Genomic DNA, 115,343 nt, shown 5'->3' on the forward strand with positions numbered 1-115,343 from the left:
GCCCGCCCAGATGCGGCCGGCCGCATCGGCCTTGGCATCATTCAGCCGGTTGCCCTGGATGCCCCGGTCCACCTGCCCGATGATTTTCCGCCGGTTGGCGGGAAGGTCCAGCCGGACCATGTCCAGCCCGATTCCCGCCACGAAGCCCCCGGCGGTGCGTTCGATGATCCAGGCGGCATGATCGGGCTGTTCGAAGCTGGTGACATTGTCGTCGGCCAGCGACAGGCGGTTGATCCGCCGGCCCAGGATATCCACCCAGAACACGGCATTCTCGCGCATAGACCAGAGCGGGCCTTCGCCCAGCAGGTCACGGCTGTCGCGCGTGATGACCCGCACGCCGCGCATCAGTGGCTGTCCCTTGGCAGGCCGCGGGTCTGGGCGATGCGCTGGTACTTCACCGCCAGTTCGATGACGGCACCGCCTTCGAACTGGCCCGTGATGTTGCGGTGGATTTCCTGCCAGGGTGTCTGCGCGGGGGGCATATAGCCGGGCGGGCCCTGCAGGGCGGCGCGGCGGCGGGCCAGTTCTTCCGCCGGGACCTGCATATCCGCGGTGCGTCGGCGCAGGTCGATGCGGATGCGATCACCCGTGCGGACAAGCGCCAGGCCGCCGCCCACCGCTGCTTCCGGTGCGGCGTTCAGGATGGAGGGGCTGCCGCTGGTGCCCGACTGCCGCCCGTCGCCCAGGCAGGGCAGGGCATGGATGCCGGCCTGTATCAGCGCGGAGGGCGGCCGCATGTTCACCACCTCGGCCCCCCCCGGATAACCGATGGGTCCAGCCCCGCGCATGATCAGGATCGACCGTTCATCGGCGCCCAGGGCCGGGTCATCGATACGGGCGTGATAATCCTCCGGCCCGTCGAAGACGATTGCCGTTCCCTCGAACGCTTCCGGATCATCGGGGTCGGACAGGTAGCGGGCCCGGAAGTCCGGGGAGATGACACTGAGCTTCATCACCGCATGATCGAACAGATTGCCCGACAGCACGGTCAGGCCGGCCGACGCCTTCAACGGATCGCCCAGCGGGCGGATCACATCCGAGTTGGTCGTGTCCGCCGTGCCGACATTGTCGGCCAGTGTCTGGCCGTTGGCCGTCAGCACCGACCCGTCGATCAGGCCGGCGCGCAGCAGCTGCCCCATCACGGCCGGCACGCCCCCGGCGCGATAGAAATCCTCCGCCAGATAGGTGCCTGCCGGCTGCAGGTTGACGATCAGTGGCACATCAGCGCCCTGTTCCTCCCAATCCGCAAGCGTCAGGTCCACGCCGATATGGCGGGCGATGGCGTTCAGGTGGATGGGTGCGTTGGTGGAACCGCCGATGGCCGAGTTGACGCGGATGGCGTTCAGGAACGCCTGCCGCGTCAGGATGTCGGACGGCTTGCGGTCGGCATCGACCATCTCCACGATCCGCAGGCCGGTGCGATAGGCGTTCTCCTGCCGGTCGCGATAGGGGGCCGGGATCGCCGCCGATCCCGGCAGCGACATGCCCAGCGCCTCGCACAGGGAATTCATCGTGGTGGCGGTGCCCATCGTATTGCACCAGCCGGTGGACGGGGCCGAGGAGGCCACCAGTTCCACGAAGCCCTTATAATCGATCTGGCCCGCTGCCAGCATTTCGCGCGCCTTCCACACGATGGTGCCGGAACCGGTGCGCTCCCCCTTGAACCAGCCGTTCAGCATCGGGCCGACCGACAGGGCGATGGCCGGGATATTGACGGTTGCCGCTGCCATGAGGCAGGCAGGCGTGGTCTTGTCGCAGCCGATGGTCAGAACAACGCCGTCCATCGGATATCCATAGATCGATTCCACCAGGCTTAGATATGACAGATTCCGATCCAGCCCCGCCGTGGGGCGCTTGCCTGTCTCCTGGATCGGGTGGACGGGAAATTCAATGGCGATGCCGCCGGCGTCGCGAATACCCTCACGCACGCGCTTGGCCAGCTCGATATGATGCCGGTTGCAGGGAACCAGATCGCTGCCGGTCTGGGCGATGCCGATGATCGGCCGGCTGGACTGCAATTCCTCCAGGCTGATGCCGTAATTCAGATAGCGTTCAACATAAAGTGCGGTCATGTCCGGGTTGTCCGGATTGTCGAACCACTGCCGCGAACGCAGTGCCCGACCGGAAGGTTTGGAAGTGCCGTCCCTCACGCTCATTACCCCATCACCTGGGGGCGTCCCTGGCGGCCGCCCCGTCTCGCTCATGCCATCGGTACTGATAGAGCCGAACCGATCGGATTGGAAGCATATATATCAGATAAAATAGACAGGCGAAGCAAAATCACGATGGATCGGCTGTGCGGAACAGGGCGAGACGGATGTCTGTCCTGGTGTCCGGCCGATCGTGCAGGCCCGATACCCGATGACCGGCTTGGGACGTCACCATCGGGACGGCGGTGTCCCGGTCATCAGTGCATTGTCTTGCGTGCTTTTCTTTTCAGTGCCTTGAAGGCAGGACAGCCTGCGCCTGTCTGTCCATGGCTGGCTGAAGGGCGCGATTTCACCGATGCGTTGCCTTGTGCTTCCCTGCAAGAAGAGGTGATGGCGGGTCGGTGCCGGGGACGACATCGTGACGATGCCGCTCCCGTGACCCCCACGCAACACTGCCTTGGCTTGCATCATATTTGTCAGATTTATATTGACTTGAGTGCCCCTCTCTATGCATTCGTCATCCAACGGCATGCCCGCCCCGTCTGGCAGGGTAAGCCGAGTATCCAGGGGGAGGATGAAGGATATGCGTTTGCATCTGCTTGGTGCCGTGTCAGCGACGGCCATGTTGATTTCCATGCCGGTCACGGCGCAGGAAACCGGCGGTGCCGCGCCGGGGGACAGCGGCCTGGTGCTGGAGGAGATCGTCGTCACCGGTGTCCGCAAGTCGATGGAGCGGGCGGCGGAACTGAAGCGCGCCGCTGTGCAGGTGGTCGACTCCGTGGTCGCCACCGATATCGGCAAGCTGCCGGATTCCACCGTCGCCGCGGCCCTGCAGCGCGTGCCGGGCATCCAGGTGCAGAACGACCGCAACAATGAATTGTCGAACGTCCGTATCCGTGGCCTGACCGACATCCTGACCACGTTGAACGGCCGCGAGGTGATCACCACCACCGGCCGCGGCTTCGACCTGAAGGATGTGCCGGCCGAGGCGCTGGCCCGCATCGATGCCTACAAATCGCAGACGGCCGACCAGATCGAGGGCGGCGTCGCGGGGGCCATCGATCTCCGCCTCAACCGCCCCTTCAATTTCCGCGAGCCGACGCTCGTGCTGACGGGGCGCGAAAGCCGTGCCGTAAACGCCAAGGCCTGGAACCCGCAGCTTGGCGGGCTGGCGAGCTACAAGACCGACAGCCCCATCGGCGAGATCGGCGGCCTGGTCAGTGCCACCTATTCGCGTTCCGACACCATCCGCAGCGTCAGCAACCTGACGGAGCGCCGCTATGGTGGCGTCGCCCCGCTGAACACCGTCGGCATCCTGGTGCCGCAGGTGCTGCAGAACATGCCCGATGTGGGCCGTGTCACGCGCAAGCAGGTGAACGGGGCCCTGCAATGGCAGGCGACGCCATCGACCCAGGTCTATGTCGACGGGCTCTACACCTATTTCCGCAGCACGACGGGTTTTGCCGGCTTCAACCCGCAGCCCTTCACCAATGGCAGCCAGATCACCGATGTCACGCCCAGCGACTATTGCTTCGACGCGCGGGTGAATGCCAATGGTACCAACCCGACGCTGATCAACAATGCCGACGGCACGAAGTCGATCCAGCCCTTCACGGTGCAGCGCGTCTGCGAACTGCAAAGCGCCCGGTTCAACAATGTCGTGGTGAACCAGAATTCCTCCTCCAACCAGATCACCCAGCGCAACAAGATGGTTGCCGGCGGTCTGGAATATGACGAGGACGGCACGAAGGCGGTCTTCGACATCGCCTATCAGACCTCGCAGTCGTTCAACGAGAATTTCAACGCCGAGGTCGGACAGCGTATCCCGACCGTTTTTGTCGAATTCGACGTGAAGAACGGCCCGACCTTTGAACTCGATCCGGCGATCCCGCTCAGCCCGGCCAATGTGTCGCTGCGCAACTCGATCAATCAGAACTTCACCCTGGGCAAGGGGGAACTGTTCCAGGCGCGTGGCGATCTGGAACAGGAGTTCGACAGTGTCCTGTCCAAGGTGAAGGTCGGCGCCCGGTACTCGGAGCGCGACGCCCGCCTGCAGCAGGTGGAGCAGACCAATACGGTTCAGTCGATCGGCTTCGGCAATATCGGCACGCCGACGGAAGCCAATGCCCGCCTGATCTCCTCGCTGGGCCTGTCCCCGGATTTCCTGGCGCCGATCGGCAAGGCACCCCGCCTTAACGGCGGTTCGGAATTCCTGGGCGTCAATCCCGGTTACCTGCGTTCAGAGCGCGGGCGCAATGAATTGCGCGCCCTGTTCAACCTGCCGCAGCAGCAGCCAGGCTATGACCCGACCAAGGAATTCAACGCCAACGAAAAGACCTATGCCGGGTATGTCGAGGGCGGTTACGAGATTCCGCTGGGCACGGTCACCCTGGATGGCGTGGTCGGCACCCGTCTGGTCAAGACCGAGCGGACGATCAGCGGCTTCATGCGGGATGGCGCCAGCTTCTCCCCCGTGTCGGCCAAGACATCGGATACCGACCTGCTGCCGTCGGCAACGGCGCGGTTCCAGTTCCCCAATTCCTTCCAGACGCGCTTCAGCTATTCCCGGTCTATGCGGCGTCCGGATTTCGCGGCATTGAACCCCACGGAATCCCTGACGCTGGTGGGCAATGTGTTCCTGCTCAACACCGGGCAGCGCGGCAACCCGGACCTGCGCCCGCAGAAGTCCGACAGTTTCGACGTGACGGCCGAATATTATTTCGACAGCGGCTATATCGCGGCCACCGGCTATTACCGCTCGATCAAGGACCGTGTCGTTACCTCCAACACCCAGGAGACGATCGGCGAACTGAACTATCTGATCTCCAGCCCGCGCAATGTCGGTTCCGTCGACCTGCAGGGTATCGAGATCAGCAGCCAGTACTTCTTTGATTTCCTGCCGGGCGCCTTCGCGGGCTTCGGGGTTCAGGGTGCCTTCACCCTGGCGGATTCGGAGATCAAGGGCGATGACCCGCTTGCCGGCAATCCGCTTGTGGGCGTGTCCAAGTACAATTATACGACCGGCCTGCTCTATGACATGTATGGCATCAGCGGCCGTCTGATCTGGACCTATCGTTCCAGATATATCGATGCCGACAATACGGGTGGCGTGCAGTTGCGCCCCTTCGATGCCGATCGCCAGAACGAGGCCTATGTGCCGACGCTGCTGTCCTATGCCCGGCCGGCCGGGCGCCTGGATTTCAGCATCGGCTATGACCTTACCGATGCGCTGCGGGTCGATGTCGGCGGCACCAACATCCTCAAGAACAAGACTTCCATCTATCGCGGGTCGGAGAAGATCAACTTCGCCCTGTTCGGGGACGAGACGGTCTATACCGTGGGCGTCCGTTACAAGCTGTAATGATGGTGCCCGGTGGTCCGGCCCTTTTGGCCGGGCCACCGGGTGTCGTCCACCGGGTGTCGTCCGGCGCCATCCCGTGGCGGGCTTGCGTCCGTTGCGGGATGGCGGCGTTGTTTTTCCGGAATCAGCCGCGGACGATGCAGCGGAAGCCGATATGGCTGGTCGGGCTGTCGATGGATTGCGGGTGGCGGGCGGCCGGGCGGTAGCGCTGGCAGTAATTGGGGGCGCACAGATGCGACCCGCCCTTGATCACCTTGCGCCCCATCCGCGTGCCGTCATAGGGGTCCATGCTTTCGCGCAGGGTGGCACCGCGCGGATTGTCCACGGCGCAACAGGCCTTGGCCGGCTTGCGCGGGTTCGTGCCGAACCAGTCATGTGTCCATTCCCAGACATTGCCGACCATGTCGTAGAGACCATGGCCATTGGCGGGAAAGCGGCCCACGGGCGTGGTGCGGAAATTGCCGTCTTCCTTAAGCGTCTGGTGCGGGAAGGTGCCTTGCCAGTAATTGGCAAGGATGGCGCCATCGGGGGCCAGTTCATCGCCCCAGGCATACTCCTTGTCCTCCAGCCCGCCGCGTGCCGCGAACTCCCATTCCGCCTCCGTCGGCAGCGCCTTGCCCGCCCATTTCGCATAGGCTGCGGCATCGGCATGGGCGATCTGGACCACGGGATGGTCCTCCAGCCCCGCGATGCCGCTGTCCGGCCCGGTGGGGTGGCGCCAGTCGGCACCGGGTACGAAGGCCCACCAGCGGCCATGATTGTCGAGCGGCACGGGGCCTGCGGTCTTCTGGAACACTGCCGACCCGGCGACGGCCAGCGACGGGTCCATGCCGGGATAAAGCCGCGGATCGGGTGGGAGTTCGGCAAAGGTGCGATAGCCCGTTGCGGTCACGAAGGCGTCGAACTGCGCATTGGTGACGGGCGTGGTGTCGATCCAGAAGGAACCGACCCGGACCCGTCGGCGCGGTTTCTCTTCCGGATAGAACCTGTCGGACCCCATGGTGAAGGTGCCGCCCGTAATATGGGCCATGCCGGTGAAGCGGTTCTGGCGGGCGTCGGGGCGCTTTGTGTCCGACATCGATCTTCTGCTCCTGTCGTTCCATGGGCCGGGCCGTTGCCGTCCAGTGCCCGACCCATCCATAGCATTCCGGCGGGCCTGGGGGCGGCCGGATGTGAATGGGGCTTGATTTATATGATTTATATGTATTTAAAATCAGATGCAACACCGACAGGGTCGAAAGCAAGGTAAACAGGGGAGCGGCGACAATGGCAATATCGGGTACAAGGCAATCGGACAAGCGGCCCCTGGGCCGGATCGGCCGCCGCGCCCTCCTGGCCGGCCTGCTGGCCACCGCGACCCTGCCGCTGGGGGCGACCGCACAGGAGGGGGCGGCTCAGCGTCCCGACATCGTCGTCTTCCTGGCGGATGATCTGGGTTATCGCGACACGGTTCCCGGTGGGGATGTCGATGCCCGGACGCCCAATCTGGCGCGCCTGGCGGCGGAAGGCCTTTCGTTCGACCAGGCGTTCGTCGCCTCTCCCGCCTGCGCACCCAGCCGGTCGGCGCTGCTGACGGGCATGATGCCGGCCCGCAACGGGGCGGAGGCCAACCATGAACGCAGCAGCCCGGCACTTCGAAAGCTGCCCTCCTACCTGCAATCCCAGGGGTATCAGGTCGTCGCCATCGGCAAGGTCGCCCATTACGAACATACGGCCACCTATGGCTTCGATTATCACGCCAACGACACGTTCCACGATGATGCGGCCATTCCGGAGGCGATCAAATGGCTGAAGGCCCGCAAGGATGACCGGCCGCTGGCCCTGTTCGTGGGCAGCAACTGGCCGCACGTGCCCTGGCCCGTATCGACCGACGGCTTTCAGCCAGAGGGGTTGTCGCTGCCGCCCAAGACGGTGGATACGCCGGAAACACGCCAGGCGCGGGCACGCTATTACGCCGCCATTGCCCGCATGGATGCCGAACTGGGTGACGTGATGGCTGCCGCCGACAGGGTTCTGGGCCGCGACACCCTGTTCATGTTCTCATCCGACCATGGCGCGCAATGGCCCTTCGGCAAATGGAACCTGTATGACACCGGCACGCGCACGCCGCTGATCGTCCGCTGGCGGGGTAACACGGCGCCGGGCACGCGCACCGATGCCATGGTCAGTTGGGTCGACATCCTGCCTACCCTGGTGGATGTTGCGGGCGGACCGGCACCGGCGGACATCGATGGCCGTTCCTTCGCGGCGGCCCTGCGCCCCGGCGGCCGCTTCGCGGGCCGTCCGGAAATCTTCACCACCCACAATAATGACGGCAATTTCAACGTCTATCCGGGCCGGTCGATCCGCACGGCCCGGTGGAAATATATCCACAATCTGAACCCCGACCATTTTCACACAACCCATATCGACCAGCCGCTGAAGCCGGGGGACGATGCCTATTTCCCTACCTGGCGGCGCGCAGCCGACGGTGATGCGGAAGCCAGGCGGATCGTCGATGCCTATTACCGCCGCCCGGCGGAGGAACTGTACGATCTGCAGGCCGATCCGGATGAGACCCGGAACCTGGCCGACGACCCGCGCCATGCGGCCACGCTGAAGGATCTGCGTCGGCGGCTCGACCGCTGGCGGGCCGGGCAGGGGGACAATCGTCCGGTGAAGGGCAAGCCGCACCTGGATGCCGCCCCGACGGGCGGGAGGTGAGGTCCGGTGGTCGTGCGGAATGTTGCCCGCATATATCTGATTAATTGACCTTGCCCGCTCTTGCGGCGCAGACTTATACCATGAGCCTCTGATCTCGGCTCGTGTCGTGATCAAAGGCTTCGGCGGCATACGGACGCCACCGCGCCGGTCGGCGCGGATACCAAGGGGCATTCTCCATGCCCGTTGGTGCTATACCTGACCGCAGCGATGCCTAACAATTTGGCAGGGAAGGCTGGAATTTTGTCGAGCGAACTGACGGGGTCTGGAGAATTCAAGCCTGAGCTGGGTCGGAACCTGACCTATGGTCTTCTTGACAATCTTGGTCGGGCGATCGTGACGGGCCGTTTTCACCATGAGGCTTTTCCGACGGAAGCGGAGCTGGCGAAGCAGCACGGTGTCAGCCGTTCTGTTACGCGCGAAGCGGTGAAGATGCTGACGGCGAAGGGCTTGCTGAGCGCGCGTCCGCGTCAGGGTACGGTTGTGCAGCCGACCTCGTCCTGGAACCTGTTTGACACGGATGTTCTGCGCTGGCTTTTGGAGCGTCAATTTTCGATTGAGCTTTTGAAGCAGTTCAGCCAGTTGCGTGTTGCGATTGAGCCTGAGGCGGCGTCGCTTGCGGCTCGATTTGCCAGTGTGCAGAGCCTTCGGCAGATCAATGAGGGTCTGGAGCGTATGAAGGCTGCGGAACGCGGGGCCGATGACACGCTTGAGGCGGACATCGCGTTTCATGTTGCGGTGCTGCGGGCTTCCGGGAACCCGTTTTACATGCAGTTCCGGGAGGTTGTGGCGACGGCGCTGCGCACGTCGATCCGTTTCACGAACCGGATCAAGGGGCGCACGGCCAGCGTGGCCGATCATACGGCGGTGCGCGATGCCATCGCGGCGGGCGATGCCGACCGCGCCCATGCCGCCATGCGCCATCTGATCACCGATGTCCTCCGGCTGATCGATCAGGCCGAGGAAAAGGGCGCCGCCATCTGACGGCGCCCGGCCCGGCTGTCAGCGCGGGGTATAAAGCGGGTCCGCCATGGACTTCAGCGTGGCGGGGGTCAGTTTTTCCACCGCCCGGTCATAGGTCAACAGGCCGTTCAACTCGCTTTCGACGTCCGTGGTCTGGGTATAGACCGCGGCGGCCAGGCCCTCCTTGCGATATTGCCGCACGATCTCGTCGAATTTGGTGCGATAGCGCGCTTCGTAGTCTGTCTGGTCCTTGGCGATCTGATAGATGCGCAGGTCGCGGTCGGGGAACCAGAGATGGCCCCGCTTGGCCAGCCCGACGCCGCCATATTCGCCGATCACCCGCACCCGGCCACCGCTGGCCTCGGGCACCAGCGGCACTTCCTCGTAAGTGTGGATGTCGTACACCTGCGATACATCGCCCGCCGTGTCCAGCCAGCCGCTGGTGGCATTGATGATGCGGCTGGGGTCCATATTATGGACCAGGGTGGCAACGGTGCGGGCATCATACTGGCCCCAGCCTTCGTTGTTGGTGACCCACATGACGATCGACGGGAAGGCGCGCAGGGCGCCAACGATGTTCGCGGCTTCCAACTGGTATTGCGCCATGGCCTGCGAGGTGAAGACCGCCTCGCGGTCGCTTTCCCGCCGCACGGCCTGATCCGCGAAGCCGCCCGAAGGCAGGTCCTGCCAGATCAGCATGCCCAGCCGGTCGGCATCATAATAATAGCGGGCCGGTTCAACCTTGATATGCTTGCGCAGCATGTTGAAGCCGGCCTTCTTCAGGAAGACCATGTCGCTTCTGGCGGCCTCCTCCGAAGGCGGGGTCAGCAGGCCGTCCGGCCACCAGCCCTGATCCAGGACGCCATTGTGGAACAGGGGCTTGTTGTTCAGCAACAGGGCGGGATGGCCCGTGGACGGGTCCTTCCCGACCGATATCTTGCGCATCCCGAAATAGCTTTCGACCCTGTCGCCCGCCCCGGCGGCCGGCGTCAGGGCGGCATAGGTCGCCGCTTCCCGGGCTGAATGCGAGGGCAATTGCCGTTCGGGCCGCTCGGCCCCCGCTGTCGGGTTGGGTACCTGCACCAGCTCGGCGGTGAGGTCGTAGAGGAAGGGATTGTCGGGCGACCAGAGCCTGGCATCCGGGATGGCCAGTTCCGCCCTGCGGTTGCCCCGGATCAGGGTGGAGGCCACGGTTTTGCCGCCGCTGCGCACGGTCAGGCGGACGGCGTCGATAGGCCTGGCCGGACCGCTCAATGCCACATCAACGGCCACGATGCCGCGGTCGATATCGGGGGTGGCGCGCACCTCGGTGATGTGCAGGTCGGGAACCGGTTCCAGCCAGACGGTCTGCCAGATGCCGCTGACGGCCGTGTACCAGATGCCCCGCGGGTCCAGCACCTGCTTGCCGCGTGGCTGGTCTCCGGCCGAGGTGGGGTCGGCGACCAGGACGGACAGGCTGTTCGCCCCGTCACGCAGATAGGGGGTCACGTCGAAGCTGAACGGATTGGACCCGCCGCGATGGCTGCCGACCAGCCTGTCATTGACCCAGACCGTGGCCTCGAAATCCACGGCCCCGAAATGCAGCAATGTCCGCTTGCCGGACCAGTCGGCCGGCACCGTGAAGTCGCGCCGGTACCACAGCCTGTCGTCGGGCAGCAATTTGCGCGCAACGCCCGACAGTTTCGATTCCACGGCGAAGGGCACAAGGATACGGCCATCCATCCGGTCGGGCTGCGGCGCGCTGGCCTTGGTGATGGCGTAATCCCACATGCCGTTCAGGTTCTGCCACTGTTCGCGGGCCATCTGGGGGCGGGGATAGCTGCGCCAGGCGTTTTCCGCCGTCACCTCCCGGCCCCATCTGGTCATGATCGGCCCCACATAGGCACCGTCGCTGGCTACCGCCGTGCCGGGCTTTGCCGTGGCGGGCTGGGCCGATACCGGGGCCGTCGCCAGATGGAAGAGTGCCGCGGCACCCGCCAAGAGCAGAATTTTCCGCACTGCCTGTCCTTTCCTGTCCCTGTAAGCGACCTTCTGCCGCTTTGTGTGAATATAAATACGATATATTGAAGGGTGCTGTGCTTCAACGCCTTTCCACCTCCAGCCTTTCCGACCGGGCGCGGTTGCCCGGTAAAACGGCTAAAGCCAGGGGCGGCATTGCCCGGCGGAGGAGCCGGCTTCCCTTTTCTTTCCTGTTGCGGAAACGATCCGACCAAATATTATTGATATTATCAATATTGCCAGAAGGCCGACCTATGCTACGGTGGGGCGGCAAAGGCCGGTCACAGGCCATGACGGGGAAAACCCAGGGGGAGGAGAACGGGTCCGGTGAAAGCGCATCGCATTGCCCGGTTGCTGGCGGGTGTCAGTTGCATGGTTGTCGCCTTTGCGACGGGGATGGGCACGGCAATGGCCGCCGACGCAATGGCCGCCGACACGCCGGCCGCATCCCGCCCGAACGTCGTGGTCATCCTGCTGGATGATGTCGGCTTTTCCGATGTCGGCGCCTTCGGCGGGGAGATCCCGACACCGCGCATCGATGCGCTGGCCAGGAACGGCCTGGCCTTCACCCAGTTCTATAACAGCGCACGCTGCAGCCCGTCGCGGGCATCGCTGCTGACCGGCACCTATCCGCATCAGGCGGGGCTTGGCCATCTTGAAGGGGTGGACGTGCCCGGCGCGCAGGGGCTGCGCAGCCGGTTGACCGACCGTGTCGTCACGCTGGCGGAAGTGCTGAAACCCGCCGGCTATTTTACGGCGATGGCCGGCAAATGGCATGTCGGCATGTCGCGCGGGGTCGGGCCGTGGCAGCGTGGCTTCGACCGGTCGCTGGCCACGCCGTTCGGGGAGCTTTATTATCCGGAGCAGTCGCAGCCCATCGCGCAATGGGTCTATATCGACGGGCGCAGGGTGCCCGCCAACGCCCCCGAGGTGGGGGAGGGCGACTGGTATTCCTCCGACATGTATGTCGATTGGCAGGCCCGTTTCATCACCCAGGCCCAGGCGGAGGGAAAGCCCTTCTTCCTTTACATGCCCTTCACGGCCGCGCATTTCCCGCTGATGGCGCCGGCGGCCGATGTGGTCAAGTTCAAGGGCCGGTACCGGGAAGGCTGGGATGCCCTGCGCCGCGCCCGTTTTGAGCGGCAGAAGACGCTGGGCATCATTCCCGCCAACGCCGAACTGCCGCCACCATTGCCGAACAGCTATGATTGGGACAGGCTGACCGATGCGGACAAGGAGCGGTTCGATACGATCATGGCCGTCTATGCTGCTGTGATCGCCCGCGTCGACCACGCCATCGGCACGCTGGTGGACCGGCTTGAACAGGCCGGCGAACTGGACAATACCCTGATCCTTTTCATGTGCGACAATGGCGGCAATGCGGAGAGCGGGCCCGATGGCCGCCTGTCCGGCAAGGGTAAGCCCGGCGGACCGGACAGCGTGGTCTGGGCCGGCATGAACTGGGCCACCTTGCAGAACACGCCCTTCCAGTATTTCAAGCATTTCACGGAAGAGGGCGGGATCGCCACGCCGCTGATCGCCCATTGGCCGGATGGGATCGACCCCGCGCTCCGTGGCACCCTGGTCGATGCGCCGGGTCATCTGATCGATGTGATGCCGACCGTGGTGGAGATCAGCGGCGCCACCTATCCCGCCCGCCATAATGGTCACGCGATCCTTCCGATGCAGGGCCGTTCCATGCTTCCCGCATTCCATGGCGAGGCGCTGGCGCGTGACAAGCCCCTCTTCTGGGAGCATGAGGGCAATCGCGCCGTCCGGGACGGCAAATGGAAGCTGGTGGCCCGCTTCGAGCAACCCTGGCAATTGTTCGACATGTCGACCGACCGGGCGGAAATGCACGACCTGTCGGCAAGCCGGCCGGACCTTGTCCGTGCGATGGCCCGGCAATGGGACGACTGGGCCGCGCAAAGCTTTGTCGATCCGTGGCGCCCTGAATATGACCGTCATCTGAAGGGGCGCAAACGCCAGAACTGGGGCGGCGCCGACAGGATCGACCGGCCCTATGCGGTGATCGAATAGCGGCCGGCCTGCTGGCGGCACCGGCCCCGCCGGGTCGCGCGTTGAAGATAGCCCCGGTTCTGGGGTAGATGCTGATATATCTTATAATAGAGGTTCCGGACCAGATGATCAGACTTGGACTTGTCGGGATCGGCAAAATCGCACGGGACCAGCACGTGCCGGCCCTGGCAAACAGTGGCGATTTCGACCTGGCCGCCACGGCCAGCCGCCATGGCCGGGTGGAAGGTGTGGAGAGCCACAGCACGGTTGCGGCAATGCTGGCGGCGCGTCCCGATATCCGGGCCGTATCGCTCTGCACCCCGCCCGCCGGGCGGTTTGAGCAGGCGCTGGACGTGATCCGGGCCGGCAGGGACCTGATGCTGGAGAAGCCGCCGGCCGCCACCGTGTCGGAGGTGGAGGCGCTGGCGCAGGAGGCGCGCCGGCAGGGGACGGTGCTGTTCACCACCTGGCATTCCCGCGAGGCGGCGGAGATCGATGCGGCGCGTGACTGGCTTGCCGGACGGCGGATCGACGCCGTACGCATCCGCTGGATGGAGAATATCCGCCAGTGGCATCCCGGCCAGGACTGGATATTGGCGGCCGGTGGTTTCGGCGTGTTCGATCCCGGGATCAATGCGCTGTCCATCGCCACCCGCATCCTGCCGTCGCCGCTGACCGTCCTGGATGCGGTGCTGGAGGTGCCGTCGAACCGCGCCAGCCCCATCGCGGCCCAGATCCGTTTCCGGACCGGCGACGCCACCGGTGATGCCCGGCTGGATTTCCTGCAGACCGGGCAGCAGACCTGGGATATCGAGGTGGATACCGATGCGGGCATGCTGCGCCTGGGTATGGGCGGCAGCGTCCTGGAATTGCCCGGCGAGATACCGATAAGCGGCGAGAACCAGGAATATCCGCGTCTCTACAGCCGCTTTGCCGAACTGGTGCGCAGCCGGCAGAGCGATGTCGACCTGCGCCCGCTCCAGTTCGTGGCCGATGCCTTCATGATCGCCGACCGGCGGATCGTCCAGCCTTTCGAGTTCTGACAAGGCGGTTCCGGCAAACCGCCCAACCAAGTCGCGGAGACTGATAATGTCCAATCTTTCTCGCCGTAAGCTGCTGCTGGCCTCGGCGGCCCTTTCCCTGACCCTTGCGGCCCCCTTCGCGGGCCGGGCCGCGGTGGCGGCAGAGCCGCCCGCCCGTCCCAACATCGTCGTCTTCCTGGCCGATGATATCAGCTATAATGACGTCTCGATCAGCGGTGACCGCAATGTGCGCACGCCGGCGCTGGACCGGCTGGCGTCGCAGGGCATGACGTTCGACCGGGCCTTCGTGGCTTCCCCGACCTGCGCGCCGAGCCGTGCCGCATTGTTGACCGGCATGATGCCCGCCCGCAACGGGGCGGAGGCGAACCATGACCGGACCAGCGCCGTGGTCCGCAAGCTTCCCTCCTTCCTGCAGGAGCAGGGCTATCAGGTCGTCGCCTTCGGCAAGGTCGCGCATTACCAGCATACGGGTACCTATGGGTTCGACTACTACGCCAACGATACGTTCCACGACCATAAGGGCATTGCCGCCGCGGCCGAATGGCTGAAGGCGCGCAAGGACAAGCGGCCGCTGGCACTGTTCGTCGGCAGCAACTGGCCGCATGTGCCCTGGCCCCGCACCACCGAGGGTTACGCACCCGACGCCATCACGCTGCCGCCCAAGACGGTGGACACGCCGGAAACGCGCGAGGCGCGGGCCCGGTTCTATGCCGCCGTGACGCGCATGGACCAGGACCTGGCCACCACGATGGATGCGGTGGACAGCATTCTGGGACCGGAAACCTTCGTCCTTTATTCGGCGGATCACGGGACGCAATGGCCGTTCGGGAAGTGGAACCTGTATGATACGGGCACGCGCGTGCCGATGGTCGTGCGCTGGAACGGCCGGGTGCAGGCGGGAACCCGGACGAATGCCATGGTCAGTTGGGTCGATATCCTGCCCACGCTGGTGCAACTGGCCGGCGGCAGGCAGCCCGAGGGGATCGACGGGGTTTCGTTCTCCAGCCTGTTCGGTGTCGGCAGCGGGCCGGCGGGCCGGCCGGAGATTTACACGACCCACAATAATGACGGTCGCATCAACACCTATCCCATGCGCAGCATCCGCACGGAACGCTGGAAATACATCCAGAACCTGCTGCCCGACACGCTGCACACCACCCATATCGACCTGAAGGTGGCGCGCACGGATTCCGGCGTCTATTTCCCGTCCTGGCGGGAAGCGGCGGAGCGGGACCCGGCGGCCAAGGCGATCGTTGATGCCTATTACAAGCGCCCGGCGGAGGAATTGTACGACCTTCAGGCCGATCCGGACGAGCAGGTGAACCTGGCCGCGGACCCACGCCACGCCAAGCAGTTGAAAGAACTGCGCACCAGGCTTGATCGCTGGCGCAAGGCGCAGGGCGATACCGGCCGTATTCCGGTCCAGCCCCGCGTCGAGCGGGGCCCGATGCAAGGCGAGGATGATTGAACCGTCCGGCCCTGATCCCGGCGGGCAGTGATGAAAGCCGGGATCAGGGCATTCACCGCTCTGGCCCCTGGGGTCGGTACCCCGAGCCGGCCCCGCAAGGGGCGCCGATACAAACGCCCCGCGGTTCATTGCCTCTGATGGGGGGCATCGGGTCCTCATCGGGAAGGGCGGAGGAATGCCAGGGTGACCCGCGTGTCGGGGGCGGAAACGGCGATGCGCCTGTTCCGCTTTCCCCAAGACAAACCGGGGCCCATCAACGCAATGCGAAGGGGGCATTGCTGTCCAGCGTGCTTACGCTTCAAATTATCATATTGGACCTATTTATATGATTGATGAGCGTACAGGCATTTGTTAGTTCGGCAGTGTGTGAGAAAGGGGCTTCCGGGGAAGGGGGCCTGTGACAAGGGAGACGAAGATGCGCCTTGGATATCTGGTCACGGTCTCGGCCGTTGCATTGTGCGCGGCGATGCCCGTGGGTGCGCAGGAGACGAGGGGGACGACCAGCGCCGCGGAGGCCGATCCCGACGCGGAAGCCTCGCAGGGGACAGTGTTCCAGGAAGTGGTTGTGACCGGCATCCGGCGCAGTCTGGAAAGCGCGCAGTCGATCAAGCAGAATTCCGATCAGATCGTGGATTCCATCGTTGCTGAGGATATCGGCAAGCTGCCGGACATCACGGCGGCGGAATCGGCATCCCGTATCACCGGCCTGCAGGTCGAGCGGGCCCAGGGCGAGGCGTCCGGCGTGCGCATCCGCGGTCTGCCGGATTTCACCACGACCTTCAATGGCCGTGACATCTTCATCGCTGATGGCCGGACGATGAACCTGCAGATCTTTCCGTCGGGCAGCATCTCCCGCCTTGATGTCTATAAATCCTCCACGGCCGAACTGGTCGAGCCCGGTATCGCCGGCCTGGTCGATGTGCGCTCCCGCAAGCCGCTCGATTTCAAGCGCGACCGCGTGTTCGGCGGCATTGCCGGCGTGCGGCTGCACCAGTCGCGGGAAACGGATGTTGAAGGGAACCTGCTGATCAGCAAGCGCTGGAACACGGGCATCGGGGAGATCGGTTTTCTGGTGAACGGCTCCTATGCGTCGGCCAGCTATGTCGATTCAACCCGTGCCAATGCCCAGACCATCGCCCGCCGCGTGATCGCCGGTACGTCCGAACCGATCCGCCATCCCGATTTCGTCAATGTGAATTATGCCGTTGCCAGCCGGGAACGGCCGTCGGCCAATTTCGCCCTGCAATGGCGCCCCCATAGCGACCTTGAGGTCTATGTGGACGGCATCTATCAGGGGTTCCGCAACAGGGGCCAGGGCCGGAACCTGCAGGTCACGGTCGGGCCGGCCGCGCAATTGTCGAATATCGAGTTCTTTCCGGGCACCAACCTGGTCAAGAGCATGGATGCCACGGGCGGCGCCTTTCCAACGGGCACGCAGAACGTGGTCAAGACCGACACCAACACCTATCAGGGTGGCGGCGGCTTCAAATGGAAGCATGACGACCTGAAGCTTTCCGGTGACGTCGCCTATACCAAATCGACCTACACGATCCTGACCACGGGCTTCAATTTCACGCTGCAAGGCGCCCCGCTGAAACAGTTCGACTTCGATACGGACAAGGGTGCGGGCGGCGGCACCGTGTTGCTGTCCAATTTCGACATGACGGCGCCGGCCAATTACCGCATGGTCGGCCTGGCGGAGACGGGGTCGCGTTCCGGCCGCAAGGGCATGCAGGCCCGGCTGGATGGTGAATACCAGATTTATAGCCCGTTTCTGGATACTTTGCAGGCTGGTATCCGCTTCAGCGACCATGATGCCTTTGCCTACAACTACAACCAGAACAATATCGCGCAGCCCGGCTCGCTCTACTCGATCCTGCCCCTTCAGTTCGAACAGGCGAAGGCCGGTTTCCGCAATGACAAGGCCGATTCCCTGAAGACCTTCCTGGTGCCCACGCGCGCCTCGCTCGTGGACCAGATGGACTATCTGCGCGGCCTTGCGCGCCTGCCGACGCCGGGCTTCGCCGATCCCACCTATCTCAGCAACGAGAAGGATTATGCCGGTTACATCCAGGCGCGATATTCCTTCGATGCGGGTTTCCCCGTCGATGGTGTCGTCGGTGTGCGCGCTGTGCGCACGGAAGACCGGATCAACGGCTTTGCGCGGGAAACGATACTCAATCCCGCGGGCGGCCAGACCGTGGTGACGACCCCGATTTCGCGCAAGAACGGCTATACCGACATCCTGCCCAATATCAGCGCGCGGCTGCGTCCGTTCGATGATTTTCAGGTCCGCACGGCCTTCACCAAGACGCGCACGCGGCCCAGCTTCGGCAATCTCAACCCGACGCTGACCATCGGTCTGCCGCCGACCATCTGTATCGAGGATCCGGCCCTGCCGGAGAACGGCCCGGACAATCCAGGCTGCGTGCGCACGGCGTCGGGCGGCAATGCCGATCTCGACCCCATCACCTCGTCCAACTACGACATGTCCTTCGAATATTATCCGTCGCGATCGACGTCGGTGACCTTCGGGCTGTTCCGGCGCGACGTGAAGGGCTTCATCTCCACCTACACCGTGGAGGTGGACGACGCCCAGTTCCGTCGCCTGCGCATCACGCGGCCGGACAATGGCGGCAAGGGCCGGATGCAGGGGATCGAAACCGGCTTCACGACATTGTTCGATGCCGACTGGATACCCGGCTGGCTGCATAATTTCGGAACGCAGGCCAACTACACCTATATCGACCATTCGTCCGAACTGCCGGCGGAACTGGCGCAGTTCCTGCCCGGTCAGCAGAAGATCGCCGGCGTTTCCAACCACACCTACAACCTCGTCGGCTTCTACGAGACCAAGGTGCTTTCGGTTCGCGTCGCCTACAATCACCGTTCAAACTTCATCGTGAACTATCAGCGGCTGAACGATCCCGGCATTGGCGGCCTGGGGCCGGTGCTGCCATTGATCGAGGATGGGCGCGGAACGCTGGATCTGGCGACGACCGTGACGCCGACAGAAAATGTCTCCTTCTCCTTCAATGTGTCCAACATCCTGGGAACGGCGGCCAAGAACCATCGCCAGTTCAATGAACAGGGCGATGCCTATCGTTTCCAGACGCGCTTCCTTGAAACCGTGTACCGGGCGGGGATGCGCTTCAATTTCTGATGCGGCGGACCACGGGCCCCGGCAATGACGGGGCCCGTGGGAGTGCCCACCAACCTGCCCCACCAACCTGCGATATGTCCTCCTTACCGCGGGCTTTCATTTCATGGCTGCCCCGATCGGGGATGTGGGCCGCGGGGAAACCCCGCGGCCCTTGCCGTTCCGGATTGGGTTATCTGCTGCCCGACGGTACGGGCAGGGGGGTACCGGCGCCCACCGGCTCACCGAACCGGGGCCAGCCCTCCTCGGTCCAGTCGAAGCGCTGCATGTGGGGGGCGCGCTTGGGCGTGCATTTCATTCCGGGGCCGGGATTGGCGTGGTAGATGATCCAGTGCTCCTTGCCGTCCGGCGACATGAAGAAGCCGTTATGGCCCGTGGCATAGACACCGTTGGCGCTGCGGAACACGGGTTGTGCGGACTTGGTCCAGGCCGCGGGGTCCAGCGGGTCGGCACCCGGCGCTGCGTGCAGCAACCCCAGCGCGTAATCATCCGACCAGCAGGCGCTGGCGGAATAGACGATGAACAGGTCGCCCTTGGGTCCCAGCAGGAATTCCGGTCCCTCAACGATCTGTCGGCCGCCCTTCTGTTCCCAGGGCTGGTCGGCCTGGGTCAGGATGCTTTCCTTGCCCTTCAGCGTCCAGGGGTTCTCCATCTCCGCGATGGCCAGCCCGCTGGTCGGTCCCACATAGGGGGAATAGACGAAATACCGTTTGCCGCCATGATCGAAGACGGAGCCGTCGATCCCCGGAAGGGCGGTATTGATGCGGCCGCGATCCACCCAGTTCCCTTTCATCGGGTCCGGACCGGTATTCTCAAGAACGAAGACAGCCCGGTGGGCGTCATCCTTGTGACCGCTGGCGGTGGCAGAGTAATAAAGATACCATTTCCCGTCCAGCCGGTGCAGTTCCGGCGCCCAGATGGAATGGGCGTTGGGGCCTTTCTTTGGCGGAGTCCAGATCACGGCCTTTTCTGCCTTGGCAAGATTGGCGATATTGTCTGTCCGCCACAGGGCGATTTCCTTGCCAAGTGTGTGCATATAATAATAGACGCCATCCACCTGGGTGATCCAGGGGTCCGGTCCGGACGGCAGCAGGGGGTTCGTGAAACGGGCGCTGTCGCTGGCCGTTTCCGTTTGCGCGCCGGCGGATGGCGCCGTCAGGCATAGTCCTGCGGTCAGCAGCGGCACCGCCATCAGCAGGGCCAGGGACCGGCGGCCGCCGCGCCCTGTGGCCGCAACCTTCCCGTCAAGCCAGGGACCCGTCGCGGATTTTTCCAACTGTCGTGTAAGCACGTCGCTTCTTCTCCTTCTTGGACGATCGTTTTATCATATTAATGATATCGAAAGCCGCAAGGATTAGTTTGATCCGGCCGTGCCTGTTTCCCCCGGCGGAGCGACCCCTCCGGCGATGTTCAGGGGCCGCGTACCGCCGGTCGCGTCATGTGACGCTGTAGGGCACAACCCGTCTTTCGTGCGCATCCACGCGCAGGGCGCGGCCAATGGGCGGAAAGGCCCGGTGACGGCAGTCCTCGCGGTCGCAGACCTTGCAGTTCGATCCGATGGGAACGGCCGCGTCGGCATCACGCAGGTCCAGGCCGGCGGAATAGACGAGCTGGTCGGCATAGGCGATTTCACAGCCCAGGCCCACTGCTGCCTCACGCGGGCGGGAAAGATAGGAGTTGCCGCGGCTGACCACCGTGCGCGCGATGCACAGATAAGTCGCCCCGTCGGGCATCCGCGCCTGCTGCACCAGGATGCGGCCGGGCTGGGCGAAGGCCTGATGCACGTTCCACAAGGGGCAGGCCCCGCCGAAGCGGGCGAACTGGAACCGTGTGGCGCTGGAACGCTTGGCAATGTTGCCGGCCATGTCCACCTTCACGAAATAGAAGGGCACGCCCGGCATGCCCGGCCGCTGCATGGTGGACAGGCGGTGGCATACCTGTTCGAAGCTGACATTGAAATGGGCCGACAGGCGGTCGATGTCGTGCCGCATGCGCTGCGCTTCCGTCAGGAACCGCTTGTAGGGCAGGATCAGGGCGCCCGCGAAATAGTTGGCCAGGCCGACACGCAGGATCGACCGTGCCTCGATGCTGGACAGTCCCGCCTCGGCCACCAGCCGTTCGATCTCCACCCCATAATCCAGCAGCGCGATCTGGTGGGCAGCGAAGAAGGTCCGGCTTTCGCGCGGTGTGCCTTCGGACACCAGCAATTCCTTGTCGTCCGGATCATATCGCCACAGCACGTCATGGCGGGCCAGCATGGTCGACACCCGGATCGTCACGCCGTGCCGGTCGGCCAGGTGCTGGGCCAGATGCTCCAGCAGCCGGTCCTTGGAGAAGTGCCCCCCTTCGAACAGATCCTCGGCGGCATGGTCCAGCGTTTCGAAATGGTTGCGCTGCTGCTGCACGAAGTCGCGCACCTCGTCATAGGGAAAGGCGGCGGGTCCCGCCACATTGTCTCCGCCGCCGACCTTGTCGACCAGCGCCTTGTATTCCTCGTCCAGCCCCTGATAGGCGCGATAGAGCTTCAGCAGCGATCCCATGATGGCCGGCGCGGCGCGCACGGCATCACGGATGCCCGCGAACGTGACGGAGGCATCCCCGAACAGCGGGTCGCCAAGGACCTCGCGCAGTTCGGAGGCCAGGCGCGTGTCGCTGTCATCGGCGAAATGGCTGGGTTCGACCTGGAAATAGGTGGACAGCCGGATCACGGCCGCCGCAGACAGCGGCCGCTGGTTGTTTTCGATCTGGTTCAGATAGGACGTGGACAGCCCGACCTCGGTCGCCAACTGCGCCTGGCTGATGCCCCGCGTCTCCCGAAGGCGGCGGATACGTTCGCCGGCATAGATTTTTACCGTCATGCTCGTCCCCTGCGGCGCCGGCCAATGCGGGCCGGGCGCCTGTCACCTGCTCCCCGTCAGATAGCATATTTTTCATTTCCATGTGTCGGGGTGTCGTCGGCGGGACAAAACGCTCCGGTGATGAGGTGCTTGAAAGGCCCGCCGGCCCCCGTCAGGGGCCGGGTACGGCTGCCGTCCCGCGGCCCCGTTTCCGTGTCCCCCTGGCGATGGCGGCCTGCCGTGCCGCGCTTGCGAAGGCCGCTGCGAAGGCAAGCATGGAAAGGTCGAAGGCAGCGAAGACCCGGTCGCCGGTCAGCAGGCTGGGCAGCAGGCCGCGTGACGTGGTCAGGGCGTTTACCAGGGGCACCAGCGCCAGCAGCAGGGCGCAGGCCGACAAACCCTCCACCCAGGCGCGCCTGGGGGGGCGGGCGAGGGTCCAGGCCGCCAGGACGGCCCATGCCAAGAACAGGCAATGGATTTCCCATTCCGCCCGGCCGGCCATCGCCGGCGGCAACAGCCGGTTGGCCAGGAAATAGACGGCCAGGCCGGCGGGGGCGCCGGCCATCACCGCGATGTTCAGCCGTTCGACCAGGCGGAAGCCGGCCGGTGGCTGTGCCGGGTCGGGCAGGCGCCCGCGTCGCTTCACGGTCCACAGGACCAGGCCCGTGGCGATCATCGCCGTACCCGCAACCCCGGACAGGAAGTAGAGCCAGCGCAGCAGGGGATCGGCGAAGCGGGCGGCGTGCAGGTCCGTCATCACCCCATGGGTGGCAAGGCCCGGTCCTGCCGCCGGTGGCCTGTGCAGGGGCCGGCCATCGACCGCGTCCAGCAGCAGCGCGCCGTAGCGGTCGCCAAGGCGTTCCACGCGCGGAATGACCGCTGCCACGGCGGCCGCGTCGCCGGGATGATGGATGGTGATGCGATAGGGCAGGGGGTCACCCGACGCCGCCCCGGACCGCCGGATCAGGTCGGGCAGGGGCAGCAGGGGGGCAGCCTCGCCCATCGGGGCCGGCGGCGGCGGCGGGCGCAGGGCGGCGCGGAAGGCGGCGGGATCGGGAAAATTGGCGGCCACGGCCCAGGGCATCAGCGTGAACAGCAGGGTGACCAGACCGGTATAGGTGATCATCACATGGAAGGGCAGGGCCAGCACGGCCGTCAGATTATGGGCATCCAGCCACGAGCGCTGGCCCCTGCCCGGCCGCAGGGTGAAGAAATCGACCAGGATTTTCTTATGGGTGATCACCCCGGTGACCAGCGCCACCAGCATCGCCACCGACGCGATGCAGACCAGATAGCGGGCCAGCCACCAGGGCATGTAATGCAGATTGTAATGGAAGCTGTAGGGGAAGCCGCCGCCGCGAGTGTCGCGCACCATGATCCGGTCCCCGCTGGCGGGATCGAAGGCCGTTTCCCCCGATCCCGCCGCCGGCGGGGCCGCGCCCTGCCAGGCGGCCAGGACCGGTTCCCCACCGCGCGGGGGCGGCAGGGTGATGGTCCAGGCCGTGGCGCCGGGCGCGGTCTCGGCCAGATACGACATGATTTTATCCAGGGCGGTGTCGGTCACCGCCCCCCGGCCCAGTTCGGGCCGCATCCAGGCCGATATCTCCTGGGTGAAGAAGGCCACGGTCCCGAACAGGAAGATGATGAACATCAGCCAGCCGAACAACAGCCCGGCCCAGGTATGCAGCAGGGCCTGCGACTGTCGCAAACGGCTTTCCATGCGGGCGGTTTCCCCTTGACCAATGACCGGGATCAGAAATCGGCCGTGACGGATACCAGGACGGTGCGCGGCGGACCGACCGTCAGCCCCTCGCGCGCGGCCGACTGCCAGTAATCCTTGTCCAGCACATTTTCCAGCGTGGCCCGCAGGGTCAGCGGCGTGCCGCCGGCATCCACGGCATAGCGCAGCCCCAGGTCCCACCGGGTCCAGTCCGGCAGACGCTGTGTATTGCCCACATCCACGAATTGCGGGCTGGTGTAGGTCACGCGGCTGGTCAGGGTCAGCGCCTCCAGGAAAGGCACGTCCCATTCGCCGGCAAGGTTGAACTGGCGCTTGGGCACGGCGGGCGCAGTCCTGCCGTCATTGACGCCGCCCTGCGTGCGGGTCAGCTTGCCCCGGGTGAAGGCCGCACCGCCCAGCAGGCGCACATCCTCGCCCAGCGCGCCATAAAGGCTGAGTTCCAGGCCACGGTTGCGCTGGTTGCCATCCACGTCGAAGCGCAGGCTGACGGGATCGACATAGGAGCTGGGCCGGTCGATCTGGAACAGGCTGACCGTTCCGCCGAAATCACCGAAATCATACTTGGCGCCGACCTCGTATTGTTTGGTGATGAAGGGAGCGAACACCTCGCCGGCATTGACGGCCGCCGTCGGTGCCGTTGGCCCCTGGCTCAACCCCTCGATATAATTGCCATAGAGCGACAGGCGCTCCAACGGCTTCACCACCAGCGCCACGGCCGGGGTGTTGGCCGATTTGTCGTAATGGGAGGTGCGGGCCCCCGTGACGGCATCGAAATTGGCCGTTTCGACCTTTTGATGACGCAGGCCCAGCGTCAGTTGCACATTCTCCCCCGCCGTGGCGATGGTATCGGCCACGGCCAGGCTGGTGATGTCGGCCGTGCCCACCTTGGGGATATGGGTGATGGCGGCCAGGGCCGGCAGCGGATTGCCGGCCGGATTGTACAGGTTGGAGAAGATGGTCGTGCCGCGCACCCGCGCCTGGCCCGACTTCTGGTCCAGCCGGCTGGCGCTGATCACGGGGCTGTGGACCAGCGATCCCGTCGTGAAGCGCCCCCGCAGCCCCGCTTCCGCGGTTGTCGTGTTGATATATTCATCCAGACGCGCCGGCACCGCCCCGATGGAGCCGGCGGCATCCAGCAGCAGCCAGCTTGTCTGGATGCTCTCGAAATCATATTCCCGCGCCCCGGCCGCCGCGAAAAGCGTCAGGTCCGGGGTGATGTCGAACTCCCCCCGCACGGCGCCCGACCGTTCATCGGTCTTCCAATAGGTCCAGTCGGGAAAGAAATTGCCGTCGGCGTCGGGGGCCTTCGGGATGGCCACGCCGGCGGCGGGCGGGAACAGCAGGCCACTGCGCGCATGGGTCAGGCGATACTGGTAGTTCAGATCCGCTTCCAGCCGGAACCGTTCCGCCTGATAATCCAGGCCCAGCGTCGCGGCCTTCAATTCCTCGCTGCTGCGCGCGGGTGCCGTGTCGCCATCGCGGTAAAGCGCATTCAGGCGCACGCCGACCTGTTCGGCCTCGCCGAAGCGCCGGCCGAGGTCGGCGTGCAGGCCCCATTGGCTGTCGCTGATATGGGAGGCGGTCAGGCGGGTAATGGGCACCGATCCGGCCCGCTTGGGCACGAGGTTCACCGACCCGCCCACCGAGCCGGACGGCGCCATGCCGTTCAGCAGCGCGTTGGGGCCACGCAGCACCTCCACCCGTTCCACACCGATCATGGTGCTGGAATTGCGGGGGGAGATGCCATAGAGCCCGTTGAACGCGACATCATAGTTGAACAGGGTGAAGCCGCGGACATTGAACTCGTCCCGGCCCGACCCGCGGGAATAGGTGTTGCGGATCGACGGGTCGCCGGCCAGCACGTCGCCCAGGTTCTGGGCCTGCTGGTTGTCGATATACTGCGCCGTGTAGTGCGTGACGTTGAAGGGCGTGTCCATGATGTCGCGGCTGCCCAGCAGCCCGACCTTGCCGCCGCGCGCCACCTCTCCCCCGGCATATTCGACGGGCAGGCTGCCGATCTCCCCCTGTCGCGGCACGGCGAAGCCGTGAAGCGCATCGCCTTCCACACGCAACGGGCCCATCAGGATGGCGCCATCCGCCGTCTGCGGGGCGCGGTCGATGGTCGCCACCGTGCCTTCCATCCGGAAGGTGAAGCCCGTGCCGGCCAGAAGCCGGCCCAGCGCTGTGGCTGCCGGCAAGGCACCCTGCACCGCATTGCCCTGAACACCCTGGATGGCGGCGCCGTCGGCGGCCACCTGATAGCCCGATTGCGTCGCGAAAAGCAGCAGGGCGTCGGCCAGGGGCTGGGCCTGGATATCGAACCGGCTTTCAGCGGCCGCCTGTGCCTGTGCCGGCAGGGTGGTCAGTATCGGCCCCATGGCCGCCGTCGCCATCCAGAATGCCGTCATCGCCGACCGGCGCGCCCGTTGTCCCGAATTCCTTTGCCCGATACGCACGGTTCCGTCTCCACTCGTTGAGCTTGCCTGGAATGCTAATGCGTCGCAATCCTAAGGTCTGCCAACTCAACGATGGAGCGGAAGCTTTTTACAAAAAAAGTCGATAGCGAGCAGAGGTTCTAAAAAATCATCATCATATCAATAAATTACGATGCAGAGACAACCAGCAGCCAGGGTGTGACGCGCCGGACCTTGCCGCCCAGCGGGCCGGTTATGGTCTCCACGGCCCGGACGGGGTCGCGGACATCATAGGAACCGGTGACGATCCGCCCACCCAGTTCCGGGTCGGTCAGCACGATGGCGCCCGGATAATAGCGGCGCAGGTCGGCGATGACTTCCGACAGGGGCTGTGCCACCGCGACCAGCCGTTGCGCCGACCAGGCACCGACATTGGCCGGGGCGCCCGTACCCCTGACGGCTGGTCCGGCCCAGGGCAGCCGGGCCCATTGGCCTGCGGCCAATGTCGTGGAAACGGCTTCGCCACCCGTGTCACCATCGCGATCGACCTGTACGCTGCCATGCCGGACGGCGACATCCGCGCCACCCGTGCCCAGCCGGACGTTGAAGCCGGTGCCCAGCACCGTGACATGGGCGGCCCCGGCGGTCACGGTGAAGGGCCGGTCCGGGTTCCGTGAAACCTCGAAGAACGCCTCCCCGGCCATCAGGTCGACGGTGCGTCTGTCGCCGGCATACCGCACCCGCACGGCGCTGCCGGGTGCCAGGCGGATGCGGCTGCCATCCTCCAGCGCCAGAACCTGCTGCTCGGCCGTGCCCGTGACATGGTCGGCCCGCAGGCGCAGGACGGCCTGTGGTGTCATTGCCACGACGAGAAGTGCCGCGGCTGCGACAGCGGCCAGTCCCAGGCGCCGCCGGCGCCGGGGTGATATGGCATCGCGCGGCGCAGAAGGGGGGGCGGTGCGGGGGGGCAGGAACGCAACCGACTTGCCCTGTGCCAGAAGCCCCATGACCCTTTCCGCCTGCTGCCAGGCGGCGGCATGGGCGGGATCGGACGCCAGCCAGTGCCGGAATGCCCGCCGCAAAGCATCGTCTTCCGGCTCCTCCGTCATGCGGACATGCCATTGGATGGCGTCCCGCAGGGTCCCGTCCTGGTCTCGCCCGGTCCCGTCATCCGGAGAAGAAGTCATGCGCCCTCCCGCCCGCCGCTTTCAGGGGAATGTCTCCATTCCCGCGGGCCTCTGTGGAGAAAACGATCCAGCAGACGGATTTTCCAAAACATATCCCGCATCAGCCGCCTGTCGCACGCCAGATGGAAAATCATGACTTGCGGGCCAGCCTTTGGGCACAATGCGCCACACCGTCAAGCACGAGCTTGTTGGCCAGGGCGACGGATATGCCCATGCGCTCCGCCACCTCGCGCAGTTTCAGGCCGTCGAACTTGTACAGCATGACGGCCCGGCGCGTGCGGTCGGGCAATTCATCCAGGCTTTCCAGTACCAGCCGCAATTCGGCCCGCGCGCCGGCTTCCGCCTCCGGCGACGGGTTCGCGGCGGCCACGCTGTCGGCCAGCATGCCGATATCGGCAGTCCCCTTCGATATCTCCCGCTGCCGGGCGCGATAACCATCCAGGGCCAGGTTGCGGACGATGCGGTAGAAGTAACGCAGCGGCTCCTGCAGGGGACGGTGGCGCTCCACCTCGTCGATCCGCACCCACGCATCCTGCACGACATCTTCCGCCCGCGCCCGGTCACGCACGATGCCGTTGGCATAGTCCACCAGCGCCTCGCGATGTGCCTTGTAGAGCGATGCGGATTTGATATCGGGCGGCACGGACGGTCACAGGCTCCCTCTCCGGACCTGCTTTGCCGTCGAGGGGGCAGGCATGACCAGGCGATGCGACAGATTATTATTATCGTTTCTATGGCAAACCCTGCCCCCTCGCAATGCCTGTCTTGCGAGGGGGCAGGGTTGCCTTGCGGGGGGGCAGTCCCCCCCACTGTCAGCGCTGTGCGGCCATCCGGAGCGTGACGGGTGGTCAGAGCACGACGGTCTTGCTGGCGTTGGCGAAGATCCGGTGCTCGGCATGCCAGCGCACCGCGCGGCTCAACACCGATGCCTCGATCTCCCGGCCGATGGCTACCATCTCGTCGGCGGTGACGGAATGGCTGACACGCCGGACATCCTGTTCGATGATCGGCCCCTCATCCAGGTCTGCCGTCACGAAATGGGCTGTGGCACCGATGATCTTGACGCCGCGCGCATGGGCCTGGTGATAGGGCTTGGCGCCCTTGAAGCTGGGCAGGAAGCTGTGATGGATATTGATGCAGCGACCCTCCAGGCTGGTGGAGAACTCGTCCGACAGGATTTGCATGTAACGGGCCAGCACCGTCAGTTCGGCACCGCTTTCCTCGATGATCGACAGGAACCGGGCTTCCTGCGCTGCCTTGCCGTCGGCCATGGGCAGATGGTGATAGGGCAGGCCGTGCCATTCCACCAGCTTGCGCATGGTCTCATGGTTGGACACGACCCCCACGATCTCGATGGGAAGCTGTCCGATCTCGGTCTTGTGGATCAGGTCGACCAGGCAATGGCCGAATTTGGAAACGGCGATCAGCACCTTCTGCTTGCGGGCCAGATCCTTCAGGTCGCAATCCAGCGACAGGTCGGCCGCGGCCGGGGCGATCAGCGCGGCCAGCCTGTCGGGGCCGATGGGGCTGGTCAGTTCCATCCGGCTGAAGAAATGGCCCGTATCGGGATCGCCATAGACCTCCGCCGCGCGGATGTCGCAGCCATGGGCGGTCAGCAGCGGGGCGACTGTCGCGATGATGCCGGGACGATCGGGGGAACGAAAACGCAGGACAAGATTGCGGGTCACGGGAAAACTCCGGCTCGGGGCTGGACACGGGCGAACAGGCGCCCGGCATAGGGGGCCATCGTCTGGTCGACGATGATCCGGAAACGGGGCATATGCGGCCCGTCGGACAGGCGTGCGATGAACATGCCGGCATCACCCAGCAGCGACCGGGCTACCGCATCGACGGGAAAGCTGTCGGGCCACAAGTCCAGGGGGCAATGGGCGGCCAGTGCCGCCCGCGCGGCGGTGCCGGCGAGGCAGAACGAAGCGCGGGCATGCGTCAGGTCCACCGCCAGCAGGTCGCCGGCCGTCTGGCCACCGATCCGCGCCACCCAGGCGGCAACCGCCACCTCCGGTCCTGTCACCAGCCATTCACCGGGTGCCAGCCAGGCGACGCTCAGTCCCTGGTCCGCCACCAGCCGGCCGGAAGGTGGCGGGACCATGCCCGTCACCGCCTGAAAGCGCGCGTCGGCATCCTTGCCGACGATACGCAGCTTGGCGACGCCCAGATCCGTTTCCAGGCGGAAGGACAGGTCCGGGCGGACGGTTTCCAAGGCCTCCGGCGCGGTGCGGCGCAGCGTGATTGCGGGTTGCTCAGCCATGCGTGCGCTCTCCTGCGGGATCGAAGAAACGGGGATCGGCGATGCGGGCCGTGCGCCACTGGCCAAGATCCCAGACGCGCACCGTATCACCCATCCGGTCACGCCCGCGTTCCACCAGCCCCATGGCGATGGGCCGGTCCAGCGTGGGCGAATGGATGCTGGATGTGACCCAGCCCTGGGTGCCGGTTGCCGCTGTCGCCCCGGCCGGCAGGACATGGGCGCCCACGGCCAGCGGGCCACCGTCATCGGCCACTTCCAGCCCGACAAGCTGGCGCCGGTCGGTCCGCAATGCATCGGGCCGCAGGGTCGACCGGCGGCCGACGAAATCGTCCCTCTTCTTGGCGATGACGGGGCCGAAACCGATATCCTGGGGATAGGTCGTGCCGTCGGTATCCGAACCGACATGCAGGAACCCCTTCTCGATGCGCATCGCCATCAGCGCTTCGACCCCGAAGGCGGTGATGCCATGGGGCTTTCCGGCCTGCATCAGCGCATCCCACAGGCCCGCCCCATAGCCCCAGGGCACGGCGATCTCATAGGACAGCTCGCCGGAGAAGCTGACCCGCTGCACGCGGGCCGGCACGCCGCCTACGGTGCCCGCGCGATAGTGCATGTGCGGGAAAGCCTCGGCGGACAGATCGATATCGGTGCCGACCGCCTGGAACACCGCACGCGCCTGTGGTCCGGCAACGTTCATCACGGCCCAGGCGGTGGTGACATTCTCCACCGCCACGCGCAGGTGCGGCCATTCACATTGAAGCCATTCTTGGAAAATGTCGGTGATGGCGGCCGCGTGGCCGCTGGTCGTGCCGACCAGATAATGTTCCTCCCCGATGCGGGCAAAGACGCCATCATCGTACACGATGCCATGTTCGTTCAGCATCAGGCCGTAGCGCCCCTGGCCCACCGTCAGCGACCGGACATTGTTCACATACATGCGGGTCAGGAACGCGGCGGCGTCTGGCCCCTTCACCTCGATCTTGCCCAGGGTGGAGGCATCGAACAGCCCGACCGACCGCCGCACCGCGCCGACTTCGCGCGCAATCGCCTGTTCCTCCGTTTCGCCGTCGCGCGGGATGAAGGCTGGACGCAGCCAGGCGCCGTAATTCTCCATCCGGGCGCCAAGTGCCACCTGCGCCGCGTGCGACGGGGTTACAAGGAAGGGGGACAGGTCGTCGCCCACGGCGCGGCCGGCGAAGGCGCCGATCGTCACCGGGTCGAAGGGCGGCCGGAACTTCGTCGTGCCAATGGCCTGTGGCGGGCGGTCCAGCAGGCCGGACAGCACCTGGATGCCCGCCACGTTGGAGGTCTTGCCCTGGTCGGAGGCCATGCCGAGCGTGGTGTAGCGCTTCAGGTGCTCCACCGAGCGGAAATTCTCCCGGCTGGCAAGCTGCACGTCGGCGACGGTCACGTCGTTCTGGAAATCCAGCCAGGCCGTCTGCGCGCTGATATCGCCGTCGGCAAAGCGGCGGGTGGGGCCGACCGCGGGGGCGGCTGGCACCGCCACGGGTTCGCCCCGGACCGTCGCCCGGGCCGCGGCGATGGCGGCGGCCAGGTCCCGGATGCCGGCGGCGGCACCGACGCTGACCGCATCCTGTACGGCGTCCTTGGGCAGAAAGGCCTGCTGCCGCGCGTCATAGGCCAGCGTGCCACCGGACTGCGAATGCAGATGGACGGCCGGGTTCCAGCCATCGGATGTCAGGATGGCATCGCAGGCGATGTGGCGCCGGTCCCTCCCGGTCAGGCTCGTCACCTCCAGCCCGCGAACCGTGCGGCCGCCCTTGGCCGCGACGGGGGCCGAACCGGCGATCACCTCGATGCCGCGTCGGGCGGCCTCGGCGGTGACGGTGCCCGGTGCCGTCCGGCTGTCGACGATGGCTGCGATGTCGCATCCCGCGTCATGCAGCGCGAACGCGGCCTCGTAGGCGCCGTCATTGTTGGTACACAGGACGGCGGTGCGGCCGGGCAGCGCGCCATAGCGCACGGCATAGGTTTGTGCCGCCGATGCCAGCATGACGCCCGGCAGGTCGTTGCCCGAAAAGGGGACCGGCCGTTCAAAGGCACCCGTCGCCAGAATGACCTTGCCACAGCGCACCTTCCACAGACGCTGGCGCGGGCCGGTGCGCTCGGCTGGCGGCAGATGGTCGTTCACCCGTTCGCACAGGGCGACCAGCCCGTGATCATAGAAGCCGAAGGCCATGGCCCGGTTCAGCAGCCGGATGTTCGGCGCGGCGCGCAGCCGGGCCAGCGCCGCATCGCGCCATTCCAGCGGAGGCAGCCCCTCCACCGTGCCGGTTGCCGACAGCAGGCCGCCGCCGAACTCGGCATCCGCCTCCACCAGCATGACACGCCGGTTGCCGGGCTGGGCCGTCGCCGCCAGGGCCGCGGCCAGCCCGGCCGCGCCGGAGCCGATCACCAGCGTATCGACATGGGCGAAGCAATGCTCGTACCGGTCCGGATCGGGCAGGGCGGGGGCCGTGCCCAGGCCGGCCGCCTTGCGGATCGAGGGTTCGAACAGGCTCCAGCCGGGCCAGAAGAAGGTCTTGTAATAGAACGCGGCGGGGATGAAGCGCTTGAACAGCGCATTGACCGCCATCAGGTCGAACTCGACGCTGGGCCTGGCATTGACGGGCGTCGCCGTCAGCCCCTCGTAAAGCTCCACCTGCGTGGCCTTCACGTTGGGGACGGTGGCTGCCCCCTGTTCAAGCTGGACGATGCCATTCGGCTCCTCCAGTCCCGCCGCGATCAGGCCGCGGGGGCGGTGATACTTGAAGCTGCGGCCGATGATGGAAACGCCGTTGGCCAGCAGGGCCGAGGCCAGCGTATCGCCTTCATAGCCCTGGTAGGACCGGCCCGCCCACCGGAAGGTGACGGGCCGCCGCTGGTCGACGGTGGTTCCGGGTCTTGTGCTGCGCCAGCCGCTCATGCCGCAGTTCCTTCCGGCAACGCTTCGCCCATCGGATAGACGGCGGTGATGCGATGTGTGACCGTGTCGCGGGCCAGGTTGAACCAGCGCCCGCAGCCTGCGCTGTGCAGCCACCGTTCCCGGTGTTCGCCCTTGGGGTTGGTGCGATAGAACAGGTAGTCGGCCCAGGCCTCGTCGGTGACGGCGTCATGCGGTCCCGGCCGGGTGATGTGCCCTTCGCCGCCGCAGCGGAACTCCGTTTCCGCACGGGGACCGCAATATGGACAGGTGATGAGAAGCATGTTGATCCCCCCTAATGCGCGATGCCGGAGGCCGCGGCCTCGTCGATCAGCGCACCGGTCTTGAAACGGTCCAGGCCGAAGGCGGTGGCCAGCGGGTGTGGTGTGCCCGTCGCCATGACATGCGCCAGGCACCAGCCGCCGGCCGGGATCGCCTTGAACCCGCCCGTGCCCCAGCCGCAATTGACATAGAAGCCGTCCAGGCCGGTGGCGCCGATGATGGGTGTGCTGTCATGGACGACATCGACGATGCCGGCCCACTGGCGCAGGAAGCGCATGCGGGAGAAGGCCGGGAACAGTTCGACCACGCCGGCCGCGGCCCGTTCCATCCAGGGCAGGTTGCCGCGCTGGGCATAGGACAGATAAAGGTCCAGTCCCGCGCCGATGACCAGTTCGCCCTTGTCGGACTGGCTGAGATAGGTACCCGTCGCCGGAGACAGGATCACCGTGTCAAGGCAGGGTTTGACCGGTTCGGAAACGAAGGCTTGCAGCGCATAGGAACTGATCGGCAGCCGCACGCCGGCCTTGGCCGCCACCACGCTGGAATGGCCCGCCACCGCCATGCCGACCGTGTCGCTCAGCATCGTGCCGCGGCTGGTTTCCACCCCGCGCACCTGGCCGTTCTCGATCAGGAAGCCCTGTACGTCGCAATTCTGGATGATGTCGACACCCAGGGCGGAGGCGGCACGGGCATAGCCCCAGGCCACCGCATCATGCCGGGCTGACCCGCCGCGCGGCTGGTTCAGGCCGCCCAGGATGGGAAAGTGCGGGTTTTCATTCAGCCCTGGGATGTTGGACCGGACCGAAGCGGCATCATGCAGTTCCGCATCGATTCCATTCAGCCGCATGGCATTGGCGGAGCGGCGCAGCATCTCCATCCCATGCCGGTCATGGCCCAGCATCCACATGCCCCGCTGGGAGAACATGATATTGTAGTTCAGGTCCCGCGACAGGCCCTCATAGAGCTTCAGCGAAAATTCAAAGAATGTGGCGGTCTGCGGATAGAAATAGTTGGACCGGATGATGGTCGTGTTGCGGCCGGTATTGCCCCCGCCGATCCAGCCCCGCTCCAGCAGGGCGACATTGGTGATGCCGTGATTCTTGGCAAGATAGTAGGCGGTCGCGAGACCATGCCCGCCCCCGCCGATGACGATCGCGTCATAGCGCGGCTTGGGCGTGGCATCCCGCCAGGCCGGCTGCCAGCCGCGCTGGCCGTTCAATCCTTCACGCAGCAGCGAGAGTGCGGAATATCTTCTGGTCAAGCTCAGGTCCTCCGACCCTTATTATACAGCGCTGTACTGTATCGTTCAATAAAGGCTGACGATCAAGCCCGCTGGAATTGTGGTATATCGGGTGCAGCATGCGATTGCTGATGGGCCAAGGCGCGCTCTGCCGATGCAATGGTGTTTTCAAGCAGCATCGTCACCGTCATCGGGCCGACACCGCCCGGCACGGGGGTGATGCGCGACGCCTTGGCCGAGACCCCGTTGAAATCGACATCGCCGGTGATGCAGCCGTCGGCCAGCCGGTTGATGCCGACATCGATGACGACGGCACCGGTCTTCACCATCTGCCCAATGATCAGGTTGGGCACGCCGGCCGCCACCACCAATATGTCCGCCAGGATGGTGAACTGGGCCAGGTCGCGCGTCTTGGCATGGCAGATCGCCACCGTGGCACCACGCGCCATCAGCATCAGGGCCATGGGCTTGCCGACAATGTTGCTGGCCCCCACGACCACGACATTCTGTCCTTCGATGGGGATGTTTTCGCTTTCCAGCAGCTTGACCACACCATAGGGCGTGCAGGGGGAAAAGATCGTGTTTCCCGTCACCAGTCCGCCGACATTATAGAGATGGAAGCCGTCCACATCCTTCTGGACCGAAATGGCTTCCAGCACCTGATCAAGCCGGATATGCGCGGGCAGGGGAAGCTGGACCAGGATACCGTCGATCCCCGGATCGGCATTGAGATTGGCGATGGTTTCCAGCAGGTCGGCATTGCCGATGCTTTCCGGAAAGCGCAGGCAGGCCGACCGGATGCCCACCGCTTCGCAGGCGCGGATCTTGTTGCGGACATAGACGGCGGATGCCGGGTCGTTGCCGACAAGGATGACGGCAAGGCCCGGTGGCGCGCCACGCCGTTCGGCAACCGCCTGCCCGCGCCTCAGCAGGTTCGGGCGCAGCCCTTCGGCGAGGCGCCGGCCGTCGATGACCTTGACCATGGAACAACCTTTCACAAGGAGGGCGCCGGCGCCCGGCATGTCGCACCTGCAACGCCCGCCGGGACCGGCGGGTATTTTGGATCAGGCGTGTTATGATGGCTTTATAGTACAGTGATGTATTGTACGTCAATTCGGAAACAGCGGCCTGTGGAGACAAGGCGGGCGTGCCGACCGCGTGCAGGGGAGGGCGGTGCTATGCCCCTGGCGCGCCATTGTGAATCCTGAGCGCGAGCCGACAATCGGCTTTGTCGGATAATATTCTGATAAACAATAGAAATTTTAGAATCCGGCCCTGCTGTGGCCAGCGACGGTGCCAGGTGTGGGTTTGCATGCCGGCCAAGGCAGCCGGCACTGGCGGGGCATGGCTGGTGCAGCCAGTCGCCCTCCAAAAAAGACAGTACTGTCTTGATTATGATTGTCGGTCTGCCGGCTGGCGGGCCCCCGGCGGGGCGTACGAAATGTGCCCGAACGTGCGATGGAGGGTATGACATGGCCGACCCCGATCCCGGTGATCGCCTCCGCCAGCCCGCTGTTCCCGTTGAACCCGGCGCGGTATACAGGTATGTACTGACGGGTCGGCCGGCCTGACCGGCGGGCCGGCTGGTGCCCACTGATCCCGGACTTGATGATGTCGAGTGACCTTCCCGAAACGGACCCGACCGATGCGTCGCTGAAGAAGCGGCCGCGCAAGGCCCCGACCGGGCCGCGACTGGGGCGCGAGGATTGGGTGCTGGCCGCCAAGAAGACATTGGTGGCGCGGGGGATCGATTCCGTGAAGGTCGACCGCCTGGCCAAGGAGATCGGGGTCACCCGCGGCAGCTTCTACTGGCATTTCAAAAGCCGTGGCGAACTGCTTCAGGCGCTGCTGACCTATTGGCGCGACACGAACACCACCGCGATCAGGACGGCGGTGGAAAGCAATCGCGGCAATGGCGATGCGCAGTTCAAGGCGCTGATCCGCACCTGGGTGGAGGAGAAGGATTTCTCCCCCAGCTTCGACAATGCCGTGCGTGACTGGGCCCGCCATTCCAAGACCGCCGCGACCCTGTTGCGCCGGGTGGATGAGGAACGGATTGCCCTGCTGGGCGACATCTTCCGCAACCTGGGCTATGAGGAGGCCGAATGCGCCGTCCGGGCGCGGGTGCTCTATTTCCACCAGGTGGGCTATTACGCCCTGGCCATCAAGGAAACCCGGGCCGAGCGGATGGCTTCGATGCCGCTTTATTACAAGATATTGACCGGTATCACCCCGCCGGCCGACAGCGCCGCCTGACGGCTTGCCGGGCCCTTGTCTTGTTGCGGGGCGGTCAGCCGGCCCGGCGGGCGGTCCATTCACCGCCCTTGTCGAACCTGGCCAGATACTCGAACAGGCCCTTGGGCACGGGCTTGCGCCCGGGATCGTACCAGGGCAGGAAATTGGCCAGCAGCGGTTTCAGGAAGACGCGGCGGTTGAATTTCCGGAACGCCTTGATGTCCTGTTCCAGCCTGGCCTGCTCGGCCGGATTCATGCCGGCGCGATCGATCTCCAGCATATAGGCGGACGCCTTGGCGGAAAACCGCCGCAGATGCCACATGGCATAGACGAAACCGTAGATGCGGTAGAAATAGCCGTTCACGATGCGGCCCCACAGGCCGCGCGCGAAGGCCTTCCTGAACACCTGGAAGCAGACTTCGCGATGTTCGAATTCCTCCGCCATATGCCATTTCCAAAGGCGGATGGCGGCGTTGTCCAGGCCGCCGATCATCTCCTCGGAATGGTCGAACCACAGGCCACCGGCAACGGCCCCCAGGGATTCGAACCCGTCGGCATAGGCGAGGCGGAATTTCAGTGACCGGGTCCGGGTAAAGCGCTCCAGATCGGCCGCCAGTTCCGCTTCGAATTCTGCAAGACGCGGATAGCCGGCATCGATCAGCACCTTGTTGAACTGCCGGTGCTGCCGGAAATGCTGGGATTCCTGGCCGATGAAGGCCTGGATGTCGGCGTGCAGGGCCTCGTCATCGGCCGGCAGCAATGGCTTGACCTCCTGCAACAGCTTGATCAGCCAGGGCTCCACCGGCGTCGGGATGATCGACGTTGCGTTGCGGTCCTGGCAAAAGGCGATGTTGGGTGCCCAGTGTGGCTTGATGTCGGAAAAGTCGATCCTGGGAAACCGTACCGGCATGGACATGCCACCCTCCCTGTTCATATTGCTTGGGGATAAGGATACCGCCGGCTTGCGGTCTGCCAATTCGCAACAGCTTAAGCATTTAAGTAGTTCTGTTGCTCAGGCCGTGAGGAAGTCCCGTTCCATCGCGACATGCACGGTCCGCAGCAGGGTTTCAAGATCGGTACTGTCCGTCGCCGTCAGGTCGCGACAGGCGCGGGCGAAGGAGCAGGTGCGGGCGATGCGCTCCATGGCGGACAATGTCAGTTCCCGGCCTTTCCCGGTCACCCGCAGATGCACCGTCCGGTGGTCGTCCGGTGCCGGCACCCGCTCCACCAGCCCCGATTTGGACAGTTTCGCCACGCGGACGGAAATGGCGGCCGCCGTCACGAACAGCATGCGGGCGAGGTCCGTGGGCCTGGGCGACCGGTCCTCCTCGATCAGCAGCGCCGCCAGCACGAAGATGTCCGACCCGCTGACCCCGTATCCGGCGGCGATATCATCGATATCCCGCCAGACGATCTGCGCGATGGCCAGCGCGTGCCACATCGGTCCGAAATAGCCCGTGTCGATGCCGGGTATGGCGTCGCGGAAATAATGCCTGCCGCGCTCCAGCGGGTCGGTGACGAAGGTCCTGTCGGTGGAACGGGTGCTGTCGTTCGTCATGCTGCACCTCCCATGGATGCTGGTGGATGGTCCGCTCTGGAATGGTCAGGCAGGACGCAAGCCGGCCCCCCGTCGTTCACCCTCCCGCCCATCCTTGTCCCTATCCATCCGGACCAGGATCTTGCCCCGGGCATGCCCCGTCTCGCTCAGCATGTGCGCGGCGGCTGCTTCCTCCAGCGCGAAGACGCGGTCGACGGGAACCCGCAGCCGCCCGGCCGCCATCAGATGCGCCAGATGTGCCAGGCGCGCGCCATCGGGTGCGACGGCGGCGGTGGTCATCCGAACCCCGTGGCGGGTGGCGGCATCCGGTTCCGGCGGGGTGGGGTCCAGCGTGACCAGCATGCCGCCGGGCCGGAGCACCGGGAACGACCGGTGCCGGACGGCGCCACCGACCCCGTCCAGCACAAGGTCGACATCCCGCAGCCCGTCGGCAAAGTCACTGGCCCGGTAATCGATCACCCGATCCGCGCCCAGGCCCGCCACCCGGTCCCGGTTGGTGGCCGAACAGGTGGCGATCACCTGCGCGCCGGCGATCTTTGCCAGTTGTACGGCCAGGCTGCCCACCCCACCGGCGGCGGCGTGGATAAGCACCGCCTGTCCGGCCTGCAAGGCCCCCAGGTCGAACAGGGCGGTCCATGCCGTCAGACCGGCCAGGGGCAGGCCGGCCGCGTCCATCGGGGATATGGCATCGGGCAGGGGGGCCAGGGCGTGGGCCTTGACCGCGACCAGTTCCGCCCAGGCCCCGCCCTGTTGCACGGGAACCATGCCCGCAACATGCATGCCGGATGTGAAACCCGCCGCCAGCGGCCCGGCCGCCACCACCGTGCCGGCAATATCGGCGCCGGGCGTGAACGGGAAGGCCTGTGGCACCCATTCACGGAACCAGCCGGCCCTGAACTTCCAGTCGGCGGGATTGACCGAACTGAAGGCCTGCCGCACCAGCACCTCGTCCGCGCCCGGACAGGGGGCGGGCGCTTCTTCCAGCCGAAGCCGGTCCGGCCCGCCATGGGCATGGTAACGGATGGCGCGCATGGTTTTCCCCCGTTCAGGTCATGGACCGGAAAAGCGCTTCCTGGCTGGTGCTGGCCACCAGCCGGCCCTGCCGGTCGTAAAGCAGCCCGCGTGCCAGTCCGCGGCCGTCGCCGCCGGACGGCGTATCGCAGTGATAGAGCAGCCACTCGTCCGCCCGTGCCGGCCGATGAAACCACATCGCATGGTCCAGACTGTTGATGGTCAGTTCCTGGCGATTGGTGGACAGGCGCCCCGGCCCCACGGCGATGCCGGCCAGCCAGTAATCGGCCAGGAAGGCCAGCAATGCGGCCTGGTCACGGTCATCGCTGCCGGCGGCGCTGGGCATGCGCACCCAGAAGGCCCGGGACCTGTCACCGGACGGTGCGAAGAAATAGGTTTCCGGCGCCACCAGCCGCAGTTCGAGCGGGAAGGGTGCCGTATAACTGGCCACGGTTTCCGGCGGCAGCCGATGGGCATGCGCGGCGACATAGGCGTCGAGTGAAACCAGCGTCTCCGGGGCCGGCAGGCCGGCGGGCGGGGGCTGCTGGTGGGCTTCGCCCTCTTCGGGGTCGTGGAAGGAACAATGCAGATGGAAAATGATCCGGCCGTCCTGGCTGGCCCGGACGGCCCGTGCCGCGAAACGCCGCCCGTCGCGCAGCCTTTCCACGGCATAGTCGATGGGGCGGCCCGCATCGCCCGCCCGCAGGAAATAGCCGTGCAGGGAATGGGGCATCCATGCCGGCGCTGTGCGGGCGGCGGCTGTCAGCCCCTGGGCCAGCACCTGTCCGCCGAACAGCGCGCCCGCCGGATTGGCCTGGGCGTGCCGGCTGCGGAACAGGTCGGCACCGGCCTGTTGCAGGTCCAGCAGCCGGGCCGCGCTTATGGGTGCCGGCCGGGTCACGCCGGGCTCAGGCGGCGCTGTGCCTCGATCACCGTGTCCATTTCCTCCAGCCCGCTGCGCGGAACGGCATAGTGGCTGCGATCATCGATCTGCGCCAGATGTGCGGCCACCTCCTCCACGGTGGGGGCCACGGTGCCGGGGTGATACCAGCCCTCCGTCAGGCCGACGAAGATGCGGGAGTATTTGCCGCCCAGCACGGAATACATGTTCTGCGAACTGTCGCAGGCCCGGCTAGCCATGTAGCAGGCCATGGAAGCCACGAAATCCGGCTGCATGCCCTGGATATAGTGGCGGGAGCGCTGGCCGGCGGCGGCCAGGAAATCGGCGTCGGGCCGCACGTCACCCGGCTTGCCGCCCAGGCGCCCGCCGATCGCGTTGGGGAACAGGCAGTTCACCGCGATGCCCGCCGGCGCCTCCTGCGCGATTACGTTCATCAGCCCGATCATGGCCGTCTTGGCCGATCCGTAATTGGCGCGGATGGGATTGCCGAAGATGCCGGACTGTGAACCGACCAGCACGATGCGGCCATATCCCTGTTCCACCATATGGCGATAGGCGGGCTGGGTGACGAAGAAGGCGCCCTTCACATGGACATCATGGACGGCGTCGATATCGGCCTCGGTCAATTCGCCGAAGCGGGCGTTGCGCTGGTTGCCGGCATTGGGGATGACGATGTCGATCCGGCCGAAATGGCCGATGGCGGCGTCGATGATGGCGGCCCCGCCGGCTTCGGTGGCGACGCTGTCGTAATTGGCCACGGCCTTGCCGCCGCCTGCCCGGATCTCTGCCACCACGGCGTCGGCGAAGGTCGCGGAAGATCCTTCGCCCGTTGTGCTGCCACCCAGGTCGTTGACGACCACGGCGGCACCCCGGCGGGCCAGTTCCAGGCAGAAGGCACGGCCCAGCCCGCCTCCACCGCCGGTGACGACTGCGACCTGCCCGTTGAAATCGATATGACCCATCACCTGATCCCGCCATTTCGCGTCTTTTGGATGAGGGGCAGCGTAGCGCCGGTGCCGGCCGGCGCCAGACAGCAAATCGGCGGGCCGGCGCATTCTTCAGGTCCATGATGAATCGCCCCCGCTCCGGCCGCCGGTCTTTGCATTCCGCCTGCCGGCGGGGACAAGGGATGGATCAGGGCAAATGGCAAGGGAGAGAAGCGATGCTGCGCAAGACCATGCATGTGGCGACGCAACCCGGTGGTGGCCGGACGATCGCGTTGACCATCCACGCGCCGGAAGACCCGGCGCGGTTCAGCGGGCGGGTGATCTATGCCTCTCCCGGTGGCGGGTATGGCCGCGGTTACTATGACATGGCGTTTGACGGCCATGCGGGATACAGCCAGGCTGCCCACCATGTGGCCGCCGGCCATATCCTGGTCGCCTATGATCACCCGGGCGTCGGCGACAGCGACACGGCCGGCCTGTCCAGCCTGAGCATCGAGGATATTGCCGCCGCCAACCATGCGGCCCTGGACCGGGTGCGCCGGGGGCTGGCAATGGGGGGCCTGCTGGATGCCTATCCGCCGCTGCCCGATGCGCTGCATGTCGGCATCGGGCAATCCATGGGCGGCGGGGTCACCATCATCATGCAGGCCCGCCATCGCAGCTTCGATGCCATTGCGGTGCTGGGCTATTCGGCCATCCACACCGTGTTGCCGCAGCCCACGGCGGCACAGGCCGAAACGGCCAAGGCGCAGTACCGTTTCAGCCGGGATGACGACCCTGCGGGCCTGTCGGTGGCGCGCAGCGCGGCCGGCGTCGCCGATTTCGTCTATCCCTTCCATTGGGAGGATGTGCCGGCCGATATCCTGAAGACGGATATGGAAGGTGGCTATCCCATCCGCCGCACGGCCCCGCCCTTCGGCAGCCTGACCATTCCCAACTGTGTCGTGGCCATGATGGGGCCCGGCTTTGTCGCGGCGGAGGCGGCTGCCATCGACGTGCCGGTCTTCCTGGGGTTTGGGGAACGCGACACCAGCGCCGATTTCCGGGCGGAGCCGTCGGCTTTCATCACCGCGGGCGACATCACGCTGGTGATCGTGCCGACCATGGCCCATATGCACAATTTCGCATCCACGCGCGCCCGGCTGTGGGACCGGCTCAGCCATTGGGTCATGGGGGTGGGGCGATGATCCTCACCCCGGCTGCACCTGCCCCGCGGTCAGCGGCCGGGCATAGGAGATATCCTGTCCGTCGCGCCGGCAGGGGCCGGTGGAGGACAGGGCGGCGGCCCATTCCGGGGGCAAGGCGGTTTCATTGAAGGTTCCGACCTTCTCGTTCACGCAGACGCGGTGCGCGATGGCCCAGCGGCCGTCGCGCCGTTCGAACCGGTCGACATAGCGGCCGAAACACAGGCTGGGCGGCCCTTCCCGGTTCTCTCCCCAGAAGATGTAGTAGGTTTCGCCGTGGGCGGTGTCGCCATCCAGGTCGATGGTGTGATTGGTGATGATGTGCTGGTGGCGGTTCTGGAACTGTCCGTGCCAGCCGATGGCCCAGTCGACGAAGGCACCGGCGACGCCTTCGGCCACGCCATGCTGGTCGATGGCGTCGGCATGATAGGCCGACAGCATCAGGTCGCGGTCGAACCGGTCGACGCCGCGCGTATAGCGATGCAGGCAGTCCAGGATTTCCTGCCGGTCCTTCATCCGGCGGATGAAAGACAGCGTGTCGGCGTCGATGATGGCGGTCGTATCGTGCATTGGTCTTTGCCTCCCTTGTCGCCTTCAGGCTCGGCTCCGGATGGCGTGCCGGCAAGCGGCCGTACCGGACTTGCCGGCAGGCTTCACGGATGCGATATCGGTCCTGGCCCCGTGGCCCGGCGCCGCCAGGCCGTCGGGCTCATCCCGCTATGGGATCGGAAGACCAGCCGGAAAGATCGCGGGTCGCGATATCCCACCATGGCGGCGATCTGGTCGATGGTCCGGCCCGTGCGGCCCAGCAGCCGCTGTGCAGCCCGGATGCGCAGATGCTGCACGTAATCCTTTGGCCCCATGCCTGTTTCACGGGTGAAGCGGCGGATCAGGGTCTGATGGCTGGTGGACAGCGACCGGGCCAGGTCGGCGATCCGGATGTCCTGCGCGAAATGCATTTCCAGCCAGACCTGGGCGTTGGCCACCATCGGGTCGCCGGACAGCCTGTCCTCCACCACGCGGTCGACGCCTGTGACGGCGGCCAGCCATCGCCCGGCTTCCGCGCTGAACACGCGCTCGATCAGCCGCACCATCAATGCCGGCTCGGCCGCCGGTCCGGCACCCAGGATCAGGCCGCCTTCCTCCACCACGCCGCGCCGCGGATCGACGGGCAGGCGGGGAAAGCGTTCCCGGCACAGGGGCGTCAGGGGACGCGACAGCGGTATCGCCATGCCATCCACCAGCCCGGCCGCCGCCAGCAGGAACAGTGCCGATCCACTGGCTGATATCAGCGTGCCTTCCGCCTTGCGGGCACGCAGCCAATGGCCCAGCGGCTCGCATGCCGCCAGCCTCTCGTCCAGGGCCGTCGCGGAACCCACGCGGAAATTGGCGATATGGATCAGGCCATAGGGCCGCGTTCCGCCCCAGGCCCCGTCGCAGGGCAGCCGTCTTCCATCGGCCAGTCGCACCGGCTGCCCATCCTCCGTCAGGAGATGGAGGCGCGCCTCCAACTTCAGCCCCTCGCTGGGTGCGAACAACTGTTCCACCTGCGCCCGCACCACGACGAAGGCGTCCAGGCAGGCGCCCAGGCTGGCCAGGAACGATCCCGGCGGGGCGATCACGGCAATATCGGCCATCGGTTCCTGTCCTGTGAATTATAGCCATGTATATTGTTAAATATGGCCATAGTGGTGGCTTGCCAACGCTTTCATCATGACCCCTTGAACCGGGAACAACCCGGACAGACCAGGGAAGAAGCGGCGATGAACATGCAGGCACGGCCCCCCATGCCGGAAATGGGTGAACTGAACGTGTCCAATCATCTGCTGGGCGACCCGGCGGGCCTTGCGGCGGCGTGGGAGCGCGACGGTTACTGGTTCTTCCGCGACGTGCTGGACAAGGCGGTGATCGCCGATATCCGCCGCGTCTATATCGATTATCTGGTCGATATGGGGGTTGCCGATCCGGCCGACCCGCAGCATCGCTATAATGGTGCCGATTATTCGGCCCTGCCGATCAATTCCAACCTGACGCGCCTGAATGAACAGAAGGTCCATCGCCTGCTGCACGGCGCGCCGACCATCAACAGCTTCTTCCAGACATTGTTCGGCTGCGATCCGTTCTGGGTTCCCTTCACGGTCCACCGCACCAATCCCCCGGTGCAGGATGTCACCCGCCCGCGCTTCGATTTCATCCATGCCGACGGGTCATACAATGACGGGCTGGAATTCCTGATCTGCTGGGTGCCGATCGGTGAGATCGATGCCGATGTCGGCGGCCTGGCCGTGGTGGAAGGGCTGCACCGGCAGCCCAGCCTGCACCGGCGCGACGGCACCCGCATCCTGCCCATCGAGGCCGCGGACGTGCCGGCAGAGGCCTGGCGGCGGACGGATTACCGGCCGGGGGATGTGCTGCTGATGGATTTGCACACGCCCCATAGCGGCCTGTCCAACATCTCCCGCGATCAGTTCCGGCTTTCCATGGATACCCGCGTCATGCCGTCGAACGGCCGGCTGCCGCTTGCCGGCACCATCCTGTCCGTGGATGCCGGCATGGTGGCCGTGGCGGATGCGGCGGGCCGGCATGTGCTGCACATCGATGAAAACAGCTTCGTTCGGGGACATCGCGGTGACCGGCTGGTCCCGGCGGACATTCCGGCCCGGTACAACCCGGGTGACGCCGTCATCGTGGCCCATGCGGAAGGGCGGGTGGTCAACATGCGCCCGCAGCACTGACCATGCCGGAACCGATCCTGACCGGCCGCCGGCTGCCGGGCAAGGCCGCCATCGTCACCGGTGCCGGCGCCGCGGGAGAAGAGGTGGGCATCGGCCGCGCCATCGCCCTGGTGCTGGCCGGTGAAGGCGCGCGTGTCGCCTGCATCGACCTGGACGGAGACCGTGCCGCCACCACCGCCGGAATGATCCGGCGGCGCGGCGGGCAGGCGCTGGCCATCACCGCCGACATGGGCAGGCGCGCCGACTGTGCCGATGCGGTGGCGCAGGCCGTGGCCTGGCTGGGGCGGCTGGACATCCTGGTCAACAATGTGGGCATCTCACCGCCTACCAGCCTGTCGGGGCTGGACGAGGCGCAATGGTCCGCCATCATGGCGGTCAATCTGGACAGCGCCTTGTGGATGAGCCAGCAATCCGTGCCGCACATGGTGGCGGGTGGTGGCGGGGCCATCGTCAATATCTCCTCCATCGCCGGGCTGCGGGCGCACGGGTCGCTGGCCTATGGCACGTCAAAGGCAGCGATGGTGCAGCTGGCGCGGGAAATCGCCGTGGCCCATGGCCGCGATGGCATCCGGGCCAATGCCGTGGCACCCGGACATGTGATGACCCCGCATATCGCCCACCGCATGCCACCCGGCATGCGCGAGGACAGGCGCAGGGTCGGCCCGCTGGGGATCGAGGGGGACGCCTGGGATGTGGCCATGGCCACCTGCTTCCTGGCCAGCGACGAGGCCCGGTTCATCACGGGCGTCCTGTTGCCTGTGGATGGCGGCGTGACGGAAATCGGCCCCTTGCCGGCCCACGGGCTGATCTTGCGCGGCTGACGACGGGCGCCAGGGTAACGGGTGCCAGGGTAACGGGTGCCAGGGCAGGGATGACGGCTGGTGGGGGCGCAGACGTGACGTCTGTCCCCCTACCGTTTCTATCCCTTCAACAAGTCGCGCAGGGTGAACTTCACCACCTTGCCCGTGCTGTTCATGGGCAGCGCGTCGATGAAGGTGACACCGCGCGGCACCTTGTAATTGGCCAGGTTCGCCTTGCCCCAGGCGATCACTTCGGCCTCCGTCAGGGTGGAACCGGGGCTGCGCACGATGAAGGCGTGCCCCACCTCCCCCAGCCGCGCATCGGGCACGCCGATCACGGCACAGGCCCGCAGTCCGGGCAGGGCACCCATCTGGCGCTCGATCTCCGCCGGATAGACGTTGAAGCCACCGACGATATACATGTCCTTCAGCCGGTCGGTGATGCGCAGATAGCCATCGGCATCCAGCACACCGACATCGCCGCTGTGCAGCCAGCCATCGCCATCCAGGGCCGAATGGGTGGCCTGGTCATTGTCCAGGTAATGCAGCAGCAGCTTGTCGTCGCGGATCAGCACCTCGCCCGCCTGCCCCGGCGGCAGGGGCTGGCCATCCGGGCCGGCGATGCGGATCTCCGTGCCCGGGATGGGGCGGCCCACGGTCTGAACCACCCGTTCGATCGGGTCGTCGGGCAGGGTCTGGGTGGCGGACCCGCAGCATTCCGTCATGCCATAGCCGGTGGACAGGATCTGTATCGGCGTCTCGTCGCGCAGGCGCCGCATCAGTTGGATCGGAATGGTCGTCGCCCCTGTCGACAGGAAGCGCAGGCAGCCGATATCCCAGGCTGCCTTGTCCGGATGGTCCAGCAGTTCCTGCCAGACGGTTGGCGGTGCTGGCATCACGGTGATGCGGTTGCCGGCGATCAGGTCCAGGATGGCCGTCCCATCATAGGCGTCGGGCCAATGGATGGTGGCCCCCGACATCAGGCCGGCCACCCATCCCGCCTTGTAGGAGGCGTTGTGGGAGAAGGGGCCGAACACGCAATAGCGGTCATCCGGCCCCATGCCGGAAATGCCGCACCAGGCGCGCCCGCCGCCCAGCGACCGTTTATGGTCGAACACGGCCCCTTTGGGCAGGCCCGTGGTGCCCGACGTGAACATGATGTCCGCCAGATCGTCGGGACCGACATCGGCGGACCGGGCCGACAGCCGGTCGTCCCCGACGCCCGTGCCCGCCGACAGGAAGGGTTCCCACCCCTGTTCAAGACCGCGCAGGGCGCCGGTGCCCGGCCGCAGCACGATGATGCGGCGCAGATCGGGCATTGTCTCGCCGCGCAGCATGTCGGGATAGTGACGGCCCAGGAAGTCACCGATGCTGAACAGGTGGGTGATGCGGGCCCGGCGGATGATGTCCGCCACTTCCCCCCCGCGCAGGCGCGTGTTCAGCGGCACCAGTACGCCGCCGATGCGCTGGGCGCCCGCGGCCGCCGCGACCCATTCCCACATGTTGGGCGCCCAGACACCGACCCGGTCGCCCTTGGCCAGCCCGTCGGCCAGCAGGGCGCGGGCCACGCGGTCGGCCATGGCATCCAGCGACCGGAAGCCGATGGCACCGTCCTGGGCGCTGCTCAGCGCGGGCTTGTCCCCGAAACGGCGGGCGGCATCCCTCAACAGGGCGGGAATGGTGGTGGTCATGGGGATCAGTGCTGGCTGGCGGGGATACGGATGACCAGACCGTCAAGCGCGGCGCTGACCTTGATCTGGCAGGACAGGCGGGAGGTCTCCGCCGGGTCGACGGTATAGGTCAGCATCTCCTGTTCCTCGGCACCGGGGGTCCCGGCGGCGGCGGCCCAGGCCGGGTCGACATAGACATGGCAGGTGGCGCAGGCGCAGGCGCCGCCGCAATCGGCCTCGATCCCCGGCACGCCGTTCTGCACGGCAACCTTCATCACGGACTGGCCCTCTTCCGCCTCCATCACGTGGGACTGGCCGTCGGGGTCGATGAAGGTGATCGTGGGCATGGTCGTGCTCTTCCCTGTTTGCCGGGGGCCGGAACGCCGGCCTTTCTCGTGACGCCTTTATGCCCCGCGGATGTGCCACTGTCGCCGGGGTCGGGTGATCTTATCAAGCATACGATCCTTGGTGCCGGCGGCCGGCCCGGCTTTGGACGGGCGGCAGGATCGGCCCCTAATCTTTCCCCATATCCCCGCCCGATGGCCAACCGCGCGCCCGATGCGCGCGACAGCAGGAGTTCCGTCCGATGCCCGCCTATGCCATGAACATGACCGTCCCGGACCATGTCCCGGCCGATCTCGTCCATGATTACGACGTCTACGCCCCGGGTCCGGCCGGGTCCGACTTCTTCGCGGAACTGTACGCGCTGAAGCAGAAAGCCCCGCCCATCTTCTGGACCCGCCATAACGAGGGCCACTGGTACGTCAATGATGCCCGGTTGGCCGCGCGCGTTCTGAAGGACAGCGACAATTTCTCCTCCCGCGCCCTGGTGGTGCCGCGATCGAATAACCCGACGGGGGAGGGGTTCACGCCCATCCATCTGGACCCGCCCGAACATACCAAGTACCGCCACCACCTGTCGGTGGCCCTGTCGCGCAAGGGTGTGGCGCAACTGGCGCCGGGCGTGCGCGCGCTGGCCATCGACCTGATCGAGGGGCTGAAGGACAAGGGCGGGTGCGAGTTCATGGCCGATTTCGCCTTCCAGCTTCCCATCATCGTCTTCCTGCGCCTGGTCGACTTGCCGGAAAGCCATCGGCTCACCCTGCTGGAGGAAGTGGCCAAGATCATCCGGCCGGGCAGCAACAAGGCCGACATCATCCGTGGCCTGGCCGCCTATCTGGCGCCGATCATCAGGGAACGCCGCGCCAATCCGGGCGACGACCTGATCAGCTGGCTGTCGTTGCAGGAGGTGGATGGCGAGCGGATGCGCGAGGAGAAGTTGCATTCCATGTGTACGCTGCTGCTGATCGGGGGGCTGGATTCGGTGGCCAACACGCTGGGCTTCTTCGCCCGCTTCCTGGCGGAAAATCCCGATCACCGGCGCCAGATCATCGAGAATCCGGCCATCATCAGCGCCGCCGTGGAGGAATTGCTGCGCCGCTTCCCCACGGTCACGGCCGGCACGGGGCGCATGTGCCTGCATGACCAGCAGGTCGGGCCGGCCCTGGTCAAGGCGGGAGAGATCGTCATCTCTCCGCCGGCCATGATGAACCTGGACGATGAGACCTATCCCGATCCGCTGAAGGTCGATTTCACGCGGCGCATCGCCAGCGTCGGCACCTTTGGCCAGGGGCCGCACCGCTGTGTCGGGGCCAATCTGGCCCGGTCGGAATTAACGATCTTCCTGGAGGAATGGCTGAAGCGCATTCCCGATTTCCGTCTGGCCGACGACCGGCTGACCTTCCAGGCCGGCGTCAACATCTCCTACACCTCCCTGCCGCTGGTCTGGGACAAGGCGGCCTGACGCAAGACGGCGGACCGGTTGGGGGTGCTGCCCCCGCCGGACCGCCGGCCGGTTCAGCGGTTGGTGAAGCGCGGCCGCCGCTTCTCCATGAAGGCGCGGCGCTTTTCGGCCGTGTCTTCCGTCGTCTGGCTGATGAAGATGGCGCGGCTTTCCATCTCGATGGCGGCCTCCAGGCTGGGTGCCGTCTCGTTCAGCCACAGCGACTGCTTGGTCAGCGCCGTGCCGATGGGGCTGTTGACCAGCATGGCGTCGGCCATGGCCAGCGCTTCATCCATCAATGTCTCGTCCGGCACGGATTTCAGGATCAGGCCGATGGATGCCGCCTCCTCCGCCTGCACCGCACGGCCCGTCAGCAGCAGTTCGGCGGCCCGTGCCGCCCCCACCCGCCGGGGCAGCAGATAGGACAGGCCGAGTTCATGCCCGCTGCCGGCATTGTGGAAGGCGTTGACGAACCGCGCCGACCGGGCGGCGATGGTGATGTCGGCCGCCAGCGCCAGTGGATATCCGGCCCCCGCCGTGACCCCGTTGACGGCGGCGATGACCGGCTGTGGCAGGGATCGGATCAGCGGCGTGATCGACCCCAGCCGGGCCATGACGGCCCGTGCCCATTGCGCCTTGCCCAGTCCGGGCGGCACCCAGCCGGGCTCCCCCGCCGCCCGCAGGTCGTGCCCGGCACAGAACCCCCGGCCGGCCCCCGTTAGGATGACCACGCGCACGGCCGGGTCGTGGCGCAGGTCGGTGAACAGACGGGCCAGTTCATCATACATGGCATAGGTCAGCGCGTTCAGCGCGTCGGGGCGGTTCAGGGTCAGGCGGCAGATGCCGGGTGCCGGCTCGTCGCGCAGGATGTCGGTCATGGCTTCCTCCATCGGTATTCCGGTCCTGCTCTATGCCCGGCCGGCGGTGCGGGCCAGACCGATGGCCCCGCCCCGGCCCTTCCATCAGGTCTGTGATGGAAGGGGCGGGGCCGGCCATGGCCGTCGCCCCTTTCCAGGCCGGCCCCTATCATGCGGCCGGCAAACCAACGACCCAGGGGGAGGCAAGGGATGGACCATCCCGGCAAATGGCTGAAATCCACGGCCTGCATCCGTTTCGAGGTGGCGGACGGCGTGGCCGTGCTGACCCTGAACCGGCCGGACAAGCGCAATGCCCTGTCCGCCGCCATGCTGCGGGAGGTCCACGACGCGCTGCTGGAGGCCGATGACCGCACGGACGTGAACGCCATCCTGCTGCAGGGGGAGGGGCGGGATTTCTGTGCCGGTTATGACCTGGGCGACAGCTATGGCGGTGCTGCCGCTGCCGCGGCCGGTTACGACCCCGCGCTCTACCGGACGCGCAGCGCCACGCTGGACGACGATATCTGGCACCTGGAGCGGCAGCAGGACATGACGCTGCTGATGCTGGACCTGCACAAGCCGATCATCGCCAAGCTGCAGGGCAATTGCCTGGCCGGCGGCACCGATCTGGCTTTTTCCGCCGATATCGTGGTGGCGGCCGACGATGCGCGCATCGGCTTTCCCGCGGCCCGCGCCAACGGGACCCCGCCCACCAATCTCTGGCTCTACCATTGCGGCCCGCAATGGGCCAAGCGCATGCTGTTCACGGGTGATACGATCAGCGGCCTGGACGCCGCGCGCATCGGTCTGGTGCTGGAAGCCTATCCGGCGGCGGAGATCGATGCCGAGGCGCTGGACCTTGCCCGCCGCATCGCGCATGTGGATGCGGAAATCCTTTCCACCCACAAGCGGGTCGTGAATATGCAGATGGAACTGGCTGGTGCCCGTCTGTCGCAACGTTATGCCGCGGAGCTGGACGCCCGTTCGCACCTGTCCCAGGGGCCGCGCCGCAGCCGCTTCCGTCAGGACATGGCCGGTGCGGGCCTGAAGGAGGCGCTGCGCAACCGCGACGCACCCTTTGGCGACGGCCGTATCCGCTTGCGCGCCCGGCGGCCCGCATGATGCCGCCCCATCCCCTGTGTGACCGATCTTCCCTTCCGGAGAATTTAAGATGTCATTCCTGACGCGCGAGGCCCGTGACGAATGGCGGGCCCACTGGCCGGTGGTGGCGGGGACCGGCATCGGCATGGCCAGTTGCTATGCCGTCTTTTCCTTCGTGGGCAGCCTGTTCGTGCAGCCGTTGCAGGACGAATTCGGCTGGACGCGCGGGCAGCAGGCGCTGTCGCACAATGCCAATCTTGTGGCCGCCTTCCTGGCCCCGTTCATCGGTGCTTATGTCGACAAGGTCGGGGTGCGCAAGGTCCTGCTGCCGGCCATCCTGCTGGTTGTGCTCTGCTATGTGGCGCTGGCCAACCTGACCCCGTCGCTGGTCCATTACTATGTTGCGATGAGCGCGCTGGTCCTGATCGGCATCGCCACGACGGGCCTGTCCTTTACCCGCGCCGTGACAAGCTGGTTTGACAAGTCGCGGGGGCTGGCGCTGGCCGTGTCGCGCATGGGGCTGACCCTTTCCGGCGCGCTGATGCCCGTCCTGCTTTACATCGCCATCGAGCGATACGGGTCGCGCGGCGGGTTCTATCTGCTGGCCGGCGTCGCCCTGTTCATCAGCTTTCCCGTCACCTGGGCGCTGGTCCGCGATCGCCGGCCGGAACCGGCCGCCGTTGCGGCGCGGTCCGGCGCGGTGGCCGGCTGGCGGCTGTGGCCCCGGTTGCTGCGCAACCGCCGCATCCTGCTGCTGTGCATCGCCGCCGGGTTCACCTATGGCCCGGCGGTGGGGCTGCTGTCGCAGTTGCAGCCGCTGCTGGTGTCCAAGGCGCTGGACCCCAAGGTGGCGGCGGGGCTGGTCAGCCTGCTGGCTGTCTCCACCTTCGCGGGCACAGCCATCACGGGGCTGCTGATCGATCGGGTCTGGGCGCCGGTCCTGGGGTTCCTTTTCACGATCGGGCCCGTGGCGGGCTGTGGCCTGCTTTACCTGCTGGACGCGCCGGGGCTGACGGTGGCCGCGGCCTGCATCGTGCTGATCGGGCTGGCCCAGGGGGCGGAGATCGACCTGGCCGGCTTCATCATCGCCCGTTATTTCGGGATGCAGGCCTTTGCCGCCATCTATGGCCTGACGGTGCTGGCCATCGGCACCTGTGCCGCCTTCGGGGCCATCCTCGTCGGGCTGGTCCATGACTGGTACGGCAGCTACGACATCGCGCTGCTGGCGGCCGGGGTCTGTTTCCTGATCGCGGCGCTGACCTATCCGCTGCTGGGCCGTTATCCCGACAAGCCGGGCATCGACCTCGGATGATGGGGCAGGGGGGCGGCACATGGGGGTGCCGCCCCCGGCTGGCATCAGTCGACCAGCCGCTTCACCTTGCGTTCCCGGTCCAGGGCCGGGTCCAGGTAGCGGCCGACCTTGTAGTCGCCCATGATCGTCGTGCGCATGGCGCGGCGGCGGCAATGCAGCGGCACGCCCCGCGCGGAATGGATGACGCGCCAATTGTCCCAGACCAGCATGTCGTCCTTGCCCCAGGAATGGTAGTAGGCGAACCGGTCCTCGACCAGGTGTCCCGCCAGTTCCGTCAGCAGCGCATCGCTTTCCGCCCTGTCCATGCCCAGGATGTAGCGGGCATGCATGGGGGACAGCTTCAGCACCTTGCGGCCCGTCTCCTGCTGCGTGATGACCAGCGGATGCACCACGGGGGGGAAGTCGTACATCTTGCCCAATGGGGGTGGTGTGTCCTTGTAGACCCTGATATCCGGCGGAAAGCCGAACTGGCCCGACACGAAATCGGGGTTGAACGCATAGACTACCTCCAGCCCCTCGATCCGGGCCTTCATGGCGTCGGGCAGCCTCTCATAGGCGGCGATGGCATCGATGAAGCCCGTCTCCCCCATTTCCGCCGCCGGGTCGGTCATGCGCAGCACCGCACCCCGCACGATGGTGGGCATGAAGCTCTGGTCCCAGTGCCAGCCCAGCCAGCCGGCCCGTGTGATCCCGTCCACCACATAATGCCGGTTGAACCGCGCCTTCGTGTCGTCCGGGTCATAGGCCAGGACCATCAGATAGGGGTTGTCGGGGCTGTTCATGTCGGCCGTCGCCGCCGGCTCCATCTCCCCGAAGATGCGCGACACGCGCATATGGATATCGTCGCTGGTTCCCGCACCCCGGAACAGCAGCAGACCGGATTGGATCCAGGCATCCCGGATGGCGCCTGCCGCCGCCGGATCAAGGTCGCGCGTCAGGTCGGCGCCCAGCACTTCCAGGCCCAGATTGTCGGACAGCGCGCGGGTTTGAATGCCCATGATGCTTCCTCCTCCCGATGATTTTCTGTGGATGGAGAAGCGATAGCACCTGCTGGACTTTTGAATAATCAGCGATATTTTGAAGCTATAATTTCTGAATATCGAAGAATGATGCCATCCCTTGCCGAACTTCAGGTGTTCGTCGCCATCGTCGAAGCCGGCTCCCTGGCGCGGGCGGCGGCCCAGTTGCGCCTGTCGCCGTCCATGGTCACCACGCATCTGGCCCGACTGGAACAGGGGCTGGGCACGCGGCTGTTGAAGCGCAGCACCCGGCGGCTGGACCTGACAGACACGGGCCGCATCTTCCTGGATCATGCGCGCGGCATCCTGGATGCGGTGGGCCGGGCGCAGGATGCGGTGCGGCGCGGCGATGGCCGGCCATCGGGCCGGGTGTGCATCGATGCGCCGGCCGGGGTGGGCGGCACCCTGGTCGTTCCGCTGCTGCCGGCCTGCCGGGCGCAATATCCCGACATCGTCATCGATCTGGCGCTGGGCGACCGGGGGACCCTTTATCGCGCCGACGGGGCGGATATCCTGGTGCGCGTCGGGGCACCTCCGGCCGATGCGCACCAGGATATCCGCCCCGTCACGCTGGGGATGGCGCGGTACATCATGGTGGCGGCCCCGGCCTATCTGGCCCGGCATGGCACACCCGTCGGGTTGCCCGACCTGCTGGACCATGACGGCATCCTCTATGCCAGCCGGGAAACGCCGGATGGCCGCCGCTGGCGGTTCCAGGGGGAGGGGGAGGCCCTGTGGCTGCGGCCCCGTCCGGCCCTGACCTTCAATGACGGGGCGGCCATGATCGCAGCCTGCGCGGCCGGGGCCGGCATCGCCCAGACGCTGGACATCCTGGCAGCGGCGGCCCTGGCCGATGGTAGTCTGGTCCGCCTGCTGCCCGGCCTTTGCTCTCTGACGGTGCCCGTGGTCATGACCTGTCCCGGGGGGCGGGCCGGGGATGCGGCCGTGCGGGCGGTGGCGGGTTTCCTGGCCGATCATGTCACGTCGGTCTGGCCAGATATCGCATCCTTGTAGAATGCGCGCCGACAGGTCTGTTGCGGCGTCGTGCAGGGTGTTGGCGGGCGGTGCAGCCGCTATGATGGGCTCCGGAACGGTCATGGCCGGGGTCCCGTTGGCGGGCCCGGCGCCACAGAAAACCGCCGCCATCCCGCCGGCATCGCCGGCCGGCCCGACAGGCGGCAAGGGAGGATTTGTGATGAGCCAGCATTATGATCTGCTGATCCGTGGCGGCACCGTCGTGGATGGAACGGGTGGCCCGGCCTTCACCGGCGACGTCGCCATCAAGGGCGACCGCATTGCCGCCGTGGGCGTGGTGGACGGCACCGCCGACCAGGTGATCGACGCTGCCGGCATGGTCGTCACGCCGGGCTTTGTCGATGTCCACACCCATTATGACGGGCAGGTGACGTGGGAAAGCCGGCTGGCCCCGTCGTCCGACCATGGGGTGACGACCGTCATCATGGGCAATTGCGGTGTCGGCTTCGCGCCCGTGCATGCCGGAGACCAGCAGATGGCCATCAAGCTGATGGAGGGGGTGGAGGACATTCCCGAAGTGGTGATGGCCGAGGGCGTGCCCTGGAACTGGGAAACCTTCCCCGACTATCTGGACGCGCTGTCGGTGCGCCGGACCGATATCGATTTCGCGGCCCAACTGCCGCACAGCCCCCTGCGCGTCTATGTCATGGGCAAGCGCGGCGCCGATCTGGAGCCGCCGACCGGCCAGGACCTGGCCGAAATGCGCCGCCTGACGGCCGATGCGGTCAGGGCCGGCGCGCTGGGTGTCTCCACCTCCCGTCAGTTGGCCCACCGGTTCCGCGACGGCCGCCCGGCCCCCTCCACCCAGACGGAGGTAGAGGAACTGAAGGCCCTGGCCGCCGGGTTGAAGGATGCCGGCGCCGGCGTGTTCCAGTTGATCCCCAACACCAACAATTCATCGGACGCGGAATTCGCCATCATCCGCGAACTGGCTGAATATTCCGGCCGGCCCGTGAATTTCAGCCTGCTGACGGGGGACCAGATTGCCGGCGGCTGGCGTGGCTATCTGGATGGCGTCACCAAGGCGGCGGCCGACAGTCTGCCCATCCACGGGCAATATTATCCGCGGCCCATCGGCATGCTGTTCGGGCTGGACCTGTCCTATCATCCGTTCTCGCTGAACCCGTCCTACAAGGAGATCGAGAACCTGCCCCTAGCCGAGAAGCTGGCGGTGATGCGCGACCCGGCCTTCCGCGCCCGCCTGCTGGCGGAGGAGCCGCAGGACCCCAACCCGTTCTTCCTGTGGGTCGTGCAGCAAACCCACCTGCTGTTCCCGCTGGGCGACCCGCCGAACTACAACCCCTCGCCCGATGACAGCATCAAGGCGCGGGCGGAAAGGCTGGGCGTGGGCGAACGGGAATTGATGTATGACGAGTTGCTGCGCCAGAACGGCCGCGCCATTCTTTACTGCCCCATGGGCAATACGGAAAACGGGCGCATGGATGCGGCGGCCGACCTGTTCGGGCTGCCGGGGACGGTCCTGGGGCTGGGCGATGGTGGGGCGCATTATGGCATGATCTGCGATGCGGCCTTCCCGACCTTCGTCCTGACCGAATATGTCCGTGACCAGAAGCGTCTGACCGTGGAAAAAGCCGTCAGCATGCTGGCGCGGGAAACCGCGTCCACGGTGGGGTTGCTGGATCGCGGCGTGCTGAAGCCGGGCTACAAAGCCGACCTGAACGTGATCGACATGGAGCGCTTGGCACTTTATGCCCCCCGCGTGAAGCGCGACCTGCCGGCGGATGGCCGCCGCCTCAGCCAGAAGGCCGACGGGTACGAGGCAACGATCGTATCGGGCCAGGTCACCTACCGTAACGGCCGTGCCACAGGCGCCCTGCCGGGGCGTCTGGTTCGTGGTGCGAAACCGGCGGCAGCGTGAACAGGGAGGAAGGCAGCATGAGCCTGGATGAGAAGTCGGAACGCGGCCTTGCCGTCATCGGCGGCATGATGGGGCCGAAATTCAGCGACGCGCTGCGCGCCGCCGCCACCTCGGGCAAGTTCGGATCGGCCATCTCCCGGATGGCCGTGAACTATGCCTTCGCCGATGCCTGGGGCCGGGATGGGCTGGAGAAGAAGCAGCGCAGTCTCGTGGTGATCGGCATCCTGATCGCCCAGCGCCAGACGGCTGAGTTGAAAAACCATGTCAAGATCGGCGTGGCCAATGGCCTGACCGTGCAGGAACTGGAAGAGGTGCTGATCCAGTCCGTGCCCTATGTCGGCTTTCCCTGCATCGCGTCAGCCACGACGGCCGTGATCGAGGCCTTGCGGGAAATCGGGCTGGACCCGGACGTGAAGACGGCGGAGGAACGGGGCCTGTTATAGCCCCCCGCATCCAGCCCTGACGTGGCCACAAAAGACAAAGGGCCGGCGCGGATGATCCGCACCGGCCCTTCGCCCGTCTGTATGCCGGATACCGGGGTCGAGAGATCTCGACCCCGGTATCCGCGCCGACTGGCACACGTATGGCAGGGGTCAGTCAAACAGCGCCGGGTCGGCCAGCCTTTCCGCCACGTGCCGGACGAAGCGGGCCGCATCGGCGCCATTGATGACCCGGTGGTCATAGGATAGCGACAGGGGCAGCATCTGCCGCCAGACGATCCCGCCATCGGGTCCCGGTGTGGCGACGGGCCGGGCGCGGGTGACGCCCAGGATGGCCACTTCCGGCGCGTTGACGATGGGCGTGAAGCCCGTGCCGCCGATATGACCCAGCGAGGTCAGCGTCATGCAGCCGCCTGACATGTCGGCCATGGGCAGGCCCCTGGTCCGGGCACGTTCGGACAGGGTGGCGAGTTCCGCCGCGATGTCCGTCACGCTTCTGGTATCGCAATCGCGGATGACGGGTACCAGCAGCCCGCCGGGTGTGTCCACGGCCACACCGATATGGACATAATCCTTCAGGACCAGCGTGTCCCGGTTGCCATCCAGCGAGGCGTTGAACTGCGGATAGGCGCGCAGGGCCGACGCCATGGCCTTCACCAGCAGCGGCACGGGGGTCAGCCTTGCCCCGCCCCCGGCATTGTGGGCCGTCCGGCGTGCCTCCATATCCGTCACATCCGCATCGTCCTGATGCGTGACATGGGGTATGGCGACCCAGTTGCGGCCGAGGAAGGCCCCGACCAGCTTCTGGATCTTGGACAGTTTGCGTGTCTGCACGGGGCCGAAGGCGGCGAAATCCGCTTGCGGCCAGGGTGCCAGACCATCGAGAAGGTCGGTCATCTCCGCCTCACTCGATCACGGCCAGCAGCGCGCCCACCTCATAGGTTTCGCCCACCTCCGCCTTGATGCGCAGGGTGCCGGTGGCGGGGCTCTCCACCTCCTGGGTGGATTTCTCGCTTTCCAGCTCGTAGAGCGGCTGGCCCTCGGTCACGGCCGCCCCATCGGCCACCAGCCAGCCGGTCAGCACGCCTTCATTCATGGAAAAGCCGATCTTCGGCATCAGGACGTCGAAAGCCATCAGGTCACCTGTTCAGTTATATTGGTTTCATGCCGTCAGCAGGTCCCGGACCGCCGTGACGATATCGGCGGCCTGCGGGGCGAAGGCGGTTTCAAGCGGTTTGGAGAAGGGGACCGGGCAGAAAGCGCCGCCCAGCCGCTTTACGGGCGCATGCAACTGCCGGAACAGTCTTTCATGCAGCACGGCACTGACCTCCGCGCCCACGCCGAAGGGCGTCACGGCCTCATGCACGATCAGCGCGCGGCCCGTGCGGGCGACCGAGGCCAGGACCGTTTCCTGATCCCAGGGTGCCACGGACCGCAGGTCGATCAGTTCGGCGCTGATCCCGGCCTCGGCCAGCTTGGGCAATGCCGACTTCGCCTCGTTCACCATGCGGGCATAGGCGATGATGGTGACGTCGCTGCCGGTGGCCAGCACATTAGCCTTGCCCAGCGGCACGCGGAAATCCTTCTCCGCCGCCTCGTCCGGGGACCAGTAGGTGGGCAGGTTCTCGATGAACAGCACGGGGTCGGGATCATCGATGGCGCTGCGCATCAGGCCATAGGCGTCCTTCGGGCTGGACGGGGCCACCACCTTGATGCCGGCCGTGTGCGCGAACCAGGCCTCCAGATAGTCGCAATGCTGTCCGCCCGTGCCGAAGCCCGTGCCCGTCATGGTGCGGATGACGATGGGCACGTGCGTCTGCCCGCCCGACATGAAGCGCAGCTTGGCGGCATGGTTGACGATCATGTCCATCGCCACGGTGGTGAAGTTCATCAGCATGATCTCCGCCACCGGCTTGAACCCGACCAGCGAGGCGCCGATGGCGGCCCCGATGATGGCCTGTTCGGAGATGGGAGTTGACCGCACCCGATGTTCACCGAACCGGGTGGAAAGCCCGCGCGTCGCGCCGACAACGCCGCCTTCCTCCGGGTCGGCCACATCCTCGCCCAGGACCAGCACGCTGTCATCGCTTTCCATGGCGTCGGCCAGCGCGCGGTTGATGGCCTGCAGGATGTTTTCCTTGGGCGTCTTCTTGGTCGCGGCGCTCATCACACGGCTCCTTGCGCGAACACGTCGCGGGACAGTTCCTCCACACCCGGCCAGTCGCTGGCCAGGGCGTATTCGATGGCGTCGTCCAGGGCGGTCTCGATCTCCGCCTCCATCGCGGCCAACTCGGCCTCGGTCGCCACACCGGTTTCGATCAGCAATGCCCGGAAGCGCGGCACGGGGTCGGCGTCGATGGCGGCCTGCTTGCGTGCCTTGTCCATGTAGGCGTCTGCATCGCCCAGCACGTGGCCATGGAAGCGGTAGGTCATGGCTTCGATCAGGGTGGGCCCGCCGCCGGCCCGCGCGCGGTTGATAGCTTCCTTCGCGGCGGCATACATGGCGAACGGGTCGTTGCCGTCCACCCGCACGCCCGGCATGGAATAGCCATGCGCCCGGTCGGCGATCTGCCGGGCCGAGGTCGCCTTTTCATAGGATGTGTGTTCGCCCCATTCGTTGTTCTGGCAGACGAAGATGACGGGCAGCTTCCAGACCGACGCCATGTTCAGGCTTTCGTGGAAAGCGCCGATATTCGAGGCGCCATCGCCGAAATAGGCCACCGTCACCCGCCCGTCGCCGCGCAGTTGCGATCCCCAGGCCAGACCGTTGGCGATGGGCATGGAGGAACCGACGATGCCCGTCGTTACCATCACGCCCGATTTCGGGTGGGTGATGTGCATCGGCCCGCCCTTGCCCTTGCAGGTGCCGGTGATGCGGCCGGCCAGTTCCGCCCACAGGTCGCGCAGCGGCACGCCCTTGGCCAGCATGTCATGGGTGCCGCGATAGATGGTGCAGATATAGTCATCATCGGTCAGGTTGACCGAGACGGCGCTGGGGATCACCTCCTGGCCGCGCGGCGAATAATAGGGCATCACCACGCGACCCGCATGGATCACCTTGCGCGACCGCTCGTCATTGGCCTTGATCAAGGCCATCCGGCGGTAGATGTCGCGTTGTGTCGCGGCATCGGGTACTGCCTTGTCCGTCATATCCACCCCGATCCTTGGGCATTGGGTCCGCCTGATTGCCGGCGGCGCGATGGCTTCTGCTGTCGCATGTTTGCTGTCCGGACGCATCCGTCCATGTCGCATCGGTGGCAGGATATCGAGGTTGTGAAGGGTTGGCCTCCGACCGACGCTATTGCTCGACCTTTGGCGGGCGCTGCCGGACAAGCGGTTCCGGGGGGTTGGCCCCCGCCTGTCCCGGCTTTCGTGAGAACAGTGATGATCCGGTCCCTGGGCGATCTTGTCCGCCGCAATGCCCGTTTCTTTCCCGATGACATCGTCACGGTCCATGCCGGGCGGCGGACCAGCAACCGCGCCCTGCTGGAACGGTCGGAGCGGTTGGGGGCGGCGCTGCTGGCCAGCGGGTGCCAGCGGCAGGACCGTGTCTCCATCCTGGCCATGAACAGCGACACCTATCTGGAGGTGATGGCCGGCTGCTGGCTGTCCGGTCTGGTGCTGGCGACCGTGAATTTCCGGCTGGCGGCACCGGAATTCGAGCATATCCTGACCGATACGCGCCCGCAGGTCCTGATCTTCGAAGCGACCTATGGTCCCGCCATCGACAGCATCCGCGCCCGGCTGGACATCGGGCTTTATGTCTGCCTGGACAGCGATGCCTTCGACTGGGCCATCCCCTATCACGCCCTGATGGACCGCGGGGCCGGCAGCCTGCCGGACCAGCAGGTGCAGCCCGGCGAACTGGCGACGTTGATCTATACCAGTGGCACGACGGGCCGGCCAAAGGGTGTCATGCGCTCCCACCTGGCGGAACTGACGCTGGGGGAGCAGATGGCCATGATGTTCGATTTCCGCACCGGCGGCCGGTCGCTGGTGGTGATGCCGCTGTTCCATGCGGGGGCCCAATCCTCCAGCTATGCCCAGCTTTGGCGCAGCGGCACGCTGTTCATCGAACGCGCCTTCGATCCCGCCCGCGCGCTGGAGATCGTGGCAGCGGAGCGCATCACCAACCTGCATTTCGTGCCGCAGATGCTGCAAGCCGTGCTGGACGCTGCGGAGGGGCGCGAGGTCGATACCGGCAGCGTGGAGACCATCGCCTATGCCGCCGCGCCCATGTCGCCGGCCCTGCTGCGCCGTGCCCTGGCCCGCTTCGGCCCCGTCTTCGTGAATGGCTGGGGCATGAGCGAGGGGAATGGCACCTGCCTGCCCAAGCACAAGCATGCCCTGACAGGGCCGGATGCCCGTTTGCTGGCCTCCATCGGCCAGCCCAATGCCAAGGCGGCGATCCGCATCGTGGCCGATGATGGCAGCGACTGCCCGCCGGGTGTGCCGGGGGAGCTCTGGCTGCGCAGCGCATCAGTGATGACGGGTTACTGGAACAACAGCGTGGCCACGATCGAGGCTTTGCGCAACGGCTGGCTGCGCACGGGCGATGTCGGTTACGCCGATCCGGCCGGCAACATCTTTCTGGTGGACCGCAAGAAGGACATGATCATTTCCGGCGGGGAGAATATCTACAGCCAGGAGGTGGAGCGGGCGCTGGCCGAGCATCCCGACGTGGCGTCGGTCGCCGTCATCGGCGTGCCGGACGATCGCTGGGGCGAGACGGTGATGGCCGTCATCGTGCCCCGGGCGGGGACCCGGCCCACCGCGGAGGAGATCATTGCGCACAGCCAGCGCCTGCTGGCCGGTTACAAGAAGCCGCGGCATGTGCGCTTCGTCGACGCCCTGCCGCTGCTGCCCAGCGGCAAGATCGACAAGATCAGCCTGCGCCGCGCATTTGCCGGCGGGACCGGCATCATCCAGGGGGAAAGCGGATCATGAGTGGACGTTCGATCATCGTCACCGGCGGCTTCGGCGTGCTGGGCCGCGCCGTTGCCGCCGCCTTTACGGCGTCGGGCGACCGTGTGGCGCGGGTGGATTTCGCAGCCACGGCGCCGGATGCCGCCGGTGCGGGCGGTCTGGATATCGGTGGCGTGGACCTGACCGACGGTGCCGCCGCCGCCAGGGTGGCGGCAGAGGTGACAGCGGCCTTCGGCGGCATCGATGTGTTGGTCAATGTGGCCGGCGGTTTTGCCTGGCAGACGCTGGCCGATGGTGACGTTGCCGGCTGGCAGCGGCTTTACGCCATGAATGCCGTCACCTGCGCCACCATGAGCAAGGCGGCCCTGCCGGCCCTGAAGGCGGCGGGGAGTGGGCGGATCGTCAATATCGGATCGGCCGCGTCGCTGACGGCCGGGGCCGGCATGGGGGCCTATGCCGCCGCCAAGTCGGCCGTTCACCGGCTGACGGAAAGCCTGTCGGCCGAACTGGCGGGGACGGGGGTGAATGTCAATGCCGTGCTGCCCAGCATCATCGACACCCCGGCCAACCGCGCCGACATTCCGGATGCCGATTTCACCACATGGGTGACGGCGGACGCCATCGCACAGGTGATCGCTTTCCTGGCGTCCCCTCAGGCCCGCTGCATCAGCGGCGCGCTGATCCCCGTGACGCGCGGCGGGTAAAGGGGGGCATCAGCCCCCGATCTCCAGCAAGGCGGCGGCCCCCATGCCGCCGCCGATGCACATGGTCACCACGGCGCGCTTCGCCCCCAGCCGCCGGCCGGCCAGCAGCGCGTGCCCCACCATGCGCGACCCCGACATGCCGAACGGATGGCCGATGGAAATCGCCCCCCCATCGACATTCAGGCGCGACATGGGGATGCCCAGCTGGTCGCGGCAATAGAGGACCTGCACGGCAAAGGCCTCGTTCAATTCCCACAGGTCGATATCATCGACGGTCAGTCGGTGCTTGCGCAGCAGCTTCGGCACGGCCAGCGCGGGGCCGATCCCCATTTCCTCCGGCGCGCAGCCCACCACGTCGAACCCGACCAGCCGGCCCAGGATGGGCAGGCCGCGCTGCGCCGCCTCATCCGCCGCCATCACCACGCAGACCGACGAACCGTCGGAAAGCTGGCTGGCATTGCCGGCCGTGGTCGTGCCGCCTTCAGCGACGGGCTTCAGCCTGGCCAGCGCATCGATGCTGGTGCCGGGGCGGTTGCCCTCGTCGCGGGAAAGCGTCACCTCCTCCTGCCCGGTCACGGCGCCCGCCTTGTCGGTGACGTTGCGGATGGTGGTGACGGGCACGATCTCCGCGTCGAAATGGCCGGCGCGCTGGGCTTCGTCGGTGCGGCGCTGGCTTTCCACGGCATATGCATCCTGTGCCTCCCGGCTGATGCCGTAACGGGTGGCGACCAGGTCAGCCGTGCGGATCATGGGCCAGTAGAGCGCCGGCACATGGGAGGCCAGCCAATCATCCTGCGTCCGGAATTTGTTGCGATGCGGATCGACCAGGGAGACGGTTTCCACCCCGCCGGCAACGTAAATCCCGCCTTCGCCGGCCCGGATGCGCTGGGCGGCAAAGGCGATGCTCTGCAGCCCCGATGAACATTTGCGGTCCAGCGTGACGCCGGCCACGCTTTGCGGCAGCCCGGCGCGCAAGGCGGCCTGACGGGCGATGTTGGACCCGACGGCGCCTTCCGCCCGCGCCGTGCCCAGCAGCACATCCTCCACCTCTGCCGGATCGATGCCGGCGCGGCGCACCGCGGCTTCGATGACATGGCCTGCCATGCTGGCCCCGTGAATATTGTTCAGCGATCCGCGATGGGCCTTGCCGATGCCGGTGCGGGCGGTGGCGACGATGGCGGCTTCGTTCATCTGTCGGCTTCCATGAGAAGGGTTTTCCGACCCCACAGGTACGGGAAGTGCCGGCCGCAGCGCCACGGGGCAGGCGGAAATCATCACGTCTGCGATGTCGTGCCCGGCACCTTGCCCCGCGCGCCCGAATGGCCGAAACCCGCGGGGGAGAATAGTCTTCGGGAGCCTATCCATGACCATCGACGTTGAACGCCGCGACGGCATCGCCATCGTCACCCTGAACCGCCCCGAAACCAAGAACGCCATTACGCATGAGATGCGCCGCCAGCTTTGGGAAGCGTTCGACGAGATCGCCCTGGACCCTGCCGTCCGCGCCGTCGTGCTGACCGGCGCCGGGGGGGATTTCTGTTCCGGCATGGATGTCGGGAATATGGGGGTAGGGGGCATCAACGGGTCGCTGGACCGGATGCACACGCTGCACCGCATCGCCCGGTCGATCTATCACCTGAAAAAGCCGACCATCGCCGCCATTCCGGGTGTGTGCGTCGGGGTGGCCTGGGCCTATGCGCTGTGCTGCGACATCGTTCTGGTGTCGGAGCGGGCGAAGTTCGCGCAGATTTTCCGCAATATCGGCCTGTCGCCCGACGGCGGTTCCGTCTGGCTGCTGCGCCAGCATGTCGGCGCCATGCGGGCCAAGGAAATCGCCTATTCCGGCCGCATGGTCCGCGCCGACGAGGCGGTGCAACTGGGCCTGGCGCTGGAGAAGGTGGACGGGGACAGGCTGATGGAGCGCGCCCTGGAACTGGCGCACAGCCTGGCGTCGGGACCCACGGTGGCGCTGGGCCTGGCCAAGCGGCAGTTCGACCTGGCGGCCAGCAGCAGCTTCGATCAGTTCCTGGACATGGAATATACCATGCAACCCATCGCCAGCCGCACCGACGACCATCACGAGGGACTTGCCGCCTTCAAGGAAAAGCGGCCGCCCGCCTTCAAGGGGGCCTGAACGATGATCCAGCCCGAGGCGGAATGGCGTGCCTTCCTGGCGCAGGGACGGTTCATGATCCAGCGCAGCGCGTCGACGGGGGCCTTCGTCTTCCATCCCCGCATCGCCGCCCCCGGCACTGGCGCGGAAGACCTGGAATGGGTGGAGGCGGCGGGGACGGGAACCGTGCATGCCACCACCGCCATCCAGCGCCGGGACCCGGCCGAGAATTACAATGTTGCGCTGATCGATCTGGATGAAGGCCCGCGGCTGATGAGCCGGGTGATCGACATCGCCCCGGAAGCGGTCGCCATCGGCGCCCGCGTGCGTGCCCGCATCATCCAGGAGGAAGGCCAGCCGCTGCTGGTCTTTGTGCCCGCATGAATTATCGTCACGGATTTCCCCGCGGTGCCGCATCCATCGCGGGGGCGGCGACCTTCGGCATCGGCCGCTGCCCGGGTGTCGCCGCCGTCGACATGGCGGCCAGGGCCTCTCTGCTGGCGCTGGCCGATGCCGGGCTGAGCCTGGCCGATGTCGATGCGCTGTACACCTCCGCCCCCTTCGAGGCGCTGGGGGGGATGGAACTGGCCGAGTATCTGGGCATCACGCCCAAGGTCACCGATTGCAACCGCACGGGCGGTTCGGCGTTCGAGGTCTATGTGCAGCAGGCGGCCCTGGCGCTGGCAGCGGGCCTGATCGACTGTGCCCTGATCGCCTATGGCGCCAACCCGGCCAGCAACCCGCCCAAGACGGTGGGCATGACGCGGTCATCGCCCTGGGAGGCGCCGTACCAGCCCCTGGCCCCCATCTCGTCCTATGCGCTGGCGACCAGCCGCCACATGCACCTTTATGGCACGACGCGCGAGCAATTGGCGGCGGTGGCCGTGGCGGCGCGCGCCTGGGCGCAGCGGAACCCGGAGGCGGCGGTGCGCGACCCGCTGACAATCGATCAGGTATTGTCGGCGCGCATGGTCTCCACCCCCCTGACGGTGCGTGATTGCTGCCTGTTCAATGACGGGGCGGCGGCCATCGTCATGGTGCGGGCCGACCGGGCCCGCGATCTGCGCCGGCCGCCGGTCGCGGTGCTGGGGGCGGCCCATGCCGTCACCCACCGGGAGATTTCCGGCATGCCGGACCTGACCCGCACGGGGGCCGCCATTTCCGGCGCGCAGGCCTTCGCCCAGGCCGGGGTGACGGCGGCCGATATCCGGCTGGCCATGCTGTACGATGCCTTCACCATCACCCCCATCCTGTTCCTGGAGGATCTGGGCTTCTGCGCCAGGGGGGAGGGCGGGCCGTTCGTCGCGGATGGGGCCATCGCACCGGGCGGGCGGCTGGCCGTCAACACCAATGGCGGCGGCCTTTCCTGCGTGCATCCCGGCATGTACGGGCTGTTCCTGCTGGTGGAGGCCGTGCGGCAATTGCGGGGCGAGGCCGGGGACCGGCAGGTGCCGGACCTGGACCTGGCCGTCGCCCATGGCAATGGCGGCGTGCTGTCCAGCCAGGCCACCGTGGTGCTGGGCGGGCAAGCCACCCTATAGCCGGGGTCGGCCTTTCATCGCGCATGTGATGGATGGCGGCGGGAAGGCCAGCAGCGTCGGCAGGCGCCATTATAAATGGCCCGGAAATCTCGGACAGTTGGGAAGGGCCGGTCATGACGGAGAAGGTTCTGAAGGTCGGGATCATCAGCGCCAACTGGAGCCTGAAGGTCCACGGGCCCGCCTGGCGGCGCACGCCGGGGGTGGAGGTGGCGGCCATCTGCACGGCGCGCCCGCACACCGCCGAAGCCGCGGCCAAGGCCTTTTCCATCCCCAAGGCCTATTGGAACTATGAGGAGATGTGTGCCGATCCCGACCTCGATATCATTGATGTCGGCACCCGTCCCTCCTTCCGCTTTCCGATGGTCATGGCGGCGCTTGGCCATGGCAAGCATGTCTATGACGCGCTGCCCTTTGCCACCAGCGTGGCCGATGCCGTGGCCATGCGCGACCTGCAGCGTGCGAAGGGTGTCGTCGGCGTCGTCGATGCGCAATTCCGCTGGAGTCCCGCCGCACAGCAGATGAAGGCCATGGTCGATACCGGCTTCATCGGCCGGCCGCTGGGCTTCAATGTGCAGCTTTTCCTGCCCCTGTTCGAGGAGAACGGGAAGCCCTATTGCTACAGTGCCTATTCCGGGGCGACGGACCCCTATTACTGGCTGGCCGACAAGGCCAGCGGCGGGTCCGGCTGGCGCAATTTCGCCACGCATGCCCTGCTTTACCTGACCCATCTGCTGGGCGGGGTGGAGGAGGTGACGGGCATGCTGACGACGGGCGTGCCGGAATGGTTCCTGCCCAATGGCGATGTACTCCGTCCCGACACCCATGATCTGGGATCGGCCACCCTGCGTCTGGCCAATGGCGCCATCGGCAGCCTGCAGACCGGCTGGTGCGTGCCCGACACGGAGGGCTGGCGGGTGGAGGTGTGGGGCGACCGGGGTCGGCTTCTGCTGACCGACAGCAGCTTTGGCAATGGCCTGTCGGCGCAACTCCATGCCGGTGATGCAAGGCCCGTCCCCTATGGCGAGCGCGCCTGCCGGCCGGTGACGATCGAGGAGCGGTTCCACCGCGTGCCGGGCTGCACGGCGACGGGGCCGCGGCCGCTCATCGCCATGGACTGGATGTTCGCCGACATGGTGCAGGCCATCCGCACGGGCGGGGAGGGCTCACCGAGCTTCACCGAGGCGGCGGCCGTCCAAAAGGTCGTGGAAGCGGTGGAGCGGGCATCGGCGGAACGCTGCTGGCTGCGGCCGCACGACCTGTGACCCCTGTATCGGCGGCAGCACCCATCAGATGGGTGATCACTGGGCCCCCCGTCCATGCCGCCCCCTGTCAGGGCGGTTCCGCTCTGCTAAATTTCGATCAGCAAGGGAATCGACAGAATATTTGTTGCGTATCAGAGCCTTGCAAGCATGCAGGAAGGAAAGCCATGACCAGCCAGGCCGCAGTCAAGCCGGGCGCGGCAGCCCCGCGCTATCAAGGTCCCATCTTCGACGCCGATACCCATTACTGGGAGACGGAGGAGGCGTGGAGCGCCTATCTTTCCGACAGCGCCAAGAAGAATTACGGAATCAGCTTCAAGACCGGCGACGATGGCCAGTACGCCATGTATGTGGGCGCCCGCAAGGTCGAGATCAGTGCCGACCACCTGCATGAGGATGGCCGGGTGCCGGCGCCCGGCAAGCTGCACGAATGGCTGCGCGCCATGAAGGAGGGCAAGGCCGATATCGACCTGCATGTCCAGAAGACGGCCGACATGATGGAGCCGGGGGCGCGCCTGGCCCGCATGGACGAGTGGGATGTGCGCGGCGCCATCATGTTCATCGGCAACATGATCACGGCCATTTCCTATCTGGATCAGCCGGCGGCGGCGCATGAGGTGCTGGGCGCCTATAATCACTGGATGCTGGATCACTGGAAGTTCAATTACAAGGACAGGATCTTCACGGCGCCCATCATCACCCTGGCCGATCTGGACAAGGCGTGCGAGCAGGTGCGCTGGTGCATCGCGAACGGTGCCCGTGTGATCCTGATGCCGATGGGACCCTATGGCGGCAAGGCTCCGGCGCATCCCGACCATGACCGGTTCTGGGCCATCGTGAACGAGGCGAAGCTGCGCGTGGTGTTCCACGTGTCGGAAGCCATCTACATGAAGGACCACATGGCCGTCTGGGGCGAGCCGGTGCAGCAGTCCCGCATCAAGCAGACGGCCTTCGTCTGGATGCACGGCTATTCGGAACGGCCGGTGGTGGAGACGCTGTCCAGCTTCATCTTCTGGAACTTCTTCGAGCGCTTCCCCAATGTGAAGCTGCTGTCGGCGGAAAACGGCGCCGAATGGGTGCCGGCCATGCTGACCAAGATGGACAAGTGCCGCGGCATGGCCAAGAACGGCTATTGGCCCGGTGGCCAGTTGAAGGATCGGCCCAGCCGTATCTTCGCCCGCAATGTCGCGGTCGTGGCCTATCCGGAGGACAATATAAAGGCCATCATCGATCAGGTCGGCAATGCCGACTGGATCCTGATGGGCTCCGACTACCCCCATGCCGAGGGCGTGGAAAAGCCGCGCGACTTCGCCGATGAGGCCTGCAAGGGGATCAGCGACAGCGATACCCGCAAGATCATGTATGAAAACGGCATGCGCTTCATGGGCCTGACGCCCTGACGGTCCGGCCGGTTCCTCCCGGCTCGCCTGGGCGGCACCTGTCCGTTCCCCCAAAGGGAGCGGATGGGTGCCGCCTTTTTTCTTTCTATGGTTCGGCCGGGTCGCCGGGGGGCAGGCCGGAGGCCAGCCGGCCATAATGCCGGATGCTGGCCAGCAACGGTTCAAACCCCGCGCGCAGCCGGTTCAGCGGGGCGGCCACGATCAGGGCGCCGATGACGCAGTCGGATGCATCGAAGACGGGCACGGCGATGGCGGCCGTGTCTTTCAGCATCTCCCCGAAGCTGGCGCAATAGCCCAGCCGCCGGATGGCATCCAGGCTTTCCGTCAGCCTGTCCGGTGTCGTCCGTGTGGAGGGCGTGAGGGCACGGAAATGACCGCGCGTGATATAATCATGCTGCTGGTCGGGGGCGGCATAGGCCAGCAGCACGCGCCCCGCCGCACTGGCATAGAGCGGCGCGCGGATGCCGGCTCGCATGGCGTAATGCACGGGCTGGGCGCTGTTCACCGCATCGGTGAAGATGGCCTGGCCGATATCCCAGTCGGCGATGGCAAAGCCCACGGACTCGCCCGTGGCCTCCGCCAGTTCCTTCACGTAATGGCGCACGATGTCCGGCTGCGACCATGCCATGATGATGTTGCCGGCCAGCCGGTAGGCACAGGGCCCCAGCCGGTAGACATTATCCTCGCAGATCAGGAACCCGTCCGCCGCCAGCGCCCGCAGGCTGGCCAGGAACGTGCTTTTCGGCACGCCCATGGCCTGGCTCAGTTCCGAGAGCGTCATGCCGGACCGGCGGCGGGCCAGGCAGTCGAACAGGCGCAGCACGCGGGTCATGGCCCGCGGGCCGGAACCGGCGACCCCGCGTCCGTTTTCTTCCTGTTCAAGCAATTGTCCGAGGCGTTTCATAAGGTTTCCGCGCGGGCGGGCAGAGCGTTTCGGCATGAGGGCGGCAGGCGGGTCCGGCGGGGGACCGCCTTCGGTGCCCGGAGTAGTTGCCGAATAGTGCCGACAGAGACAGCCCCCCGGCACCTTCCCTGTTCGTAAGGCCGCCGATATCATGAATGTGATGGATGGCGTTCGGATAATCGAACAGGGTTCGGAAAAACTTGTGCATCAGATGGGCGATGGGATACCGTTTTCTCAAGGCCGCATACAGAAGTGGCCATGTTGAGGAAGGAAGACGCCATGAGCAATAAAGACGGCCGAACGATCAAGTCTGCCTATCGTGTTCTGGAAATCCTCGAATATTTCGACAGAAAGAACCGCACGGCGACCGTCATGGACTTGTCGCGTGCTTTATCCTACCCGCAGTCCAGCACCTCTGAGCTGCTGCGGTGCCTGACCAAGCTGGGTTATCTTCATTACGACCGCTTCAAGCGAACCTATAGCCCGACGGCGCGCGTGGCGCTGCTGGGGGCGTGGGTGGACCCGGCGCTGTTCCGGGGCGGGGCCGTGGTGACCGTGCTGGACCGGGTGGCGGAGGCGCTGGGCGAAACCGTGGTCCTGTCCACGGCCACATCCTATGTCGTCCAGCATCTGCATGTGATCGACGGGCTGCACGAGCATGCCGTTGTCGAGCATGCCGGCAACACGGATTGCCTGTTGCACAGCCCGCAGGGGCGGCTGCTTCTGTCCACCTACAAGGATACGCATGTGCGGTCCGCCCTGCACCGCCTGAACGCGGAGGAACAGGACCCCGCCCGTCGCGTGAAGGTGGCCGAGCATATGGAGGAACTGGCCCGGCTGCGTGATTGCGGCTGGATCGCCACGCCCGACCATGGTGATGGCACGGGATCGGTGGCGGTTCTGCTGCCCCCACGCTGCGGTACGGACCGGCTGGTGCTGAGCGTCCTGGCCCCGACCGACATCATCTGTGCCCGCACCGAGGAAATCGTCGAGATCGTGCAGGAGCAGCGCAAGGGGGTGCTGCCCATGCCCCGCCCAAAGCCCGCCGCCCGCGCTGATGCCCAGCAACAACAGGCCAATGGCCGCCAGGTGCCGGTCTGGCCGACGGGCTATACCCGCCGGGTCATCCCGCGCACGGCCAACGCTTCGTGATAACCGGCCTGCGCGCCGTTCTGGACGGGCCGGGGATGCATCCCCGGCCCGTTTCCTTTCAACTGCCCGCACAACCCGGACCGGGGCAGGTGCTGGTCGCGATGCGGCTGGCCCCGGTCAACCCCGCCGACCTGTTGCTGATCGCCGGGCGCTATGCCTTCGCCCCGACCTATCCGGCCGTGCCGGGGGCGGAGGGGGTGGGCGAGGTGCTGGCGGTTGGCGCCGGTGTCACCGACCTGGTGCCCGGCATGCGCGTCCTGCCCCTGACCCGCGGGAACTGGACCAGCCACCGGTTGCTGCCCGCCGCCGATCTGGTGCCGGTGCCGGCCGGTCTGGCCGATGCGCAGGCGGCCCTGCTGCGCATCAACCCCGCCACGGCCTGGCGGCTGTTGCACATGGTGCCGCTGCGGGCCGGTGACCCTGTCCTGCTGAATGCGCCTGGGTCCGGCGTGGCGGGGCTGGTCCGGCATTTCGCGGCCGGCCTGGGGGTGCCGGTCATCGATATCGGCCGGGCCGGAAGCGGTCATACCTTTTGCGACGGGCCCGATCTGGCGGCCCGTCTGGCAGCGCGCTGTGCGGTCCTGGCCCTGGACTGCGTGGCGGGGGAGGCGACGGGCCGGCTGGCGGCCTGTCTGGCGCCGGGGGGAACGCTGCTGGTCTATGGCCACCTGTCGGGCCAGCCGTGCCAGGTGCCATCCACCCTGCTGACGGGGCGCGGCCTGTCCATCCGGGGTTTCAGCCTGCGCCCCGCCGAGGCGGCCGATCCCGATATCAGGGGCTTTTACCGCATGCTGGCAGCCCGCCTGGACGGCATGCCGCTGATCGCCCCTGTGCGCGGGGTCTGGCCGCTGTCGGCATTGGGCGAAGCCGTGACCGCAGCGCGCGGGCCCGGTGCGGGCCGTGTGCTGCTGGACCTTGCCGCCTGACAATATCGGCCATGTGAAGGCTGGGCCCCTTCGGCCCGGCATGCGTTGACCCGCCCTGGCGCTGCGGCACATTCCTGGCGGAACGCAGACCGGGATGATGAGCATGAACCTGGATTTCACCGACGCCGACCGTGCCTTCCGCCAGCAGGTGCGCGATTTCCTGGCCGATGCGCTGCCGGCCGACCTGCGCCGCAAGATGGTGGAGCGCCGGCACCTGGGCAAGGACGACATCGTCCGCTGGCAACGTATCCTGAATGCACGCGGCTGGGCCGCACCGAACTGGCCGGTGGAATGGGGCGGGCAGGCCTGGACACCCACGCAGCGCTATATCTTCCAGGAGGAGATGGCCCTGGCCCATGCGCCCGAGGGCTCGCCCTTCAATGTCAACATGATCGGCCCTGTCATCGCCCGCTTCGGGACAGACGCCCAGAAGCGCCGCTTCCTGCCCCGCATCGCCAATATCGATGATTGGTGGTGCCAGGGCTTCTCCGAACCGGGTGCCGGGTCGGACCTGGCGGCGCTGAAGACGGCGGCCCTGCGCGACGGCGACGATTATGTCCTGAACGGCCAGAAGATCTGGACCACCCAGGCCCAGCATGCCGACTGGATGTTCGCCTTGGTCCGCACCGACAGCGGCGGCCGCAAGCAGCAGGGCATCACGTTCCTGCTGCTGGACATGCGCACGCCGGGCATCACCATCCGCCCCATCCCGTCCATTGACGGCATCGCCGACCTCAACGAGGTGTTCTTCGATGATGTCCGCGTGCCCGTCGCCAACCGCATCGGTGAGGAGGGGCATGGCTGGGATTATGCCAAGCACCTGCTGGGGCATGAGCGCAGCGGCATCGCCCGCATCGGCCTGTCGAAGGAACGGCTGTCGCAGCTTCGTCATCTGGAGGCGGACCTGCATGCCCGCGGCATCCTGTCGGATGCGGAGCGGCAACGGCTGCGCCGGCGTCTGGCAGAGGTGGAGGTCGACCTGCGTGCGCTGGAACTGACGCAACTGCGAGTGGTCGCCGCCGACAGCCATGGCGGTGGGGCGGGCAGCGCCGCCTCCATCCTGAAGGTCCGCGGAACGGAGCTGCAGCAGCGCATGACAGAACTGGCCCTTGAACTGGCCGGCCCGGCGGGATTGCCGGTGCCTGACCACGGCCACCATGGCGACCAGGGACCGTATGGCTGGCTGGAAGCGGCGGCCCCCTTTTACTTCACCATGCGCAAGGTCTCGATCTTCGGCGGTTCCAACGAGATCCAGAAGAACATCATCGCCAAGACCGTTCTTGGCCTTTGAGGAAGAAAGCCATGGATTTCGATCTGAATGACGAGCAGCGGCTGCTGTCGGAAAGCGTCGGCCGCCTCATGGCCGACCGCTATGATTTCCACGCCCGCGAAAAGGCCATGAAGCAGCCGGAGGGGTTCAGCCGCGACCATTGGGCCGCCATGGCGGAAATGGGTCTGCTGGGCCTGCCCTTCGCCGAGGCGGATGGCGGTTTCGGCTGCGGGCCTGTCGAAATCATGCTGGTGATGGAGGCGTTGGGCAAGGGGCTGGCGCTGGAGCCGTACCTTGCCACCATTGTGCTGGCGGGCGGCGTACTGCGCCGGGCGGGTGACGCCGGCCAGCGGGCCGCGCGGGTGCCTTCCATCATTGCGGGTGAGCATGTCATGGCCCTGGCGCATCAGGAATGGCCCGGCCCGCGCCACACCAGCCACCGGCTGGCCACGCGGGCCGTGCCGGTGGACGGCGGCTGGCGGCTGGACGGGGCGAAGGTCGCGGTGATCGCCGGCCACGCGGCGGATGAACTGGTGGTCAGCGCCACCACGCCGGACGGGGTGGGGCTGTTCCTGGTCAATGCCGGCACGGACGGTGTCAGCCGGACGCCCCGCACCGGCTATGACGGCGTGCGGCTGGCCGACATCGGTTTGACGGGTGTGCGCGTGCCCGCAGCCGCCCTGCTGGGCACGGCGGACGGGGGTGCCACCATCCTGGACGCGGTGTTCGAGGAGGCCAACGCGGCCCTGGCGGCGGAAGCGGTCGGCATCATGGCTGATATCCTGGAGACCACGGCGGAATATCTGCGCACCCGCACGCAGTTCGGCGTGGCCATCGGCAGCTTCCAGGCGCTGCAGCACCGCGCCGTGGACATGCTGATGCAGGTGGAACTGTCGCGCTCCATGGCCATGGTGGCGGCGTTGTCGCTCGACCGGCCGGCGGATGAACGCCGGCTGCATATCGCGGCCGTGAAGGCCAAGATCGGGCAGGCGGGGCGGTTCGTGGGCCAGCAGGCCGTGCAGATGCACGGCGCCATCGGCCTGACCACGGAATACAAGGTGGGCCATGGCTTCAAACGCCTGACGGCCATCGACGCCCTGTTCGGTGACAGCGATCATCATATGGACATTCTGGCCGCGGCCGGTGGCTTGCCCGCCATCGCCTGATATCGGGGGCGAGAAATCTTGACCCCGATATCCGCGCCGGCTGGCGCGGATGATACGGTTCCGAAATGAAAAGACCGTCCGGCATCACACCGGGCGGTCTTTTCATTTCGGAACCGGATTGAGGGTTATTCCGCCAGCGCCTGCAACAGCCGCAGGACCATGGCGTCCTGTTGCCGGGCAATGTCGGCGACGGGCCTGTGGCCGTTCGCCTCCGCTACCTGCGCCGTCAGTTTCGCCTGCAGGTCCGGGTCAGCCAGGTCCGGGTCGGCCATGGTCCGCCAGCGGTTCATGATGCCGGGTGCAAAATGGCGCAGGAACCCTTCCATGCCGGCATCGCCGCCGCCGGTATGGAAGGTCGTGAACTGGCCCTGCACGGCCCATTTCAGCGCAGGGCCGAACCGGATGGCCCGGTCCACGTCGGCCACGGTCGCATAGCCGCCGGCCACCAGCGACACGGCCTCCCGGAACATGGCGCTGGTCAGCCGGTTGGCGATATGCCCGACGATTTCCCGGTCCAGCCGCACGGGCTCCTTGCCCATGGCGACATAGAATGATGTCGCGGTGTCAATGGCGGCAGGATCGGTCTGCTCCCCTCCGCCCAGTTCCACCAGCGGCATCAGGTGGACGGGGTTGAACGGGTGGCCCAGCACGCAGCGCTGTGGATGCCGGCAATCCCGCTGCAGCAGGCTGACGGGCAGGCCCGACGTGCTGCTGGCGATGATCACATCGGCCGGCAGGACGTCGCCCAACTGCGCATAGAGGGCGGCCTTCACCTCCGGCCGTTCCGGCGCATTCTCCTGCACGAAATCGGCACCTTCCAGCGCCATGGTGAGGCTGGTGTGGAAGGTCAGCCGGTCCGGACTGGCGCCCGCGGCCAGCCCCAGGCTTTCCAGCGCCGGCCAGGCTGCCGCCACCTGGGCGCGCAGCCGCGCCTCCGTGCCGGGAGAGGGGTCCTGGACCGAGACGTCATAGCCCCGGCCCAGGAAGGCTGCGACCCACCCCCCGCCGATCAGGCCGGCACCGACCACGCCGACCCGCCGGATACTTTCCAGCCCCCGGTAGCGGCCCGCCTCAGAAGCCCTGGAATTCGGGCTTGCGCTTTTCGGCGAAGGCATTGACGGCCTCCTTATAGTCCTGGGTCAGCATGGTCAGGGATTCATAGGCGATGGACAGTTCCAGGATCTGGTTCAACTGCGCCTTCAACTGCTTGTTGACGGCCGCCTTGGACCAGCGGACGGCCCAGATGGGATTGGAGGCGATCTCCGTCGCGATCTTGTGCGCCTCGGCCAGCACATCCTCCTTGGGGAAGGAATAGTTCACCAGCCCCATGCCCTCGGCCTCCTTGCCGCGCAGCAGCTTGCCGCGCATCAGGAATTCCTTGGCACGCTGCGGCCCGACCAGCAGTGGCCAGACCACGGCCCCGCCATCACCGGCCACCAGACCCACCTTCACATGCGTATCGCCCAGGCGGGCATCGTCGGCCACGACGCTCATGTCGCAGAACAGGGCGATGGTCATCCCCAGGCCAATGGCATCGCCATTGACGGCGGCGATCACGGGCTGGGGCGTCAGCAGCATGTGCTCGAAGATGCGCAACGTGTTCTGCGGCACGCGCAGGGCGTATTTCAGGCCATATTCCGTGCCGGCGCGGGCCGCCATCTTCTTGATGTCGCCCCCGGCGGAAAAGGCGCGGCCCGCCCCTGTGAAGACGATGGCCTTGATGCTTTCATCCTGGGCCAGGTCGACCCAGATATATTCAAGTTCCTTGTGGTTTTCCGGCCCGACGGCGTTCAGCTTGTCCGGATCGTTCATGGTGACGGTGGCGACGCCGTTGGCGTCGATCTCAACCTTCAGGAACTGGTACTTGCTGTAATCGACCATGCTTGTCTCCATTATCCGCGCTTATGGGTTTCCGGCGCGGCTTTTCTGCCATTCTGCGAAGGTTGAGCCCTGGTCGGCCAGCGTGCGCAGCAAGGCGGCCGGTTCCAGGGAAGGATCGTCGGTATCGGCGCGGAAGGCGTCAAGCCGCGCCACGATGGTGGCAAGCCCGACCTCGTCGGCATGGAACAGCGGCCCGCCGCGCCAGCGGGGCCAGCCATAGCCGTTGACATAGACGACATCGACATCCGACGGGCGCAGGGCGATCCCTTCCTCGACCACCCGCGCCGCCTCGTTGATCAGGGGATACAACAGGCGCTCGGTGATCTCCTCGCGCCCGATCTCCCGCCGTGTGATGCCCAGGCGGGCGGATGTGTCGAGAATGAGCGTCTCCACATCCGGGTTGGGCAGGGGGGTGCGGCTGCCGGGTTCGTAGCGGTAGTAACCCTGGCCCGTCTTCTGCCCGAACCATCCGCGCTCGCAGATACCATCGGCGATGGGGAAGGGCGTGCCGCGCCGCTTGCGGATGGACCAGCCGACATCCAGTCCCGACATGTCGTTGATCTCCAGCGGCCCCATGGGAAAGCCGAAGGCCTTCAGCGCGCCATCGATATCCGGCGGCAACGCCCCCTGCTGGAGCAGCCGCTCGGCAGCGGCGGAACGCTTGGCGATGATGCGGTTGCCGATGAAGCCGTCGCAATTGCCGGACAGGACCGGCACCTTGCCGATACGCTTGCCCACGGCCATGGCGGTGGCGATGGCGTGGTGCCCGGTCTTCGCGGCCCGCACCACTTCCAGCAGTTTCATGACATTGGCCGGCGCAAAGAAATGCAGGCCCAGGAAATCCTCCGGCCGCGTCAGGACCGACGCGATCTCGTCCACATCCAGGGCGGATGTGTTGGATGACAGGACCGTGCCGGGCCGGGTGATGGCGTCCAGTTCGCGGAAGATGGTCTTCTTCAGGTCCATATCCTCGAACACGGCTTCCACCACCAGATCGGCGTCGGCCGCCGCCTTGCGGTCCGTGGCGCCGGACAGCAGCGCCATCCGGGCATCCATGCGCGCCTGGGCCAGCGATCCGCGCTTGACGGAACCGGCATAATTGGCGCGGATACGGTCCATGCCGCGGTCCAGCGCGTCCTGTGTCGCATCGATCAGCAGGACGGGAATGCCGGCCGCCACGAAACTCATGGCGATGCCGCCGCCCATGGTGCCGGCACCGATCACGGCCACCTTATCCACCGGGCGCGGGGTGATGCCGGCCGGCATGCCGGGGATTCTGGCGGCTTCCCGCTCCGCGAAGAACTGGTGGCGCAGGGCGCGCGACTGGCTGCCGGCGATCAGGTCGGCGATGGCGGCGGCATCCGCTGCCAGTGCCTGGTCGATGGGCAGGGTGAAGGACCGGCGGACCGATGCGATGTTGGCGGCGGGTGCCACCTGGCCCCTGGTTCTCCGGGCCCAGTTTTCGGCCGCCGCGTCGAATGCCGACGGGTCGGCGCGGGTGGCGGCCAGTTTTTCTTCCCGATCGCGCACGGGCACGGCGGGAATTGCCTCATCGATGACGCGGCGGGCGAAATCGAGGCCGGCCTGAACCACATCACCCTCGGCCACATGGTCGATGATGCCCAGGGCCAGTGCCTCCCCGGCGGAGACGGGCTTGCCCGACAGGCAGAATTCCAGCGCCTTTTCCGGGCCGATCAGGCGGGGCAGGCGCTGGGTGCCGCCGGCCGCGGCCAGCAGGCCCAGATTGATCTCCGGCAGCCCGACCTTGGCCGATGGCACGGCCACGCGGAAGGCACAGCCCAGCGCCACTTCCAGCCCGCCGCCCAATGCCGTGCCGTGGATGGCGGCGATGACGGGCCGGGCGGAGGTTTCCAGGGCGGCGATAACGGCCTGGAGCACCGGTTCGCGCTTGGGCTTGCCGAATTCCGTGATATCGGCGCCGGCAAAGAAGGTGCGGCCGGCGCAGGCCAGCACGATGACCCGGACCCGGGCGTCCGCATTCAGCGCGGCCAGCGCCTGCACCAGCCCGTCCCGGACGGCAAAGCCCAGGGCATTGACGGGGGCGTTGTCGGAGATGATCACGCCGATATCGCCGTCGACGCGGGTGGTGATGACTTGGTTCATGTCTGTCATGGCGTGTCCGGCCACTCTCAAAGGCTTGGGATCGGGACGGGCGCATACCATCGCCCACAGCTTCACCAGCCGTCCGGGGCGCCTGACTGTCAAGAAAGGCGGGGGCCCCGGCGGGAACCCATCGCGGATGTGAAGGCTTGGCGTCGGCCGCCGACAGCGCTCGCCGTCCGGGTTCACCTTGCCTTATGCAGAATCCCGACCTGTCACCGCAGCTTTGGCGGTGAACCCTTTGCATGGGACGACGAGAATGCATTTCAACCTGACCGAGGAACAGACGCTTTTCCGGGATTCGGTCGCGGCCTTCGCCCGGCGCCACCTGGCCGACGGGGCCCTGGCCCGTGCCCATGCCGACGATTACCCCTGGGACGTCGCCCGCGCGATGGCCGAACAGGGCCTGCTCGGCATCACGATCGAGGAGGAGAAGGGCGGCGTCGGAGGGTCCCTGATGGATGCCGTGCTGGCCATCGAACAGGTGGCGGCCGTGTGCCCCCGGTCGGCGGATGTCATCCAGGCCGGCAATTTCGGCGCCATCCGCACCTTTGCCGGCTTCGCCTCTCCCCAGCAGCAGGTGGAATATCTTCAGCCGCTGCTGAAGGGCGACGGGCTGATCGCCGTCGCCATGACGGAGCCCAATGCCGGTTCCGCCGTTACGGAACTGACCACGACGGCGGTGCCTGATGGCGACGGGTTCCGCATCACGGGGCAGAAGATATTCACCACCCACGGCCTGCACGCCACCGTCTTCCTGGTCTATGTCCGCTATGGACCGGGCACGGGCAATATCGGATCGGTGCTGATCGAGCGCGGGCAGGAGGGCTTCACCTTCGGCAAGCCCGTCCGCTTTCTGTCGGGAGAGGAATGGAACCCGCTGTTCTTCGACAATGTCTATGTGCCGAAGGAAAAGGTCCTGCTGGGGCCGGGTGGGTTCAAGAAGCAGATCGCCGGCTTCAATGTGGAGCGCATCGGCAATACGGCCCGCAGCCTGGCCCTGGGCCGCTACGCCTACAACGCGGCCATCGAACATGCCCGGACCCGCAAGCAGTTCGGCCGGCACTTGTGCGAATTCCAGGGCCTGCAATGGAAATTCGCGGAAATGAAGGTGAAGCTGGATGCGGCGCAACTGCTGCTCTACCGTGCTGCGACCAACGCCGATGCGGGTTTCCCGTCGGCGGAGGAGACGGCGATTGCCAAGGTGGCCTGCAACCGCGCAGGATTTGATTGCGCCAACGAGGCGATGCAGATCATGGGCGGATCAGGATTCGGCGAAGACGCGCTGATCGAATATTGCCTGCGTCGCACGCGCGGCTGGATGATCGCGGGCGGCACCATTGAAATCCTGCTGAACCGCATCGCGGAGAATGTCTTCGACCGGCGGTTCGCGCAGGGTGGGTAATGGTGCCGGCTTTTCCGGACATGACATGAAATCAGCGGTGTCGCAGAAAAAATCCATGTAGAACGGGCCGGGCCGCTACCGGGATGATTCGGGCGTAACAGGGAGGAACATGCAGATGAGTGGCGATGCACAGCGCACGGTCGATGGCGAGCCGGTGCGTCCGGATTTCGTGCCGGCCGCGGCCTATATCTCCCGCGACTATGTCATCCTGGAAAAGCAGCTTCTTTGGCCGAAGGTCTGGCAGATGGCCTGCCGGGAGGAGGAGATCGCCGAACCCGGCCATTACGTCACCTACGATATCGCCGATGAGTCCATCACCGTCGTGCGGCAGCAATCGGGCGCCATCGCCGCCTTTTACAATGTCTGTTCTCACCGCGGCCGCCGCCTGACGGAAGGCTGCGGCAAGATGGGGCGCTTCCATTGCCGCTATCACGGCTGGAAATGGTCGCTGGAGGGCCAGCCCGTCGATGTCGTGGACCGGCAGGATTGGGGCGATTGCCTGAAGGACGAGGATATCGCGCTGGTGCCGGTCAAGGTCGGCACCTGGGGCGGCTGGGTCTTCATCAACATGAACCCCGACGCCGAACCGCTGGAAGAGTTCCTGGAACCCGCCAAATCCATGCTGGATGCGTTCGAGTTCGACAAGATGCGCTATGTCTGGCGCAAAAGCGTCGTCATGCCCTGCAACTGGAAAGTGGCGCTGGAGGCCTTCAACGAAGGCTATCACGTGCAGACGACGCACCGGCAACTGCTACCCTATTTCGATGACATGACCTACAGCGCCGCCAAGGGCAGGCATGGCATGTTCGGCTATGCGCCGACCGCCCTGTTCGGGCTGCCCAGCCCGCGCCTGGAAGGGGTGAAGGGCGATCTCCGCAAGGGTCTGTACCAGTTCAACCAGGAAATCTGGGACACGCTGAAGGCCACGACAACCGAAGAGATGCTGGCGGCGGGCAAACGCCTGATGGAATTGCCGGAGGACAGCGACGTTTACGCGGTCTATGGCGCTTTCGCCCAGTTCCATCGGGAGGAGGCGGCGAAGAACGGCCGGCCCTATCCCGATATTCCCATCGAAACGCTGATGGCCGCCGGTACGGATTGGCACATCTTCCCCAACCTGGTCTTCCTGCACCAGCCGACCAACGTGCTGTTCTACCGGGCCCGTCCCAATGGCGACGATCCCGATAGCTGCATTTTCGAGATCAACGTCATGGAACGGTTCGCCGAGGGGGCGGAGCCGGGCGTTGAGGTCGAGCATGGTGCCGACTGGGCCAAGGTCGATTGGGGCCTGATCCTGGAACAGGATTTCGCCAATATGGGCGAGGTGCAGAAGGGCATGAAGTCGCGCGCGTTCAAGGGCGCCCGCACCAGCCCGGTCCAGGAACGGGCCATCAGCAATTTCCACGCGACGCTGCACCATTATCTGGCGGACAAGAACTGATGACGAACCAGGCCTGGGACGAAAGCACGGATTTCATCATCATCGGGTCCGGCGGCGGGTCGATGGCGGCCGGTCTGTACCTGAAAACCATCGGCAAGCAGCCGCTGATCCTGGAGAAGACCGACAAGATCGGCGGGTCGACGGCCATGTCGGGCGGGGTTTTGTGGGTGCCCAACAACCCCTTGCAGGCCCGTCACGGCATCAAGGACAGCGAGGAGGCGGCCCGCACCTACCTTTACCGCGTCGTCGGCGATGATGCCGGTCCCGGATCGACCCCGGCCCGCAAGGACGCCTTCCTGAAGGCGGGGCCGGAGATGGTGCGCTTTCTGGAGGCGCAGGGGATGGCGTTCATCCGCGCCCATGGCTGGTCGGACTATTACGACGACCTGGAGGGCGGCTGTCCGGAAAGCCGGTCGCTGGCTGCCCCCATGCTGCATGCCAGGGAGATGGGGCCGCTGTTCGACAGGCTGCGGCTGGGACCCATGGTCATGCCGCTGCCCGTCGACCAGACCCGCAACATCACCCTGGCCACCCGGACGCCGCGTGGCATGTGGGAAGGTGTGAAACTGCTGTGGCGTCTGCGGCAGGCGCAGAAGACGGGCAAGCCCATGCTGTCCTATGGCGGGTCCCTGCAGGGCCGCATGCTGATGCTGGCCGATGCCAAGGGCGTGCCCATCCGCACCGATACCGGCGTGGTGGAACTGGTGGAGACGGCCGGAAGGGTCACCGGTGTCGTTACCCGTGGTCCCGACGGTGTCACGCGCCGCATCCAGGCGCGCGACGGGGTGCTGATCAATGCCGGTGGCTTCTCCCATAATCAGCGCATGCGTGACCAATACGGGCCCAAGCCGGCGTCTACCGGCTGGACCAATGCCAATCCCGGCGACACGGGCGAGATGATCGAGATCGCCCAGGCCCATGGTGCCGCCCTGGACCTGATGGATCAGGCCTGGTGGGTGCCGGGCACGCTGCCGCCATCGGGTGAGGTCTACATGCACGTGACCGACCTGTCGAAGCCGCACGTCATCGTCGTCGGCCAGAACGGCCGGCGCATCATGAATGAAAGCCAGTCCTACATGGCGAACGGCCAGGCGCTGTACAGGGCCGGCGTGCCGGCCTGGGTGATCATGGACAGCCGCCATCGCCAGCGCTATGCCTGGGGCACCCAGCCGCCGGGCAAGACCCCGGCCGACTGGGAGACCAGCGGATACATGCTAAAGGCCGACAGCCTGCGCGAACTGGCGGTGAAGACCGGGCTGGACCCCGACACACTGACGGAGGAGGTGGCGCGCTTCAATGGCTTCGCCGCCACCGGCCGGGATCTGGACTTCCACCGCGGTGAACGCGCCTATGACAATTGGTTCGGCGATCCCTGGACCAAGCCCAATCCCAACCTGGGCGCCATCGACAAGCCGCCTTTCCTGGCCTTCAAGATGGTGCCGGGCGATGTCGGCACGGCCGGTGGCATCGTCACGGACGAACATGCCCGGGTCCTGCGGGGGGATGGCAGTGCCATCGACGGGCTCTATGCCACGGGCAACAGCACGGCTTCGGTGATGGGACGGGTCTATCCGGGCGCGGGGGCCAGCATCGCCGCTTCCTTCGTGTTCGCCTGGCTGGCCGCGCGGCACGCCTGCGGGGACTGATTGCCCCTTCACAACCTTCACCAATTCGCAGGATCGTCTCGGCAAATCTTCACCATTTCAGCCATTCACCAAGCGGTGTCCTCTCCCGATGATGCGGGCATCGGCGAAGGTTGGGAACAGCCCTCCTGTCGCTGCCATGCATCATACGGACAGGAAACAGCCCCATGAACGCCATAGCGCCCGACGCCGCGGCATCCGTTCCCTTCAAGCCCAAGAAATCCGTGGCCCTGTCCGGCGTCACCGCCGGCAACACCGCGCTTTGCACGGTCGGCAAGTCCGGCAACGATCTGCATTACCGCGGCTATGACATCCTGGAAATCGCCGAACGCTGCGAGTTCGAGGAGGTGGCCCATCTGCTGGTCCATGGCAAGCTGCCGACCGGTGCCGAACTGCGCGCCTACAAGGCCCGGCTGCGCGCCATGCGCGGCCTGCCGACCCATGTGAAGCAGGCCCTGGAATGCCTGCCCGCATCGGCCCATCCCATGGATGTGATGCGCACCGGTGTGTCGGCGCTGGGCTGCGCCCTGCCGGAAAAGGACGATCACAACATTCCCGGTGCGCGCGACATCGCCGACCGGCTGATGGCGTCGCTGGGGTCGATGCTGCTTTACTGGTATCACTGGTCGACCAATGGCAAGCGCATCGAGGTCGATACCGACGATGACAGCATCGGGGCGCATTTCCTGCACCTGCTGCACGGGAAGAAGCCATCGCCCTTGTGGGAACGGGCGATGCATACCTCCCTGATCCTTTATGCCGAGCATGAATTCAACGCCTCCACTTTCACCGGCCGCGTCATCGCCGGCACGGGCTCGGACATGTATTCCGCCATCACGGGGGCCATCGGTGCCCTGCGGGGACCCAAGCATGGCGGCGCCAACGAGGTCGCGTTCGAGATTCAGAAGCGTTACGACAACCCCGACGAGGCGGAAGCCGACATCCGCGCCCGTGTGGAACGCAAGGAGGTCGTGATCGGCTTCGGCCATCCCGTCTACACCGTGTCGGACCCGCGAAACGAGGTGATCAAGCGCACCGCCCTGCAATTGTCGCAGGAGGCCGGATCGACGAAGATGTTCGATATCGCCGCCCGGCTGGAAGCCGTGATGTGGGAAGTGAAGCGCATGTTCCCGAACCTGGACTGGTTCAGCGCCGTCTCCTACCACATGATGGGTGTGCCGACCGCGATGTTCACGCCCCTGTTCGTCATCGCCCGCACCTCGGGCTGGGCCGCGCATATCATCGAACAGCGTATCGACAACAAGATCATCCGGCCCAGCGCCAATTATGTCGGCCCGGAAGACCGCGCCTTCGTCGCCATCGACCAGCGGCAGTGAGGCTACGCCATGAACAACGCCTACCGTAAGCGGCTGCCCGGCACGCCGCACGATTATTTCGACGCGCCCGCCGCCGTCGATGCCATCCGCCCCGGCGCCTGGGCCGGCCTGCCCTATGTATCCCGCGTGCTGGCCGAACAGTTGGTGCGCCGCTGCGACACGGCCCTGCTGCCCGATGCGCTGCGCCAGTTGGTGGAACGGCGGCGCGACCTGGATTTCCCCTGGTATCCGGCCCGTGTCGTCTGCCACGACATATTGGGCCAGACGGCCCTGGTCGATCTGGCCGGGCTGCGTGATGCCATCGCGGATCAGGGCGGTGACCCGGCCAGGGTCAACCCGGTGGTGCCGACACAGTTGATCGTCGATCATTCGCTGGCCGTCGAATATGCGGGTTTCGACCCGCAGGCGTTCGAGAAGAACCGCGCCGTGGAGGATCGCCGCAACGAGGACCGGTTCCATTTCATCGAATGGACCAGACGCGCCTTTGAGAATGTCGATGTGATTCCGGCCGGCAACGGGATCATGCACCAGATCAATCTGGAGAAGATGTCCCCCGTCATCCAGGTGCGTGACGGTGTTGCCTTCCCCGACACCTGCGTCGGCACAGACAGCCATACGCCGCATGTCGATGCGCTCGGCGTCATTGCGATTGGGGTGGGCGGGCTGGAGGCGGAAACGGTGATGCTAGGCCGGGCATCCATGATGCGGTTGCCCGACATTGTCGGGGTGCGCCTGACGGGCAGGCCGTCGCCGGGTATCACCGCCACGGATATCGTGCTGTCCCTGACGGCGTTCCTGCGCACGGAACGGGTGGTCGGCGCCTGGCTGGAATTCTTCGGGGAAGGGGCCGATATCCTGTCCATCGGCGACCGGGCCACCATTTCCAACATGTGCCCCGAATATGGCGCCACCGCCGCGATGTTCCATATCGACCGGCAGACCATCGATTACCTGCGCCTGACGGGGCGCGAGCCGGCGCAGGTGGCCTTGGTCGAAACCTATGCCAGGACGCTGGGCCTGTGGGCCGATGATCTGAAGACGGCCGCGTATGAGCGGGTGCTGTCTTTCGATCTGTCCGGTGTGGTGCGCACCATGGCCGGGCCCTCCAACCCGCACAGGCAGCTTCCGACCAGTGCCCTGGCCGAGCGGGGGATCGCCGTCGGCCTGGACCAGGCGCGTGACCAGGAAAGCGCCGGGCTGCTGCCCGACGGGGCCGTGATCATCGCCGCCATCACCAGTTGCACCAACACCTCCAACCCGCGCAACGTCGTGGCTGCCGGCCTGCTGGCGAAGAAGGCCAATGCGCTGGGGCTGGTCCGCAAGCCCTGGGTGAAAAGTTCCTTCGCGCCGGGGTCGAAGGTGGCGCGGCTGTATCTGGAAGAGGCGGGGCTGCTGGCGGAACTGGAAAAGCTGGGCTTCGGCATCGTCGCCTATGCCTGCACCACCTGCAACGGCATGTCCGGCGCCCTGGACCCCGCCATCCAGCGGGAGATTATCGAGCGCGACCTTTATGCGGCCGCTGTGCTGTCGGGCAACCGCAATTTCGACGGCCGCATCCATCCCTATGCCAAACAGGCCTTCCTGGCTTCCCCGCCGCTGGTCGTGGCCTATGCCATCGCGGGTACCGTGCGGTTCGATATCGAACGGGATGTGCTGGGTACCGATCCGCAGGGCAATCCCGTCACCCTGAAGGATTTGTGGCCCACCGACGCGGAGATCGATGAGATCGTCGCGGCCAGCGTGAAGCCGGAACAGTTCCGCCGGGTCTATGAACCGATGTTCGGTGCCGGGCGCGGCCGGGCGCGGCCGGTCAGCCCGCTATATGACTGGCGCCCGCAATCCACCTATATCCGCCGCCCGCCTTATTGGGATACCGAGGGGGTGGGGGCGCTGGCGGCCAATCCCCGCACGCTGAAGGACATGCGGCCGCTGGCCATCCTTCCCGATAATATCACGACCGACCACCTGTCGCCGTCCAACGCCATCCTGGCCAATTCGGCGGCAGGCGAGTACCTGACGCGGATGGGCGTGCCGGAGGAGGATTTCAATTCCTATGCCACCCATCGCGGTGACCATCTGACCGCCATGCGTGCCACCTTCGCCAACCCGCAACTGATCAACGAGATGGCTGTGGTCGACGGGGTGGTGCAGAAAGGATCGCTGACCCGGCTGGAACCCGACGGCAAGGTGATGCGGATGTGGGAGGCGATTGAGGCCTATCTGGACCGCCGTCGTCCCCTGATCATCATCGCCGGGGCCGATTACGGCCAGGGGTCCAGTCGCGACTGGGCCGCCAAGGGCGTGCGGCTGGCGGGGGTGGAAGCCATCGTGGCGGAAGGGTTCGAGCGCATCCATCGCACCAACCTGATCGGCATGGGTGTCCTGCCGCTGGAATTCAAACCGGGCACGACGCGCCTGACACTGGCCCTGGACGGCACGGAAACCTATGACGTGGCGGGGGATCGTCACCCCCGTGCCGATCTGACCCTGATCATCCGCCGCCGCAACGGAGAGCGGGTGCAGGTGCCTGTCACCTGCCGCCTGGACACAGAGGAGGAAGTGTCGATCTATGAGGCGGGCGGCGTGCTGCAGCGCTTCGCCCAGGATTTCCTGGCCTTGCAAAATCCGCAGAAGGAAGCGGTCTGATGGCGCCCGCACCGCAAATCCGCATTCCCGCCACCTATATGCGCGGCGGCACCAGCAAAGGTGTTTTCTTCCGTCTGGAAGACCTGCCCGAGACTTGTCGCGTGCCGGGGCTGGCGCGGGACCGGCTGTTCCAGCGGGTCATCGGCAGCCCCGACCCCTATGGCAAGCAGATCGACGGCATGGGGGGCGCCACGTCCAGCACCAGCAAATGCGTGATCCTGTCCAGGAGCAGCAAACCCGGCCATGATGTTGACTATCTCTATGGTCAGGTCGCCATCGACAGCGATTTCGTCGACTGGTCGGGCAATTGCGGCAACCTGTCCACGGCGGCCGGTGCCTTTGCCATCCAGGCCGGGCTGATCGACCCGGCCCTTGTGCCGGAAAACGGCACCTGCACGGTACGCATCTGGCAGGCCAATATCGGCAAGACCATCATCGCCCATGTCCCCGTCACCGGCGGCCAGGTGCAGGAAACCGGGGATTTCGACCTGGATGGCGTGACCTTTCCCGCGGCGGAAATCGTGCTGGAATTCCTGGACCCGGCGGAGGCGGGGGAGGGGAGCGGCGCGATGTTCCCCACCGGCAATCCGGTGGATGTGCTGGAGGTGCCGGACAGTATCGTGCCGGGAGGAAGGCTGCGGGCGACGCTGATCAATGCCGGCATTCCAACCATCTTCGTGAATGCCGCTGAAATCGGTTATCACGGCACGGAACCGCAGGGCGCCATCAATGAGGACCCCGCCGCCCTGGCCCGGCTGGAAACGCTGCGCGCCATCGGTGCGATGCGCATGGGCCTGATTGCGGATATGGACGGGGCTGCCCGGCGCCAGCACACGCCCAAGATCGCCTTCGTGGCCCCCCCCGCCGATTACACCGCCTCCAGCGGCACCCCCGTGAGGGCCGGGGAGATCGATCTGCTGGTCCGTGCCCTGTCCATGGGCAAACTTCACCATGCCATGATGGGCACGGCGTCAGTCGCCATTGCCACGGCCGCATCCATTCCCGGCACGCTGGTCAATCTGGCGGCCGGGGGCGGCACGCGCGATGCCGTGCGCTTCGGTCACCCGTCCGGAACCCTGCGCGTCGGGGCCCAGGCAGCCCTGGTCGATGGCCGGTGGCAGGTCACCAAGGCCGTGATGAGCCGCAGTGCCCGCATCCTGATGGAAGGCTGGGTCCGCGTGCCCGCCGACAGTTTTTAGTTCGTGTTCCTCAAGTGCCGGCGCCGCATCCGCGGCTTGGCTTCACGCCGCACGTGCGGCGCGGCGGCAGTCGCCGCCGGAGAGGTTTTCGGTTCCTCGAAAACCTCTCTCAAGATTTAAGGAAAGCCCATGTCTACCCGCAAACAGCTCAAAGCCCTGGTCGAAGCCCGCCGTGGCGTGATCATGCCCGGCGCGTTCAATGCGCTTTCCGCCAAGGTGGTGGAGGATCTGGGGTTCGAGGCCATCTATGTCACCGGTGCCGGCGTCACCAATATGTGGTTCGGCATGCCGGATCAGGGCTTCATGGGTCTGGCGGAGATCGCCGACCACACGGCCCGCATCCGCGATACCGTGGAGGTGCCGCTGCTGGTGGATGCCGACACGGGTTTCGGCAACGCGCTGAACGTCTATCACACGGTCCGCACGCTGGAACGCGCGGGTGCCGACTGCATCCAGCTCGAAGATCAGGTGGCGCCCAAGCGGTGTGGCCATTTCAACGGCAAGGATGTCATCTCCACCGAGGAGGCGGTGTCCAAGATCAAGGCCGCCGTCGATGCAAGGCGCGATCCCGACCTGCTGATCATGGCCCGCACTGACGCCGCCGCCGTCCATGGGTTCGAGGCCGCGGTGGAGCGCGCGCAGCGGTTCGCGGAGGCCGGGGCCGATATCCTTTTCGTGGAGGCGGTGACCACGGCCGATGAGATACGCGCCCTGCCCCGGCGGCTGGACCGGCCGCAATTGATGAACATGGTGATCGGCGGCAAGACCCCGATCTTCAATGCCACGGAACTGGCCGATCTGGGCTATGGCATCGTGCTCTATGCCAATGCGGCCCTTCAGGGCGCGGTGATGGGCATGCAGAAGGCATTGACGGTTCTGCGCGACGAGAAGGAGGTGAAGGAGACCAGCGGCCTCGTCACCCCCTTCACCGAACGCCAGCGTCTGGTCGGCAAGCCCGCATGGGACGCGCTGGACAAGCGGTATAGCTGATGACCCCGTTCCGGTGACCGTACCCGGTCACCGGGACCTGGGATCAGGGGACGCCGGCGCGCAGGGTCCGGGCGGCGGCAACCATGCTGGCCAGGGCGGGAAGGACCTCCTCCCAGGTGCGTGTCTTCAGGCCGCAATCGGGGTTCACCCATAGCCGGTCGGCGGGAATACGCTCCGCCGCCTTCCGCATCAGCTTCACGATATGCCCTTGCGTCGGGATGTTGGGCGAATGGATGTCATAGACGCCGGGGCCGATCTGGTTGGGATAGGCGAAATCATCGAACGCATCCAGCAGTTCCATGTCCGACCGGGAGGTTTCGATGGTGATCACATCGGCATCCATGTCGGCGATCGACGCGATGATGTCATTGAACTCCGAATAGCACATATGGGTGTGGATCTGGGTTTCATCCGCCACACCATTGGCTGCGATCCGGAAGCTTTCCACGGCCCAGCCCAGATAATCGGCCCATTGCGCCCGGCGCAGGGGCAGCCCTTCGCGCAGGGCCGCCTCATCGATCTGGATGATGCGGATACCGGCCCTCTCCAGGTCCAGAACCTCCTCCCGGATGGCCAGCGCCAGTTGCAGGCAGGAGGCGGACCGCGGCTGGTCATCGCGCACGAAGGACCAGTTCAGGATGGTCACCGGACCGGTCAGCATGCCCTTCATGGGCTTGTCCGTCAGGGATGCGGCGTAGGTGATCCAGTCCACCGTCATGGGTTTCGGCCGGCTGATGTCACCGAACAGGATCGGAGGCTTCACACAGCGCGAGCCATATGATTGTACCCAGCCGCCCTGGCTGAAGGCATAGCCTTCCAACTGTTCACCGAAATATTCCACCATGTCGTTGCGCTCGGCTTCGCCATGCACCAGCACATCCAGGCCCAGGGCTTCCTGCTCGCGCACGGCACGGCCGATTTCCGCCTGCATGGCAAGCAGGTAGGCAGCCTCGTCGATGCCGCCGGCCTTGAACTGGCTGCGGGCCAGCCGGATTTCCCGCGTCTGGGGGAAGGAACCGATGGTGGTGGTGGGAAAGCGGGGCAGGTCCAGGCGCGCCGCCTGCAAGGCTGCGCGCGCCGCAAACGGGCTGCGGCGATGGCCCGATCCGGCATCGATATGGGCCAGGGCCGCCTGTACGGCCGGGTTGTTGACGCGGCGGCTGTTGCGGCGGGCGTCGATGGCGGCGCGGTTGGCGGCCAGTTCGTCGGCCACGGCGGCGCGCCCCTGCGCCAGGGCCTGGGCCAGCACGTTGATTTCCGCCAGTTTCTGGATGGCGAAGGCCAGCCACGACCTGATTTCGGGGTCCAGCTTGCGCTCTCCCTCCAGATCCACCGGCACGTGCAGCAGGGAACAGGAAGGGGCGATCCACAGCCGCTCGCCCAGCCGCGCCGCAACCGGCTCCAGCCAGTCCAGCACGGCCTCCAGGTCGGTCTTCCAGATGTTGCGGCCATTGACGACGCCCAGCGAGATCACACAACCGGCCGGTGCCGTGCGGATCAGCGCATCCACCTCGTCCCTGGCATTGATGGCATCCAGGTGGATGCCATGGACGGGCAGGGCCGTGACAAGGTCCAGATTCTCCCGCAACGGGCCGAAATAAGTGGCCAGCAGCAGCTTTACCCCGCTGTCCTTCAGCGTCTCATAGGTCCGTGTGAAGGCATCGCGCCATTCCGGCGCCAGTTCGGTGACCAGGATCGGCTCATCCACCTGCACCCATTCCACGCCCCGGGCGGCGAGGGTCGCCAGCAGTTCGGCATAAGCCGGCAACAGACGGGGCAGCAGGTCCAGCCGGTCGCACCCGTCCTTGGCCTTGCCGATGGCCAGATAGGTCACGGGGCCGATGATCACCGGCTTGGCCCGCACACCTTGCGCCTGCGCCTCGGCAAGCTGTTCCAGCAGGCGGGAGGGGTCGGGCTCGAAGCGGGTATCGGTATCGAATTCCGGAACGATGTAATGATAGTTGGTGTCGAACCATTTCGTCATCTCGCCGGCCGTGACACCGCCGCAGCAGCCGCCCTCCCCGCCGGTGGCCTGCGAGCGGCCCCGCGCCACGCGGAAGTAATTGTCCAGCGGATGGCCGTGGAAATCCCGCACACGTGCCGGCAGGTTACCCAGCGTGAAGCTCATGTCCAGCACCTGGTCATAGAAGGCGAAGTCGCCGACCGGCACAAGATCCAGGGCCTGCTGCTCTCCCCAATGGCGGGCGCGCAGTTCGCTGCCCGTCCGCAGCAGGTCCTCGCGGGGACAGAGCCCCTTCCAATAGGCTTCCAGCGCAAATTTCAGTTCGCGGCGGGCACCGATGCGGGGAAAGCCGAGATTGTGGGTTGTCGTTGCCATGGTCCTTGCCTTGGGGTCGTGAACGGGGGTCGTGAACGGGCGTTGAGGAAACGACTGGGACCTTAAGAGGCATGTTCCATGAAGAAAAATGGTATGATTTCATTTATCAATGAGGCTGGCTCATACATGAGGTCGGCATGGCGATCCTGGAACGCATCCATCTGTCCATCATCCGCGAGGTGGACCGGCACGGGTCGCTGACGGCGGCGGCCGGCCGGCTGAACCTGACGCAGTCGGCCCTGAGCCATTCGATCCGCAAGCTGGAGGAACAGATCGGGGTGGCCGTGTGGCACCGGGAGGGGCGCAGCCTGCGGCCCACACAGGCCGGGGAGTGGCTGCTGGCCGTGGCCAACCGTCTGCTGCCCCAACTGACCCATGCGGAGGAACGGCTGCGCCAGTTCGCCAAGGGGGAACGGGGAAACATGCGGATCGGCATGGAATGCCATCCCTGCTACCAGTGGCTTCTGAAGATCGTTGCGCCCTATCTGGATGCCTGGCCGCGGGTGGATGTGGATGTCCGGCAAAAGGTCCAGTTCGGCGGCATCGGCGCGCTGTTCGGCTACGATATCGACCTGCTTGTGACCCCGGACCCGCTGTTCAAGCCGGGTTTGCGGTTCGAACCGGTCTTCGATTACGAGCAGGTGCTGGTGGTGGGGCCGGAACACCGGTTGCGGCATGCGGACCATGTGGAGGCGCAGCAGGTGGCCGACGAGGTGCTGATCACCTATCCGGTGCCAACCGATCGGCTGGACATCTATACCCGGTTCCTGACGCCGTCCGGTGTCCGTCCCCGCCAGCACAAGGAGATCGAAACGACCGACATCATGCTGCTGATGGTCGCGCATGGGCGCGGCGTGGCGGCGTTGCCGCGTTGGATGGTGGCCGAGTTGGGCCCCAGGTTCGGGGTTCATCCCGTGCGTCTTGGCCCGGATGGTGTCGCCAAGCAGATTTTCCTCGGCTATCGGGAGGCGGATGCCGGGATCGACTATCTGCGCGCCTTTGTCGACCTGGCATTGAGCCATCGAGACGCCGTGACCGGTATGCAAATGGCGTGACCCGGTCACGTTCTGTATGATTACATTGCCGAATGATCGTGCCGCGGCCGCTCGGCATCATCGATGGCCAGCATCTGGAAATAGCCGCTCAGCACCAGCGCGCGTGGTCCGCCCGCCGGTGGCTGCATCATGCCATCCACCAGGATGGTCATCATGGTGCCGCGCATATGGACAAGGCGGGCCATCAGTTCCAGCCGGTGGCCGATGGGCACCGGCCGATGGAAGCGGACTTCATCCGCCGCCATCATCATCACGCGACCGTTGGTGTGGCGCCCGGCGGCGACCTGGGCGGCCCAGCCCATCAGCCGAAGGGCGTCGCCACCGGACAGCAGGTCATCCCGCCCGTCCGTGCCGCCGGCCAGGACGGTTTCCATCAGCAGGGTACCGGCTTGTGCCGGCTGCTTTTCCGTCATCGTCCCGATTACCGGCATGCCATCCCTCCAATCCACTTGCCATTCACGACGGCATTCTCAATATTTGCAAATAATCGGCCGTAGAATGGCTGAATTAGTGAATGTTTGTGCAGGGTTCCCTGCAAACATGTGAACGTTGTGAATGGTAAGATCATGCGCAAGCAGTTTGTCGGGGTCCGGCTGCGCCGGTTGCGGGAGGAAAAGGGGCTCAGTCAGGCTGCGCTGGCCCGTGCCTTGGCGCTTTCGCCCAGCTACCTGAACCAGTTGGAGCAGAACCTGCGGCCATTGACAGTGCCCGTCCTGCTGAAGATCAACGCGGTCTTCGGCGTCGATGTGCAGCTTTTCTCCGAGGACGAGGAGGCCCGGCTGGTCGCCGACATGCGGGAGGCGCTGACCGAGGCTGGGGTGGCTGACGGCGTGGCGCTGGCCGAACTGAAGGAACTGGCATCCAGCATGCCTTCCGTCGGCCGGGCGCTGCTGTCCCTGCATCGTCGTTACCGGGAGGCATCGGGACGCCTGGAACAGGTGTCCGCCCGGCTGGGGGAGGAATGGCAGGCGACGCCGAAACCGCTGATGCCGTTCGAGGAGGTGCGGGATTTCTTCTATGCCCGTCATAACCATGTCGAACCGCTGGACCTGGCGGCGTCGACACTGCACCGTGGGTCCAACCTGATCATCGGCAACATGGCGCCCGGTCTGATGGCGCATCTTTCCCGGCGGCATGATGTCCGGGTCGTGGTTGCGGAGAGTGGCACGGAGGGCGGCCGGACTTCCCGCCGCTATGACCGGGCCAGCCGGACGCTTCATCTTTCCGCCGACCTCACGGCGGGACAGCGGGCCTTCCACATGGCCACGCAGGTGGCGTTCCTGGAACAGGGGGAAGAATTGGACCGGCTGACCGCCCAGGCCGACTTCTCGGGTGAGGAGGCGCGGCGGCTGGCCCGCATCGGGCTTGCAAACTATTTCGCCGGTGCCGTCATCCTTCCCTATCAGCCGTTCCTGGCCGCCGCGGAGAGCCTGCGTTACGATATCGAGCGGCTGGAACGGCAGTTCGGTGTGGGATTCGAGACCGTCTGCCACCGGCTTTCCACCCTGCAAAAGCCCGATGCCCGGGGTGTGCCCTTTTTCTTCGTCCGGGTGGACCGGGCGGGCAACATCTCCAAACGCCAATCGGCCACGGATTTTCATTTCTCGCGCGTCGGCGGCTCCTGTCCGCTGTGGAACGTGTATGAGGCGTTCGCCCAGCCGGGCCGCATCCTGACCCAGCGGGCACTGATGCCGGATGGGCGGCAATATCTGTGGGTGGCACGCACGGTCAGCCACGGCGCGGGCGGCTATGGTGAACCGGCAAAGCAGTTCGCCATCGGTCTGGGCTGCGATATCCGCCACGCGGGGCGACTGGTCTATACGAAGGGCATGGACTTGTCCGACCCGGATGCGGCCACCCCCATCGGCGCCGGATGCAAGGTCTGCGAGCGGACGGATTGCGCCCAGCGCGCCTTCCCGGCCATCGGCCGTCACCTCGCCGTGGACGAAGCGGTGGCACGGTTCGCCCCCTATCGGGCGGAAGGCTGAAGACAGCGGGCTTTAAAGACCTGCCCGCAAGGTTCTCTATGCCTTTCCGGCCAGGACGGACCGGTCGATCCCCGCAATGTCGCGGCACCCCGTCAGCGCCATGGCCAGTTCAAGCTCGGCCCGCAGGATGCGGATGACATGGGCGACACCGGGGGCGCCCGCCGCGGCCAGGGCGAAGATATAGGGCCGCCCGATCAGCACGGCCCGCGCGCCAAGCGCCAGGGCGCGCAGCACATCGGCGCCCCGGCGGATGCCGCCATCCATCAGGACCGGGACGGCGTGGCCGGCCGCGGCCGCCACGGCGGGCAGCAGGTCGATGCTGGCCGGCATGCCATCCAGCGCACGGCCGCCATGATTGGAAACGATCACCCCGTCCATCCCGGCATCCACGGCGCGTCGCGCGTCATCGGGGTCCGTGATCCCTTTCAGCAGGATGGGCAGCCGTGTCAGCCCGCGCAGCCAGGCCAGATCGGCCCAGGTCGGGGCCTGTTCCAGCAGGGGCGTGCCGAACAGAAGGGCGTCCGGCGGGCCGGGTGGCGGCGGCCGCAGGCCCCGCAGGTTCACCGGGCCGATGCCGGGTGGCAGCACAAAGCCCGCGCGCTGTTCACGGTTGCGCAGGCCGTTGACGGGCGCATCGACCGTCACCACCAGTGCGCGGTATCCCGCCGCTTCCGCCTGATGGATCAGGCCGGCCGTGAATTCGCGGTCGGGCTGGATATAGAGCTGGAACCAGAGCGGCGCCTGCGCCTGCGCGGCGATGTCCTCCAGCCGGGTGCTGGCCTGTGTGCTGACCACCACGGCGGTGTCCAGCGCGCCGGCCGCCAGTACCGTGGCCAGTTCGCCATCCGGGTTCAGCATCCGCTGGAAGGCCACGGGCGCCAGCAGGATGGGGGCGGGCAACACCGTGCCGAACAGCGTGGTTTGGGTGCCGCCGCCGCACAGGTCACGCAGCACGCGCGATCGCAGGGGGAGGCGGGCGAAGGCGGCCACATTCTCCCGCAGGGTCCATTCATCGCCGGCCCCGCCCGCGAAATAGGCCCAGGCCGCTGCTGTCATGCGTTCATGCGCCAGTGGCTCGTAGTCGGCCAGGCACGTGACATGCGGCGGGATTCTGGTCAGCGGGGGCAGGGGATCGGTCATCTTTCCGGCCGTTCACGCGGCAGAACGCGGGGCGGGTACGGCCGGTCGAATATCAGGCCGTGATATCAACGATCTGCCCGCGTCCCCCGCTGGGGGCCGCCCTGGTACCCTGGGTCTCGCCCTCCAACAGGGCGGTGACGGCCTGCTGGGCCTGATCGGAACTCTGCTTCACCTGTTCGGTCTGGAACTGGCCGCGGGCCTGCAGCATGTTTGTCGCCGAGGCGTATGCGGCTGAACTGTCAATCATCGTGGCACCGGCCATCGTTGGTTCCCGTCTGATGGGGGATTATAGCCCAGTGCGACCCGAAACCAAACCCCCTTGCGGGGGGTTCTGCCCCTGCCGCTTCGCCGGTCCCCATCACCCCAGCGTGCTCATGATCGAAAAACAAAGTGCATCGCCCTGCGCGTGAATGGTCTTCAGCGCGTCCTTGGGCAGCGGGATTTTCTTGTCGCGGCAATAGGCGACGATCAGGCGGGCAAGCTGGTAGCTTTCCACCTCCAGCTCTCCCCGTGCGCCGGGCTGGCCCGTCACGTCGCTCTGGATCCGGATGGAAGGTGGCGGCCCCTCGACGACCTGGACGCGGGTGATGCGCCGCGTGGGATCGAAGCCTTCCAGCGGCACCGTCTGGAACACCAGCTTCAGTTCGTCGTTGGAGAAGATGATATGCCGGATCTCTGTGATCATGGCGTGTCTTTCTTTTTTCGGGCCTGTCAGCCGGCGCGCTTCTTCTGTCGGCGACGATAGATGGTGCAGGGGTTGATTTCCAGCAGAGCCGCAGCCCGCGTGATGTTGCCATGACATAGCCGGATCGCCTGCTCGATCGCCTCCTCCTCCACCATCCAGAGGGGGCGGATGCGGCCTTCATCCTCTGCCCAGCCGGCCTCGCCACGGCCAGGCGGCGGCCCTGTCGGGGAGGGGGGGCGGCGCCCAGTCCGGGGATGGGCACGCCCGGAATGCCCAGCCCCCCGAACGGGCCCGAGGGCGGGGCGGCCAGATGCGGAAAAGCCTGCCCCATCTGGCTGGCCAGCGGGCCCGCCACCGCGGCCCAGCGCGGGTCCTGCAGGATGGGCGGCACGATCATGGTCGGCTTGTTCAGAGGTGGGGGGAACATGAAGGGCTTGATCTCCTCCCCATCGTTCAGCACCACCACGTTGCGCACGACATTCAACAATTGCCGCACATTGCCGGGCCAGTTGTAGGTGCGCAGAATCTCCTCCGCATCCCGGCTGAATCCCTTGAACTCCTTACGCTCCTCCCGCCCGAACTTGGTCAGGAAATGCCGCGCGATCAACAGGATGTCGTCCCCCCGCTCCCGCAGGGGCGGCAGTTCGATGGAGATGACCTGCAGGCGGTAGAACAAATCCTCCCGGAAACGGCCCGCCTGCACCTCGGCATAGGGGTCGCGGTTGGTGGCGCAGACGATGCGCACATCCACCGGCTCCAGCTTTTCGCTGCCCACCTTCTTGACCATGCCTGTCTGCAGGAACCGCAGCAGCTTGGCCTGCAGGGAAAGGTCCATCTCCCCGATCTCGTCCAGGAACAGGGTGCCGCCATCGGCCTGCAGCGCCGCACCGGCATGGTCGGTGCTTGCCCCCGTGAAGGCGCCCCGGACATGGCCGAAGATTTCCAATTCCATCAGATCCTTCGGAATCGCCGCGCAGTTGATGGCGATGAAGGGCCGGTCGCCGCGGGGGCTGCGGCGGTGGATGGCTTCCGCACAGACCTCCTTTCCCGTGCCGCTTTCCCCGGTGATGAACACCGTGGCCTTGGAAGGGGCCGCGGCTTCGATCAGGCGGTAGGCGGCCTTCATGGGCGGGGACGCGCCGATGAAGCCATAGAACTGGTCCGGGTCCGCCGCTTCCGGCGATGCGGCAACGGGCTTTCCGGTACGGCGTGGGGCGGCCGCGGGGGCGGGAGCATGGGCGGGACCCGGCGCCGACAGCACCGTGGAAACGGCACCGCGCAGCCGTTCCGTGCCCACGGGCAGCAACAGCACGTCGGCGGCCCCGGCCCGCATCGCATCGACGGCCACCTGCACCGACCCTAGCGCCGTCAGCACGATGGTGCGCGGCAGGCGTCCGTCCTGCCCCAATGCACGCAGCAGGTCGGTTCCCGGCATGTCGGGAATTTGAAGGTTGGTCAGCAGCAGGTCGATGGCCTGGTCGGCGATGGCGCTGCGGGCGCCCCGCGCGCTGTCCACGACGGAAATCCGGTATCCGTCGCGCTTCAGCGCGTTGACATAGGCCAGCGACAGCGACGGGGCCGGTTCCAGGATCAGGATATGGGGCGGTTGGTCAGGCATGGCGCCAGTATGGGCCGCGTCATTGCCTTCTGCAACAGGCCGATGCGTATTGCAGAAGAAATTTGCATGATGCAATGGTTCGCCGGGCCGGCTCGCCGGACATGCGGGAAGGTATTTCAGCTTTTCCGCCGATTTCCGGACGGAAACCATAGATATGGGGGGTGGCCCGGCGATTGCTTCTATTTCTCGTGATCCTCCCCACCGGCCCTGTGCCGGATATCGTTGACGCCGCGGGCACTGTCCATTGCCGGACCCTGTTCCCGCCGACGTTCCGGTTCACCGCGGCCGGGCCCACTTTTCGGTTCAGGGCGAAATGCGGGAACTCCGGCATGGCTGCCGCGCCCCGGCGGCCATGCCGGCTTCTTTTCTTCCCCCGTTCCTGCGCGCCGGGTCAGCCTTCCTCGATCTCCTCGGCATAGGGGAAATGGGCGTCGCCGCGCCCGTCACTGCCGAAACGCCAGACCTTGGGCTCGTCCAGCACCAGACGGCCGCTGGCAAGCTCGTCCATGATGGCGATGGACAGGTTGGCCCGCAGCCGGTCGGCCCAGGGGGTCATGGCGGCGGACCCTTGCTGAAGATAGGCCGGCGAATAAAGTGTATGGGCAATGCCCTCCGCATGGGACAGCAGGAAGCCGACGATATGGCGCGCGCAGTCGGCCGGTTCCAGTACGGGTTCTATCCCGGTCGCCGCTGCCGCCAGCACCGGATAGGCCAGATGTCCCCGTTCATCCAGCGCCGGGTCGCGGCCCAGCGCATCGGCGACGCGCGAAAGGTAGGCGGCACGGTGGGCCGGCAGTTCACGCAGGGCAATATCCAGAATCTGTCTGTGATGCATCGGGCTGGCTGTGCTGGTTGCGGGATATGCACGCCACAAGCCTGAACGATTGCGCCGCCCACGGCAACAAGATCAATGTAATCAATCGTATGTCCCTGCAGCCGGCCGGCACGCCCGCCCCGGGTGTGCCTTACCGGGGTGCCTCGTCCGGGCGTAGGGTCAGCACAGACACGCCGGATGCCGTCACCGCCACGGTATGCTCGAACTGGGCGGACAGCGACCCGTCCCGTGTGACCACCGTCCAGCCGTCATCCTCGGTCCTCACATGCCGCCGGCCCTGGTTGATCATCGGCTCGATGGTGAAGACCATGCCTTCGCGCAGTGCCAGGCCGGTGCCTGGTTTCCCGAAATGCAGGACCTGTGGTTCTTCGTGCATCTCCCGGCCGATGCCGTGGCCGCAATATTCCCTTACCACGGAATAGCCGTTCCGTTTGGCATGCCGCTCGATGGCCCAGCCGACATCCCCCAGCCGCGCCCCGGGCCTGACCGCCCTGATCCCCATCCACAGGGCCTCGTAGCTGGTCTGGACCAGCCGGCGGGTGGCGGGCGGCACGTCACCGACAAGATATGTCTTGCTGGAATCCGCGATATACCCGTCCTTTTCCAGCGTGATGTCGAAATTGACGATGTCCCCGTCCCGCAGCACATCGGACGGCGACGGCACGCCGTGGCACACCACATCATTGATCGAGGCGTTCAGCACGAAGCCATAGCCGTACTGTCCCTTGCTGGCGGGCCGGGCCTGAAGGTCGCGGACGATGAAATGCTCGACCATATCGTTGATTTCCATGGTCGAACGACCAGCCAGCGGCGTCCGGTCCAGCAGCGCGAAGACAGAGGCGAGCAGCCGGCCCGACTGCCCCAGCAACGCCAGTTCCCAGGGCTGCTTCGTCATGCCTCGCCCACCGCCAGCAACGGCGCCGAAACGCCCGCCGCACCCAGTTCCCGCGCCATGATCTCATTGAAGCCAAGCGTGGGATTGGTCTCGCACAGCATGCCCACCTTGATCCAGAAGGCCGCCTGCGCATTGATCGACCGGCACGAAACCTTGCTGGCCCGGCGTAGCTGGTCGTGCAGTTCATCATCGATATTCACGATGCCCATGGAATGTCTCGCTTATGGTTCATATACGAAACATATATGATTTGTACCGTGATGCCAAGGCGGGATTCCCCCTGGTCTGCGGTGTCCAGGGGGAGGGCGGCTTCAGAACCGTGTCCGCATCGACAGGGTGACGTTCCGGGGGTCGCCGAAGGTGTTGTAGGTGTTGGGCCCGCCGACGCGGGCGTAGTAGACCTTGTCGAACAGGTTGTTGACCGACAGGGACAGCGAGGTGTTCACCGTCACGGCATATCCGCCGTGAAGGCTGACCACGGCATAGGGTTCCTGCTCGCGCACATCCTTGACCCCGCCGCCCAGCAGCGTGCTTTGCGCCTGTACGCCGATCGCGGCCCAGCCGCGGTTCCAGCCCGGTGCCGCTGGCGTATATTTGGCGAACAGCTTCAGGCTGTGCTTGGGCTCCCAGGTGTCGAAGGCTTGGCCGACCAGCGCGGCGTTGGAGTTCTCCACATGCCGGGTGCGGATCAGGGAATAGCCGATGGACAGGTCCACGCCCGGATAGGGGCGGCCGGTGATCTCCGCATCCAGCCCTTCCACCTCAACCTCGCCCAGTTCCAGGAAAAAGCCGGGATGGTCGGGATCGGCGAAGGACCGGTTGACGTCGCGTGTATTATAGATGGCAAGCGAGGCCAGCAGCCCTTCACTAAAGAACGCCCCCTTGACGCCGCCCTCGACTTGCTTGCCGACGCGCGGGTTCAGCGGGGAACCGCCGCTGGCGTTCCATTTCATGGCTGTCTGCGGAATGAAGATATCCGAATAGCTGCCATAGAGCGTGATGTTGGGGCGCAGATAATAGACCAGCCCGCCATAGGGCGTGACCTCGCCGGAGGCATGGGCGCCGCGCGTGAAATCCGTGGGGCTGGGATGCGGTGCGATGTTCCGGCTTTTGGAGGTGAAATCGCTGATCCTGGCCCCGGCCACGGCGATCAGCCCGTCGATCAGTTCGAACCGGCCCTGACCATAAAAGCCGCTCTGGTCGACCCGCGTCTGGTTGCCGTTATTGAAGACGAAATCCGGGCGGGGCACATTGGCCGCATCCTCCAGCGGGATGCCGCTGCCGGCCGGGGTGCCGGTATAGGGCACATTGTTCACGCCGGCGCTGGCCACATCATAGAGTTCCCAGCTATAGCCCATGGTCAGCGTGTGTTTGCGCCCGAACAGATTCAGCGGACCCGACGCATAGAGGTCCAGGCCCGTGCGCTCGGTCGTGCCGTCATTGGTGCGGCGGTTATAGCTGGAAAAGCGGTTGGTCACCGGGTTCAGGCCGATGCCGGGTGTGGGGTACCCGTCGGTGAATATCTTGTTCTGTTCCCGATAGGTCAGCTTGGACCGGACAACCCAGTCATTGGCGAAGACGTGCCGCACATCGCCTGAATATTCGATGGTTTCATAAACGTTCAGGTTCCAGTCCGGATATTGGTTGGTGGACCGGGGAACGTCGATGAACTGGTTGTGCAGCGGATGGCCGGCCAGGAGGTAATTGGCCAGGCCCATGCTCATGGCCTCGCCCCGATCATCCTGATAGGTGATCATGGCAGAGGCCGTGGTGCGCTCCGTCACGTCGTAATCCAGCACGCCATAGGCGACGACTTTTTCCTCGTGCGAGCGGTCGGTAAAGAATTCGCGGTTGAGGTAGGAGCCGGTGACGCGCGCCCGCAGCCGGCCATCGGCCGTCAGGGGCCCGCCGATATCCATTTCCGCCCGGTAATTGTTCCAGGTGCCGATCGAGGCGCCGAAACTGGCTGCCGCCTTGTCCAGCCCGCGCTTGCGCACGAAATTGGCCGTGCCGCCGGGCTGTCCGGACCCTTTGAAAATGCCGGCCGGGCCCCGCAGCACTTCGATCTGTTCATAGACGATCAGGTCGAAATCCTGGGCCTGCCCACTATTGTAGGCGGGAATGCCGTCATAGGAGACGTCAAGAAGATACCCGCGTGAGCGGATCTGTCCGATCAGCCCGTCCCAGGTGGTGACATGCACCCCCGGCACTTGCGCAAGGGCGTCGACCATCGTCACCAGATTCTGGTCCTGGATGCGCTGCTGCGTGATGACGCTGATGGAATTGGGCACTTCCAGCACCGACACCGGTTCCTTCCCGCCGATGGTGACCAACCGTGCAGCATAGCTCTGCTTGGTCGCCTCCACCACGATGGGGTTGATCGGCGCGTCACCATCCTGTGCCCAGGCGGCCGGCGCCAGACAGGTGGTGACCAGCAGGGCACAAGTCATGGACGCCCTGTTGAAACGGGCGGGGTTCGGAAGGTGCTGGGACATGAGGGCTGCCGTTCTTTGTTGGCTTTATGATGCGCCGCACAACATATGTAACGTTATAACATTTATCAACAGGGTTCCGCGCCGATGCGGAAACCCATACCCGGATACCAGCCGCGAACGGTCGCGCCATAAAAACAATATGGCTCCAATCTTGTATCTATGAATTTTATGGATCTTAAAATTAGACTTTTTGTCGACAAAACAGGCTGAATGGTGCTTCCATGTCGGCAGCAAGGATGATGCACCGCTGAAAGCCGGCTGGTTGGTCTGTCGCCCGCCGCGCAAGGGCCCCGCCAAGCCGATCGGCCGACCGGAAGAGGATGAGATGCACATATGGGATACCGCCAGCCGCAACCGCGATGCCCGCCTGGCGCGGGCAGCACCGCTGGTCCGCGGCAAGGGCGTGGAAGCCGCCGATGCCGCGGCGCTGCTGGAGGCGGTGCTGGAGCCGGGTGATCGCGTCTGCCTGGAGGGCAACAACCAGAAACAGGCGGATTTCCTGGCCCGGGTGCTGGCCGGCCTTGACCCAGCCAGGGTCCACGATCTGCATATGGTTCAGTCGGTGCTGGCCCTGCCGCAGCATCTGGACGTGTTCGAACGTGGTGTTGCGTCCAGGCTCGACTTTTCCTTCTCCGGTCCGCAGGCCGGGCGGCTGGCGGCATTGCTGGCCGGCGGGCGTTTATCGATCGGTGCCATCCACACCTATCTGGAACTGTTCGGCCGCTATTTCACGGACCTGACGCCGCGCGTCTGCCTGGTGGCTGCGCAGGCGGCTGATGGTGACGGCAACCTCTATACCGGCCCCAATACGGAGGACACGCCCGTCATCGTTGAGGCGACCGCCTTCAAGCGCGGCATTGTCATCGCCCAGGTGAACGAACGGGTGGACAAGGTGGCCCGTGTCGACATTCCGGGCGATTGGGTCGATTTCGTCATCCAAAGCCCGACCCCGCATTATATCGAGCCGCTTTTCACCCGTGATCCCGCCCAGATATCGGAAATCCAGGTGCTGATGGCCATGATGGTCATCAAAGGCATCTATGCGGAATATGAGGTGAACAGCCTGAACCACGGCATCGGTTTCGACACCGCCGCCATCGAGCTGCTGCTGCCGACCTATGCAGAGCGTCTGGGCCTGAAAGGGAAGATTTGCCGGCACTGGGCCTTGAACCCCCATCCGGCCCTGATCCCGGCCATCGAGGCGGGCTTTGTCCGGTCGGTCCACAGTTTCGGGTCGGAACTGGGGATGGAGGAATATATCCGTGCCCGGCCGGATGTGTTCTTCACAGGCCCCGACGGGTCGATGCGGTCCAACCGCGCACTGTGCCAGGCGGCGGGCCATTATGCCTGCGACCTGTTCATCGGCTCCACCTTGCAGATCGATCTGGCCGGCAACAGTTCGACGGCCACGCTGGGCCGCATCGCGGGCTTCGGCGGTGCCCCCAACATGGGGGCCGACGCGCGCGGCCGTCGCCATGCCAGCCCGGCCTGGCTGAAGGCCGGGCGCCAGGCGCGCGCGGGTTCCGGCCGGATGCCGCGCGGCCAGAAGCTGGTCGTGCAGATGGTGGAGACCTTCCGCGAACATATGCAGCCGGCCTTCGTGGATACGCTGGACGCCTGGGAACTGGCCGAAACCGCCGGCATGGACCTGCCGCCGGTGATGATCTATGGCGAGGATGTCAGCCATATCGTGACGGAGGAAGGCATCGCGAACCTGCTGCTCTGCCGGGGGGAGGAGGAGCGGGAGCAGGCGATCCGCGGCGTGGCTGGCTATACCCCCGTGGGGCTGGCGCGGGACCGCCGCGCGGTGGAGAATTTGCGCGACCGCGGCATCATCCGCCGGCCGGAGGATATTGGCATCGACAAGCGCGAGGCGACGCGCGACCTGCTGGCGGCGCGCACCGTCAAGGATCTGGTCCGCGCGTCCGGTGGGCTCTACGACCCGCCCAAGCGTTTCCGCAACTGGTAAGGGGGAGCCGTATCATGGAAACCCTGGTTTTCGACTATCGCGACGGCGGGCCCGTCCCTGCCGGCAACCGCCCGCCGGCCCTCGTCGGCGTTGTCGGCTCCGGCAATCTGGAAATCCTGGTTGAAGCCGCAGACCTGTCCGGTGGTGCCCGGATCGAGGTGGTCACGGCCGCCGTCGGCTTCCGCCCCATCTGGCAGGCGGTGATGGATGATTTCTTCGCCCGCCATAAACCGGCCGATCTGCACATCTCGATCAATGATGTCGGTGCCACGCCGGCGGTGGTCAGCCTGCGGCTGGACCAGGCGATGGACGCCTTCAAGGCGGGGGAAACGCCATGAGCAGTTATTACGAGGCCAGCGCGCGGGAGCGGTTGCGGGGTGTCCTAGATGCCGGAAGCTTCCGTGAAATCCTGCCACCCTCGTCCCGCGTATCCAGCCCGCATCTGCATGCGCTGGACACGCCGGCCGCCTTCGATGACGGCGTCATCGTGGGCAAGGGCCTGCTGGACGGCCGGCCGGTGCTGGCCGCGGCACAGGAGGGCGGCTTCATGGGCGGTGCCGTGGGCGAGGTGCATGGCGCCAAGCTGACCGGCTTGCTGGAACGCGCGCTGGACGAAAGGCCGGCCACCGTGCTGCTGCTGGTGGAAAGCGGCGGGGTGCGGCTGCATGAGGCGAATGCCGGCCTGATCGCCATGTCGGAGATCATGCGCGCCATCCTGGCCGTGCGTGCCGCGGGCATTCCGGTGTTCGTGCTGGATGGCGGCCAGTTCGGCTGTTTCGGCGGCATGGGCATCGCCAGCCGCCTGTGTGATGCCATCGTGATGAGCGAGGAGGGGCGGCTGGGCCTTTCCGGCCCGGAAGTGATCGAAACCACCATGGGGGTGGAGGAGTTCGACAGCCGCGACCGCGCGCTGGTCTGGCGCACGGTCGGCGGCAAGCACCGTTATCTGCTGGGAGAGGCGGCGGCGATCGTGCCCGACGTCATCGCCGCCTTCCGCGATGCCGCCATCGCCCTGATCCGCGATGCCGCGGTGCCCGACCTGTCGCTGGCGGCGATGCAGGCGGAGCAGGAGAGGCTGGGCCGCCGGCTTGAACGGTTCGGGGCGTGCCGCGACGCCACCGACATCTGGGCGGCCCTTCGTATCGAGAACCCGGCCGGGCTTCCGCTGCTGGAAATCCCCGCCTTCCTGGCGGTCACGAAGGATCGGAGGGCGTGACGATGGAACCCGGACAATTGATCCGATCCCTGTTTCCCGACGGGGACGATATCATCTTCGATGGCGATTTCTTCGCCGGTGTCGGCCGCAACGGCGGACAGGACGTCGCCGTTCTGGGCACGCGGGGCGGGGTCTATATCGGTGTGGAACTGGCGCTGCGCATGGCGGGGATGGTGCTGGACGTGGTGCGCGACCATCCCGGCCGGCCGATCCTGCTGCTGGTCGATACCAAGGGCCAGCGGCCCAGCCGGCGGGATGAACTGCTGGGCATCAACGGCTATATGGCACACCTGGCAAAGTGCCTGGATCTGGCCCGCCGCAAGGGGCACCGAACCATCGGTCTGGTCTGGTCCGAAGCGGTCAGCGGCGGCTTCCTGGCCTCCTCCCTCCTGGCCGAGGCATGCTATGCGCTGCCGGGCGCGCAGGTGCGGGTGATGAACCTGCCCGCGATGTCCCGGGTCACCAAGATCCCGCTGGAGAGGCTGGAGGTCCTGTCGGCATCCAATCCCGTCTTCGCCCCTGGGGTGGAGAATTATCGGCGCATGGGCGCCATCCGTTCCTTCTGGCAGGGTGACCTTGCCAGATGCCTGGCGGATGCCCTGGCGGAACCGGCGGGACCCGATCGCCGCCGTGCCGACGGGCTGTTGCGGGAAGGCCGGCTGCTGGCGGCCGGGGTGGCGGATCGGGTGCGCCATGACCCCGTCTGACCCGCTTCCCGTCCGGCATGATTTCGTGCGGCTGGCGGCGGACTGGCCGGACGGGCTTCTGTCGGCCCTGGCGGGGCCGGAACAGACGCTTGTCGCCGGATGGGTGGCCGCCGGCCGGCCGCTGGTGGTGGCCCGCCGCCCGCCTGATGACGCCCCCGGCACGCTGCGGCTGGGTCTTGCCCTGCCGGACAAGCGACGGATCGGGCTGCACGTGCGCCGTGATGTCGTCACCGGCCGCAGGCCGCCCCCCCTGCTGACCGAGGTGCCGGTGCCACCATCCTGGCGGCCCCTGGTGGCAACCCTGTCGGCGGCCGCTGCCGGGGCCGGGTTGCCGGTGCGGGTCTATGGCTCCCTGGCCTGGCAGGCCCTGACCGGTCTGGACTATGTCCGCCCGGACCGGTCCGATATCGACCTGCTGTTCGCCCCGGCCGATGCGCGGGCCCTGGCGCGGCTGCCGGCCCTGTTGCGGCCGTTGGCCGGTCACCTTCATCCGCGGCTGGACGGGGAGATCGTGCTGCAAGGCGGGCTGGCCGTTTCCTGGCGGGAATGGCTGGGCGGCGGCCGCGTGCTGGTGAAGGCGCCCGACACCCTTTTTCTAGCCGATGTTTCGACCCTGACGGCGCAAATGCCGGGGAGGGTGGCGTGAGCCGTCCCTTCCGCACGCCCTGCCTGCCCGCCGGCGATGGCGGCGCCGGGCAGATCGGCCGTGCCGCCGTCAGGGCGTTGCATGCGGAGCTGGTGCTGGCGCCCAAGCCCGGACTGGTCAGTCCGCTGGACAATGGCAGTCATGCCGACATGGATATGGCCACATTCCTGCGCAGCCTGTCGGCGTTGCGCCCCTATTTCCGTGCCATCGCCGCGGCCGGGGGGGATGATGCGCCATTCGGGGATCTGGCGGCGCTGGGCCGCGACGCGGAACGCGACATGCTGGCCGCGACCGGCGGCGTCAACACCCATCGCGGCGCCATCTTCTGCATCGGCCTGCTGGCGGCGGCGTCCGGCCTGCGCCGGGCCCGGGGGTTGCGTCGATCGTTGGGGGATATCGTCCGCGAGCGCTGGGGCCGCGCCATCCTGGCGGCGGGGGAGGGCGCGCCCCCGTCCCATGGCAGCAGGGTTGCCGCCCGCCATGGCGCGCGCGGCGCGCGCGGGCAGGCGGCTGCCGGCTTTCCCATCCTTTATCGACAGGTCCTGCCGGCGCTGACGGACGGGCTGGCGGCGACCGGATCGGCGGATGCTGCCGGGGTCCAGGCGCTGTTCACCGCCATGACCTATCTGGAGGACACCAACCTGCTGCATCGGGGCGGGCCGGCGGGCCTGTCCTTCGTGCAGGGGGAGGCGGGCCGCTTCCTGGACCGGGGAGGCGTGCTTCGGGAGGACTGGCGCGATCAGGCGCTGGCCTTGCACCGGCGATGCGTGGCACGCTGGCTGTCGCCGGGCGGCAGTGCCGACATGCTGGCCGCCGTGTGGTTCCTCTGGTCGCAAGGGGACCGGCCCGATGGCATTATGGCGCGGTAGGTGATGGCATGGGTCTGGGTATCCTTTGTTCCGGGCAGGGGGGGCAGCATGCCGGCATGTTGGATGTGCTGGCCGGGGAGCCCGCCACCCAGCGGATATTCGACCGGGCGGCGGCGGCCGGCTGGGACGATCCGCGCCGGCTGGTGGCCGGCGACCCGGCGCGCCTGACCCGCAATCGGGTGGCCCAGCCGCTGCTCTGCCTTGTTCAGGCTGCGGCCTGGGCCGCTCTGGCGCCGCTGCTGCCCCCGCCGCTGGCCGTGGCCGGTTACAGCATCGGTGAACTGACGGCATATCACGTGGCCGGGGCCCTGGCGCTGGACCCGCTGCTGGCCTTGGCGTCGGCACGGGCTGGCGCGATGGATGCCGCAATGGCACGGACGGGGGAAGCCGGGGCGATGCTGGCCGTGCGCGGATTGGACCGGCCCACCCTGCTTTCGTTCGGGGGGGAGATCGCCATCGCCAACGGACCCGACCGCTATGTCATCGGCGGTACGGCCGGCCATGTCGCCCTGCTGCGCGACCGGCTGGAGGCGGCGGGCGCCGCGGTGACAGCCATCGCGGTCGATATCGCTTCCCATACCAGCATGATGGCGCCGGCCGTAGCACCTTTCCACGCCGCGCTGGCGGCTGCCCCTTTCACCGCGCCGCTTTGTCCGGTGCTGGCGGGCATCGACGGGGCGCCGGTTTTCCACCCCGATCGGGCGCGGGCCAGCCTGGCGTCGCAACTGGTGCGGACGGTGGAATGGGCGGCCTGTCTGGACGGGCTGCGGGAACGCGGCTGCACCCTGTTGCTGGAACTGGGACCGGGGGACGCGCTGTCGCGCATGGCGCAATCCCATCTTCCCGGCATGCCGGTGCGCGCGCTGGCCGATTTCCGCTCCCTGCGGGGGGCCGCCGCCTGGGTGGAACGGCAATCGACCTGAGGCGACCTGTGTGCCCCCATGGCGTTTTTCTGTTCGGTCGTGTCCCGAACCCGCTATTCTGGCCAACCATGCGTCCAGGGACAGACACCCATCATGACAGCCATCGAAGCCGATCCCGACCTTGCCGCCGACGCCCCGATGGAGGAGCGCGCCCTGCTGTCGGACATGATCCGCCAGACCTTGTCGGACGAGATCGCGACGGGCCGGCTGCGGCCGGGCACGGCGCTGGACGAACAGCAACTGGCCGACCGTTTCGGAACGTCCCGCACCCCCGTACGCGAGGCGCTGCGCCAGCTTTCCGTGACGGGCATGGTTGAGATACGCCCCCGGCGCGGCGTCTTCGTCACCGCCGTGACGTCGGAACAGATCATGGACATGTTCGAGACGATGGCGGAACTGGAGGCCATGTGCGTCCGTCTGGCCACCTATCGGATGACCCCGGCGGAGCGCAGCAAGCTGTACGACATGCACCATGCCTCCACAATCCTGATGCGTGATGGCGATGTCGCCGCCTATGATGCCTTCAACCGCAATTTCCACGAAACGATCTACGCCGCCACCCGCAACCAGTTCATGGCGTCCCAGACGGCCGCGGTGCGTTCCCGGCTGGCTGCCTTCCGCCGCACCCAGTTGCGGCGGGGCGACCGGCTGGTGCAGTCCCACGCCGAACATGGCGAGATCCTGCACGCCATGGCGCGCGGGGACGGGGAGGAGAGCGCGCGGTGCATGCGCGCCCATATGCTGAACGCCAGCCATGCGCTGATGGCCTATATCGCCGAATTGCGCCTGGGGTGACAGCGCAAGGCGGCCGGCCGGCGGCTTTCGGGTGAGGAGGCAAGGGGGGGGCTGAAGCCATGGGCGGGGCGTCTTTCCATCCGTGTTCGATCTGCTGGCCCTTGAACCGGAAGCCGATCCGACGCAAAACCCCTGAACTGTCTGCTGTGCCGTTCAGCCGGAGGAGAGATGTATCGTACCCGCCTGCCCGCCCTGCGTCGGCGCCTGTTGCCCTTTGCGATCGTGTCGGCCCTGCTGGTGCCGCCCGTGTCCCTGGTCGGGCCGGTGGCGGCGGACATTGCCGTCAGCCGGGAGGTCGGCCTGCCGCTGCAGGCGGCGCGCGCGGCCCTGGACGGGAAGCGGTACGACACGGCGCTGAGGGAGGTGGACAAGGCGCGTGCCGTCAAGACCATCACGGCGCAGGAAAAATGGGCCGTGGAGCAGATGCGGGCCGCCATTTACAAGGCCCAGGGCCGTTTCGACCTGGCCGCCAACGCCTTCGAGGCGGCAACCACGCTGGTTCCCCTGTCGGCCGCCGATCAGGCCGGCGCGCTGGAGACGCTGTCCCAGCTCTGGTATCGCGCCGGTAATTACGGAAAATCGGCCGGCTTCGGGGAAAAGGCGATGGCGGCGGGACGGCGCAGCGAGGCCTTCCGCCTGATGGTCGCCGAGGCCTATTACCGCGGCAAGGAGCCGGCGAAGGCGGCGGCCCTGGCACGATCCCTGGCCGAGGAACAGCGCAAGGCGGGACGCCGCCCGTCGCCGGAGGTTCTCCAACTCCTGGCCGCGTCGGAATTCGGCTCCGGCGACAATGAGGGCTATATCCGGACCCTGCGCCAGCAATTGCAAACCGATGACAGCAAGGAGAACTGGCTGCGCCTGTTCGACGCCATGGCCCGTGCCAAGCCGGTCCCGGAACGGCTGGAACTGGACTGGGCGCGCTTGAGGCTGGCGGCTGGCGCCTACGAACACCCGGATTCCTATACCGAGATGGCGCAGCGCGCCATGGTGGACGAACTGCCGGCCGAGGCGCTGGCCGTGCTGGACCAGGGGTGGAAGATGGGTATCCTGGGCCATGGCCCCAAGCTGGAGCGTCAGCAGCGCTTGCGTGATTACGCCACCCGGCAGGTGACGGCGCAGAAGGAGGGGCTGGCGGAACGGCAGCGCCAGGTGTTGGCCGGCAAGGATGCAAATGCCATGGCCAGGCTGGCCATGGCCCAGGCATCGCTGGGGCAATCGGATCAGGCCATCGCGCTGATGCAACAGGCGCTGAAGGGCAAGCTGCTGTCGCCCGCGCAGGTCCGGCTGCGGCTTGGCATGCTGCAATACCGGGCCGGGCAGACCCAGGCTGCCGCCCAGACCATGGCGTCCCTGCCCGCAGGCAGTGACGAGGCACGGCTTGGCAGCGTATGGGCGCTTTTGTACCAGCGGAATCGGAATTTCCAGTGATGGGCCAGACGGCGCTTCCATCCCGGCCGTAATCCTCTCCAAGCACATGTCCTGTCGGCTCATCCCTGTGGGTGCAGGGGCAAGGCTGACATCGGCGTGCCGTTGAACGGCGTCACCCTGCTGCCCGGCATGATCCTGTCCGACGAGCCCGGCTATGACCTGGCCGGCGCCTGTGGCATCCGGGTGGAAAATCTGGAACTGGGGGTGCGCGCCGCCATTCCGGGGGCCAGCCCATGCTGGGCTTCGAGACGCTGACCCTGTGCCCCATCGATCACCGCATGGTCGATCGCAACATCCTGCCGGGGGACGAGTGAGACTGGCTCAACACCTGCCATGCCCGCGTCCGGACCGAACTCTCCCCGCGGGTCGCCGGGGCTGATCTGGACTGGCTGCATCAGGCAACGGCGGCGATTTGATCGAAGGCGGCAAGGGCAAGGGTGGTGGCTTAAATCCGAAGGGTGGGGCGGCCCGTCACGGGTTGCGATGCAGTCCTTACCCTGGTGTGATCGGGTATCACACCATAAGAGACGGGGGGCCGCGACCATGCCCATTGATATTCACCTGCTGACCCCCATCACGACGCGGGGCTTGCGGGATACCGCCCCCTTCCAGGCCCTGCTGGGCGACGATATCCATCTGAGCCACAGCCTGCTCGATCGGGGGCCGGCATCGATCGAGTCCGAATTCGATGCTGCGATGGCCGTCCCCGACATCGTCGCCAAGGCGATATCGGCGGAGCGGGCGGGGGCCGCCGCCATCGTCATCGACTGCATGTCCGATCCCGGCCTGCGTGCCGCACGCGAGATGGTGGGCATCCCCGTATTGGGTCCGGCGGAAACGGCCATGCATGTCGCTGCCATGCTGGGTCACCGGTTCAGCCTGCTGACCGTGATGGACCGAGGACGGCCGGGCAAGGAGAACATGGCCCGGCTGAACGGGCTGGACCACCGGCTGGCGGGGGTGGAAGCCATCAATATTCCCGTCCTGTCCATCGAGGGGGCCAGGGATGAGGTCACGGCAGCGCTTGTGGCGGCGGCCCGCCGCACCGTGGAACGGGATCGTGCCGATACGATCATCCTGTGCTGCACAGGCTTCAGCGGCCTGGGTGTGGCCGTGGAAGCGGGGCTGCGCGATGCCGGCTATCCCGTCCCGGTGATTGAACCGGTGCCGACCACCCTGCTGATGGCTGCGGCCCTGGTCAGGGCCGGCCTGGCGCACAGCAAGCGGGCCTATCCGACCCCGCCCTTGAAGCCTATGATCGGATATGACTTCCTGGATGCTTCCGGCCGGTTGCCGGCGTGACGCCAGGGGCCGCCCTTTGCCGATGACAGGGCCGATGGAGAATGCGCGGGACATGACGGGCGAGGCGGAAGGGCGGTGGTGCCCGCCGCCGCATGCGATGCAGATGGTGCCGCGCCGGGGCCTGCTGTCCCGGCTGGATGCGGTGTCCGGCATGCGCATTCTGGATCTGTGCGCCCCGGCCGGATATGGCAAGACCCTGTTCGCGGCGCAACTGCATGACCGCTGGCAGTCCCGTGGCCTGCCTGTGGCCTGGCTGACGATCGACCCGGCGGATGCAGAGGCGGGGGCGCTGGAACAGGCGTTGGCCACGGCCCAGGAGAAGATAGGGGTGGTTCCGCCAGGCGGATCGGCGCTGCTGGTGCTGGACGGGCTGCATCTGCTGGAACCGGCGCGGCTGTCGCCCGTGCTGGAGGGGTTGGTGCGGCGGCTGCCGGCGCCGGTGCGGCTGGTCCTGACCGGGCGCGTCCCCGTTAAGGCAGGGCTGGCATCCCTGCGGGCCCGCGGGCTGGTGCTGGACCTGCGCCCTGCCGACCTGGGTTTCGACCGGGAGGAGATGCAATATCTGTTCAACCATGCCCTGGGGCCGGTGGAACAGCAGGAATTGGAGCAATTGACGGGCGGCTGGCCGGTGGCGGTGCAGTTCGCGCGCCGTTGGTGGCAAAGGCGCGGCGACCGCGCCCGCCTGTCGCATCTGGCCGATGCCCTGGCTGATGACACCGCCGATTACCTGGAAGAGGAGGTGTTCGCGCCGGTGGATGCCGCCCTGATGGCGGATGCCGTGCGTCTTTCGGTGATGGAAAGGCTGGGGCCCGAGCCCGTCCATCACCTGCTGGGACAGGATGAGAGCTGGTACAGGCTGCTGGATCACCCCGTGCTGGGGCCGTTCCTGCGGCCGCTGGCCGACGAGCAGCAGCATTTTGCGCTGCATCCGACCCTGGCCCTGGTGCTGCGCCGCTGTTTCCAGCGGCTGCCGCATGGTGAGCGGCTGGCGCTGCGCCGGCGGGCGGCTGCCTGGTGCCAGCGCCATGGGGATCTGATTGGTGCCGTCCGTCATGCCATGAAGGCCGGCGACGCCGATCTTGCGGCACAAGTGGTGGCCGCGGCGGGCGGCGCGCAAGAGATATGGATGCGTTTCGGCTATGGCGTCATCAAGGCGCTGGATGACATGCTGGACGCCGCGATCCTGGCCGCCTATCCGCGCATGAAGCTGCTGCACGCGCTGACCCTGCTGAAGACGGGCCGCCTGACGGAAGCCCGCAGCGCCTTCGAGGAGGCGCGCCGTGACACCCGCGACTTCACCGAGGAGCCGCGCGGCGGGGATTCCGGGTTGCTGCGCATCGATGCGCTGATCGTGGAATCGACCCTGCTGGTCAATGAATGCGAGGCCGTCGGCGATGGCCGGCTGGCCCTTTACGTCGATGCGGTCAACCGCACGGCGCGGCTGGGTCCCGGCGGGGGACGGCTGGTCATGGCCAGCGCCAAGACCGCCATCTGCATTTCCCGCGCCCAGCAGGGCCAGTTCGATGACGCGCTGGCCGCGTCGGCCGAGGCGATGGACCTGTATCGCCGCCTGGATTGCGTGCATGGCCAGTTCTACCATCACCTGCATCTGGCCGGCATCCACGGCGCCCGTGGACAGCCCCTGGCGGTGGAGGAGTCCATCGCTGCTGCCCAGGGTATCGCCAAGCGCCATCTGACCGACGATCCGGGCAAGGAAAAGCTGATCGCTGCCCTGTCGGCCGATATCGCCTATGAACGCGACCAGATCGCACTGGCGCACCGCCGGCTGCGACAGGTGGGCGACACGTTCAACGAGGAGGCCTGGTTCGACATCCTGGCCGCCATGCACGGCACATCCGCCATGGTGGCCCTGGCATCGGGCGGGGCTGATGCGGCGCTTGGCCGACTGGAAGCCGCGGCGGCGGAAGTGGCGCGGCGGCAATTGCCGTCCCTGCAGCGTTTCCTGGATGCGCTGCGTATCTCCTGCCTGGTGCTGGCCGGGCGGGGGGAGGACGCGCTGTCGCTTTACGGTCGTGTGGGCATGGCGCCGGACATGCTGGACAGCCTGGAACTCTGGCGGGAGCGGGAGGCGGTGCTGCTGGCCTATGGAAGGCTGGCAATGCTGCGGCGGGAACCGGAACGGGTGCTGGAGATGACGGCGGCGGTCATGCCCGGCCTGCGGCTGGCCGATAACAAGCGCTCCCTGATCCGGCTGGGCGCGCTGGCGGCCCTGGCGGCCGACGCGGCCGCGCAGCCGGATCAGGCGGCCGCCCACCTGCGGGAAACCCTGCTCCTGTCCGCCGATACCGGCTTCCGGCGCATCTTCCGGGAGGAGGGGGATGCCATGCTGGCGCTGCTGGAGCGGTTCGCCGCCACGGGCGGGGAGGGTGAGGGGCCCGCCGGCCGCCATGCCCGTGCCCTGCTGACCGACCTGACGGCACGGCCGGACGGGGACGGGGCGCTGGCGCTGTTGACCGGCGCCGAGCGAAAGGTGCTGGCGGAATTGCAGGCGGGACACCCGGACAAGGTGATCGCCCGCAATCTGAGCCTCACGCTCAATACCGTGAAGTTCCACGTCAAGAACATCTATGCCAAGCTGGGCGTGACCGGACGTGCCGGTCTGGCCGGCTTGCCGGGTACGGCCGGTTCCGTGCCGGTGGAACATGCCGGCGGGGTGTGACGCCCTACCCTTCATCTGTGTTCCATCCCACCCGCCCGGCCACTCCCGTTCCTACTCTCCGGTTGCTGCCATCCCACTCCCCCCCGGCTTTGCCTGCCGGCCGCTGCCTGGCTCATGCTGAACCCGTCGAACAATTCGGGGAACGCGCCCGGGGCGCGGATGCAGGGGAAACATGCGGATCGGCATCGATGTCGGCGGAACCAATACCGACGCCGTTCTTCTGGACGGAAGAACGATCCTGGCCTGGCACAAGGCGGGGACCACGGCGGATGTGAGCGGCGGCATCATCGATGCCATCACCGCCGTGATGGGTCAGGCGAAGGTTCCCGCCGACGCCATCGAGGCGGTGATGATTGGCACCACCCATTTCACCAATGCCGTGGTGGAGCGGGCGCATCTGCTGCCGGTTGGCATCATCCGCATCGCCCTGCCCGCGACGACGGGCCTGCCGCCGCTGGTCGGCTGGCCGGCCGATATCCGCGAGAAGATGCATGGCGCCACCGTGCTGGTCGGCGGGCTGGTGCAGTATGATGGTCGCGTCGACACGCCGCTGGACGAGGCGGCCATCCGTGCGGCTGCGCGGGATTTCCAGCGGCGTGGCCTGCGCAGCGTGGCCGTGTCCGCCGTCTTCTCCCCCGTGGCCGGCGCCATGGAGGAGCGGGCGGAGGCCATCCTGCGTGAGGAGATGCCCGGCGTGCGCGTGACCCTGTCCAGCCGCATCGGCCGGCTGGGCCTGCTGGAACGCGAGAATGCCGGCATCATGAATGCCAGCCTGGCCGATCTGGCGACGCAGGTCGTCAGTTCCTTCCGCGACGCGCTGGCCAGGCTGGACATCCAGGCGCCCTTCTTCGTCAGCCAGAATGACGGCACGCTGATGAGTGCCGACACCGTCGAGCAATATCCCGTCCTGACTTTTGCGTCGGGCCCCACCAACAGCATGCGGGGTGCCGCTTATCTCTGCGGCATCAAGGATGCGCTGGTGGTCGATATCGGTGGCACCACGTCGGATATCGGCATGCTGGTCAATGGTTTCCCGCGCGAGGCGGCGGTGACCGCCGATGTTGGCGGCGTGCGCACCAATTTCCGCATGCCCGACATCCTGGCCATCGGTCTGGGCGGCGGCAGTCTGGTGGCGGCGGACGGGGACGGGCTGGCCATCGGCCCGCGTTCCGTCGGGTTCCGCATCCGGGAACGGGCCCTGGTCTTCGGTGGCGACACGCTGACGGCCACCGACATCGCCGTTGCCGCCGGTTGTGCCGATATCGGCGATCGGGAGAAGGTGGCGCATCTGCCGGCCACGCTGGTGGCGGCCGGTGTCGATCATATCCACCGCCTGATCGAGGAAGGCGTGGACCGGGTCAAGACCAGCGCTGCCGCCCTGCCCTTGATCTTGGTGGGGGGCGGTGCCGTGCTGGTCTCCCGGCCAATTTCCGGCGTGTCGGAGGTGGTGGTCCCACCGCATGCCGGTGTGGCCAACGCCATCGGTGCCGCCGTGGCCCAGGTCGGCGGCGAG

Annotated in this window: 94 protein-coding genes and 3 pseudogenes (2 of these 97 running past the window's edge); 51 read left to right on the forward strand and 46 right to left on the reverse strand. The window is 66.4% G+C overall.

The genetic code is table 11. The annotated features are described in order from the left end of the window. Together ABC728_RS05440 and ABC728_RS05445 are read right to left on the reverse strand one after the other, a co-directional pair. Positions 1–345 carry the 5' end (the start) of an SMP-30/gluconolactonase/LRE family protein gene (locus tag ABC728_RS05440; RefSeq protein ID WP_416622251.1) on the reverse strand. It extends 510 nt beyond the left edge of the window, so only the first 345 of its 855 coding nucleotides appear in the window; its start codon is at positions 343–345; the stop codon falls past the left edge of the window. Next, positions 345–2,143 (reverse strand): annotated as a pseudogene (locus tag ABC728_RS05445) (IlvD/Edd family dehydratase); the annotation flags it as partial. The gene ABC728_RS05440 and the pseudogene ABC728_RS05445, both read right to left, overlap by 1 nt. A 590-nt stretch (positions 2,144–2,733) precedes the next feature. Here ABC728_RS05445 and ABC728_RS05450 point away from each other — a divergent pair. Further along, complete coding sequence (locus ABC728_RS05450) at positions 2,734–5,511, forward strand: TonB-dependent receptor (RefSeq protein WP_416622253.1); 2,778 nt, start codon at positions 2,734–2,736, stop codon at positions 5,509–5,511. A 124-nt stretch (positions 5,512–5,635) separates the two neighbouring features. Here the strand turns inward: ABC728_RS05450 and ABC728_RS05455 are convergent, their stop codons facing one another. After that, positions 5,636–6,541 (reverse strand): formylglycine-generating enzyme family protein, encoded by a 906-nt coding sequence (locus tag ABC728_RS05455; RefSeq protein ID WP_445376412.1) that lies wholly within the window; start codon positions 6,539–6,541, stop codon positions 5,636–5,638. Positions 6,542–6,777: 236 nt separating this feature from the next. Here ABC728_RS05455 and ABC728_RS05460 point away from each other — a divergent pair, with 236 nt between their 5' ends. Further along, positions 6,778–8,214 (forward strand): sulfatase-like hydrolase/transferase, encoded by a 1,437-nt coding sequence (locus ABC728_RS05460; protein WP_416622255.1) that lies wholly within the window; start codon positions 6,778–6,780, stop codon positions 8,212–8,214. 240 nt (positions 8,215–8,454) lie between these two features. Continuing rightward, positions 8,455–9,195 carry a FadR/GntR family transcriptional regulator gene (locus ABC728_RS05465; RefSeq protein ID WP_445376376.1) on the forward strand — a complete coding sequence of 247 codons (741 nt, stop codon included), beginning with the start codon at positions 8,455–8,457 and terminating at the stop codon, positions 9,193–9,195. Positions 9,196–9,213: 18 nt separating this feature from the next. Here the strand turns inward: ABC728_RS05465 and ABC728_RS05470 are convergent, their stop codons facing one another. Beyond that, entirely contained in the window at positions 9,214–11,172 is a 1,959-nt protein-coding gene (locus ABC728_RS05470; protein WP_416619272.1) for a glycoside hydrolase family 2 protein, read from the reverse strand. A gap of 327 nt (positions 11,173–11,499) precedes the next feature. On the opposite strand from ABC728_RS05470, the gene ABC728_RS05475 reads away from it, so the two are divergent. The 4 genes from ABC728_RS05475 to ABC728_RS05490 all read left to right on the forward strand — a co-directional run bounded on the left by ABC728_RS05475 (position 11,500) and on the right by ABC728_RS05490 (position 18,865). After that, on the forward strand, positions 11,500–13,212 hold the full coding sequence (locus tag ABC728_RS05475; RefSeq protein WP_416619271.1) for an arylsulfatase: 1,713 nt from the start codon (positions 11,500–11,502) through the stop codon (positions 13,210–13,212). A gap of 104 nt (positions 13,213–13,316) precedes the next feature. Next, positions 13,317–14,234 carry a Gfo/Idh/MocA family protein gene (locus ABC728_RS05480; RefSeq protein WP_416619270.1) on the forward strand — a complete coding sequence of 306 codons (918 nt, stop codon included), beginning with the start codon at positions 13,317–13,319 and terminating at the stop codon, positions 14,232–14,234. A gap of 46 nt (positions 14,235–14,280) precedes the next feature. Next, positions 14,281–15,702, forward strand: a complete 1,422-nt coding sequence (locus ABC728_RS05485; protein WP_416619269.1) for a sulfatase family protein — start codon at positions 14,281–14,283, stop codon at positions 15,700–15,702. Positions 15,703–16,117: 415 nt separating this feature from the next. Further along, positions 16,118–18,865, forward strand: coding sequence for a TonB-dependent receptor (locus ABC728_RS05490; protein ID WP_416619268.1), 2,748 nt, complete (start codon positions 16,118–16,120; stop codon positions 18,863–18,865). A 169-nt stretch (positions 18,866–19,034) separates the two neighbouring features. On the opposite strand, the gene ABC728_RS05495 is transcribed toward ABC728_RS05490, so the two are convergent. The 12 genes from ABC728_RS05495 to folD all read right to left on the reverse strand — a co-directional run bounded on the left by ABC728_RS05495 (position 19,035) and on the right by folD (position 34,738). Next, positions 19,035–20,054 carry a glycoside hydrolase family 43 protein gene (locus tag ABC728_RS05495; RefSeq protein ID WP_445376413.1) on the reverse strand — a complete coding sequence of 340 codons (1,020 nt, stop codon included), beginning with the start codon at positions 20,052–20,054 and terminating at the stop codon, positions 19,035–19,037. 244 nt (positions 20,055–20,298) lie between these two features. Next, complete coding sequence (locus ABC728_RS05500; RefSeq protein WP_416619266.1) at positions 20,299–21,720, reverse strand: helix-turn-helix domain-containing protein; 1,422 nt, start codon at positions 21,718–21,720, stop codon at positions 20,299–20,301. Positions 21,721–21,871: 151 nt separating this feature from the next. After that, positions 21,872–23,419, reverse strand: a complete 1,548-nt coding sequence (locus ABC728_RS05505; protein ID WP_416619265.1) for a PepSY-associated TM helix domain-containing protein — start codon at positions 23,417–23,419, stop codon at positions 21,872–21,874. Between the two features lie 32 nt (positions 23,420–23,451). Continuing rightward, positions 23,452–25,848, reverse strand: coding sequence for a TonB-dependent siderophore receptor (locus tag ABC728_RS05510; protein ID WP_416619264.1), 2,397 nt, complete (start codon positions 25,846–25,848; stop codon positions 23,452–23,454). A 194-nt stretch (positions 25,849–26,042) separates the two neighbouring features. Then, complete coding sequence (locus ABC728_RS05515; RefSeq protein WP_416619263.1) at positions 26,043–27,041, reverse strand: FecR family protein; 999 nt, start codon at positions 27,039–27,041, stop codon at positions 26,043–26,045. 130 nt (positions 27,042–27,171) lie between these two features. After that, entirely contained in the window at positions 27,172–27,684 is a 513-nt protein-coding gene (locus tag ABC728_RS05520) for a sigma-70 family RNA polymerase sigma factor (protein WP_416619262.1), read from the reverse strand. Positions 27,685–27,889: 205 nt separating this feature from the next. Beyond that, positions 27,890–28,729 carry a formyltetrahydrofolate deformylase gene (gene purU, locus ABC728_RS05525; RefSeq protein WP_416619261.1) on the reverse strand — a complete coding sequence of 280 codons (840 nt, stop codon included), beginning with the start codon at positions 28,727–28,729 and terminating at the stop codon, positions 27,890–27,892. Continuing rightward, a complete protein-coding gene (locus ABC728_RS05530; protein WP_416619260.1) occupies positions 28,726–29,310 on the reverse strand; it encodes a sarcosine oxidase subunit gamma in 585 nt (194 codons plus the stop codon). Before ABC728_RS05530 ends, purU begins: the two co-directional genes overlap by 4 nt. Then, positions 29,303–32,236 (reverse strand): sarcosine oxidase subunit alpha family protein, encoded by a 2,934-nt coding sequence (locus tag ABC728_RS05535; RefSeq protein ID WP_416619259.1) that lies wholly within the window; start codon positions 32,234–32,236, stop codon positions 29,303–29,305. The genes ABC728_RS05530 and ABC728_RS05535 overlap by 8 nt, the downstream gene beginning before the upstream one ends. Continuing rightward, positions 32,233–32,517 carry a sarcosine oxidase subunit delta gene (locus tag ABC728_RS05540; protein ID WP_416619258.1) on the reverse strand — a complete coding sequence of 95 codons (285 nt, stop codon included), beginning with the start codon at positions 32,515–32,517 and terminating at the stop codon, positions 32,233–32,235. Before ABC728_RS05540 ends, ABC728_RS05535 begins: the two co-directional genes overlap by 4 nt. A gap of 11 nt (positions 32,518–32,528) precedes the next feature. Further along, entirely contained in the window at positions 32,529–33,776 is a 1,248-nt protein-coding gene (locus ABC728_RS05545; RefSeq protein ID WP_416619257.1) for a sarcosine oxidase subunit beta family protein, read from the reverse strand. Positions 33,777–33,838: 62 nt separating this feature from the next. Continuing rightward, the gene (folD, locus tag ABC728_RS05550; protein ID WP_416619256.1) at positions 33,839–34,738 is read right to left on the reverse strand and encodes a bifunctional methylenetetrahydrofolate dehydrogenase/methenyltetrahydrofolate cyclohydrolase FolD; all 900 of its coding nucleotides are present in this window, start codon (positions 34,736–34,738) and stop codon (positions 33,839–33,841) included. A 625-nt stretch (positions 34,739–35,363) separates the two neighbouring features. Here folD and ABC728_RS05555 point away from each other — a divergent pair. After that, positions 35,364–36,011 (forward strand): TetR/AcrR family transcriptional regulator, encoded by a 648-nt coding sequence (locus ABC728_RS05555; RefSeq protein WP_416619255.1) that lies wholly within the window; start codon positions 35,364–35,366, stop codon positions 36,009–36,011. 34 nt (positions 36,012–36,045) lie between these two features. On the opposite strand, the gene ABC728_RS05560 is transcribed toward ABC728_RS05555, so the two are convergent. The 5 genes from ABC728_RS05560 to ABC728_RS05580 all read right to left on the reverse strand — a co-directional run bounded on the left by ABC728_RS05560 (position 36,046) and on the right by ABC728_RS05580 (position 40,422). After that, positions 36,046–36,906: a metal-dependent hydrolase gene (locus ABC728_RS05560; protein ID WP_416619254.1), complete on the reverse strand. Its 861-nt coding sequence runs from the start codon at positions 36,904–36,906 to the stop codon at positions 36,046–36,048. A 96-nt stretch (positions 36,907–37,002) separates the two neighbouring features. Continuing rightward, positions 37,003–37,548, reverse strand: coding sequence for a MarR family winged helix-turn-helix transcriptional regulator (locus ABC728_RS05565; protein ID WP_416619253.1), 546 nt, complete (start codon positions 37,546–37,548; stop codon positions 37,003–37,005). Positions 37,549–37,593: 45 nt separating this feature from the next. Next, entirely contained in the window at positions 37,594–38,580 is a 987-nt protein-coding gene (locus tag ABC728_RS05570; protein ID WP_416619252.1) for an NADP-dependent oxidoreductase, read from the reverse strand. 13 nt (positions 38,581–38,593) lie between these two features. Then, on the reverse strand, positions 38,594–39,460 hold the full coding sequence (locus ABC728_RS05575; protein ID WP_416619251.1) for an acyl-CoA thioesterase: 867 nt from the start codon (positions 39,458–39,460) through the stop codon (positions 38,594–38,596). Beyond that, positions 39,457–40,422 carry an SDR family NAD(P)-dependent oxidoreductase gene (locus ABC728_RS05580; RefSeq protein WP_416619250.1) on the reverse strand — a complete coding sequence of 322 codons (966 nt, stop codon included), beginning with the start codon at positions 40,420–40,422 and terminating at the stop codon, positions 39,457–39,459. The genes ABC728_RS05575 and ABC728_RS05580 overlap by 4 nt, the downstream gene beginning before the upstream one ends. A gap of 200 nt (positions 40,423–40,622) precedes the next feature. Between ABC728_RS05580 and ABC728_RS05585 the strand changes: the two genes are divergently transcribed. Next, positions 40,623–41,594: a hypothetical protein gene (locus ABC728_RS05585; protein ID WP_416619249.1), complete on the forward strand. Its 972-nt coding sequence runs from the start codon at positions 40,623–40,625 to the stop codon at positions 41,592–41,594. 3 nt (positions 41,595–41,597) lie between these two features. Here ABC728_RS05585 and ABC728_RS05590 read toward each other — a convergent pair whose 3' ends face one another. Beyond that, on the reverse strand, positions 41,598–42,161 hold the full coding sequence (locus ABC728_RS05590; protein WP_416619248.1) for a nuclear transport factor 2 family protein: 564 nt from the start codon (positions 42,159–42,161) through the stop codon (positions 41,598–41,600). Between the two features lie 83 nt (positions 42,162–42,244). After that, positions 42,245–43,228 carry a GlxA family transcriptional regulator gene (locus ABC728_RS05595; protein WP_416619247.1) on the reverse strand — a complete coding sequence of 328 codons (984 nt, stop codon included), beginning with the start codon at positions 43,226–43,228 and terminating at the stop codon, positions 42,245–42,247. A gap of 126 nt (positions 43,229–43,354) precedes the next feature. Here ABC728_RS05595 and ABC728_RS05600 point away from each other — a divergent pair, with 126 nt between their 5' ends. Both ABC728_RS05600 and ABC728_RS05605 read left to right on the forward strand, forming a co-directional pair. Beyond that, positions 43,355–44,326: a phytanoyl-CoA dioxygenase family protein gene (locus tag ABC728_RS05600; protein WP_416619246.1), complete on the forward strand. Its 972-nt coding sequence runs from the start codon at positions 43,355–43,357 to the stop codon at positions 44,324–44,326. A 2-nt stretch (positions 44,327–44,328) separates the two neighbouring features. Further along, on the forward strand, positions 44,329–45,147 hold the full coding sequence (locus ABC728_RS05605) for an SDR family NAD(P)-dependent oxidoreductase (RefSeq protein ID WP_416619245.1): 819 nt from the start codon (positions 44,329–44,331) through the stop codon (positions 45,145–45,147). Between the two features lie 98 nt (positions 45,148–45,245). Here ABC728_RS05605 and ABC728_RS05610 read toward each other — a convergent pair whose 3' ends face one another. Together ABC728_RS05610 and ABC728_RS05615 are read right to left on the reverse strand one after the other, a co-directional pair. After that, a complete protein-coding gene (locus tag ABC728_RS05610) occupies positions 45,246–46,817 on the reverse strand; it encodes an AMP-binding protein (RefSeq protein ID WP_416619244.1) in 1,572 nt (523 codons plus the stop codon). 5 nt (positions 46,818–46,822) lie between these two features. Beyond that, positions 46,823–47,143: a 2Fe-2S iron-sulfur cluster-binding protein gene (locus ABC728_RS05615; protein ID WP_416619243.1), complete on the reverse strand. Its 321-nt coding sequence runs from the start codon at positions 47,141–47,143 to the stop codon at positions 46,823–46,825. 239 nt (positions 47,144–47,382) lie between these two features. Here ABC728_RS05615 and ABC728_RS05620 point away from each other — a divergent pair, with 239 nt between their 5' ends. Continuing rightward, positions 47,383–48,600 carry a cytochrome P450 gene (locus ABC728_RS05620; RefSeq protein ID WP_416619242.1) on the forward strand — a complete coding sequence of 406 codons (1,218 nt, stop codon included), beginning with the start codon at positions 47,383–47,385 and terminating at the stop codon, positions 48,598–48,600. Between the two features lie 53 nt (positions 48,601–48,653). Here ABC728_RS05620 and ABC728_RS05625 read toward each other — a convergent pair whose 3' ends face one another. Continuing rightward, positions 48,654–49,457 carry an enoyl-CoA hydratase/isomerase family protein gene (locus ABC728_RS05625; protein WP_416619241.1) on the reverse strand — a complete coding sequence of 268 codons (804 nt, stop codon included), beginning with the start codon at positions 49,455–49,457 and terminating at the stop codon, positions 48,654–48,656. A gap of 189 nt (positions 49,458–49,646) precedes the next feature. On the opposite strand from ABC728_RS05625, the gene ABC728_RS05630 reads away from it, so the two are divergent. Then, positions 49,647–50,558 carry a crotonase/enoyl-CoA hydratase family protein gene (locus tag ABC728_RS05630; RefSeq protein WP_416619240.1) on the forward strand — a complete coding sequence of 304 codons (912 nt, stop codon included), beginning with the start codon at positions 49,647–49,649 and terminating at the stop codon, positions 50,556–50,558. 49 nt (positions 50,559–50,607) lie between these two features. Beyond that, a complete protein-coding gene (locus ABC728_RS05635; protein WP_416619239.1) occupies positions 50,608–51,849 on the forward strand; it encodes an MFS transporter in 1,242 nt (413 codons plus the stop codon). A 44-nt stretch (positions 51,850–51,893) separates the two neighbouring features. Here ABC728_RS05635 and ABC728_RS05640 read toward each other — a convergent pair whose 3' ends face one another. After that, positions 51,894–52,847 carry a TauD/TfdA dioxygenase family protein gene (locus tag ABC728_RS05640; protein ID WP_416619238.1) on the reverse strand — a complete coding sequence of 318 codons (954 nt, stop codon included), beginning with the start codon at positions 52,845–52,847 and terminating at the stop codon, positions 51,894–51,896. A gap of 108 nt (positions 52,848–52,955) precedes the next feature. On the opposite strand from ABC728_RS05640, the gene ABC728_RS05645 reads away from it, so the two are divergent. The 3 genes from ABC728_RS05645 to ABC728_RS05655 all read left to right on the forward strand — a co-directional run bounded on the left by ABC728_RS05645 (position 52,956) and on the right by ABC728_RS05655 (position 56,225). Then, the gene (locus ABC728_RS05645) at positions 52,956–53,882 is read left to right on the forward strand and encodes a LysR family transcriptional regulator (protein WP_416619237.1); all 927 of its coding nucleotides are present in this window, start codon (positions 52,956–52,958) and stop codon (positions 53,880–53,882) included. A gap of 181 nt (positions 53,883–54,063) precedes the next feature. Beyond that, complete coding sequence (locus tag ABC728_RS05650; RefSeq protein WP_416619236.1) at positions 54,064–55,782, forward strand: N-acyl-D-amino-acid deacylase family protein; 1,719 nt, start codon at positions 54,064–54,066, stop codon at positions 55,780–55,782. A gap of 17 nt (positions 55,783–55,799) precedes the next feature. After that, positions 55,800–56,225 carry a carboxymuconolactone decarboxylase family protein gene (locus ABC728_RS05655; protein WP_416619235.1) on the forward strand — a complete coding sequence of 142 codons (426 nt, stop codon included), beginning with the start codon at positions 55,800–55,802 and terminating at the stop codon, positions 56,223–56,225. A 150-nt stretch (positions 56,226–56,375) separates the two neighbouring features. Here ABC728_RS05655 and ABC728_RS05660 read toward each other — a convergent pair whose 3' ends face one another. Genes ABC728_RS05660 through ABC728_RS05675 form a run of 4 tightly spaced genes read right to left on the reverse strand, consistent with a single transcriptional unit; the run spans position 56,376 to position 59,372 of the window. Further along, positions 56,376–57,119, reverse strand: a complete 744-nt coding sequence (locus ABC728_RS05660; RefSeq protein WP_416619234.1) for a 2-oxo acid dehydrogenase subunit E2 — start codon at positions 57,117–57,119, stop codon at positions 56,376–56,378. Between the two features lie 7 nt (positions 57,120–57,126). Beyond that, on the reverse strand, positions 57,127–57,357 hold the full coding sequence (locus ABC728_RS05665) for a biotin/lipoyl-containing protein (protein WP_416619233.1): 231 nt from the start codon (positions 57,355–57,357) through the stop codon (positions 57,127–57,129). A gap of 27 nt (positions 57,358–57,384) precedes the next feature. Next, on the reverse strand, positions 57,385–58,389 hold the full coding sequence (locus ABC728_RS05670; protein WP_416619232.1) for an alpha-ketoacid dehydrogenase subunit beta: 1,005 nt from the start codon (positions 58,387–58,389) through the stop codon (positions 57,385–57,387). Next, positions 58,389–59,372, reverse strand: coding sequence for a thiamine pyrophosphate-dependent dehydrogenase E1 component subunit alpha (locus ABC728_RS05675; RefSeq protein ID WP_416619231.1), 984 nt, complete (start codon positions 59,370–59,372; stop codon positions 58,389–58,391). Before ABC728_RS05675 ends, ABC728_RS05670 begins: the two co-directional genes overlap by 1 nt. Positions 59,373–59,606: 234 nt before the next feature. Between ABC728_RS05675 and ABC728_RS05680 the strand changes: the two genes are divergently transcribed. Together ABC728_RS05680 and ABC728_RS05685 are read left to right on the forward strand one after the other, a co-directional pair. After that, positions 59,607–61,169 (forward strand): class I adenylate-forming enzyme family protein, encoded by a 1,563-nt coding sequence (locus tag ABC728_RS05680; protein ID WP_416619230.1) that lies wholly within the window; start codon positions 59,607–59,609, stop codon positions 61,167–61,169. Beyond that, positions 61,166–61,852, forward strand: coding sequence for an SDR family NAD(P)-dependent oxidoreductase (locus tag ABC728_RS05685; RefSeq protein WP_416619229.1), 687 nt, complete (start codon positions 61,166–61,168; stop codon positions 61,850–61,852). Before ABC728_RS05680 ends, ABC728_RS05685 begins: the two co-directional genes overlap by 4 nt. A 9-nt stretch (positions 61,853–61,861) precedes the next feature. Here ABC728_RS05685 and ABC728_RS05690 read toward each other — a convergent pair whose 3' ends face one another. Next, on the reverse strand, positions 61,862–63,043 hold the full coding sequence (locus tag ABC728_RS05690; protein WP_416619228.1) for an acetyl-CoA C-acyltransferase: 1,182 nt from the start codon (positions 63,041–63,043) through the stop codon (positions 61,862–61,864). Positions 63,044–63,215: 172 nt separating this feature from the next. On the opposite strand from ABC728_RS05690, the gene ABC728_RS05695 reads away from it, so the two are divergent. The 5 genes from ABC728_RS05695 to ABC728_RS05715 all read left to right on the forward strand — a co-directional run bounded on the left by ABC728_RS05695 (position 63,216) and on the right by ABC728_RS05715 (position 68,165). Next, positions 63,216–63,986: an enoyl-CoA hydratase/isomerase family protein gene (locus tag ABC728_RS05695; protein WP_416619227.1), complete on the forward strand. Its 771-nt coding sequence runs from the start codon at positions 63,216–63,218 to the stop codon at positions 63,984–63,986. A 3-nt stretch (positions 63,987–63,989) separates the two neighbouring features. Further along, positions 63,990–64,349: a Zn-ribbon domain-containing OB-fold protein gene (locus tag ABC728_RS05700; RefSeq protein ID WP_416619226.1), complete on the forward strand. Its 360-nt coding sequence runs from the start codon at positions 63,990–63,992 to the stop codon at positions 64,347–64,349. Then, positions 64,346–65,506, forward strand: a complete 1,161-nt coding sequence (locus ABC728_RS05705; RefSeq protein WP_416619225.1) for an acetyl-CoA acetyltransferase — start codon at positions 64,346–64,348, stop codon at positions 65,504–65,506. The genes ABC728_RS05700 and ABC728_RS05705 overlap by 4 nt, the downstream gene beginning before the upstream one ends. Positions 65,507–65,619: 113 nt before the next feature. Next, positions 65,620–66,768 carry a Gfo/Idh/MocA family protein gene (locus tag ABC728_RS05710; protein ID WP_416619224.1) on the forward strand — a complete coding sequence of 383 codons (1,149 nt, stop codon included), beginning with the start codon at positions 65,620–65,622 and terminating at the stop codon, positions 66,766–66,768. Positions 66,769–66,932: 164 nt separating this feature from the next. Then, positions 66,933–68,165, forward strand: a complete 1,233-nt coding sequence (locus tag ABC728_RS05715; protein ID WP_416619223.1) for an amidohydrolase family protein — start codon at positions 66,933–66,935, stop codon at positions 68,163–68,165. A gap of 85 nt (positions 68,166–68,250) precedes the next feature. Here the strand turns inward: ABC728_RS05715 and ABC728_RS05720 are convergent, their stop codons facing one another. Further along, a complete protein-coding gene (locus tag ABC728_RS05720) occupies positions 68,251–69,069 on the reverse strand; it encodes an IclR family transcriptional regulator (protein WP_416619222.1) in 819 nt (272 codons plus the stop codon). A gap of 279 nt (positions 69,070–69,348) precedes the next feature. Here ABC728_RS05720 and ABC728_RS05725 point away from each other — a divergent pair, with 279 nt between their 5' ends. The 4 genes from ABC728_RS05725 (at position 69,349) to ABC728_RS05740 (ending at position 73,583) form a co-directional block, all read left to right on the forward strand. Beyond that, positions 69,349–70,221: an IclR family transcriptional regulator gene (locus ABC728_RS05725; RefSeq protein WP_416619221.1), complete on the forward strand. Its 873-nt coding sequence runs from the start codon at positions 69,349–69,351 to the stop codon at positions 70,219–70,221. A gap of 89 nt (positions 70,222–70,310) precedes the next feature. Further along, positions 70,311–71,147: an alcohol dehydrogenase catalytic domain-containing protein gene (locus ABC728_RS05730; RefSeq protein WP_416619220.1), complete on the forward strand. Its 837-nt coding sequence runs from the start codon at positions 70,311–70,313 to the stop codon at positions 71,145–71,147. 103 nt (positions 71,148–71,250) lie between these two features. Then, positions 71,251–72,438, forward strand: coding sequence for an acyl-CoA dehydrogenase family protein (locus tag ABC728_RS05735; RefSeq protein WP_416619219.1), 1,188 nt, complete (start codon positions 71,251–71,253; stop codon positions 72,436–72,438). A gap of 11 nt (positions 72,439–72,449) precedes the next feature. Continuing rightward, positions 72,450–73,583, forward strand: coding sequence for an acyl-CoA dehydrogenase family protein (locus ABC728_RS05740; protein WP_416619218.1), 1,134 nt, complete (start codon positions 72,450–72,452; stop codon positions 73,581–73,583). A 125-nt stretch (positions 73,584–73,708) separates the two neighbouring features. Here ABC728_RS05740 and ABC728_RS05745 read toward each other — a convergent pair whose 3' ends face one another. From ABC728_RS05745 to ABC728_RS05755, 3 genes are read right to left on the reverse strand one after another with little or no spacing between them, the layout of a single operon-like run. Further along, positions 73,709–74,698: a 3-hydroxyacyl-CoA dehydrogenase NAD-binding domain-containing protein gene (locus ABC728_RS05745; RefSeq protein WP_416619217.1), complete on the reverse strand. Its 990-nt coding sequence runs from the start codon at positions 74,696–74,698 to the stop codon at positions 73,709–73,711. Beyond that, positions 74,655–75,464, reverse strand: coding sequence for an enoyl-CoA hydratase/isomerase family protein (locus ABC728_RS05750; protein WP_416619216.1), 810 nt, complete (start codon positions 75,462–75,464; stop codon positions 74,655–74,657). The genes ABC728_RS05745 and ABC728_RS05750 overlap by 44 nt, the downstream gene beginning before the upstream one ends. A gap of 21 nt (positions 75,465–75,485) precedes the next feature. After that, entirely contained in the window at positions 75,486–77,588 is a 2,103-nt protein-coding gene (locus ABC728_RS05755; RefSeq protein ID WP_445376414.1) for a 3-hydroxyacyl-CoA dehydrogenase NAD-binding domain-containing protein, read from the reverse strand. A gap of 256 nt (positions 77,589–77,844) precedes the next feature. Here ABC728_RS05755 and ABC728_RS05760 point away from each other — a divergent pair, with 256 nt between their 5' ends. From ABC728_RS05760 to ABC728_RS05790, 7 genes are all read left to right on the forward strand, one after another. After that, a complete protein-coding gene (locus ABC728_RS05760; RefSeq protein WP_416619214.1) occupies positions 77,845–78,990 on the forward strand; it encodes an acyl-CoA dehydrogenase family protein in 1,146 nt (381 codons plus the stop codon). Positions 78,991–79,105: 115 nt separating this feature from the next. Beyond that, positions 79,106–80,431 carry an aromatic ring-hydroxylating oxygenase subunit alpha gene (locus ABC728_RS05765; protein ID WP_416619213.1) on the forward strand — a complete coding sequence of 442 codons (1,326 nt, stop codon included), beginning with the start codon at positions 79,106–79,108 and terminating at the stop codon, positions 80,429–80,431. Next, positions 80,431–82,077 (forward strand): FAD-binding protein, encoded by a 1,647-nt coding sequence (locus ABC728_RS05770; RefSeq protein ID WP_416619212.1) that lies wholly within the window; start codon positions 80,431–80,433, stop codon positions 82,075–82,077. Before ABC728_RS05765 ends, ABC728_RS05770 begins: the two co-directional genes overlap by 1 nt. Before the next feature lie 164 nt (positions 82,078–82,241). Beyond that, a complete protein-coding gene (gene prpC, locus ABC728_RS05775) occupies positions 82,242–83,411 on the forward strand; it encodes a bifunctional 2-methylcitrate synthase/citrate synthase (RefSeq protein WP_416619211.1) in 1,170 nt (389 codons plus the stop codon). A gap of 9 nt (positions 83,412–83,420) precedes the next feature. Next, positions 83,421–86,057, forward strand: coding sequence for a Fe/S-dependent 2-methylisocitrate dehydratase AcnD (gene acnD, locus ABC728_RS05780; RefSeq protein ID WP_416619210.1), 2,637 nt, complete (start codon positions 83,421–83,423; stop codon positions 86,055–86,057). Continuing rightward, positions 86,057–87,256 carry a 2-methylaconitate cis-trans isomerase PrpF gene (prpF, locus tag ABC728_RS05785; protein ID WP_416619209.1) on the forward strand — a complete coding sequence of 400 codons (1,200 nt, stop codon included), beginning with the start codon at positions 86,057–86,059 and terminating at the stop codon, positions 87,254–87,256. The genes acnD and prpF overlap by 1 nt, the downstream gene beginning before the upstream one ends. Positions 87,257–87,385: 129 nt before the next feature. After that, positions 87,386–88,246: an isocitrate lyase/PEP mutase family protein gene (locus tag ABC728_RS05790; RefSeq protein WP_416619208.1), complete on the forward strand. Its 861-nt coding sequence runs from the start codon at positions 87,386–87,388 to the stop codon at positions 88,244–88,246. Between the two features lie 43 nt (positions 88,247–88,289). Here the strand turns inward: ABC728_RS05790 and metE are convergent, their stop codons facing one another. Continuing rightward, entirely contained in the window at positions 88,290–90,584 is a 2,295-nt protein-coding gene (gene metE, locus ABC728_RS05795) for a 5-methyltetrahydropteroyltriglutamate--homocysteine S-methyltransferase (RefSeq protein WP_416619207.1), read from the reverse strand. Between the two features lie 137 nt (positions 90,585–90,721). Between metE and ABC728_RS05800 the strand changes: the two genes are divergently transcribed. Further along, positions 90,722–91,639: a LysR family transcriptional regulator gene (locus tag ABC728_RS05800; RefSeq protein WP_416619206.1), complete on the forward strand. Its 918-nt coding sequence runs from the start codon at positions 90,722–90,724 to the stop codon at positions 91,637–91,639. Between the two features lie 20 nt (positions 91,640–91,659). On the opposite strand, the gene ABC728_RS05805 is transcribed toward ABC728_RS05800, so the two are convergent. After that, positions 91,660–92,070, reverse strand: a complete 411-nt coding sequence (locus ABC728_RS05805; RefSeq protein ID WP_416619205.1) for an acyl-CoA thioesterase — start codon at positions 92,068–92,070, stop codon at positions 91,660–91,662. A gap of 135 nt (positions 92,071–92,205) precedes the next feature. Here ABC728_RS05805 and ABC728_RS05810 point away from each other — a divergent pair, with 135 nt between their 5' ends. Next, entirely contained in the window at positions 92,206–93,627 is a 1,422-nt protein-coding gene (locus tag ABC728_RS05810) for a short-chain fatty acyl-CoA regulator family protein (RefSeq protein WP_416619204.1), read from the forward strand. Between the two features lie 36 nt (positions 93,628–93,663). On the opposite strand, the gene ABC728_RS05815 is transcribed toward ABC728_RS05810, so the two are convergent. The 8 genes and pseudogenes from ABC728_RS05815 to ABC728_RS05850 all read right to left on the reverse strand — a co-directional run bounded on the left by ABC728_RS05815 (position 93,664) and on the right by ABC728_RS05850 (position 101,295). Then, positions 93,664–94,767, reverse strand: a complete 1,104-nt coding sequence (locus tag ABC728_RS05815) for an alpha-hydroxy acid oxidase (RefSeq protein ID WP_416619203.1) — start codon at positions 94,765–94,767, stop codon at positions 93,664–93,666. A gap of 52 nt (positions 94,768–94,819) precedes the next feature. After that, positions 94,820–94,975 (reverse strand): hypothetical protein, encoded by a 156-nt coding sequence (locus tag ABC728_RS05820; protein WP_416619202.1) that lies wholly within the window; start codon positions 94,973–94,975, stop codon positions 94,820–94,822. Positions 94,976–95,125: 150 nt separating this feature from the next. Next, positions 95,126–95,452: a hypothetical protein gene (locus ABC728_RS05825; protein ID WP_416619201.1), complete on the reverse strand. Its 327-nt coding sequence runs from the start codon at positions 95,450–95,452 to the stop codon at positions 95,126–95,128. Positions 95,453–95,478: 26 nt separating this feature from the next. Next, positions 95,479–97,070: pseudogene (locus ABC728_RS05830) on the reverse strand (sigma-54-dependent transcriptional regulator). Positions 97,071–97,461: 391 nt separating this feature from the next. Next, the gene (locus ABC728_RS05835) at positions 97,462–97,905 is read right to left on the reverse strand and encodes a hypothetical protein (protein ID WP_416619199.1); all 444 of its coding nucleotides are present in this window, start codon (positions 97,903–97,905) and stop codon (positions 97,462–97,464) included. A gap of 130 nt (positions 97,906–98,035) precedes the next feature. Further along, positions 98,036–98,800: a type I methionyl aminopeptidase gene (gene map / locus ABC728_RS05840; protein ID WP_416619198.1), complete on the reverse strand. Its 765-nt coding sequence runs from the start codon at positions 98,798–98,800 to the stop codon at positions 98,036–98,038. Continuing rightward, positions 98,797–99,009 (reverse strand): ParD-like family protein, encoded by a 213-nt coding sequence (locus ABC728_RS05845; RefSeq protein WP_416619197.1) that lies wholly within the window; start codon positions 99,007–99,009, stop codon positions 98,797–98,799. The genes map and ABC728_RS05845 overlap by 4 nt, the downstream gene beginning before the upstream one ends. 102 nt (positions 99,010–99,111) lie before the next feature. Further along, positions 99,112–101,295, reverse strand: a complete 2,184-nt coding sequence (locus tag ABC728_RS05850) for a TonB-dependent siderophore receptor (RefSeq protein ID WP_416619196.1) — start codon at positions 101,293–101,295, stop codon at positions 99,112–99,114. 325 nt (positions 101,296–101,620) lie between these two features. Here ABC728_RS05850 and mdcA point away from each other — a divergent pair, with 325 nt between their 5' ends. From mdcA to ABC728_RS05920, 14 genes and pseudogenes are all read left to right on the forward strand, one after another. After that, entirely contained in the window at positions 101,621–103,264 is a 1,644-nt protein-coding gene (mdcA, locus tag ABC728_RS05855; protein ID WP_416619195.1) for a malonate decarboxylase subunit alpha, read from the forward strand. Between the two features lie 14 nt (positions 103,265–103,278). After that, positions 103,279–103,602, forward strand: a complete 324-nt coding sequence (gene mdcC / locus ABC728_RS05860; RefSeq protein WP_416619194.1) for a malonate decarboxylase acyl carrier protein — start codon at positions 103,279–103,281, stop codon at positions 103,600–103,602. Beyond that, positions 103,599–104,480, forward strand: coding sequence for a biotin-independent malonate decarboxylase subunit beta (locus tag ABC728_RS05865; RefSeq protein ID WP_416619193.1), 882 nt, complete (start codon positions 103,599–103,601; stop codon positions 104,478–104,480). Before mdcC ends, ABC728_RS05865 begins: the two co-directional genes overlap by 4 nt. A 2-nt stretch (positions 104,481–104,482) precedes the next feature. After that, positions 104,483–105,187: a biotin-independent malonate decarboxylase subunit gamma gene (locus ABC728_RS05870; protein WP_416619275.1), complete on the forward strand. Its 705-nt coding sequence runs from the start codon at positions 104,483–104,485 to the stop codon at positions 105,185–105,187. Continuing rightward, on the forward strand, positions 105,174–105,833 hold the full coding sequence (gene mdcG / locus ABC728_RS05875; protein ID WP_416619192.1) for a malonate decarboxylase holo-[acyl-carrier-protein] synthase: 660 nt from the start codon (positions 105,174–105,176) through the stop codon (positions 105,831–105,833). The genes ABC728_RS05870 and mdcG overlap by 14 nt, the downstream gene beginning before the upstream one ends. Continuing rightward, complete coding sequence (gene mdcB / locus ABC728_RS05880) at positions 105,830–106,702, forward strand: triphosphoribosyl-dephospho-CoA synthase MdcB (protein ID WP_416619191.1); 873 nt, start codon at positions 105,830–105,832, stop codon at positions 106,700–106,702. Before mdcG ends, mdcB begins: the two co-directional genes overlap by 4 nt. A gap of 8 nt (positions 106,703–106,710) precedes the next feature. Further along, positions 106,711–107,625, forward strand: coding sequence for an ACP S-malonyltransferase (locus tag ABC728_RS05885; RefSeq protein WP_416619190.1), 915 nt, complete (start codon positions 106,711–106,713; stop codon positions 107,623–107,625). Between the two features lie 93 nt (positions 107,626–107,718). Continuing rightward, the gene (locus tag ABC728_RS05890) at positions 107,719–108,420 is read left to right on the forward strand and encodes a GntR family transcriptional regulator (protein ID WP_416619189.1); all 702 of its coding nucleotides are present in this window, start codon (positions 107,719–107,721) and stop codon (positions 108,418–108,420) included. A gap of 168 nt (positions 108,421–108,588) precedes the next feature. Then, positions 108,589–109,848: a hypothetical protein gene (locus ABC728_RS05895; RefSeq protein WP_416619188.1), complete on the forward strand. Its 1,260-nt coding sequence runs from the start codon at positions 108,589–108,591 to the stop codon at positions 109,846–109,848. A gap of 96 nt (positions 109,849–109,944) precedes the next feature. Continuing rightward, entirely contained in the window at positions 109,945–110,103 is a 159-nt protein-coding gene (locus ABC728_RS05900) for a hypothetical protein (RefSeq protein ID WP_416619187.1), read from the forward strand. Between the two features lie 23 nt (positions 110,104–110,126). Then, positions 110,127–110,264, forward strand: a pseudogene (locus ABC728_RS05905) (M24 family metallopeptidase C-terminal domain-containing protein). 127 nt (positions 110,265–110,391) lie between these two features. After that, positions 110,392–111,150, forward strand: coding sequence for an aspartate/glutamate racemase family protein (locus ABC728_RS05910; RefSeq protein ID WP_416619186.1), 759 nt, complete (start codon positions 110,392–110,394; stop codon positions 111,148–111,150). Positions 111,151–111,172: 22 nt separating this feature from the next. Continuing rightward, a complete protein-coding gene (locus ABC728_RS05915; RefSeq protein WP_416619185.1) occupies positions 111,173–113,830 on the forward strand; it encodes a LuxR C-terminal-related transcriptional regulator in 2,658 nt (885 codons plus the stop codon). 172 nt (positions 113,831–114,002) lie between these two features. Beyond that, positions 114,003–115,343, forward strand: the 5' portion of a protein-coding gene (locus tag ABC728_RS05920; protein WP_416619184.1) for a hydantoinase/oxoprolinase N-terminal domain-containing protein. The gene runs 222 nt beyond the window's last position; only the first 1,341 of its 1,563 coding nucleotides appear in the window; its start codon is at positions 114,003–114,005; its stop codon lies off the right edge, out of view.

It is taken from the genome of Niveispirillum fermenti (assembly GCF_052474395.1).

What these genes read in the sequence shown, in the direction of transcription:
- folD (WP_416619256.1), bottom strand. Translation starts at nt 34,738, where the DNA reads ATGGTCAAGGTCATCGACGGCCGGCGCCTCGCCGAAGGGCTGCGCCCG.
- metE (WP_416619207.1), bottom strand. Translation starts at nt 90,584, where the DNA reads ATGGCAACGACAACCCACAATCTCGGCTTTCCCCGCATCGGTGCCCGC.
- ABC728_RS05620 (WP_416619242.1), top strand. Translation starts at nt 47,383, where the DNA reads ATGCCCGCCTATGCCATGAACATGACCGTCCCGGACCATGTCCCGGCC.
- ABC728_RS05455 (WP_445376412.1), bottom strand. Translation starts at nt 6,541, where the DNA reads ATGGCCCATATTACGGGCGGCACCTTCACCATGGGGTCCGACAGGTTC.
- ABC728_RS05675 (WP_416619231.1), bottom strand. Translation starts at nt 59,372, where the DNA reads ATGACGGACAAGGCAGTACCCGATGCCGCGACACAACGCGACATCTAC.
- ABC728_RS05600 (WP_416619246.1), top strand. Translation starts at nt 43,355, where the DNA reads ATGAACATGCAGGCACGGCCCCCCATGCCGGAAATGGGTGAACTGAAC.
- ABC728_RS05640 (WP_416619238.1), bottom strand. Translation starts at nt 52,847, where the DNA reads ATGGGCATTCAAACCCGCGCGCTGTCCGACAATCTGGGCCTGGAAGTG.
- ABC728_RS05510 (WP_416619264.1), bottom strand. Translation starts at nt 25,848, where the DNA reads ATGACGGCATTCTGGATGGCGACGGCGGCCATGGGGCCGATACTGACC.
- ABC728_RS05555 (WP_416619255.1), top strand. Translation starts at nt 35,364, where the DNA reads ATGATGTCGAGTGACCTTCCCGAAACGGACCCGACCGATGCGTCGCTG.
- ABC728_RS05810 (WP_416619204.1), top strand. Translation starts at nt 92,206, where the DNA reads ATGCGCAAGCAGTTTGTCGGGGTCCGGCTGCGCCGGTTGCGGGAGGAA.
- ABC728_RS05505 (WP_416619265.1), bottom strand. Translation starts at nt 23,419, where the DNA reads ATGGAAAGCCGTTTGCGACAGTCGCAGGCCCTGCTGCATACCTGGGCC.
- ABC728_RS05750 (WP_416619216.1), bottom strand. Translation starts at nt 75,464, where the DNA reads ATGGTCGATTACAGCAAGTACCAGTTCCTGAAGGTTGAGATCGACGCC.
- ABC728_RS05865 (WP_416619193.1), top strand. Translation starts at nt 103,599, where the DNA reads ATGAGCAGTTATTACGAGGCCAGCGCGCGGGAGCGGTTGCGGGGTGTC.
- ABC728_RS05490 (WP_416619268.1), top strand. Translation starts at nt 16,118, where the DNA reads ATGCGCCTTGGATATCTGGTCACGGTCTCGGCCGTTGCATTGTGCGCG.
- ABC728_RS05805 (WP_416619205.1), bottom strand. Translation starts at nt 92,070, where the DNA reads ATGCCGGTAATCGGGACGATGACGGAAAAGCAGCCGGCACAAGCCGGT.
- ABC728_RS05605 (WP_416619245.1), top strand. Translation starts at nt 44,329, where the DNA reads ATGCCGGAACCGATCCTGACCGGCCGCCGGCTGCCGGGCAAGGCCGCC.
- ABC728_RS05710 (WP_416619224.1), top strand. Translation starts at nt 65,620, where the DNA reads ATGACGGAGAAGGTTCTGAAGGTCGGGATCATCAGCGCCAACTGGAGC.
- ABC728_RS05870 (WP_416619275.1), top strand. Translation starts at nt 104,483, where the DNA reads ATGGAACCCGGACAATTGATCCGATCCCTGTTTCCCGACGGGGACGAT.
- ABC728_RS05500 (WP_416619266.1), bottom strand. Translation starts at nt 21,720, where the DNA reads ATGACGGTAAAAATCTATGCCGGCGAACGTATCCGCCGCCTTCGGGAG.
- acnD (WP_416619210.1), top strand. Translation starts at nt 83,421, where the DNA reads ATGAACAACGCCTACCGTAAGCGGCTGCCCGGCACGCCGCACGATTAT.
- mdcA (WP_416619195.1), top strand. Translation starts at nt 101,621, where the DNA reads ATGCACATATGGGATACCGCCAGCCGCAACCGCGATGCCCGCCTGGCG.
- ABC728_RS05760 (WP_416619214.1), top strand. Translation starts at nt 77,845, where the DNA reads ATGCATTTCAACCTGACCGAGGAACAGACGCTTTTCCGGGATTCGGTC.
- ABC728_RS05485 (WP_416619269.1), top strand. Translation starts at nt 14,281, where the DNA reads ATGTCCAATCTTTCTCGCCGTAAGCTGCTGCTGGCCTCGGCGGCCCTT.
- ABC728_RS05820 (WP_416619202.1), bottom strand. Translation starts at nt 94,975, where the DNA reads ATGCTGCAGGCCCGCGGCCAGTTCCAGACCGAACAGGTGAAGCAGAGT.
- ABC728_RS05495 (WP_445376413.1), bottom strand. Translation starts at nt 20,054, where the DNA reads ATGGCGGTGCCGCTGCTGACCGCAGGACTATGCCTGACGGCGCCATCC.
- ABC728_RS05540 (WP_416619258.1), bottom strand. Translation starts at nt 32,517, where the DNA reads ATGCTTCTCATCACCTGTCCATATTGCGGTCCCCGTGCGGAAACGGAG.
- mdcC (WP_416619194.1), top strand. Translation starts at nt 103,279, where the DNA reads ATGGAAACCCTGGTTTTCGACTATCGCGACGGCGGGCCCGTCCCTGCC.
- ABC728_RS05800 (WP_416619206.1), top strand. Translation starts at nt 90,722, where the DNA reads ATGGCGATCCTGGAACGCATCCATCTGTCCATCATCCGCGAGGTGGAC.
- ABC728_RS05625 (WP_416619241.1), bottom strand. Translation starts at nt 49,457, where the DNA reads ATGACCGACATCCTGCGCGACGAGCCGGCACCCGGCATCTGCCGCCTG.
- ABC728_RS05535 (WP_416619259.1), bottom strand. Translation starts at nt 32,236, where the DNA reads ATGAGCGGCTGGCGCAGCACAAGACCCGGAACCACCGTCGACCAGCGG.
- ABC728_RS05595 (WP_416619247.1), bottom strand. Translation starts at nt 43,228, where the DNA reads ATGGCCGATATTGCCGTGATCGCCCCGCCGGGATCGTTCCTGGCCAGC.
- ABC728_RS05680 (WP_416619230.1), top strand. Translation starts at nt 59,607, where the DNA reads ATGATCCGGTCCCTGGGCGATCTTGTCCGCCGCAATGCCCGTTTCTTT.
- ABC728_RS05480 (WP_416619270.1), top strand. Translation starts at nt 13,317, where the DNA reads ATGATCAGACTTGGACTTGTCGGGATCGGCAAAATCGCACGGGACCAG.
- ABC728_RS05460 (WP_416622255.1), top strand. Translation starts at nt 6,778, where the DNA reads ATGGCAATATCGGGTACAAGGCAATCGGACAAGCGGCCCCTGGGCCGG.
- ABC728_RS05890 (WP_416619189.1), top strand. Translation starts at nt 107,719, where the DNA reads ATGACAGCCATCGAAGCCGATCCCGACCTTGCCGCCGACGCCCCGATG.
- ABC728_RS05755 (WP_445376414.1), bottom strand. Translation starts at nt 77,588, where the DNA reads ATGAACCAAGTCATCACCACCCGCGTCGACGGCGATATCGGCGTGATC.
- ABC728_RS05745 (WP_416619217.1), bottom strand. Translation starts at nt 74,698, where the DNA reads ATGCCTTCGCCGAAAAGCGCAAGCCCGAATTCCAGGGCTTCTGAGGCG.
- ABC728_RS05835 (WP_416619199.1), bottom strand. Translation starts at nt 97,905, where the DNA reads ATGCATCACAGACAGATTCTGGATATTGCCCTGCGTGAACTGCCGGCC.
- ABC728_RS05670 (WP_416619232.1), bottom strand. Translation starts at nt 58,389, where the DNA reads ATGAGCGCCGCGACCAAGAAGACGCCCAAGGAAAACATCCTGCAGGCC.
- ABC728_RS05735 (WP_416619219.1), top strand. Translation starts at nt 71,251, where the DNA reads ATGAACCTGGATTTCACCGACGCCGACCGTGCCTTCCGCCAGCAGGTG.
- ABC728_RS05700 (WP_416619226.1), top strand. Translation starts at nt 63,990, where the DNA reads ATGATCCAGCCCGAGGCGGAATGGCGTGCCTTCCTGGCGCAGGGACGG.
- ABC728_RS05450 (WP_416622253.1), top strand. Translation starts at nt 2,734, where the DNA reads ATGCGTTTGCATCTGCTTGGTGCCGTGTCAGCGACGGCCATGTTGATT.
- ABC728_RS05570 (WP_416619252.1), bottom strand. Translation starts at nt 38,580, where the DNA reads ATGCGCGCCATCCGTTACCATGCCCATGGCGGGCCGGACCGGCTTCGG.
- ABC728_RS05660 (WP_416619234.1), bottom strand. Translation starts at nt 57,119, where the DNA reads ATGACCGACCTTCTCGATGGTCTGGCACCCTGGCCGCAAGCGGATTTC.
- ABC728_RS05705 (WP_416619225.1), top strand. Translation starts at nt 64,346, where the DNA reads ATGAATTATCGTCACGGATTTCCCCGCGGTGCCGCATCCATCGCGGGG.
- ABC728_RS05815 (WP_416619203.1), bottom strand. Translation starts at nt 94,767, where the DNA reads ATGACCGATCCCCTGCCCCCGCTGACCAGAATCCCGCCGCATGTCACG.
- ABC728_RS05720 (WP_416619222.1), bottom strand. Translation starts at nt 69,069, where the DNA reads ATGAAACGCCTCGGACAATTGCTTGAACAGGAAGAAAACGGACGCGGG.
- ABC728_RS05560 (WP_416619254.1), bottom strand. Translation starts at nt 36,906, where the DNA reads ATGTCCATGCCGGTACGGTTTCCCAGGATCGACTTTTCCGACATCAAG.
- ABC728_RS05635 (WP_416619239.1), top strand. Translation starts at nt 50,608, where the DNA reads ATGTCATTCCTGACGCGCGAGGCCCGTGACGAATGGCGGGCCCACTGG.
- ABC728_RS05770 (WP_416619212.1), top strand. Translation starts at nt 80,431, where the DNA reads ATGACGAACCAGGCCTGGGACGAAAGCACGGATTTCATCATCATCGGG.
- ABC728_RS05630 (WP_416619240.1), top strand. Translation starts at nt 49,647, where the DNA reads ATGGACCATCCCGGCAAATGGCTGAAATCCACGGCCTGCATCCGTTTC.
- ABC728_RS05665 (WP_416619233.1), bottom strand. Translation starts at nt 57,357, where the DNA reads ATGGCTTTCGACGTCCTGATGCCGAAGATCGGCTTTTCCATGAATGAA.
- ABC728_RS05690 (WP_416619228.1), bottom strand. Translation starts at nt 63,043, where the DNA reads ATGAACGAAGCCGCCATCGTCGCCACCGCCCGCACCGGCATCGGCAAG.
- ABC728_RS05590 (WP_416619248.1), bottom strand. Translation starts at nt 42,161, where the DNA reads ATGCACGATACGACCGCCATCATCGACGCCGACACGCTGTCTTTCATC.
- ABC728_RS05585 (WP_416619249.1), top strand. Translation starts at nt 40,623, where the DNA reads ATGCTGCGCAAGACCATGCATGTGGCGACGCAACCCGGTGGTGGCCGG.
- ABC728_RS05825 (WP_416619201.1), bottom strand. Translation starts at nt 95,452, where the DNA reads ATGATCACAGAGATCCGGCATATCATCTTCTCCAACGACGAACTGAAG.
- ABC728_RS05895 (WP_416619188.1), top strand. Translation starts at nt 108,589, where the DNA reads ATGTATCGTACCCGCCTGCCCGCCCTGCGTCGGCGCCTGTTGCCCTTT.
- ABC728_RS05765 (WP_416619213.1), top strand. Translation starts at nt 79,106, where the DNA reads ATGAGTGGCGATGCACAGCGCACGGTCGATGGCGAGCCGGTGCGTCCG.
- ABC728_RS05790 (WP_416619208.1), top strand. Translation starts at nt 87,386, where the DNA reads ATGTCTACCCGCAAACAGCTCAAAGCCCTGGTCGAAGCCCGCCGTGGC.
- ABC728_RS05845 (WP_416619197.1), bottom strand. Translation starts at nt 99,009, where the DNA reads ATGGGCATCGTGAATATCGATGATGAACTGCACGACCAGCTACGCCGG.
- ABC728_RS05645 (WP_416619237.1), top strand. Translation starts at nt 52,956, where the DNA reads ATGATGCCATCCCTTGCCGAACTTCAGGTGTTCGTCGCCATCGTCGAA.
- ABC728_RS05565 (WP_416619253.1), bottom strand. Translation starts at nt 37,548, where the DNA reads ATGACGAACGACAGCACCCGTTCCACCGACAGGACCTTCGTCACCGAC.
- ABC728_RS05610 (WP_416619244.1), bottom strand. Translation starts at nt 46,817, where the DNA reads ATGACCACCACCATTCCCGCCCTGTTGAGGGATGCCGCCCGCCGTTTC.
- ABC728_RS05740 (WP_416619218.1), top strand. Translation starts at nt 72,450, where the DNA reads ATGGATTTCGATCTGAATGACGAGCAGCGGCTGCTGTCGGAAAGCGTC.
- prpF (WP_416619209.1), top strand. Translation starts at nt 86,057, where the DNA reads ATGGCGCCCGCACCGCAAATCCGCATTCCCGCCACCTATATGCGCGGC.
- ABC728_RS05580 (WP_416619250.1), bottom strand. Translation starts at nt 40,422, where the DNA reads ATGGGTCATATCGATTTCAACGGGCAGGTCGCAGTCGTCACCGGCGGT.
- ABC728_RS05725 (WP_416619221.1), top strand. Translation starts at nt 69,349, where the DNA reads ATGAGCAATAAAGACGGCCGAACGATCAAGTCTGCCTATCGTGTTCTG.
- ABC728_RS05695 (WP_416619227.1), top strand. Translation starts at nt 63,216, where the DNA reads ATGACCATCGACGTTGAACGCCGCGACGGCATCGCCATCGTCACCCTG.
- ABC728_RS05650 (WP_416619236.1), top strand. Translation starts at nt 54,064, where the DNA reads ATGAGCCAGCATTATGATCTGCTGATCCGTGGCGGCACCGTCGTGGAT.
- map (WP_416619198.1), bottom strand. Translation starts at nt 98,800, where the DNA reads ATGACGAAGCAGCCCTGGGAACTGGCGTTGCTGGGGCAGTCGGGCCGG.
- ABC728_RS05885 (WP_416619190.1), top strand. Translation starts at nt 106,711, where the DNA reads ATGGGTCTGGGTATCCTTTGTTCCGGGCAGGGGGGGCAGCATGCCGGC.
- ABC728_RS05615 (WP_416619243.1), bottom strand. Translation starts at nt 47,143, where the DNA reads ATGCCCACGATCACCTTCATCGACCCCGACGGCCAGTCCCACGTGATG.
- mdcG (WP_416619192.1), top strand. Translation starts at nt 105,174, where the DNA reads ATGACCCCGTCTGACCCGCTTCCCGTCCGGCATGATTTCGTGCGGCTG.
- prpC (WP_416619211.1), top strand. Translation starts at nt 82,242, where the DNA reads ATGAACGCCATAGCGCCCGACGCCGCGGCATCCGTTCCCTTCAAGCCC.
- ABC728_RS05685 (WP_416619229.1), top strand. Translation starts at nt 61,166, where the DNA reads ATGAGTGGACGTTCGATCATCGTCACCGGCGGCTTCGGCGTGCTGGGC.
- ABC728_RS05715 (WP_416619223.1), top strand. Translation starts at nt 66,933, where the DNA reads ATGACCAGCCAGGCCGCAGTCAAGCCGGGCGCGGCAGCCCCGCGCTAT.
- ABC728_RS05910 (WP_416619186.1), top strand. Translation starts at nt 110,392, where the DNA reads ATGCCCATTGATATTCACCTGCTGACCCCCATCACGACGCGGGGCTTG.
- ABC728_RS05515 (WP_416619263.1), bottom strand. Translation starts at nt 27,041, where the DNA reads ATGACTTCTTCTCCGGATGACGGGACCGGGCGAGACCAGGACGGGACC.
- ABC728_RS05915 (WP_416619185.1), top strand. Translation starts at nt 111,173, where the DNA reads ATGACAGGGCCGATGGAGAATGCGCGGGACATGACGGGCGAGGCGGAA.
- ABC728_RS05530 (WP_416619260.1), bottom strand. Translation starts at nt 29,310, where the DNA reads ATGGCTGAGCAACCCGCAATCACGCTGCGCCGCACCGCGCCGGAGGCC.
- ABC728_RS05850 (WP_416619196.1), bottom strand. Translation starts at nt 101,295, where the DNA reads ATGTCCCAGCACCTTCCGAACCCCGCCCGTTTCAACAGGGCGTCCATG.
- ABC728_RS05655 (WP_416619235.1), top strand. Translation starts at nt 55,800, where the DNA reads ATGAGCCTGGATGAGAAGTCGGAACGCGGCCTTGCCGTCATCGGCGGC.